This is a genomic window from Flavicella sediminum, assembly GCF_006381105.1.
Classification (GTDB): domain Bacteria; phylum Bacteroidota; class Bacteroidia; order Flavobacteriales; family Flavobacteriaceae; genus Flavicella; species Flavicella sediminum.
The window spans coordinates 1-115,343 of the sequence record NZ_VDET01000007.1; the positions used below are offsets into that span (position 1 = coordinate 1).

General features: G+C 33.0%; 106 protein-coding genes (1 of these 106 running past the window's edge). 44 read left to right on the forward strand and 62 right to left on the reverse strand.

Features of this window, described 5'->3' with window-relative positions:
• Positions 1-266: 266 nt before the first annotated feature.
• The 5 genes from FGM02_RS07825 to FGM02_RS07845 all read right to left on the reverse strand — a co-directional run bounded on the left by FGM02_RS07825 (position 267) and on the right by FGM02_RS07845 (position 7,120).
• Complete coding sequence (locus FGM02_RS07825; protein ID WP_139957813.1) at positions 267-1,415, reverse strand: tyrosine-type recombinase/integrase; 1,149 nt, start codon at positions 1,413-1,415, stop codon at positions 267-269.
• A 163-nt stretch (positions 1,416-1,578) separates the two neighbouring features.
• Positions 1,579-3,792: a RelA/SpoT family protein gene (locus FGM02_RS07830; protein WP_139957814.1), complete on the reverse strand. Its 2,214-nt coding sequence runs from the start codon at positions 3,790-3,792 to the stop codon at positions 1,579-1,581.
• Positions 3,793-3,827: 35 nt separating this feature from the next.
• A complete protein-coding gene (locus FGM02_RS07835; RefSeq protein WP_139957815.1) occupies positions 3,828-5,060 on the reverse strand; it encodes a M48 family metallopeptidase in 1,233 nt (410 codons plus the stop codon).
• Positions 5,061-5,134: 74 nt separating this feature from the next.
• Positions 5,135-5,941, reverse strand: a complete 807-nt coding sequence (locus FGM02_RS07840; RefSeq protein WP_139957816.1) for a TrmH family RNA methyltransferase — start codon at positions 5,939-5,941, stop codon at positions 5,135-5,137.
• Between the two features lie 105 nt (positions 5,942-6,046).
• Positions 6,047-7,120, reverse strand: a complete 1,074-nt coding sequence (locus tag FGM02_RS07845; protein WP_139957817.1) for a DUF3810 domain-containing protein — start codon at positions 7,118-7,120, stop codon at positions 6,047-6,049.
• A 240-nt stretch (positions 7,121-7,360) separates the two neighbouring features.
• Between FGM02_RS07845 and dnaB the strand changes: the two genes are divergently transcribed.
• Together dnaB and FGM02_RS07855 are read left to right on the forward strand one after the other, a co-directional pair.
• A complete protein-coding gene (gene dnaB / locus FGM02_RS07850; RefSeq protein ID WP_139957818.1) occupies positions 7,361-8,878 on the forward strand; it encodes a replicative DNA helicase in 1,518 nt (505 codons plus the stop codon).
• Between the two features lie 153 nt (positions 8,879-9,031).
• Positions 9,032-9,880, forward strand: a complete 849-nt coding sequence (locus FGM02_RS07855) for a transketolase (RefSeq protein WP_139957819.1) — start codon at positions 9,032-9,034, stop codon at positions 9,878-9,880.
• Positions 9,881-10,094: 214 nt separating this feature from the next.
• Here the strand turns inward: FGM02_RS07855 and FGM02_RS07860 are convergent, their stop codons facing one another.
• Positions 10,095-10,724 carry a 7-carboxy-7-deazaguanine synthase QueE gene (locus tag FGM02_RS07860; protein ID WP_139957820.1) on the reverse strand — a complete coding sequence of 210 codons (630 nt, stop codon included), beginning with the start codon at positions 10,722-10,724 and terminating at the stop codon, positions 10,095-10,097.
• A gap of 131 nt (positions 10,725-10,855) precedes the next feature.
• Here FGM02_RS07860 and FGM02_RS07865 point away from each other — a divergent pair, with 131 nt between their 5' ends.
• Positions 10,856-11,425: a hypothetical protein gene (locus FGM02_RS07865; protein ID WP_139957821.1), complete on the forward strand. Its 570-nt coding sequence runs from the start codon at positions 10,856-10,858 to the stop codon at positions 11,423-11,425.
• Here the strand turns inward: FGM02_RS07865 and FGM02_RS07870 are convergent.
• The 6 genes from FGM02_RS07870 to FGM02_RS07895 form a co-directional block, all read right to left on the reverse strand.
• Positions 11,422-11,892, reverse strand: coding sequence for a hypothetical protein (locus tag FGM02_RS07870; RefSeq protein WP_139957822.1), 471 nt, complete (start codon positions 11,890-11,892; stop codon positions 11,422-11,424). The two genes, FGM02_RS07865 and FGM02_RS07870, sit on opposite strands and share 4 nt — an antisense overlap.
• 18 nt (positions 11,893-11,910) lie before the next feature.
• Complete coding sequence (locus tag FGM02_RS07875; protein WP_139957823.1) at positions 11,911-12,609, reverse strand: peptidylprolyl isomerase; 699 nt, start codon at positions 12,607-12,609, stop codon at positions 11,911-11,913.
• 21 nt (positions 12,610-12,630) lie between these two features.
• Positions 12,631-13,524, reverse strand: coding sequence for a Ppx/GppA phosphatase family protein (locus FGM02_RS07880; RefSeq protein ID WP_139957824.1), 894 nt, complete (start codon positions 13,522-13,524; stop codon positions 12,631-12,633).
• Positions 13,525-13,543: 19 nt separating this feature from the next.
• Positions 13,544-14,032: a SixA phosphatase family protein gene (locus FGM02_RS07885; protein WP_139957825.1), complete on the reverse strand. Its 489-nt coding sequence runs from the start codon at positions 14,030-14,032 to the stop codon at positions 13,544-13,546.
• 108 nt (positions 14,033-14,140) lie between these two features.
• A complete protein-coding gene (gene pdxH, locus FGM02_RS07890) occupies positions 14,141-14,788 on the reverse strand; it encodes a pyridoxamine 5'-phosphate oxidase (protein ID WP_139957826.1) in 648 nt (215 codons plus the stop codon).
• A 16-nt stretch (positions 14,789-14,804) separates the two neighbouring features.
• Complete coding sequence (locus FGM02_RS07895; RefSeq protein WP_139957827.1) at positions 14,805-16,280, reverse strand: sodium:solute symporter; 1,476 nt, start codon at positions 16,278-16,280, stop codon at positions 14,805-14,807.
• An 85-nt stretch (positions 16,281-16,365) separates the two neighbouring features.
• On the opposite strand from FGM02_RS07895, the gene recR reads away from it, so the two are divergent.
• Both recR and FGM02_RS07905 read left to right on the forward strand, forming a co-directional pair.
• Entirely contained in the window at positions 16,366-16,983 is a 618-nt protein-coding gene (recR, locus tag FGM02_RS07900) for a recombination mediator RecR (protein WP_139957828.1), read from the forward strand.
• The gene (locus FGM02_RS07905; RefSeq protein ID WP_139957829.1) at positions 16,983-18,122 is read left to right on the forward strand and encodes a glycosyltransferase family 2 protein; all 1,140 of its coding nucleotides are present in this window, start codon (positions 16,983-16,985) and stop codon (positions 18,120-18,122) included. The genes recR and FGM02_RS07905 overlap by 1 nt, the downstream gene beginning before the upstream one ends.
• Here FGM02_RS07905 and FGM02_RS07910 read toward each other — a convergent pair.
• Positions 18,119-18,688, reverse strand: coding sequence for a CopD family protein (locus FGM02_RS07910; protein ID WP_139957830.1), 570 nt, complete (start codon positions 18,686-18,688; stop codon positions 18,119-18,121). The genes FGM02_RS07905 and FGM02_RS07910 overlap by 4 nt on opposite strands.
• Before the next feature lie 164 nt (positions 18,689-18,852).
• Here FGM02_RS07910 and tgt point away from each other — a divergent pair, with 164 nt between their 5' ends.
• The 4 genes from tgt to FGM02_RS07930 all read left to right on the forward strand — a co-directional run bounded on the left by tgt (position 18,853) and on the right by FGM02_RS07930 (position 23,921).
• Positions 18,853-19,983: a tRNA guanosine(34) transglycosylase Tgt gene (tgt, locus tag FGM02_RS07915; RefSeq protein WP_139957831.1), complete on the forward strand. Its 1,131-nt coding sequence runs from the start codon at positions 18,853-18,855 to the stop codon at positions 19,981-19,983.
• 71 nt (positions 19,984-20,054) lie between these two features.
• On the forward strand, positions 20,055-21,791 hold the full coding sequence (locus FGM02_RS07920) for a glycosyltransferase family 39 protein (protein WP_139957832.1): 1,737 nt from the start codon (positions 20,055-20,057) through the stop codon (positions 21,789-21,791).
• Between the two features lie 25 nt (positions 21,792-21,816).
• On the forward strand, positions 21,817-22,905 hold the full coding sequence (locus FGM02_RS07925; protein WP_139957833.1) for an LptF/LptG family permease: 1,089 nt from the start codon (positions 21,817-21,819) through the stop codon (positions 22,903-22,905).
• Between the two features lie 62 nt (positions 22,906-22,967).
• The gene (locus tag FGM02_RS07930; RefSeq protein ID WP_139957834.1) at positions 22,968-23,921 is read left to right on the forward strand and encodes an acetyl-CoA carboxylase carboxyltransferase subunit alpha; all 954 of its coding nucleotides are present in this window, start codon (positions 22,968-22,970) and stop codon (positions 23,919-23,921) included.
• Between the two features lie 81 nt (positions 23,922-24,002).
• Here the strand turns inward: FGM02_RS07930 and FGM02_RS07935 are convergent, their stop codons facing one another.
• A complete protein-coding gene (locus FGM02_RS07935) occupies positions 24,003-24,776 on the reverse strand; it encodes a zinc ribbon domain-containing protein (RefSeq protein ID WP_139957835.1) in 774 nt (257 codons plus the stop codon).
• Between the two features lie 2 nt (positions 24,777-24,778).
• Positions 24,779-25,876 (reverse strand): Nif3-like dinuclear metal center hexameric protein, encoded by a 1,098-nt coding sequence (locus FGM02_RS07940; protein ID WP_139957836.1) that lies wholly within the window; start codon positions 25,874-25,876, stop codon positions 24,779-24,781.
• A 116-nt stretch (positions 25,877-25,992) separates the two neighbouring features.
• Between FGM02_RS07940 and lpxK the strand changes: the two genes are divergently transcribed.
• Positions 25,993-27,036 carry a tetraacyldisaccharide 4'-kinase gene (gene lpxK, locus FGM02_RS07945; protein ID WP_139957837.1) on the forward strand — a complete coding sequence of 348 codons (1,044 nt, stop codon included), beginning with the start codon at positions 25,993-25,995 and terminating at the stop codon, positions 27,034-27,036.
• Between the two features lie 4 nt (positions 27,037-27,040).
• On the opposite strand, the gene murB is transcribed toward lpxK, so the two are convergent.
• Both murB and FGM02_RS07955 read right to left on the reverse strand, forming a co-directional pair.
• Positions 27,041-28,048: a UDP-N-acetylmuramate dehydrogenase gene (gene murB, locus FGM02_RS07950; protein ID WP_139957838.1), complete on the reverse strand. Its 1,008-nt coding sequence runs from the start codon at positions 28,046-28,048 to the stop codon at positions 27,041-27,043.
• A gap of 109 nt (positions 28,049-28,157) precedes the next feature.
• Positions 28,158-29,351 carry a pyridoxal phosphate-dependent aminotransferase gene (locus FGM02_RS07955; protein ID WP_139957839.1) on the reverse strand — a complete coding sequence of 398 codons (1,194 nt, stop codon included), beginning with the start codon at positions 29,349-29,351 and terminating at the stop codon, positions 28,158-28,160.
• Between the two features lie 214 nt (positions 29,352-29,565).
• Between FGM02_RS07955 and FGM02_RS07960 the strand changes: the two genes are divergently transcribed.
• Positions 29,566-30,810, forward strand: a complete 1,245-nt coding sequence (locus FGM02_RS07960; protein ID WP_166461151.1) for a pepsin/retropepsin-like aspartic protease family protein — start codon at positions 29,566-29,568, stop codon at positions 30,808-30,810.
• Positions 30,811-30,890: 80 nt separating this feature from the next.
• On the opposite strand, the gene FGM02_RS07965 is transcribed toward FGM02_RS07960, so the two are convergent.
• Genes FGM02_RS07965 through FGM02_RS07980 form a run of 4 tightly spaced genes read right to left on the reverse strand, consistent with a single transcriptional unit; the run spans position 30,891 to position 37,101 of the window.
• Positions 30,891-32,309, reverse strand: coding sequence for an efflux transporter outer membrane subunit (locus tag FGM02_RS07965; RefSeq protein ID WP_139957841.1), 1,419 nt, complete (start codon positions 32,307-32,309; stop codon positions 30,891-30,893).
• Between the two features lie 3 nt (positions 32,310-32,312).
• Positions 32,313-35,453 carry an efflux RND transporter permease subunit gene (locus FGM02_RS07970; protein ID WP_139957842.1) on the reverse strand — a complete coding sequence of 1,047 codons (3,141 nt, stop codon included), beginning with the start codon at positions 35,451-35,453 and terminating at the stop codon, positions 32,313-32,315.
• Between the two features lie 23 nt (positions 35,454-35,476).
• Complete coding sequence (locus FGM02_RS07975; protein WP_139957843.1) at positions 35,477-36,607, reverse strand: efflux RND transporter periplasmic adaptor subunit; 1,131 nt, start codon at positions 36,605-36,607, stop codon at positions 35,477-35,479.
• A 2-nt stretch (positions 36,608-36,609) separates the two neighbouring features.
• Positions 36,610-37,101, reverse strand: a complete 492-nt coding sequence (locus FGM02_RS07980; RefSeq protein WP_139957844.1) for a GbsR/MarR family transcriptional regulator — start codon at positions 37,099-37,101, stop codon at positions 36,610-36,612.
• Positions 37,102-37,390: 289 nt separating this feature from the next.
• Here FGM02_RS07980 and FGM02_RS07985 point away from each other — a divergent pair, with 289 nt between their 5' ends.
• Positions 37,391-38,707, forward strand: coding sequence for a PDZ domain-containing protein (locus FGM02_RS07985; protein ID WP_139957845.1), 1,317 nt, complete (start codon positions 37,391-37,393; stop codon positions 38,705-38,707).
• Positions 38,708-38,724: 17 nt separating this feature from the next.
• Here FGM02_RS07985 and FGM02_RS07990 read toward each other — a convergent pair whose 3' ends face one another.
• Positions 38,725-39,345: a LysE family translocator gene (locus FGM02_RS07990; RefSeq protein WP_139957846.1), complete on the reverse strand. Its 621-nt coding sequence runs from the start codon at positions 39,343-39,345 to the stop codon at positions 38,725-38,727.
• Positions 39,346-39,480: 135 nt separating this feature from the next.
• On the opposite strand from FGM02_RS07990, the gene FGM02_RS07995 reads away from it, so the two are divergent.
• Entirely contained in the window at positions 39,481-40,446 is a 966-nt protein-coding gene (locus FGM02_RS07995) for a D-2-hydroxyacid dehydrogenase (RefSeq protein WP_139957847.1), read from the forward strand.
• A 77-nt stretch (positions 40,447-40,523) separates the two neighbouring features.
• Here FGM02_RS07995 and FGM02_RS08000 read toward each other — a convergent pair whose 3' ends face one another.
• Positions 40,524-41,570 (reverse strand): tetratricopeptide repeat protein, encoded by a 1,047-nt coding sequence (locus FGM02_RS08000; protein ID WP_139957848.1) that lies wholly within the window; start codon positions 41,568-41,570, stop codon positions 40,524-40,526.
• Positions 41,571-42,013: 443 nt separating this feature from the next.
• Here FGM02_RS08000 and FGM02_RS08005 point away from each other — a divergent pair, with 443 nt between their 5' ends.
• Positions 42,014-42,343, forward strand: a complete 330-nt coding sequence (locus tag FGM02_RS08005) for an EF-hand domain-containing protein (RefSeq protein ID WP_139957849.1) — start codon at positions 42,014-42,016, stop codon at positions 42,341-42,343.
• Between the two features lie 57 nt (positions 42,344-42,400).
• Here the strand turns inward: FGM02_RS08005 and hxpB are convergent, their stop codons facing one another.
• Both hxpB and FGM02_RS08015 read right to left on the reverse strand, forming a co-directional pair.
• On the reverse strand, positions 42,401-43,048 hold the full coding sequence (gene hxpB, locus FGM02_RS08010) for a hexitol phosphatase HxpB (protein WP_139957850.1): 648 nt from the start codon (positions 43,046-43,048) through the stop codon (positions 42,401-42,403).
• Positions 43,049-43,051: 3 nt separating this feature from the next.
• Positions 43,052-43,786, reverse strand: coding sequence for an NUDIX hydrolase (locus FGM02_RS08015; protein WP_139957851.1), 735 nt, complete (start codon positions 43,784-43,786; stop codon positions 43,052-43,054).
• 276 nt (positions 43,787-44,062) lie between these two features.
• On the opposite strand from FGM02_RS08015, the gene FGM02_RS08020 reads away from it, so the two are divergent.
• The 6 genes from FGM02_RS08020 to FGM02_RS08045 are packed head-to-tail and all read left to right on the forward strand — an operon-like array spanning position 44,063 to position 50,970.
• Positions 44,063-44,932, forward strand: coding sequence for a hypothetical protein (locus tag FGM02_RS08020; protein WP_208021490.1), 870 nt, complete (start codon positions 44,063-44,065; stop codon positions 44,930-44,932).
• A gap of 50 nt (positions 44,933-44,982) precedes the next feature.
• Complete coding sequence (locus FGM02_RS08025; RefSeq protein WP_139957852.1) at positions 44,983-46,047, forward strand: substrate-binding domain-containing protein; 1,065 nt, start codon at positions 44,983-44,985, stop codon at positions 46,045-46,047.
• 18 nt (positions 46,048-46,065) lie between these two features.
• The gene (locus FGM02_RS08030; RefSeq protein WP_139957853.1) at positions 46,066-47,580 is read left to right on the forward strand and encodes a sugar ABC transporter ATP-binding protein; all 1,515 of its coding nucleotides are present in this window, start codon (positions 46,066-46,068) and stop codon (positions 47,578-47,580) included.
• Positions 47,581-47,610: 30 nt separating this feature from the next.
• Positions 47,611-48,579, forward strand: a complete 969-nt coding sequence (locus FGM02_RS08035; RefSeq protein ID WP_139957854.1) for an ABC transporter permease — start codon at positions 47,611-47,613, stop codon at positions 48,577-48,579.
• 14 nt (positions 48,580-48,593) lie between these two features.
• The gene (locus tag FGM02_RS08040) at positions 48,594-50,078 is read left to right on the forward strand and encodes a mannitol dehydrogenase family protein (RefSeq protein WP_139957855.1); all 1,485 of its coding nucleotides are present in this window, start codon (positions 48,594-48,596) and stop codon (positions 50,076-50,078) included.
• A 10-nt stretch (positions 50,079-50,088) separates the two neighbouring features.
• On the forward strand, positions 50,089-50,970 hold the full coding sequence (locus FGM02_RS08045; protein ID WP_139957856.1) for a carbohydrate kinase family protein: 882 nt from the start codon (positions 50,089-50,091) through the stop codon (positions 50,968-50,970).
• 84 nt (positions 50,971-51,054) lie between these two features.
• Here FGM02_RS08045 and FGM02_RS08050 read toward each other — a convergent pair whose 3' ends face one another.
• The 6 genes from FGM02_RS08050 to FGM02_RS08075 all read right to left on the reverse strand — a co-directional run bounded on the left by FGM02_RS08050 (position 51,055) and on the right by FGM02_RS08075 (position 57,036).
• Entirely contained in the window at positions 51,055-51,960 is a 906-nt protein-coding gene (locus FGM02_RS08050) for a DMT family transporter (protein WP_139957857.1), read from the reverse strand.
• A 41-nt stretch (positions 51,961-52,001) separates the two neighbouring features.
• A complete protein-coding gene (locus FGM02_RS08055) occupies positions 52,002-53,531 on the reverse strand; it encodes a phospholipase D family protein (RefSeq protein ID WP_139957858.1) in 1,530 nt (509 codons plus the stop codon).
• Positions 53,532-53,706: 175 nt separating this feature from the next.
• The gene (gene proB, locus FGM02_RS08060; protein ID WP_139957859.1) at positions 53,707-54,477 is read right to left on the reverse strand and encodes a glutamate 5-kinase; all 771 of its coding nucleotides are present in this window, start codon (positions 54,475-54,477) and stop codon (positions 53,707-53,709) included.
• A gap of 1 nt (position 54,478) precedes the next feature.
• A complete protein-coding gene (gene proC / locus FGM02_RS08065) occupies positions 54,479-55,306 on the reverse strand; it encodes a pyrroline-5-carboxylate reductase (protein WP_262711111.1) in 828 nt (275 codons plus the stop codon).
• Between the two features lie 537 nt (positions 55,307-55,843).
• On the reverse strand, positions 55,844-56,302 hold the full coding sequence (locus FGM02_RS08070) for a hypothetical protein (protein ID WP_139957861.1): 459 nt from the start codon (positions 56,300-56,302) through the stop codon (positions 55,844-55,846).
• A 125-nt stretch (positions 56,303-56,427) separates the two neighbouring features.
• Positions 56,428-57,036, reverse strand: a complete 609-nt coding sequence (locus FGM02_RS08075) for an HPP family protein (protein WP_139957862.1) — start codon at positions 57,034-57,036, stop codon at positions 56,428-56,430.
• Between the two features lie 159 nt (positions 57,037-57,195).
• Here FGM02_RS08075 and FGM02_RS08080 point away from each other — a divergent pair, with 159 nt between their 5' ends.
• A complete protein-coding gene (locus FGM02_RS08080; protein ID WP_139957863.1) occupies positions 57,196-58,080 on the forward strand; it encodes a LysR family transcriptional regulator in 885 nt (294 codons plus the stop codon).
• A gap of 12 nt (positions 58,081-58,092) precedes the next feature.
• Here FGM02_RS08080 and FGM02_RS08085 read toward each other — a convergent pair whose 3' ends face one another.
• Genes FGM02_RS08085 through FGM02_RS08100 form a run of 4 tightly spaced genes read right to left on the reverse strand, consistent with a single transcriptional unit; the run spans position 58,093 to position 61,528 of the window.
• A complete protein-coding gene (locus FGM02_RS08085) occupies positions 58,093-59,097 on the reverse strand; it encodes a M28 family metallopeptidase (protein ID WP_139957864.1) in 1,005 nt (334 codons plus the stop codon).
• A 26-nt stretch (positions 59,098-59,123) separates the two neighbouring features.
• Entirely contained in the window at positions 59,124-59,918 is a 795-nt protein-coding gene (locus FGM02_RS08090) for an ABC transporter ATP-binding protein (RefSeq protein WP_139957865.1), read from the reverse strand.
• A 2-nt stretch (positions 59,919-59,920) separates the two neighbouring features.
• A complete protein-coding gene (locus tag FGM02_RS08095) occupies positions 59,921-60,952 on the reverse strand; it encodes a FecCD family ABC transporter permease (protein ID WP_139957866.1) in 1,032 nt (343 codons plus the stop codon).
• A complete protein-coding gene (locus FGM02_RS08100) occupies positions 60,953-61,528 on the reverse strand; it encodes a non-canonical purine NTP diphosphatase (protein WP_139957867.1) in 576 nt (191 codons plus the stop codon).
• A gap of 180 nt (positions 61,529-61,708) precedes the next feature.
• Between FGM02_RS08100 and FGM02_RS08105 the strand changes: the two genes are divergently transcribed.
• From FGM02_RS08105 to FGM02_RS08120, 4 genes are all read left to right on the forward strand, one after another.
• Entirely contained in the window at positions 61,709-62,578 is an 870-nt protein-coding gene (locus FGM02_RS08105) for a hypothetical protein (protein WP_139957868.1), read from the forward strand.
• 99 nt (positions 62,579-62,677) lie between these two features.
• Complete coding sequence (locus FGM02_RS08110; RefSeq protein WP_139957869.1) at positions 62,678-63,511, forward strand: YHYH protein; 834 nt, start codon at positions 62,678-62,680, stop codon at positions 63,509-63,511.
• A gap of 18 nt (positions 63,512-63,529) precedes the next feature.
• Positions 63,530-64,075, forward strand: coding sequence for a toxin-antitoxin system YwqK family antitoxin (locus FGM02_RS08115; protein ID WP_139957870.1), 546 nt, complete (start codon positions 63,530-63,532; stop codon positions 64,073-64,075).
• A 6-nt stretch (positions 64,076-64,081) separates the two neighbouring features.
• Entirely contained in the window at positions 64,082-64,759 is a 678-nt protein-coding gene (locus tag FGM02_RS08120; RefSeq protein ID WP_139957871.1) for an SCO family protein, read from the forward strand.
• Here FGM02_RS08120 and FGM02_RS08125 read toward each other — a convergent pair.
• The 4 genes from FGM02_RS08125 to clpB all read right to left on the reverse strand — a co-directional run bounded on the left by FGM02_RS08125 (position 64,756) and on the right by clpB (position 70,148).
• Positions 64,756-65,574, reverse strand: coding sequence for an ion transporter (locus FGM02_RS08125; RefSeq protein WP_139957872.1), 819 nt, complete (start codon positions 65,572-65,574; stop codon positions 64,756-64,758). The two genes, FGM02_RS08120 and FGM02_RS08125, sit on opposite strands and share 4 nt — an antisense overlap.
• Positions 65,575-65,585: 11 nt before the next feature.
• The gene (locus FGM02_RS08130; RefSeq protein ID WP_139957873.1) at positions 65,586-66,671 is read right to left on the reverse strand and encodes an exonuclease domain-containing protein; all 1,086 of its coding nucleotides are present in this window, start codon (positions 66,669-66,671) and stop codon (positions 65,586-65,588) included.
• A 17-nt stretch (positions 66,672-66,688) separates the two neighbouring features.
• Positions 66,689-67,330: a YggS family pyridoxal phosphate-dependent enzyme gene (locus FGM02_RS08135; RefSeq protein WP_139957874.1), complete on the reverse strand. Its 642-nt coding sequence runs from the start codon at positions 67,328-67,330 to the stop codon at positions 66,689-66,691.
• 226 nt (positions 67,331-67,556) lie between these two features.
• Positions 67,557-70,148, reverse strand: coding sequence for an ATP-dependent chaperone ClpB (gene clpB / locus FGM02_RS08140; RefSeq protein ID WP_139957875.1), 2,592 nt, complete (start codon positions 70,146-70,148; stop codon positions 67,557-67,559).
• A 374-nt stretch (positions 70,149-70,522) separates the two neighbouring features.
• Here clpB and FGM02_RS08145 point away from each other — a divergent pair, with 374 nt between their 5' ends.
• The 7 genes from FGM02_RS08145 (at position 70,523) to FGM02_RS08175 (ending at position 75,854) form a co-directional block, all read left to right on the forward strand.
• Positions 70,523-71,056, forward strand: a complete 534-nt coding sequence (locus FGM02_RS08145; RefSeq protein ID WP_139957876.1) for an aspartyl/asparaginyl beta-hydroxylase domain-containing protein — start codon at positions 70,523-70,525, stop codon at positions 71,054-71,056.
• Between the two features lie 138 nt (positions 71,057-71,194).
• Entirely contained in the window at positions 71,195-71,581 is a 387-nt protein-coding gene (ytxJ, locus tag FGM02_RS08150; protein ID WP_139957877.1) for a bacillithiol system redox-active protein YtxJ, read from the forward strand.
• Between the two features lie 208 nt (positions 71,582-71,789).
• On the forward strand, positions 71,790-73,064 hold the full coding sequence (gene glyA / locus FGM02_RS08155; protein ID WP_139957878.1) for a serine hydroxymethyltransferase: 1,275 nt from the start codon (positions 71,790-71,792) through the stop codon (positions 73,062-73,064).
• An 87-nt stretch (positions 73,065-73,151) separates the two neighbouring features.
• Positions 73,152-73,526: a porin family protein gene (locus FGM02_RS08160; RefSeq protein WP_139957879.1), complete on the forward strand. Its 375-nt coding sequence runs from the start codon at positions 73,152-73,154 to the stop codon at positions 73,524-73,526.
• Between the two features lie 273 nt (positions 73,527-73,799).
• On the forward strand, positions 73,800-74,579 hold the full coding sequence (locus FGM02_RS08165) for a YHYH protein (protein WP_139957880.1): 780 nt from the start codon (positions 73,800-73,802) through the stop codon (positions 74,577-74,579).
• 11 nt (positions 74,580-74,590) lie between these two features.
• Positions 74,591-75,172: a toxin-antitoxin system YwqK family antitoxin gene (locus tag FGM02_RS08170; protein WP_139957881.1), complete on the forward strand. Its 582-nt coding sequence runs from the start codon at positions 74,591-74,593 to the stop codon at positions 75,170-75,172.
• A 31-nt stretch (positions 75,173-75,203) separates the two neighbouring features.
• Entirely contained in the window at positions 75,204-75,854 is a 651-nt protein-coding gene (locus FGM02_RS08175) for an SCO family protein (RefSeq protein ID WP_317133621.1), read from the forward strand.
• 16 nt (positions 75,855-75,870) lie between these two features.
• On the opposite strand, the gene FGM02_RS08180 is transcribed toward FGM02_RS08175, so the two are convergent.
• Entirely contained in the window at positions 75,871-79,803 is a 3,933-nt protein-coding gene (locus tag FGM02_RS08180) for a T9SS type B sorting domain-containing protein (protein WP_139957883.1), read from the reverse strand.
• A gap of 220 nt (positions 79,804-80,023) precedes the next feature.
• Here FGM02_RS08180 and FGM02_RS08185 point away from each other — a divergent pair, with 220 nt between their 5' ends.
• The 7 genes from FGM02_RS08185 (at position 80,024) to FGM02_RS08215 (ending at position 84,730) form a co-directional block, all read left to right on the forward strand.
• Positions 80,024-81,070 carry a flavin monoamine oxidase family protein gene (locus tag FGM02_RS08185; RefSeq protein ID WP_139957884.1) on the forward strand — a complete coding sequence of 349 codons (1,047 nt, stop codon included), beginning with the start codon at positions 80,024-80,026 and terminating at the stop codon, positions 81,068-81,070.
• Between the two features lie 108 nt (positions 81,071-81,178).
• Positions 81,179-81,742, forward strand: coding sequence for an RNA polymerase sigma factor (locus FGM02_RS08190; protein WP_139957885.1), 564 nt, complete (start codon positions 81,179-81,181; stop codon positions 81,740-81,742).
• A 12-nt stretch (positions 81,743-81,754) separates the two neighbouring features.
• The gene (locus FGM02_RS08195) at positions 81,755-82,129 is read left to right on the forward strand and encodes a hypothetical protein (RefSeq protein ID WP_139957886.1); all 375 of its coding nucleotides are present in this window, start codon (positions 81,755-81,757) and stop codon (positions 82,127-82,129) included.
• Between the two features lie 86 nt (positions 82,130-82,215).
• Positions 82,216-82,773, forward strand: a complete 558-nt coding sequence (locus FGM02_RS08200; protein ID WP_139957887.1) for a hypothetical protein — start codon at positions 82,216-82,218, stop codon at positions 82,771-82,773.
• Positions 82,774-82,847: 74 nt separating this feature from the next.
• Positions 82,848-83,696, forward strand: coding sequence for a hypothetical protein (locus FGM02_RS08205; RefSeq protein WP_139957888.1), 849 nt, complete (start codon positions 82,848-82,850; stop codon positions 83,694-83,696).
• A gap of 62 nt (positions 83,697-83,758) precedes the next feature.
• Positions 83,759-84,337 (forward strand): uracil-DNA glycosylase family protein, encoded by a 579-nt coding sequence (locus FGM02_RS08210; protein ID WP_139957889.1) that lies wholly within the window; start codon positions 83,759-83,761, stop codon positions 84,335-84,337.
• Between the two features lie 60 nt (positions 84,338-84,397).
• Positions 84,398-84,730 (forward strand): thioredoxin family protein, encoded by a 333-nt coding sequence (locus tag FGM02_RS08215; protein WP_139957890.1) that lies wholly within the window; start codon positions 84,398-84,400, stop codon positions 84,728-84,730.
• 129 nt (positions 84,731-84,859) lie between these two features.
• Here FGM02_RS08215 and FGM02_RS08220 read toward each other — a convergent pair whose 3' ends face one another.
• The 7 genes from FGM02_RS08220 to FGM02_RS08255 form a co-directional block, all read right to left on the reverse strand.
• Positions 84,860-85,141 carry a DUF1272 domain-containing protein gene (locus tag FGM02_RS08220; protein WP_139957891.1) on the reverse strand — a complete coding sequence of 94 codons (282 nt, stop codon included), beginning with the start codon at positions 85,139-85,141 and terminating at the stop codon, positions 84,860-84,862.
• Positions 85,142-85,150: 9 nt separating this feature from the next.
• Entirely contained in the window at positions 85,151-86,164 is a 1,014-nt protein-coding gene (locus FGM02_RS08225; protein ID WP_139957892.1) for a DUF3500 domain-containing protein, read from the reverse strand.
• 9 nt (positions 86,165-86,173) lie between these two features.
• On the reverse strand, positions 86,174-86,956 hold the full coding sequence (locus FGM02_RS08230) for a 3-keto-disaccharide hydrolase (protein WP_139957893.1): 783 nt from the start codon (positions 86,954-86,956) through the stop codon (positions 86,174-86,176).
• Positions 86,957-87,151: 195 nt separating this feature from the next.
• A complete protein-coding gene (locus FGM02_RS08235; protein ID WP_139957894.1) occupies positions 87,152-88,057 on the reverse strand; it encodes a M90 family metallopeptidase in 906 nt (301 codons plus the stop codon).
• 58 nt (positions 88,058-88,115) lie between these two features.
• Positions 88,116-91,085 carry a DEAD/DEAH box helicase gene (locus FGM02_RS08240; RefSeq protein WP_139957895.1) on the reverse strand — a complete coding sequence of 990 codons (2,970 nt, stop codon included), beginning with the start codon at positions 91,083-91,085 and terminating at the stop codon, positions 88,116-88,118.
• A gap of 283 nt (positions 91,086-91,368) precedes the next feature.
• Complete coding sequence (locus tag FGM02_RS08245) at positions 91,369-94,281, reverse strand: FAD-binding and (Fe-S)-binding domain-containing protein (RefSeq protein WP_139957896.1); 2,913 nt, start codon at positions 94,279-94,281, stop codon at positions 91,369-91,371.
• A gap of 404 nt (positions 94,282-94,685) precedes the next feature.
• The gene (locus FGM02_RS08255; RefSeq protein ID WP_139957897.1) at positions 94,686-95,153 is read right to left on the reverse strand and encodes an Mpo1 family 2-hydroxy fatty acid dioxygenase; all 468 of its coding nucleotides are present in this window, start codon (positions 95,151-95,153) and stop codon (positions 94,686-94,688) included.
• A gap of 178 nt (positions 95,154-95,331) precedes the next feature.
• Here FGM02_RS08255 and FGM02_RS08260 point away from each other — a divergent pair, with 178 nt between their 5' ends.
• Positions 95,332-96,708, forward strand: a complete 1,377-nt coding sequence (locus tag FGM02_RS08260; RefSeq protein ID WP_139957898.1) for a sulfatase-like hydrolase/transferase — start codon at positions 95,332-95,334, stop codon at positions 96,706-96,708.
• A 70-nt stretch (positions 96,709-96,778) separates the two neighbouring features.
• On the opposite strand, the gene FGM02_RS08265 is transcribed toward FGM02_RS08260, so the two are convergent.
• Genes FGM02_RS08265 through FGM02_RS08280 form a run of 4 tightly spaced genes read right to left on the reverse strand, consistent with a single transcriptional unit; the run spans position 96,779 to position 99,832 of the window.
• Positions 96,779-97,234, reverse strand: coding sequence for a hypothetical protein (locus tag FGM02_RS08265; protein ID WP_139957899.1), 456 nt, complete (start codon positions 97,232-97,234; stop codon positions 96,779-96,781).
• A 3-nt stretch (positions 97,235-97,237) separates the two neighbouring features.
• Complete coding sequence (locus tag FGM02_RS08270; protein WP_139957900.1) at positions 97,238-97,756, reverse strand: hypothetical protein; 519 nt, start codon at positions 97,754-97,756, stop codon at positions 97,238-97,240.
• A gap of 30 nt (positions 97,757-97,786) precedes the next feature.
• Complete coding sequence (locus tag FGM02_RS08275) at positions 97,787-98,329, reverse strand: RNA polymerase sigma factor (protein WP_139957901.1); 543 nt, start codon at positions 98,327-98,329, stop codon at positions 97,787-97,789.
• A 60-nt stretch (positions 98,330-98,389) separates the two neighbouring features.
• Complete coding sequence (locus FGM02_RS08280; RefSeq protein ID WP_139957902.1) at positions 98,390-99,832, reverse strand: TonB-dependent receptor; 1,443 nt, start codon at positions 99,830-99,832, stop codon at positions 98,390-98,392.
• Positions 99,833-99,956: 124 nt separating this feature from the next.
• On the opposite strand from FGM02_RS08280, the gene FGM02_RS08285 reads away from it, so the two are divergent.
• Complete coding sequence (locus FGM02_RS08285; RefSeq protein ID WP_139957903.1) at positions 99,957-100,718, forward strand: MBL fold metallo-hydrolase; 762 nt, start codon at positions 99,957-99,959, stop codon at positions 100,716-100,718.
• A gap of 4 nt (positions 100,719-100,722) precedes the next feature.
• Here FGM02_RS08285 and FGM02_RS08290 read toward each other — a convergent pair whose 3' ends face one another.
• The 5 genes from FGM02_RS08290 to FGM02_RS08310 form a co-directional block, all read right to left on the reverse strand.
• Complete coding sequence (locus FGM02_RS08290) at positions 100,723-101,364, reverse strand: alpha/beta hydrolase (protein ID WP_139957904.1); 642 nt, start codon at positions 101,362-101,364, stop codon at positions 100,723-100,725.
• 18 nt (positions 101,365-101,382) lie between these two features.
• Positions 101,383-102,645, reverse strand: a complete 1,263-nt coding sequence (locus tag FGM02_RS08295) for a dihydroorotase (RefSeq protein WP_139957905.1) — start codon at positions 102,643-102,645, stop codon at positions 101,383-101,385.
• Between the two features lie 260 nt (positions 102,646-102,905).
• Positions 102,906-103,556 carry an HAD family hydrolase gene (locus FGM02_RS08300; protein ID WP_139957906.1) on the reverse strand — a complete coding sequence of 217 codons (651 nt, stop codon included), beginning with the start codon at positions 103,554-103,556 and terminating at the stop codon, positions 102,906-102,908.
• An 8-nt stretch (positions 103,557-103,564) separates the two neighbouring features.
• Positions 103,565-104,302, reverse strand: a complete 738-nt coding sequence (locus FGM02_RS08305; protein WP_139957907.1) for a 5'-methylthioadenosine/adenosylhomocysteine nucleosidase — start codon at positions 104,300-104,302, stop codon at positions 103,565-103,567.
• A 21-nt stretch (positions 104,303-104,323) separates the two neighbouring features.
• Positions 104,324-104,995, reverse strand: coding sequence for an ABC transporter ATP-binding protein (locus FGM02_RS08310; RefSeq protein ID WP_139957908.1), 672 nt, complete (start codon positions 104,993-104,995; stop codon positions 104,324-104,326).
• Between the two features lie 274 nt (positions 104,996-105,269).
• On the opposite strand from FGM02_RS08310, the gene sucC reads away from it, so the two are divergent.
• Both sucC and FGM02_RS08320 read left to right on the forward strand, forming a co-directional pair.
• Positions 105,270-106,466: an ADP-forming succinate--CoA ligase subunit beta gene (gene sucC / locus FGM02_RS08315; protein ID WP_139957909.1), complete on the forward strand. Its 1,197-nt coding sequence runs from the start codon at positions 105,270-105,272 to the stop codon at positions 106,464-106,466.
• Positions 106,467-106,603: 137 nt separating this feature from the next.
• Positions 106,604-106,816, forward strand: a complete 213-nt coding sequence (locus FGM02_RS08320) for a hypothetical protein (RefSeq protein WP_317133622.1) — start codon at positions 106,604-106,606, stop codon at positions 106,814-106,816.
• 11 nt (positions 106,817-106,827) lie between these two features.
• Here FGM02_RS08320 and FGM02_RS08325 read toward each other — a convergent pair whose 3' ends face one another.
• From FGM02_RS08325 to thrA, 6 genes are all read right to left on the reverse strand, one after another.
• Complete coding sequence (locus FGM02_RS08325; RefSeq protein ID WP_243739378.1) at positions 106,828-107,292, reverse strand: GyrI-like domain-containing protein; 465 nt, start codon at positions 107,290-107,292, stop codon at positions 106,828-106,830.
• A gap of 65 nt (positions 107,293-107,357) precedes the next feature.
• Positions 107,358-108,053: a helix-turn-helix transcriptional regulator gene (locus FGM02_RS08330; protein ID WP_139957911.1), complete on the reverse strand. Its 696-nt coding sequence runs from the start codon at positions 108,051-108,053 to the stop codon at positions 107,358-107,360.
• 10 nt (positions 108,054-108,063) lie between these two features.
• Entirely contained in the window at positions 108,064-109,146 is a 1,083-nt protein-coding gene (gene gcvT, locus FGM02_RS08335; RefSeq protein WP_139957912.1) for a glycine cleavage system aminomethyltransferase GcvT, read from the reverse strand.
• A 72-nt stretch (positions 109,147-109,218) separates the two neighbouring features.
• The gene (gene thrC, locus FGM02_RS08340; RefSeq protein WP_139957913.1) at positions 109,219-110,517 is read right to left on the reverse strand and encodes a threonine synthase; all 1,299 of its coding nucleotides are present in this window, start codon (positions 110,515-110,517) and stop codon (positions 109,219-109,221) included.
• Positions 110,518-110,574: 57 nt separating this feature from the next.
• Complete coding sequence (locus FGM02_RS08345; protein ID WP_139957914.1) at positions 110,575-111,498, reverse strand: homoserine kinase; 924 nt, start codon at positions 111,496-111,498, stop codon at positions 110,575-110,577.
• Positions 111,499-111,594: 96 nt separating this feature from the next.
• Complete coding sequence (thrA, locus tag FGM02_RS08350; protein WP_139957915.1) at positions 111,595-114,045, reverse strand: bifunctional aspartate kinase/homoserine dehydrogenase I; 2,451 nt, start codon at positions 114,043-114,045, stop codon at positions 111,595-111,597.
• Between the two features lie 525 nt (positions 114,046-114,570).
• Here thrA and FGM02_RS08355 point away from each other — a divergent pair.
• Positions 114,571-115,343, forward strand: partial view of a hypothetical protein gene (locus tag FGM02_RS08355; protein ID WP_139957916.1) — the 5' portion only. The gene runs 712 nt beyond the window's last position; only the first 773 of its 1,485 coding nucleotides appear in the window; its start codon is at positions 114,571-114,573; its stop codon lies beyond the right edge, outside the window.

Sequence of the window (115,343 nt, forward strand, 5' to 3'; positions counted from 1 at the left end):
CTAAACATCATGAATTAACACTTAGAAAGTTTCTGCGGAAAGATGTGTGAGCGGAACTAGAATTGTTGCGTGCAGATTTTCCTCCCAACCGCAAACTTGCTTTTTAATAATAACCAAAATGTTTCGTGGGAAAAATGTGTAAATGGTAGTAATAAATATTCGGATAACTTTATGTACGCCAACGTGTTATATCTACACTAAAAGTATCTGTTTTGCGTTTCAGTTACGGGATAACGATACTAATTAGGTTTCTTTTTTGGTTAAAACTAATTAATTTTTTTATGATTCTCTAGCTGTTTTATGATTAAATCTAAAGGATTCGTTATTTTTTGTAAATCCTGACTCCTTACTTGGGTGTAAATCATCGTGGTTTCTGGTCTTGAGTGACCTAGCAATGCTTGTATATATCGAATGTCTGTTCCGTTTTCTAACAAATGTGTGGCATAACTGTGTCGTAAAGTATGCGGAGATATACGTTTGGTTATATGGGCTTGTTGACAACTGTTTTTTAAAAATTTTCGAATAGACATAGGACTGTATTGTTTTCCTTCTTCCAATCCTTCTACCAAATAAGTTTTGGGCGTATACGTGTTTAAATAATTATGCAACAATGGTAAAATTACATTGGCAATGGGCACATATCTATCTTTTCGTCCTTTTCCACTTTGTACTTTTAACATTTTTCTGTCAATATCTAAATCTCTAATTTTTAAGTTAATCAATTCTCCAACTCTTAATCCCGATGAATAGATCAGAGCAATACAAACTCGATGTTTTAAATTTTTGGTCACTCTTATCAATTCCAAAACTTCATTATTAGATAATACATTGGGTAATTTTTTATCCTTTCTTGGTGCCAGGGCATTAAAATCAATTTCTAAGTCTGAATTTATAAAGGCTAAATAATGCTTCATAGCACTAATATACTGCCTATGAGTACTTACCGAACTTTTCTTTGGAACAAAAACCTCTTCAGCATGTTTTTCTATGGATCTTACATCAATAGGCCTATTTTCATCTTTATGTATAATGTATTCTGCAACTAAAGTGCAATATGTTTTTAGCGTACTTGCACTAAATCGTTTTCCTTTTAAATAAGTATAAAACTGGTTTAGATGCTTTTTTTGCTCCTCAGTTAATTGTTCTTTAAGTGAAAGAGAAACGGGTTTTAGTAATATTGGAGTTGTAACATTTTTTATGTCTAAAATAGCCTTGTTCTTATAAAGCTCTTTAAGTTCGTCTAATGTGATTTTTGAGGTAGGGTAGTACCACATGTTTTTCGATTGACTCCAAAAAGCCCCCGAATTTTTACAGTATTCTTTTAAGTTGTATTCAAATTCAAAATATAAAGCATACACCTCTAGCTCTCGGTGCTTTATGAGTGAAACAACAATTGTTCTTTTTCTAGCTTCCATAGTTCCTAAGATAAGAAATATGAAGAACTTTTTTGGTGAAAATGAGGAGAAAAATTAGAGATTGTTTGTTGTATAAAAAAACTTGACCCACTGATACTAAATAAATTACTTCAGTGGGTCTGGTATATTCTTTCTACTTATAAGAAATCATTTTACAAGTCTATCAATCGGCACGTGACACTTTATTAACACCGTCAATTTTTAAAATATTTTCAGTAAGCTTCTTTAATTGGGTTTTGTTTTTTACATCAATGGTAATTTTTCCATTAAATATACTTCCTCTGGTTACTGAGTTTATATTGTAAATATTCATGCCCACATTTCCAGAAATAATACGTGTTAAATGATTTAAAATTCCTTTTTTATCCTCTCCACTAATTTTTAAAGTCACTTTAAAATTACGTTGTGAAGAATCTACCCACGTGGCTTTTAAAACTCGATACGCGTAGTTTGATTGCATACTAATAGCATTCGGACAATCGGCTTTGTGTACTTTTATACCGTCGTTAATAGTAACAAATCCAAAAACTTTATCGCCTTTAATGGCATTACAACATTTGGAAACCTTGTATTCCAGTTTTTCTTCATCCTTACCAAAAACTAAGGTGTCAAAGTTACTCGATAATTCTTCGTCTTCTTCTTTAACTTTAATGGCCTTATTTCTTTGTATTTTATTTTTAAAGAAATTATAAATGGCATTGCTACGTTTGCTGGCGTAACTTTTTAATTCTGAATTTTCAATAGAAGATATTCCTACTCTATAAAACAAATCGAAACTTGTTTTTAAGTTGAAATGATTTACCAATTCATTGACCGTTTTTTCATCCAAAGTAATTTTTAATGACTTCAATTTGCGTGTCAATAATACTTTTCCTTCTTCGGCAATTCCTTTTTCTTCTTCTTTTAAAGCAGCTCTAATTCTTGCTTTGGCTCTGGCGGTAACCACAAATTCTAACCAACGCTGGTTTGGTTTTTTTATGTTTGAAGTATAAATTTCTACCTGATCACCACTTCCTAAAACAGTATCCAAAGGTGTTAGTTTTCCATTTACTTTAGCGCCACGGCATTTTAAGCCAACATCGGTATGTACCGCAAAGGCAAAATCTAAAGCAGAGGCTCCTTTGGGTAAGGATTTTAATTCTCCTTTAGGTGTAAAAACAAAAATTTCTTCAGCGTATAAATTCAGTTTAAAATCCTCAACAAAATCCACGGCATTTATATTACCGTTTTCTAAGGTGTCTTTTAAACGATTCAACCAGGTTTCTAAACCACTTTCATCAACATTTCCTTGCTTGTATTTAAAATGTGCGGCATAGCCTTTTTCTGCAATTTCATTCATTCTGTCTGAACGAATTTGTACTTCTACCCAATTTCCTCCTGGGCCCATCACCGTTATATGCAACGATTCATAACCTGTCGTTTTTGGGTTGGTAATCCAATCTCTTAATCGAAGCGGGTTTGGGTTGTAATGGTCGGTAACTATAGAATATATTTTCCAAGCATCAAACTTTTCGTTTTTCTCTGTCGATTTGTAAACGATCCGAATAGCAAATTTATCGTAGACTTCATCAAAGCTCACATTTTGAGCTCGCATTTTTTTTCTAATAGAGAAAATAGATTTTGAACGTCCTTTGATAGAATACTCAAATTTTTCTTTGTCTAAGGTTTCTCTAATTTTATCAGAAAACTGTTTTATATATAAGTCTTGCTCTTCTTTACTATCTTTTATTTTGCTTAAAATATCTGTATAAACTTCAGGTTCGGTGTATTTCAATCCTAAATCTTCCAACTCCGTTTTTATATTATACAATCCAAGTCTGTGAGCTAATGGCGCATAAATATATAAAGTTTCCGAAGCAATTTTCACCTGCTTATAATCAGGCATGGCGTCCATGGTTTGCATATTGTGCAAACGATCGGCAATTTTTATTAAAATTACACGGACGTCATCATTTAAAGTAAGCAACATTTTTCTAAAATTCTCTGCTTGTATAGAAGCATCTTGCTCTTTGTTTAAACGAGAAATCTTCGTTAAGCCACTAACAACTTTGGCTATTTGTTCACCAAACAGCTGTTCCATATCATCTACCGTGTAGGGAGTGTCCTCCACAACATCGTGCAACAAAGCGGCGGCAATAGATGAGGCACCTAAACCAATTTCATAGGCCACAATTTTAGCCACAGCAATAGGATGAAAAATATAAGGTTCCCCTGTTTTTCTTCGTTGTTCACTGTGTGCTTCCAAAGCCAAATCAAAAGCTTTACGAATCAGTTTTTTATCATCTTCAGATAATTTCTGATAGGTCCCCTTTAATAAGTCCTTATAGCGCTTGGCAATTTCTTTATTTTCTTCCTCTATGGTAACGTTGTAGCTCATAGATGAAAGATACAGTTTTTTGTTAAAAATTTAAATTATTTTCTTAAATTTTGAATGCGCTGAAGCAAGGTAGGATGGGAGTAATATAGAAATACCGACCACTTGTGTGGCGTTAAATTACTTAAACTATTCTTAGATAGTTTTTTAAGTGAAGAAATGAGATGTTCGCCATTGGTATGAATCTTCGCAAAATTATCTGCTTGGTATTCAAAAATTCTCGAAATTACATTCATTATTAAGCCGGTTAGCTCAGAAATAGGCGTGTATAAAATGCTAAAAGTGATCAGGCCTATATGAAAACTTGGTGTTGGAATTTTTAAAGCTTGCGATAAAAGTGGATTTCCTATTAGTAAGGACAAGATAAATAAAGTTAAACCCGTGAGTAAAATAGAAGCTACCAAATTAAAAAGCGTATGCTTTCTTTTGTTATGACCTACCTCATGAGCAAAAACAGCCACAATCTCATCGGGCGTTAAATCTTTGATCAAAGTATCGTACAATACAATTCTTTTTTTAGGTCCAAAACCAGAAAAATAGGCATTGGCTTTTGTCGATCTTTTTGAACCATCGATCACAAAAATTTTATCCAATTTAAAACCCACCTTTGTAGCCAAGGCTTCTAGTTTGGTTTTTAACTCGCCAGCCTCTAGGGGAGTTTGTTTGTTGAATAATGGAACAATTAATGAAGAATAAAATAGATTGATAAAAACCGAAAATAGACCAATTAATAGCCAAGTATATAGCCAAAATAAATTTCCTGTTTGTGTGTAAAACCAAGTAACGGCTGCTAGTAGAAGTCCGCCAAGTGCCAACATTAAAAACCAACCTTTTAATTTATCTAGAAAGAAAAGTTTTTTGGTCATTTTATTAAAGCCGAATTTTTCTTCAATCACAAAGGTTTTGTAATACGAAAATGGCGTGCTTAGTATATCACTTCCCAAAGCCATAATTCCTAAATAATATAAGGTAATTAAAATTTCATTCTCACTTAAACTTCTCACAAATTGATCCAAAAACATAAAGCCATCAAAAAAGAAAAAAGCCAAGGTCAGTACCAATGAAAAACCACTACTGTATTGAGAAAATTGGTGGTTTTCTAATTTGTAGTTTTGTGATTTTTTGTATTCTTCAGCATCGTACACATCTGTTAACTCTTTTGGTAAATCGTCATTAAAATGTTTGGCATTTAGGTTGGATAGAATTTCCTCTTTAAGAAAATTGATCAAGGTAATTCCAACAAGAATATAAAAAAGTATTTGTGGCGTCATATATTGGGTTTAGTTGGCTCAAATGTACAACGCAAATGCCTAAATTAAAAGTTTAAAGCTGCCTAAGATTCCGACTAAAAACCACGTTGCCTACAAGCCTCAAATACAACAATAGCCGCAGCTACCGATACATTCATAGAGTCTATTTTACCACGCATGGGAATAATAATTTTTTTTGTCGCTTCTTGCAACCAAGTATCCGACAAGCCGGTGGCTTCTGTACCTACCACAATAGCCGTAGGTTTTGTAAAATCCTGATCTTGATAAGGTTCTGAATCGTCTTTTAAAGCTGCCGCGTAAGAATGGATTTTGTTCTCTTTTAAATAATCCAAAATTTCATCAGTAGTTCCGGTAGCCACTTGCGTAGTAAACAAACAACCTACGCTACTTCTAATAATATTGGGGTTGTATAAATCTGTTTTCGGATTGGCAATAAATACAGCATCAATATTCGCGGCATCTGCAGTACGCAATAAAGCACCAATATTTCCAGGCTTTTCTGGAGCTTCTGCAATTAAAATTAAAGGCGACTTGCGAAGGAATTTTATTTCAGATAAATGGTGATTTTTGGCTTTTACAATTGCTAAAACACCTTCAGTTGTTTCTCGGTAAGCTATTTTTTGGTACACATCTTTTGAAACTTCAATAATTTCTACAGAAGTATCTAAGGCGGCAATTAATTCTTGTAAATGTGTAGTAGAGCAAATCGCTTCGCAATATAATATTTTCTCAATTTCATAGTTTCCTTCTGCTGCTAATTGTATTTCTCTAAGTCCTTCCAATACAAAACGTCCCGACTTCTTTCTGTTTCTCGATTTTTCTTTGAGTAAAACAATTTCCTTTATAAAAGGGTTTTGTAAACTGGTAAGTTGCTTGTACATGGAATATTTTTTTGGCAAAAATAAGGTTTATCCTCGATGCATTTATAGTTTCAGGAATTTTAATGACGAATTTTTATTTTCCAATCTCTTTTTTTAAGCCGAAAATTATAAGTCTTGAGTATCTTTATAATTCAACAATAAATTGACCATATAGCTATAGCTTTTTATGCCACCTTTTTGTCGGTTGGCTTTTAAATAAGTACTGTAACTTTTCTTAAATAAAGGTTCAAAAGGATTTTCATAGGAATTCCAGAATTCATTAGATTCTCTAAAATTGATCAAAATTCCTTTGTTGATGTTTTCGTAATGAAGCTTATACAGCTCCAAATCTCTTTTACGCAATTCTGATAATACATATTTTAAAGCGGTCATTTTACCAGCAATTTGAAAATAAACATCCTCATTATGTATGGCTGCCAAATACCCTATAAAATTAGCTTCATTTTCTGCCGCAAAACCTAATTGGTGGGCCATTTCATGACAAGTAGTAAAAGCATAAGTGGGTAAGGGCATTTTTGAATTCACTTGGGCTTCACCGGTTAACGGATTTAAATAGCCCGCAAAACCCATATAGGTCAAAGGAGTACTTAAAAGCGAATGTTTGACAGAAGGAAATTTGTAGTTTAAAAATGCATGCTGTTTGCTTATATGCGTATAGCCATTTACGGCCAATTTGTAAATTTCTTTTCTAGTATAAGGTACTGTAATTTTTTGTTCACTGTCTTGCGTGGTTTTTAGGTGAAGTGCGTTCAGTTCTTTAACCAATTTTCCGGTAAACTTGTTTAATTGTTCGTCAGAATAGGAGGTAGATTCAATATGCAATTGTGTGGCTAAAGGAACTCGATAATAATTCATCCCCCAGCTCAACTGAAATAAAAAGTACAAAATAGAAAAAGTAGCACCTATAGCTAAGAGGTATCTTCTTATTTCAGAAAATTTATCTCGAATGACAATGTAAAAGAAACGAAGAATTAAGAATCCAAAAAAAGCATAGAAAAAATCGCCAACACTAAAAGGAATCCAACCTAAAGAACTTCTGTAACTAGCTGCAATATAAGGGTATATTCCGTTGGAATAATATTTCTCAATAAATTCAGGTTTTCTAGAAGTGTACTGCACGACTAAAATTTGCAAGAATAAAAAATAGGTTAAATACCTAGAGAGTAATTGATCTTTCATAAAAAAAATGCCTATTGAATGGCCAATTTACAAAGTTTTTAGTTTGTATCAGAGTTTCTTAACATTTGGTTCAAAGGATACCGAAATAAAAAAAAATAAAAATAGTTTATTGAGGAATTACAGGCTAAAAGATTCACAATAATTTACTTATCAACAAAACACCCAATTTATGAACATGGTGTGTACAAATTAATATGAAATTAAGATTTGTAAATTGAATTAAAGAATTAATTTTGTCTCATGGAGCAAACGAAATCATTCAAAGGTCAAAAAGTTGATAAAAGTAGAATTATCAACCTTGAGAAAGGAAAAATACCACCACAAGCATTAGACTTGGAAGAAGCAGTATTAGGTGCTATGATGATTGATAAAAAAGGAATAGATGCGGTGATTGATATTTTACACCCAGATGCCTTTTATAAAGATGCACATAAAGAAATTTATGCGGCTATTTATACCTTGTTCCAAAATTCAGAACCTTCAGATTTATTGACTGTTTCTAACCAACTTCGAAAAGATGGAAAGTTAGAATTTGTGGGTGGCGATTTCTATTTAATAGGACTAACGCAAAAAGTAGCTTCTTCTGCACATATTGAATTCCATGCACGTATCATCATTCAAAAGTTTATTCAACGTAGTTTGATTAGTATTTCTAGTGAAATTATTGAAAGTGCTTATGATGAAACAGCAGATGTATTTGATTTATTAGATGCTGCAGAATCGAAATTATTTGAGGTTACCCAAGGAAACTTGAAAAAGAGTTCTGAAAGCGCCAAAGACTTGGTAAAACAAGCCGTTACTAAAATTCAAGAAATTAGTAACCAAGAAGGAATGAGTGGTTTGGAAACAGGTTTTACCAAATTAGATGCCCTAACTTCTGGTTGGCAAGCTTCCGATTTAATTATTATTGCTGCGCGTCCTGGTATGGGAAAAACAGCCTTTGTCATTTCGATGGCGAAAAATATGGCCATTGATTTTGGACATGCCGTTGCTTTGTTCTCTTTGGAGATGTCATCGGTTCAGCTAATAACCCGTATGATTTCTAGTGAAACGGGCTTGACTTCAGAAAAATTAAGAAAAGGGAATTTGGAACCACATGAATGGGAACAATTGAATGTAAAAGTGAAAAACTTGACAGATTCGCCTATTTTTATTGATGATACGCCTTCACTTTCTATTTTCGATTTACGTGCAAAAGCGCGTCGTTTGGCATCGCAACACGGAATTAAAATTATTGTAATTGATTATTTGCAATTAATGACTGCCGGAAATGCTGCCGGTGGAAATCGTGAACAAGAAATATCAATGATTTCGCGAAACCTAAAAGCCTTGGCAAAAGAATTAAATATTCCAGTAATTGCACTTTCTCAATTATCACGTGCTGTAGAAACTAGGGGAGGATCTAAAAGACCTTTACTTTCTGATTTACGTGAATCTGGAGCCATTGAACAAGATGCCGATATTGTATCGTTTATTTTCCGTCCAGAATATTATGGAATGACCGAGTGGGATGATGATGAACATACACCATGTGAAGGACAGGGAGAGTTTATTGTGGCGAAGCATAGAAATGGTGGAATGGACAATATTCGTTTGAAATTTACAGGGCATTTGGCAAAATTCTCCGATTTAGAAGATGGTTTTGGAAATGAATTCCAATCTAAAATGAACGATTTCAATCAAGAAATTTCTTCTGATAATTTCCCAAGTGCATCTGATGCCTTTGGAGCGCCGGATGATGGAGATGTTCCTTTCTAAATAGTAAGCATTGTGTCTATAATTTTAGTTGTGTTTTAAGAAAATAGTTCTTCTTAAAAGGCCGGATAAATGATTCAAAAAAAATGCTTTTAAATAAGTTTGTATCATCACTTTAAAAATGTATTTTTGCGCAACTAATTTATACAGATAATAATGTCTACAACACAAGAATTAAAGGATTTTTCTCAACAAGTAAGAAGAGATATATTAAGAATGGTACACGCTGTGAACTCTGGTCACCCAGGAGGTTCTTTAGGTTGTACTGAATTTTTAACGGTTTTATATCAAGATGTCATGAGTTACAACTCAGATAAATTTGATATGGACGCTAAAAATGAAGATGTATTCTTTTTGTCTAATGGACATATTTCTCCTGTTTTTTATAGTGTTTTAGCTAGAAGTGGTTATTTTTCTGTTGAAGAATTAGCAACATTCAGATTGTTAAATTCTCGTTTGCAAGGACATCCTACAACGCATGAAGGTTTGGAAGGAATCCGTATGGCTTCAGGTTCTTTAGGACAAGGATTATCAAATGCTTTGGGAGCAGCACAAGCAAAAAAATTAAACGGTGATGACAAATTAGTGTATACATTACATGGTGATGGTGAATTACAAGAAGGTCAAAACTGGGAAGCAATTATGTATGCTTCTGCTAAAAAAGTAGACAATTTAATTGCAACAGTTGATTTAAACGGAAAACAAATTGATGGTACTACAGATCAGGTATTGGCAATGGGTTCTATCAAAGCAAAATTTGAAGCTTTTGATTGGATTGTTTTAGAAGAGAAAAAAGGAAATGATATTGAAGCTATCCAAGCTGTTTTAGCAAAAGCAAAAGAATTATCTGGAAACGGAAAACCTGTTTGTATTTTATTAGAAACTGAAATGGGTAACGGTGTTGATTTTATGATGCATACACATGCTTGGCATGGTAAAGCACCAAACGATGCGCAATTAGAAGAAGCATTGGCTCAAAATCCTGCAACTTTAGGAGATTACTAGAAATAAAAAATTTCATATATAAAAAATCTCAAACCTAAGGTTTGGGATTTTTTTTGTTTAAACGCATCTTATTGTAAGCTCGAGATATAGATTAAATAAATCTGGAAACTGAGCCTGTCTAAGTCTCATTATTTTCAATAAAATAAAAATTCCGTACCCTTCGACAAACGAAGGGTACGGAATAAATATGTTTGTAGACTCACTCTGTTGAAGTCTATGGTATATTCAAATATTTATGTGTTTGTAAAGAAATTTGCCATTGTGGATTTTTCATGACATACTCTATAATCTCAGGAATCATTTTTTCTTTTTTACTCCATTCAGGTTGTAAATACAACTTGCAATTTTCTGATACTTTTGCAGCTTCTTCTTCGGCAAACAAAAAATCATTCCTATTGTGAATAATCATTTTTAATTCATCTGCATGAGGATATATTTCAGCCAACGGTAATTTTGTTTTTTTAGGCGATAAACAAATCCAGTTCCAGTGCCCCGATAATTGGTAAGCTCCAGAGGTCTCCATATGTGTTTTAATTCCCGCAGTATTTAATTCTCTTGTAATATAGTCTAATGACCACATCAAAGGCTCTCCTCCGGTAATGACAACTGTTTTGGCATATTGCTTGGCATTGGCAACAATTTTATCGGTAAAAGTAGGAGGATGTAATTTGGCATCCCAACTTTCTTTTACATCACACCAATGGCAACCTACATCACAACCACCAATCCTAATAAAATAAGCCGCTGTTCCTGTATGCCCACCTTCTCCTTGAATTGTATAAAATTCTTCCATTAGCGGGAGCATTTTTCCTTGTGCAATTAACTCTTTCGTTTCAGGTGTCATAGTTTCAAATGTTTGAGCGGCAAAGATACAAGTAATCTCTTAGTGTAAAAGGGGAATTATTAACTTTTATTTCGCTTAAAATTTTAAAAGATTTGATTAAGTTTGTCGCTTATTAAATAAATAATTTTACAATGAATAATTTTGGTTTGAAACTTTTGGCTTGTGTACTAATTTTAACTTCTGTAGCTTGTTCTAATAGCAAGAAATACAAAGTAGCTTTGAATAGAGTAGGGCTAGTTACATCAGAAACAAAAGTGGAAGAAATTGATGAAATTTTTAAAAATGATTCTGTTGTAAAACACTTAAGTGAAGGTTTGTTAGGTTTTCAAGGCGCTTACCAACAAGAAGATGATAAATATTTAATTTATTCGAAAAAAGGAAAACACTTATTGACTTTAACACCTAAAGAATCTTTAGACTCTCTGTCTACTATTCGTTTTATAGATATTTACGATCCTTTATATGTTACTGAAAAAGGAATTGGATTGAACAGTACTTTTGAAGAAATTAATTTACAAACAACCATCGATAAAGTAGAAGCTTCTTTTACAAAAGCAACTCTTTATCTAAGTGAATTTAATGCAACTATGACTTTAGACAAGTCGGACTTGGGTATAAAAACAATGAGTACTGCTGAAATTCAAATTGGTCAAATTCCTAATTTGGTAAAGCCAAAAAGTTTTGTTGTTTGGTTTGATTAGTTAAAAAAGTAGGCCGTTCTTTTTTGTGAATCTGGAACTCCGATGCTGTAGTTTAAATAATTATCTTGTCGGACAAGCGCACCTTTTTTAATATATCCTTCTGCCATGGGCATGCAGGCTGCCCAAGAGCCAGAATCTTTACAGTCAGTATTGTCTGTAATTTTCACCAATGTATGGTTCTCTGTAAAAATGATGCAATTTTTATAACTTTTAGCTGTTTTCAAAACTTCTTGAATATTGGCTTTTTGTAAATTCACTATTTTGTCTGCAGCGGCTATGGCTTGTTTTTGTAAACTAATCAATGGTGTTTTAGTGGTAGCGACTTCTAAAGATTTTGAGTTTTTAAGAAAATTAAAGAGTAAAGTTCTTTCCTGTTTAGGAGACTGAACCGTGTTTGTTTTATTTGTTTCGTCTTTGCAACTTATTATTGTAAGCAGCGTACATAGGATTAAGGTAATTTTTTTCATAGCGGTAATGGTTTAATGTTAATTCAATACTTTTATTTTCATAGGAATGTTGTTTCTAGGCCATTCATCGGTGTCAATATCTTCGGCAGCAATTTTATCAATGACCTCAATGCCGTCAATAATTTCACCAAAAACCGTATGTTCAAAATTTAAATGCGACTGGTCTCTCTGAGATTGTATAAAATAGAATTCAAAAGAAGAAGATCTTTTTTCCGGATTGTATTCCCAATCTCTTGCAGCAGCAATAACTCCGCGTTTATGAGGTCTGTTTTTTCTGAATTCTGCAGGTAATAAGTAATTGTTTAGCTGAGTTCTAAATTCTGTAGTAACATCGCTGTCAGAATTTCCTCCTTGCACAATAAAACCGGGTACAACTCTATAAAAACAGGTCGTATCGAAATAGTTGTGTTTGGTTAAATAAATAAAACTAGCTCGGTGCAAAGGTGTGTTTTCATACAATCGTATGGTCATGTCACCTAATCGTGTGCTTAATAGCACTTTGGTTTCTTTATTCTTTTTGCCATATTCTGTGAAAAATTCTTCGCAGTTTTCAGTAGTTATGGTATCTGTGGTATAGATAATTCTTTTGTGAACTTTCTTCTTTTTAACAAAAGTATTTTGCTTTTTAAGCTTTTTAGGAGGCGGGGAGTCGCAGCTCACAACAAAGCATAAAAAAACAACTACTTTTAAATAGTGTAAAAAATAGTTGCTTTTCATAAAGGTGTTTTGAGTTTTTGTTTATAGGATTCCGCTGTACATGCTTTTGATGATTCCATCGGCAAGTCCAATTTTAGGAACATATATTTTTTTGGCGCCACTCCATTTCATGGCAGATAAGTATATTTTTGTTGCAGGAACAATAACATCTGCACGATCTGGATTCAATCCTAATTCAGAAATACGATCACTGTAAGTCATTTTCTTTAAGAATTGGTAATTGGCCTTCATATAAATTAAAGACAAGGGCTTGTCTAAAGCCTGACCAGACATTTTGAAAATTTTATTGATATTTCCACCAGAACCAATTAATACAATTCTGTTTAGGCCTTTGGTGTTAATTTTTATCCAAGTTTCAATTTCTTCCCAAATTTTCTTTTTGCTAATTTCTTTATTTAACAAACGTACGGTACCTATTTTAAAAGATTTAGATGCTAATAATTTTCCTTTAGAAAAAACAGTGAATTCTGTACTACCACCCCCAACATCAACATATAAATAAGCTTTGTGTCCAGCGGTTAATTCATTTAAGTCTGTAGAAGCAATAATTTTGGCTTCTTTTTTTCCGTCAATAATTTCAATATCTATATCCGCTTCTTCACTAATAGTTTTAATAAGGTCTACACCATTTTTTGCTTCACGCATGGCGGAAGTAGCACAGGCTTTGTAACGTTCAACACCATGAACATTCATTAACAATTTAAAAGCTTTCATGGCGTCTACCATTCTTGCGCTGTTTTCTTTGCTAATGATACCTGAAATAAAGGCATCTGCCCCTAAACGAATGGGTACCCTAACTAATGCCGATTTTTTAAATTTCGGTTCTTCATCTTCTTGTAAAACGATATTACTTATGAGTAATCTAACTGCATTGGAGCCTATGTCAATTGCCCCGTATTTTTTTATTTCTAACAAACTCACGTAATTTTATTGGTTATTTATGATGTTTTGGAAATTCTTTTAAAATGGTCTTGCCTTTTTTAATGCTTTTCCAATGGTTATTTTCAAATTGTATACCTATGACACCACAGGTAGGAACATGTGCGATGCTTTCGCTACCATATTTATTTACAAAATCATTGATACCATGATCGTGACTAAAAATAATGGCTGAATCAAATTCATCATCCAAAGCTTTGATGGTTTTCACCAAATAGCCGTCACTAAAACTATACAAAGATTTATTAATTTGCAAATTTGACAAAGGATAGCTAAAGTTGTTGCAAAATATTACGGCAGTAGACAAAGCTCTACTAGCACTACTTGTAATAAAAACATCAGGTTTGTTTATGGCTTTCCTAAGTTTTGACGAGACAAGATAAGAGTCTTTAATTCCTCTTTTTTTTAGGGGTCTGTCAATGTCATCTATTCCTTGATATTCCCAAGATGACTTGGCGTGTCGAACAATATATACTGTTTTCATTTATATAATATAGTTAGTCAAATATAAGGAAAGCTTTCAATTAGAAGCCTTGTTTTATATAAATAATTCAACTTTTTTAACCTTTGCTAATAAGATGTATAAATGAAGTTAGGGAGCCAATCGCTCAATTTTCCATTCAAAATTTTCTTGAAGCGAGTATAAGATTCTGTCGTGCATTCTGTTAGCTCTTCCTTGCCAAAATTCCATGCTAATTGGTTTTACAATATAGCCACCCCAATGTTCGGGTCTAGGAATTTCTTTCTGCTCAAACTTTTTCTCCATTGCTTTTAACTGTGCGTCTAATTCTTCTCTAGAAGCTACCACTTCGCTCTGATTAGAAGCCCAAGCCCCCAGTTTGCTTCCATCGGGTCTCGATTCAAAATAACCATCAGAAAGGTTAGTTGCAATTTTCTCAGCTTTTCCTTTGATGATTATTTGTTGCTCAGCACCATGCCAAAAAAAGGAAATACAAATATTAGGATTGTTGGCAATGGCTTTTCCTTTTTCACTTAAATAATTGGTGTAAAAAATAAAACCCTCCCAGGTAAATTTCTTCAACAATACCACGCGATTTTTAGGGTATCCATCCAAACCAATAGTTGAAATGGTCATGGCATTTGGTTCTTCTTGTTGTCCGTTAGCCTCTACTTCATAAAACCACTTCTGAAAGAACTCCATTGGATTTTCAGGAACAGTTGTTTTTGAAAGTTCGCTTTTTTCATAGCTTTTTCTATAGTTTCCTAGGTCTTTTTCCATGCTTCAAAAATACGAATTAAATTGTGTGAATTGACTTCGGTTTTCTCAAAAACCATAAACCTATGTAGGTAATTGCCCCATTTAAAATAAGTAGCTCATAGCCAAAAACATATCCGTTTAAAATAGCTGTAGAATAGCTGTTTAAAAAGGAAGTCAGCAGTACTGAAATAAGTGCAACAGCGGGAACTAATAGATCATTTATTTGATGTTTTGTGAATATCCCAAAAGCAAACAAACCTAATAAAGGGCCATATGTATAGGAAGCAACACTCAATAAACTGCTAATGACATTGTCTTTTAATACATGTTTAAAAATAACAATGACCAAAATCAACAAAACAGATACACCTATATGTGTTAATTTTCGAATTCTTTTTTTCTCAGCTTCACTTTTATCTTGTATGCTTAAAAAATCAAAACAAAAAGAAGTGGTTAAAGAGGTAAGTGCACTGTCAGCACTAGAATAGGCAGCTGCAATTAAACCCAAAATAAAAGTCACGGATAAAGTGGTTCCTAATGTTCCTTGCAGTGCAATGGCAGGAAATAATAAATCTGTTTTTGTTTTTCCGTCAATACTAGGAATAGCGATACCATTTTTTTCGGCATAGATAAATAACAATGCGCCTAAAAACAAGAAGACAAAGTTTACGAGAATTAAGACAAAGCCAAGTGATAAAATATTCCATTGAGCTTCCTTGGTATTCTTACAAGTAAGATTTTTTTGCATCATATCTTGGTCCAATCCCGTCATGGCAATGGCAATAAACATACCTCCAAAAAAGGATTTCAACCAATACTTTTTTTCTAGTAAATTATCTGTAAACCAAACTTTAGAATACTTGCTTAATTCATCTGATTGTAAGCTGTCTATTAGTGACCAATTAAAGCTTTTGTTTATAATTATTATTGCGGTTGCAACGGCAATTAGCATACATAAAGTTTGCAAAGTATCTGTCCAAACAATGGTTTTTATACCTCCTTTAAACGTATAAATCCAAATAAGTAAAATGGACAAAGTTACCGTTAACCAAAACGGAACATTCCAAGCATCAAAAATAAAATACTGCAATACAGAGGCTACTAAAAACAATCGAAAGGAAGCTCCTAAAACCCTTGAGACAAAAAAGAAAAAAGCACCCGTTTTATGACTCACCTTTCCGAAGCGAGTTAATAAATATTCATAAATAGAAGTAATATTTGCTTTGTAATAGACCGGCAACAGTACATAAGCAATGGCAATGTAACCGAAAAAATAACCGATTACAATTTGCATATAACTAAACTGACTTCCTTGTACCCAACCTGGAACAGAAATAAAAGTAACACCAGAGAGCGAGGCACCAATCATTCCAAAAGCTACAACATACCAAGGTGCTTTTTTTTCAGCTTTAAAGAAAGCAGCGTTTGTATCCGTTTTACCTGTAAAATGTGCGATTAGGAGCAGCAAGCCAAAGTAAGCAGCAACAATAATTAGAATTTGATAAGCTTGCATAAGTTGTGTTTTAAATCAATTTTACACAAATAAACAAATAAAGATTTTAATCCATAAAGATTCTACAAATTATTACATTTGCAGCATGAATTTTTCTTCTAAACTTTTAGAAAATGCGGTAAATGAAGTCGCACAACTACCAGGAATTGGTAAACGTACAGCACTTCGATTGGTATTGCATTTATTAAAACAGCCAAAATCGCATACAGGGCATTTAACAACAGCTTTAAATAATTTGGTAGAAGAAGTGAAATTATGCAGTAGTTGCCATAATATTTCTGATGTAGAACTTTGTGAAATTTGTGCAAGTTCCAAAAGAAATGTTGAAATAGTTTGTGTTGTGGAAGACATTAGAGACGTGATGGCCATTGAAAATACGACACAGTTTCAAGGACTTTATCATGTATTAGGAGGTAAAATTTCACCTATGGAAGGAATTGGGCCACACAACCTAACGATTGAAGATTTGATAAAAAAAGTGGCTGCTGGCACAATTAAAGAGCTCATTTTAGCGTTAAGTTCAACGATGGAAGGAGATACAACCAATTTTTACATTTACAAACAATTGCAGAAATACGAAGTTACGGTTTCAACGATTGCTAGAGGAATCTCGGTAGGAGATGAATTACAATATACAGATGAAGTCACTTTAGGAAGAAGTATTGCCAATCGTGTTCCTTTTGAAAAATCTATGAAATATTAATGAAACTATCCGTTGTCATCGTTAATTATAATGTCCGATATTTTCTGGAGTTATGTTTGTTAAGTGTAAAAAAGGCTTGCAAAAACATTGATTCAGAAATTATTGTAGTAGATAATTTATCTACAGACGATAGCTGTAAAATGGTTGCCAAGAATTTTCCGGAGGTTGTACTGATTGAAAACAAAATCAATTATGGATTTTCAACAGCCAACAATCAAGGAGTAGCAGTTGCCAAAGGAGAATACGTTTTAATTTTAAATCCGGATACTGTAATAGGAGAAAATACATTTTTAGAAATGTTGTCTTTTGCCGATACCAAACCCGATTTGGGTGCGTTGGGAGTACAGTTAATTGATGGAACTGGTGTTTTTCTTCCTGAAAGTAAACGTGGAATTCCAACCTTAAAAGCGTCCTTGTTTAAAATATTAGGCTCTGATAGTAAAAAAGGCACCTATTATTCCAATCATTTAGAACGTGATGAAATTGGAACCATTTCTATATTGGTGGGGGCATTTATGCTAATGAAGCGAAATGTGTATGAAGAAGTAGGAGGTTTTGATGAAGATTACTTTATGTATGGTGAGGATATTGACCTGAGTTATAAGTTATTAAAAGTAGGTTATAAAAACTATTATTTAGGAACTTCTAAAATAATTCACTTTAAAGGAGAAAGTACGCGTAAGGATGTGAAATATTTAAAATATTTTCATGGAGCTATGGAAATATTTTATAAGAAGCACTTTAGCTCTAATTTCTGTTATGACTTTGCGATGAAATTAGGTGTGAAAATTTGGTTTTTAACTAAATATTTTCAGCTAAGCGATGCGCCTATTATTATTAAAGAACGTGAAAATGTATTGTATGTTGGAGAAAAGAAAATTTCTATAGATCCGCAGATGCAACGAAAAATTAATTTCGTAAAATTCAAATCCTTTAAACAATTAGAGCGCCACGCAATAAAGAAAAATGTTGAAGAAATTTGGTTGGATGAAAGTTATCTGTCCTATGAGAAAATCATTGAAATTATCGCTTTACTTCATTCTAAGAAGATCATTTTCAAAATTCATTCAGCAAAAACTTCCTATGTAATCGGCAGCAACTCTTCCGATGGACGAGGAGAAATTATTGGATTGAATTAATCGATTTCTTTTTCTTCAGGATCCCAGCTATTTTTACCTCTTGCTTTTTTGTAAAGTTTCACTAAAAACATCATTAAAACGCCAAAAATGGCAATTCCAATAACACCCCAAATCCAATTCATTGCACTTTGTAGTTCTACTAAAAAAACCACAGCAAATAAAATAATGGTAGCACCTTCATTCCATAAACGCAACTTTGCAGAGGAATATTTAATGACATTGTTTTGCAACTGACTGTAAATTTTATGGCAACCAAATTGATATAGATACAATAAAAAGACAAAAGAAAGTTTGACCCACATCCAAGGCTGTAAAAGAAAGTCGGGCAACAAATAAAGCAACCAAAAAGCAAAAAGACTGGCTAAAATTGCTGAAGGCCAAGTGATGATATACCACAACCGCTTGCTCATTATTTTGTATTGGTTTTGCAAAATACTTTTAGCAGGTTCTTCTTTGTCTTCAGCTTCTACGTGGTAAATAAACAAACGAACTATATAAAACAAACCAGCAAACCAGGTCACCACAAAAATAATATGTAAAGCCTTTATATAATAAATGTATTGCATAGGAACTGTCTTAAATAATTAGCGAAACAAATTTAGCAAATAATAGCTAGATAGCCTGTGCTATTTTTACGAAATGACCACGGTGATTTTATAAATGTTAATTTGCTTTTAATGTTTTAAAATTAGCTTTCAGACTTTGATAGATTCGTTTATCTTTGCGGCTTATGAAGTTTGAAATAAAATCGAAAGATCCGCAAAGTAAAGCCAGAGCAGCAGTAATGACAACTGATCATGGTGTTATAGAAACTCCAATATTTATGCCTGTAGGAACTATGGGAACCGTAAAAGGAGTACATCAAAAAGAATTAAAGGAAGAAATAAATCCCGATATCATTCTTGCAAATACCTACCACTTATATTTACGACCTAAATTAGATATTTTAGAGAAAGCAGGTGGAGTTCATAAGTTTATGAATTGGGACCGACCAATTTTAACGGATAGTGGGGGATATCAAGTGTATTCGCTTTCAGGAAGAAGAAAAATAAAAGAAGCGGGTGTTAATTTTAAGAGTCATATAGATGGTTCTATGCATTTCTTTTCACCTGAAAATGTGATGGAAACACAGCGTACTATTGGAGCTGATATTATCATGGCTTTTGATGAATGCACACCGTATCCTTGCGATTTTAATTATGCTCGTAAATCGATGCATATGACACATCGTTGGTTAAAAAGATGTATGGATCATTTGGAGAATTTACCTTATAAATACGGCTATAGCCAAACTTTTTTTCCAATAGTTCAAGGAAGTACTTATACAGATTTACGTAAGCAATCTGCTGAATATATTGCCAATGCAGGTGCAGAAGGAAATGCTATTGGTGGACTGTCTGTAGGAGAACCGGCAGAAGAGATGTACGCGATGACCGATGTGGTTTGTAGTATTTTACCAGAAGAGAAACCAAGATATTTAATGGGGGTTGGAACACCTATCAATATTTTAGAAAATATTGCCTTAGGGGTTGATATGTTTGACTGTGTTATGCCAACTAGAAATGCTAGAAATGGAATGTTGTTTACTTCAGAAGGAAGTATCAATATAAAAAATAAAAAATGGGAAGATGATTTTTCTCCAATTGATCCGATGGGAATTACTTGGGTAGATACAGATTATTCTAAAGCATATTTAAGACATTTATTTGCTGCAAATGAAATGTTAGGAAAGCAAATTGCAACCATTCATAATTTAGGCTTTTATTTGTGGCTGACAAGAGAAGCTAGAAAGCATATTATTGCTGGTGATTTTACAGAGTGGAAAAATAAAATGGTTCGACAAATGAATAATCGTTTGTAAAAAATTTGCAACGAAGCATAATAGATGGTGGCATCCTAAGCGTTAATTATTGACACTGCACAATATATTGTATGAAGAAATATATACTTTTTTCACTTTTAGTACTGGTGCCTCTATTTATTTATATGCATAGTTTTTATGACGCCTATATTACATGGGATGATGGCGTTCAAGTTTACGAAAATTCAGAAGTGAAGAATTTTGGTTTCGAGAGTTTCAAAATTATTCTTAGCTCCAATACAGCAGGAATGTATCAACCTTTGACGAGTATTTGTTTCGGAATACTTGCTTCTATTTACGGAGTTTCTTCTGCGTTTACCTTCCATGTATTTAGTTTTGTTGTTCATATACTCAACACTTTTTTAGTTTACTTTTTAGGTATTCGACTTTTTAAGAAAAATAAACTGAAAGCGTTTTTATTAGCACTTTTATTTACTTCTCAACCCATGTCGATAGATGCTGTATCATGGGTGTCGGCGACGAGCACTTTGTTGTTTAGCTTGTTTTTTTTAATTTCACTACATTGCTATATTCTTTTTCTAGAAAAGGAAAATCAAAAACAGTATTTGTTTAGTGTTTTAGCCTTCTTTTTAGGTTGCCTTTGCAAGGTTCAAATTATTCCTTTGGTGGGTGTTTTGTTTTTGATTGATTTTTTACTGGACAAGCCTTTGTTGAACAAAAAAATGTGGCTTCAAAAAATACCTTATCTGTTCATTGCTTTTATTTTTGGCTTGGTCGCGCTTTCTTTTAGAAGCGTCACACTTGTTGCAACAAGCGCATTGGAATATAACAAAGTTTATTTTGCCTTAAATCAATTTATAGGCTATGTCATTGAACTTGTTTCTTTGCCACATTATGCTTTACTCAGAAGTAATGAATGGATACTACACGGACAAGCATTCCTTTTTTTTATACTTGGTGTTGGTGTTTATTGTTTTAGGAAAAACAAACTATTTGTCTTTGGTGTATTATTTTTTCTAATGAATTTGGTTTTGCAAACGACGCTATTTTCAAAATTCAACAATCCTTATGGCAGGCGATATGTGTATGTTGCTGGTTTAGGCGTATGGATAGCAATTCTAAGTTTTAATTACAAGAAAAGACATATTTATATAGCAAGCCTATTTATCTTATTTCAAGTATTAGCGGCCAAAGCTACTTCTGTTGGAAGGTCGGCAAATAGTGAATTGTTTGTTAGCTTAAGTTCCGTTAAAACTAAGGAGCAGCTAGGTAGTACTGATTTTAGTGCTTATGCTTTTGAACACCATGCAAAAACGATTAATGGCTACGATTTTAGCCCAGAGTTGAGCGCAAGTTCTGGCTTAAATAATTTGGGCATCGTGATGGCGCGCTTTGGTTTTATCGATTTTGCTGAAATTTGTTTTATTAAAAATGACAGTTTTGAATCGGAAGATAATTTAGTGCAATTGTTTCTATTTAAAGATATAGAGAAAGCAGAGACTTATTTATTGAAGAGTTTTAAGAACAGACCCAACTCTTTTGACCTATGCATTAAATTGGGTTATGTATATTTAAAAACCAATGCTATTAAAGCGGAAGGATATTTTAAAAGAGCAATTGCTATAAACCCCAATTCAGCAATAGGCTATATGAATTTAGGAGTAATTAATTCTAAAAAAAATAAACCTAAAGCGGAAGAATATTTTTTAAAGGCTTTAACTTTGGATTCCAAAAACATAAAATTACTTAAAAATTTAGGTGTTTTTTATAAAGAAACAAATCCTGAAAAATCTGAGCAATATTATAAGCAGGCAAAATTAGTCGTTCAAAAGAATAATTGGAATTAGGAATACCCTAAGAAATACCATATAAATGAGAATATTAGATAAATACATTTTAAAAAAATACCTAGGGTCCTTTATTTTTACCTTATTTATTTTAATTCCAATTGCCATTGCAATTGATGTGTCTGAAAAAATTGACAAGTTTTTAAGACATACAAATCTTTCAGTAGGAGAAATTATAGAAGATTATTATGTGAATTTTATTATTTATTACGCCAATACGTTTATGCCTTTGGCATTGTTTATTGCGGTTATATTTTTCACCTCTAAACTTTCCAATAATACGGAAATTATAGCCATTAACAGTGCTAGTATTTCGTTTACTCGCTTTTTAAAACCTTATATAGTTGGAGCAACCATTGTAACAGTGTTCGCCTTAATTATGAATCATTTTGTGGTGCCTAGAGGAAATAAGACCTTGACACAATTTGAAAAAAAGTACATCAAAAAAAGTACCAGCCAACAATCTTCTTATGTAAAAGATTTTAATATGCGCTTGGGAGATGGCAGATTTATTTTTATCCAAAATTTTGGTTTACGTACCAATCGTGGTTACGATTTTTCTTACGAAGAATTTGATGGACTTAAGTTAAAATATCGTTTAACCGCAGAGGAAATTCGATGGAATAAAAAAGACAGTACTTTTTCATTGACCAAATACACAAAAAGAAAAATTTTCAACAATATAGATAGCATCGAAAGAGGAGCTAAGTTTGATACTATTTTTGATTTTTCACCGAAAGATTTTTTATATGTAGATTATTTATCAAAAGAAATGCCTTCTGATGAATTGTATGAATTTATTCAAGTCTCTAAAAAAAGAGGTGTGAAAAATTTAAATGCCTACCATGTTGAGCTTTACAAAAGAACGAGTTTGCCATTGTCTTCTTATATTCTAACTATTATAGCCGTTTGTTTGGCCTTTAGAAAAAAACGAGGAGGGATAGGAATCAATATGGCTGTGGGAATAGGATTGATGTTTATGTATGTGTTTTTTATGAAGATTTCTGAGGTTTTAGGAGCTGTCGCAGGTAGTAACACCATCATAATGGTTTGGATGCCTAATGTAATGTTTGGTATTTTAGCCTTATTCTTGTTTTTCAAATCAAAAAAATAAAACTTTTGACATGATACTTTCACGAAGTTAGTATCTTTGTCAACTTACCAATAAAATAAAATATGGAATATTTAGATTTTGAATTGCCGATTAAAGAACTAGAGGAGCAATTAAATAAATGTCAGTTAATAGGTGAAGAGAGTGCTGTTGATGTATCTGAAACTTGTCAAAAGCTGATCAAAAAACTAGAAGACACCAAAAAAGATATCTATAAAAATTTAACTCCTTGGCAACGTGTACAGTTGTCTAGACACCCAAACAGACCTTATACATTAGATTATGTAAAAGCCTTGGCAGGGGATACTTTTATGGAACTTCATGGTGATAGAAGTGTGAAAGATGACAAAGCCATTATTGGTGGATTGGGGAAAATTGGTGACCAATCATTTATGTTTATCGGACAACAAAAAGGATTTAATACAAAGACTCGTCAGTACAGAAATTTTGGAATGGCGAATCCAGAAGGCTATAGAAAAGCTTTACGTTTGATGCGTATGGCAGAAAAATTCAACATTCCTGTCTTGACTTTTGTTGATACTCCAGGGGCATACCCAGGATTGGAAGCAGAAGAGCGTGGACAAGGAGAAGCTATTGCACGTAATATTTTTGAAATGTGTGTGTTGAAAGTGCCAATTATTACTATTATTATTGGAGAAGGAGCTTCAGGTGGTGCTTTAGGAATAGGTGTAGGAGATAGAGTATTGATGATGGAGAATTCTTGGTACTCTGTAATTTCACCAGAAAACTGTTCTACAATTTTATGGAGAAGTTGGGATTATAAAATTGAAGCAGCCTCTGCCTTGAAATTGACATCCAAAGACATGGAGAACTTAAACTTAGTAGACGGTGTTATTAGAGAACCCCTAGGAGGTGCACATTCTGATAGAGAAGGTACTTTCCAAATTGTGAGAAAAACGATTGTAGAAGAATTGGCAGCAATTCAGAAATTATCTGTAGAAGATATGATTTCTGCACGTATCAATAAATATGAAAATATGGGCGTTTACAAAGAGTAATTTTTTTAACTAAAATAGAAAGCAAAAAAAAAAGTGTTATGAAAATAACACTTTTTTTTGTTCTTATAAGGAAGAAGTATTTTAAGCTAAAATACTTTCCAAAGCTTCTCTTTCTTCATCTGCTAAAGTAGCATCAACAAGAATTCTTCCACTGTGTTCGTCAATGGTGATTTTTTTACGTGAAGCAATTTCAATTTGTACCTGTGGTGGAATGGTAAAGAAAGATCCTCCAGCAGCACCTCTTTCAATAGAAACTACAGCCAAACCATTCTTTACTTTAGAACGAATTTTTTTGTAAGCTTTTAATAAGTGGGTATCAATTTTTTCTGACAATTCGATTGATAAATCGTTCATCAAATTTTCTTCTTTTTCTGTTTCTTTAGAAATAGCATCTAATTCAGATTTTTTATGATCTAAGTGGGAAGCTTGTCTGTCTAACTTTTCAGTAGTTGTAACAATGATTTGCTTTTTTTGCTCAATTTTCGCTTTGTACTCATTGATTCTCTTTTCAGCCAATTCAATTTCTAATTGTTGGTATTCAATCTCTTTGGTCAATGAGTCAAACTCACGATTGTTACGAACTTTTTGTTGTTGTTCGTCGTATTTCTTAGATAATGTCTTAGACTCTTCAATTGCATTCTTCTTGTTAGCAATCTCAGTTTCAAAATTAGTCACATCCTCTGTCAATTTAGACAATCTAGTGTTTAAACCAGCAATTTCGTCTTCTAAATCTTCAATTTCTAAAGGTAGTTCACCTCTTACGTTTTTAATATCATCTATTCTTGAATCAATTAATTGTAATCTGTAAAGAGATCTTAATTTGTCTTCAACTGTAAGTTCTTTAGTCTTAGCCATGTTTATATGTAGTATATTGGATTCGTATTTTTATCTGATAAAATGATTGCAAAATTAGTAAATTTTTTCGTAAGATAATCAACTAAGAGGTTTTTTGTGAACTGTTCACTTTCATAATGCCCAATATCCGTAATTAATAGCTGATTTTCAGCTTTGTAGAATTCGTGATATTTGAAATCTGCCGAGATATAAGCATCCGCACCTGCCATTTTTGCGTTTTCAATAGCAAAACTACCGGAGCCTCCTAAAACGGCGACTTTTTTTATGGCTTTGTTCAATAATTTTGAGTGACGAATACAATCGGTTTTCATAGCGCTTTTTACATGTTGTAAAAAATCTTTTTCATCCATGGCTTCGTCAAATTCTGCCACCATTCCAATTCCTATATGTTGGTGTTGGTTTTCTAAAGTTGTTATTTCATAAGCTACTTCTTCATAAGGATGATTGTCAAATAAGGTTTTTCTGATGTTAGCTTCCAGATGCTTTTCAAAAATAATCCCGATAATAATTTCTTTTTCCGATTTTAACTCGCCTTTTTTGCCTACCGTCGGATTGGAATCTTCGTTTCCTCTATAGGTTCCAAATCCTTCAACATTAAAACTACAACTATCGTAATTCCCTATATTTCCAGCTCCTTGCGCAAATAAGGCTTTTCGTAAACGATTGGCATTTTCAACAGGTACATAGGTCAATAGTTTTTTGATATTGTGTTTTTGTGGAATTAAAACTTTTCTGTTCTTTAAACCAAGTACTTCACACATTTTTGCACTAACTCCATGAAAACAATTGTCAAGAGCTGTATGCATGGCATAAATAGCTATGTCATTTTTAATTGCTTTGATCACCACTCTTTCTACATAATTACTCCCATTAATTTTCTTTAAACCAGAAAAAATAATAGGATGAAAACTAACCACTAAATTGCATTTTTTTTCAATGGCTTCGTCTATGGTAGCTTCCAAAGAATCTAAAGTGACCAATACGCCACTTACTTCTGTTTCATAACTTCCAACAAGCAATCCTACATTGTCAAAACTTTCGGCATAGGCCAAAGGTGCTAATTTTTCAATACTCGTTGTTACGTCTTTTATCGTAGGCATAGTTGTGTTTTAAGGAAATCAAATGTAAAAAATATAGTTGAATTGTACCGTGGATACTTCAGGTATTTATTTAACTTTGTTTTGAATTGATTCGTAAAACATAGGCCCTATAAAGAATGATAAAAACATTGGTTGAAAAGATACTTCGCATACTTGTATTTCCGATTTCTATACTTTATGGAATTGTGGTTTATTTCCGAAATTTATTTTTTGATGTAGGTATTTATACTTCCAATACTTTTAAAACACCGATAATAGCTATTGGTAATTTAAGTATGGGCGGTACTGGGAAATCGCCGCAAATAGAATATTTGATCAAGTTATTGCAGCAAGATTTTAAAGTAGCTGTTTTAAGTAGAGGCTACAAAAGAGCTTCTAAAGGTTTTGTGTTGGCCAACAAACAATCAACGGTGGAAGAATTGGGAGATGAGCCTTTCCAGTTTTATTCAAAATTTAAAAATATTTCTGTAGCTGTAGATGCTGATAGAACGCATGGTATTGGAGAACTTTTGAAACAAGTACATAAGCCGGATGTAATTTTATTAGATGATGCCTATCAACATAGAAAAGTCAAAGCAGGGTTGTACATATTATTAACCACTTATGATAAATTGTATGCCGATGATTTTTTACTTCCTACTGGAACTTTGCGAGAATCGAGGCAAGGAGCAAAGCGTGCAAAAATTATTATTGTCACCAAATGTCCTAAAGACATAGATACTTCTGAAAAGGAACGTATTTTAAATAAAATAAAACCAACGGAGGGACAACGTGTGTTTTTTACAAATATCAAATATGCCGATTGTCTTATTTCTAAAGAAGAAACTATTGCAACGGCTGCCATTTCTAAAAATGAGGTATTGTTATTGACAGGAATTGCGAATCCGAAACCCTTATTAAAACATTTAGATAGTTTGAAGGTGGATTACAAACATTTAAATTTTCCAGATCATTATAATTTTACGGAAAAAGATATTATTGAAATTCAAGAAAAATTTAAAGCCCTAACTTCTAAAGAAAAAATAATCCTAACGACAGAAAAGGATTATATGCGATTGCAAGGAAAAATTCCGAATTTGTATTATATAGGTATCGAAACCAATTTTTTAGAGCATGGTGATGTGTTTGATGAAATGCTTAGAGAAGCCATTGCAAGTTGAAAGCTTACATAACATTGACCTCAATTTCTAAAGAAACATCAAATTTTTGAGCCACCGTATTTTGTATATGCTTCGCTAATTTGTACACTTCCTTCCCCGTTGCATTTCCGTAATTTACCAATACCAATGCTTGTTTGGTATGAGAACCTGTGTTTCCAAAACGCTTACCTTTAAAACCACATTGTTCTATAAGCCATCCTGCCGGTACTTTTATTTCGGTTTCAGAAACTTTGTAAAATGGCATGTTTGTATGAATTTCTTGAATCTTCTTAAATTGTGTTGTTGGAATAACAGGATTTTTAAAAAAACTACCACTATTACCAATTTCTTTAGGATTTGGAAGTTTGCTATTACGAATTGCAATCACTGCATTGCTAATATCTTTAATGCTAGGACTGTCGATTCCATTTTCTTTTAATTGCTCTTGAATAGCACCATAACTTGCATGTAGTTGATGTGAGTTTCTTGTCAATTTAAAACTAATTGAAGTAAGTATGTATTGTCCTTTCAGTTGGTTTTTAAATACAGAATTTCGATAGCCAAATTCACAAGCTTCGTTGCTGAAAATTTTCGTGGTACCCGTGGCTATTTCAATCGCTTCAACTTCACTAATGGTATCTTTAACTTCTACACCATATGCTCCTATATTTTGAATAGGGCAGGTACCCACATTTCCGGGAATTAAGGATAAATTTTCTAGTCCTCCAAAATTTTGAGCAACACACCATAAAACAAAGTCGTGCCAGTTTTCACCTGCAGCTACTTTTACCAAGACTTCATTCTCAGAAATAAGTATTGTTTGTATGCCTTTTGTATTTAAATGCACAACGAGTGATTCTATGTCTTTGGTTAGCAGTAAATTGCTACCACCACTAAGCACAAATAGTTCCTTTTCTTCGGAAACAACCTCAACTAATTCTTCTTTTGTCTGGACAGAAATATATTTTTTTGCCAAAACATCAATTCCAAAAGTATTGAAGGCTTTTAAAGAAATATTGGATTGAATATGCATAATTAGTGATGGTAGAAAATTACGGAACCTTTATTGATTTGTATTTCTACAACAAAAGGAAATAGTACAATGGTAAAATTTCCTTTTGTTTAGAAACAAGTATTAAAATTTATTTTGATTGGTAGGCTTTTAAGGCTTTTGCTAAAATTTCAACAGCTCGTACTAAATTTTTTTGATTTAGTACATAGGCTATACGAATTTGTTTTTTACCAATATGTTCAGAAGTGTAAAATCCGCTAGCAGGAGCCACCATTACCGTTTCCCCATTGTCACTATACTCTTCTAATAACCATTTGGCAAATATATCTGTATCCTCAACAGGTAAAGAAGCAATACAATAAAAGGCACCTTTGGGCTTAAAAACAGTTACACCTTCAATTGCATATAAGGCCTTGTACAAAACATCTCTACGTTCCGTATATTCTTTAACCACCGCTTCAAAATAACTTGGAGGTGTATCTAATGCAGCTTCAGCAGCTAGTTGCGCATAAGTAGGTGGACTCAATCGAGATTGTGCCATTTTCATTATGGTAAATAGCAATTCTTTATTTTTAGAAACCACACAACCAATTCTAGCACCACACATGCTAAATCTTTTGGAAATAGAGTCAATCATAATGGCATGTTGATCCATTCCATCTTCACTTAAAATAGAATAATGTACTTCGTCATCATACACAAATTCTCTATACACCTCATCGGCTATTAAGAACAAATCATATTTAAGGGCCAATTCTTTTAGTTGATTGATGTCTTTTTTAGAATAGACGACACCCGTAGGATTTCCAGGGTTGCAAATTAATATGGCTTTGGTTTTATTGGTAATTACTTTTTCAAATTCTGAAATATTTGGCAAAGCAAATTCCTCTTCTATAGTTGTTGTGATGGGAACTACATTGATACCTCCCGCAATTGCGAAACTATTGTAGTTGGCATAAAAAGGCTCAGGAATGATAATTTCATCATGAGGATCAGTAATACAAGCAATGGTGAACAACAAGGCCTCAGAGGCACCAGTTGTTACCAAAATATCATCTTTGGAAACATTAATTTTATTTCTACTATAGTAATCAGCTAATTTATCACGGTACGATTCTGATCCGTTAGAAGTTGAATAACTAAGAATTTCTATGTCGTTATTTTTAACGGCATCTAATGCTACTTGAGGTGTTTTTATGTCGGGTTGACCGATATTTAAATGGTAAATATGAATACCTCTTTTCTCTGCAGCTTCAGCATAAGGAACTAATTTTCTTATGGGTGATTCGGGTGTTAAAATTCCTTTGCGAGATATTGTTGGCATATGTTTTTTACTTTAAAAGTTAATGATTTCTTTATACAAAGAAAGCTAACAAATTTAAGATTAATATGCTAAAACACTAGTGTTTTACCTTAAAAAAAGTTGAAAATGAAATTCTTTTGTAACTTAGGGCTAAATAAAAGTTCTATTGAAAAAATATATCTCCATTTTTTTTGTTTTTATAAGTTTTACTTGTTTCTGTCAAGGTAATTTTTCATTGCTCCATAATCGAAAAAAACAAAGCTTTAAATTCAAATCCATCAATAACTTAATAATCATTCCATTAAAAGTAAATGGTGTTCAAGGATCTTATATTTTAGACACCGGTTTGAGTACGAATATTCTGTTTAAAGCGAAAACTAAAATAGATAGTAGTTATGCCAATTTGAGGAAAGTTACTTTAAACGGTTTTGGAAACGGGCCAAATATGGAAGCCATTGTTACGGTAGACAATACGTTTCAGTTGGAAAATTTGCAAGCCACAAAACAGCGCATGCTATTGGTGTTAGATGAGCATGTAAACCTTTCTGCTAAAATGGGCATGACCATTGATGGCATGATTGGTTATGAGTTTTTTAAAAATTTTATTGTCAAAATTAATTACAGAAGTAAACAAATTACCGTTTACAATCCACAGTATTTTAAAAAGAAAACCCGTAAATCGTATCATACTTTTCCCTTACAATTTCATAAATACAAACCTTATTTAAAAGGAAAAGTTTTGTTAGCAAATAATAAAGAAATAAAAACTCCCGTAAAGCTATTAATTGATACAGGTGGAAGTGATGCTTTGTGGCTTTTTGAGGATGCAGCACAAAACTTAATTCCTACTGAAACACATTTTAAAGATTTTTTAGGTGAGAGTATTTCAGGAAGTATTTTTGGTAATAAATGTAGAATTGAAGAATTTCAGATTGGGGATTTTATCTTTAAACAACCAATCGTTTCTTTTTTGGATAAAAAATCGACAGAATTAGCAAGAAGAATTAAAAATAGAAATGGTTCTGTTGGAGGTGGCTTGTTGAGAAGATTTGTAGTTTGGTTTGATTATGGAAACAAAGAAATTACTTTAAAAAAGAGTCGTGGGTTTAGGGATGCTTTTACTTATAATATGAGCGGTTTAGATATGAATTATAGTGGCGATATTTTGATTGCTGAAACTAAAATCAGTAGTTTTTATGTACAAGACAAAGAGCAAAAATTAAAATTGACCAAAGATTTTAAATTTTCATTAAAACCCTCGTATATTGTTGGTCATGTTCGTGAAAATTCACCTGGTGCATTAGCGGGTGCACAAGTCGGAGATTTGGTTTTAAAAGTAAATCGGAAGGCAAGTTATAAAATGTCATTTGATGAAATCAATACTTTATTCTATACCAAAAAAAATAAATGGGTGCGACTTTTGGTTGCGAGAGACGGAAAAGAAATAACGTTGAAATTTAAATTACAAAATGAACTCTAAAGATTTTTTGTTTTATTTAAAAAAGAAAAAGGTCATTTTATAGCAATTATAAAATGACCTTTTTTTAGATTGTTTATGACTTATTGCCAACCACCACCAAGTGATTTGTACAAATCGACAACCGTTAGTAATTGTTGTAATTTGCTATTTACTAAATTTAGTTTCGCACTCAAAGCACTTTGCCTTGCCGTTAATAAATCTAAATAATTGGCATAGCCATTTTTAAGTAATTCTTCTGAATTTGTTTCAGCATTACGTAAAGCTTCAGCTTCTTTATTTCTAAATTGAAACTTTGTCGTTTCTGCTTGGTAAGAAAACAAAGCATTAGAAACTTCACTACCTGCTACTAACAAGGTTTGTCTATAATTTAATAAAGCTTGTTCTTCTTGGTTTTTAGCGACTTCAACCTGTGTTTTTAATTTTCTTTGGTTAAAAATAGGCTGTGTTAATCCTCCAATAACATTGGCAAATATTGAATTGGCATTTAACCAATTATCTACTTCTAAACTTTGAAATCCTCCTGAAGCTGTTAAAGTCAAGGCAGGATATAAATTGGTTTTGGCCACATTTTTCAATTCAAAAGTTTCCATCAAACTATATTGTGCCGCTTTTACATCGGGTCTGTTGCTTAACAACAACGCAGGAATACCAATTTGTAATTCGGTATCAATAACTTGCTGGTTTAAATTCCCTCTTTTAAATTTTTGAGGATTTTCTGCTAAAAGAATACTCAATCCGTTTTCTAATTTAAAAATAGCCGTTTCTAAATCTACTTTTAAAGCTTCAGCATTATTGTACTGTGCGATATTTTGATCTACAGCTACTTGAGTTACTTGTCCGGCATCCATTAAAGCTTTAATAGTTTCAACTCCTTTTTTGCGCACGCTAATGGTTTTGTTCGTTATTTTTAGCTGAGCATCTAAGGCCAATAATTGATAATAATTTTTTACAATTCTAGAAACTAATTCAGACCGAACGGCTTGTTGAGCTGCTGAACTCTTTAAAAAACTAGCATAGCTAGCTTTTTTACTACTTCTAATTTTTCCCCAAATATCTGCTTCCCAAGCTAAATTCCCAGCCAATTCATAAGTTTGAATAGATCGATCGCTAGACAAACCACCAAATCGACTGTTCTTAGAAACAACTGTATTTGTAAGACTTCCGCCAACACTAAAAGTAGGATAGTAACCTGCTTTTCCTTGTTTCATGTAGGATTCTGCTGAGTTCATTTGTTTGATGGCTATTTGTAAATCAAAATTATTAGCCAAACCTCGTGCAATGTATTCTTGTAAATAACGATCGGTAAACATTTCCTTCCAAGACACTGAGGCCATAGAAATAGAATCTGTTTTATGCATCGCATCATTTTCAAGCCTAAAGACTTCTTTTGACGCTTCTTTTACAATAGGTTGTTTAAAATCTTTAACAGCCAAGCAAGAGGTTAGGAGTGTAGCAACTCCTAACATCAAGACTATTTTATAGGTATCTATTTTTTTCATGATTTAATCAATTTCTTTGTTTAATTCTTGTGCTGATGACGACACTTTTTCTTGCAACCATTGGAACAAGATAAAGAGTATTGGAATTACAAAAACTCCTAAAACAGTACCAATCAACAACCCTCCAACAGCTCCTGTACCAATAGATTTGTTTCCTTCTGATCCAACTCCTTGCGACAATACCAATGGCATCAATCCTAAAATAAAAGCAAATGAAGTCATTAAAATTGGCCGTAATCGAGATTTGGCTCCTAGAATGGCTGCATCTACAATACTTTCTCCATTTCGTCTACGTTGCAAAGCAATCTCTACAATCAAAATGGCATTTTTAGCTAACAAACCAATCAACATAATTAAAGCAATTTGAAAATAAATATTGTTTTCTAAGCCTAAAAACTTAGTACTAATATAAGCTCCAAATACTCCAAAAGGTAAAGACAATACTACGGCAAATGGCAATAAATAACTTTCGTATTGTGCACATAATAAAAAGTACACAAACAAAATACTTAGTATAAAAATAAACGTAGTTTGGTTTCCAGCACTTACTTCTTCACGGGTCAATCCAGAATACGCAACGGTATAATTACTAGGTAATTTGGCAATTTCTTCTTCAATAACTCTAATGGCATCTCCTGTACTATATCCTTCGTTAGTTGCACCTGATATTTTCGTTGAGTTCAATAAATTGAAACGGGTTACGGACTGCGGTCCATACACTCTTTTTAAGTTTACAAATTCTGTAATAGGTGCCATTTCACCAGCGTTGGTTCTTACAAACATGCTATTCAAGGCATTTACATCGGCTCTGTCTTCTGGTAAAGCCTGAATGTACACTCTAAATTGTTTCCCAAATCTAGAAAAATCTGAAGCATAAACTCCACCAATATAACCTTGTAAAGTAGAAAAGATGCTAGAAACAGCCACTCCTTTTTCTTTCGCCAAAGGCACATTTACTTCCATTTCGTACTGTGGATAATTGGTGTTAAAAGAAGACTGCGCATATTTAATTTCTGGATGACTCATTAAAGCAAATGCAAAATCTCGATTGGCTTTGTCTAAATCTGAAAATTCTCCTCCAAATTTGTCTAATAAGTTCACTTCAAAACCAGATGAATTTCCAAATCCACGTATACTTGGTGGTGAAAAGAAAATAATCTTAGCTTCAGGAACACCTGCAGCAATTCCAAATAATTTTCCAGTAATTGCTTGTGCAGAAAGTGAAGAATCTTCACGCTCACTCCAATCTTTTAATTTAATAATTCCCATTCCATAATTAGAACCCGAACCGTTAATTAAACTTCTACCTTTAATAAAGTTAACGGCTACAATTCCATCTATACCTTCAATTTTGTCATATAATTTTCTGGTAACAGCATCAGTTCTGTCTAAAGAAGCACCTGCTGGTAATTCTACATTGGCAAAAATAATCCCTCTATCTTCATTAGGTACAAAACCTGTTGGAGTAGTGGTAGCTGCCCAATAAATTCCAACTGCTGCAATCAGTAAAAGAATTACAGAAATGAATTTTTTCTTATATAAAAACTGAAGTGATTGTCCGTATTTATGAATGGTTGCATTAAACCCACGATTAAATAAGGTGTAAAAACGTTGTAAAGGTCCTTTGCTTTTTAACTCTTCGTCTTCGTGATGTGTTTTTAATAACAAAGCACATAAGGCAGGACTTAAAGTCAATGCATTTACTGCTGAAATTAAAATAGCAATAATCAAGGTAACTCCAAATTGTTCGTAAAACACTCCTGTAGGTCCTGTAATAAACGTAACCGGAATAAATACAGCTGCCATTACTAAGGTAATAGAGATAATAGCTCCAGAAATTTCATTCATCGCAACCAATGTTGCTTTTTTAGGATTCTTTTCACCCTCGTCCATTTTTGCATGCACTGCTTCTACAACTACAATGGCATCATCTACCACAATACCAATGGCCAATACCAAGGCAAAAAGTGTTAATAGGTTAATAGAATATCCAAAAACATTTAAGAAAAAGAACGTACCAATAATAGATACAGGAACAGCAATAGCTGGAATTAAAGTAGATCTTAAATCTTGTAAAAAGATAAATACAACTAAGAAAACCAATAAGAAGGCTTCTAATAAAGTATGAACTACTTTTTCTATAGAGGCATTTAAAAACAAACTGGTATCATAAGGAATAAAAATATCCAATCCATCAGGAAGTTCATTTTCTATAGTTCCTAAAGTTGTCTTAATATGTTCTATAATTTCCTGAGCATTAGATCCTTTGGTTTGAAAAATCCCCATAAATACAGCAGGATGCCCTTTACTCATGGCATTAGAAGCATAAGATTGTGCATCTAGCTCAATAGTAGCCACATCTTTTAAACGTAAAAACTGTCCGTTACCTAAAGCCTTAATAACAATATCACTGTATTGACTTTCTTTTTTAAAACGTCCGCTATAAGTTAAGGTGTAAGAAAAAGCTTCTCCACTGTTTTGACCTAAAGATCCAGCTGCAGCTTCTAAATTTTGCTCTTTTAAGGCAGCAGTAACATCCGAAGGGATTAAGTTATAAGCAGCTAATTTTTCTGGTTTTAACCAAATACGCATAGCATAATCTTGTTGAGAAAATACACTTACATCTCCCACACCACTAATACGTTGCATAGCAGGAATTACGTTAATTTTTAAGTAATTCTGAATAAAAGTAGCATCGTAATCTTCGCTTTCAGAATACATAGAAATAAACATCAAAGCACTTGTTTCTTGCTTTTGTGTAATAACCCCTGTTTGTGTTACTTCTTGTGGTAACAAAGGAGTAGCTCTTGCTACACGGTTTTGTACGTTTACGGCTGCAATATCTGCATCCATTTCTTGATCAAAATAAACGGTAATTTCTGCAGTTCCTGTATTGGATGCTGTAGAAGTAATATAGGTCATTCCTTCTACACCGTTAATTTGTTCCTCAATAGGAATAATAACGCTTTCTAATACAGTTTCGGCATTGGCACCTGTATAATTTGCAGTTACCTTAATGGTAGGCGGTGCAATATCTGGATATTCTTCTATAGGTAAACTAGTAATGCTAATAGCCCCTAGCAAAACTATAATAATAGAGATCACTGTTGAAAGAACGGGTCTTTCAATAAATGTTTTTAACATAATGATAAAGTTTCTAGGTTGAATTAATTTTTAAATAAGGTAGCAATAGGTGCTATGGCTTTTTCAAAAGGAATGTCTTGTGGAGAAATGGTCGTTCCATTTCTTAATTTACTAATTCCTGTGATCACAATTTTATCTCCTACCTTAAGACCAGACTTAACCACATATAAATTGTTTACAGTTCCTTCTACTTTAATTAAAGTAGCTTTTACTTTATTGTCTGCACCTAAGGTGTAAATCATGATATCTTTTTGTTGCTCAAAAGTAGCAGATTGAGGTACTACAATAGCATCTTTATATGCTATTGGAAATCTGATTTCCCCACTATTTCCATTGGTTAACAATTCATTTGGATTGTCAAAAGCAGCTCTAATTTGTATGGTACCTGTACTTTGATTGATTTGCCCACTACTGGTTTGAATACGTCCTTTTTCTGAGTACACTTTACCATTGGCTAAAATCAAACTTAGGTCGGGAGAGTTTTGAATGCGTTCCGCTTTTGTTTTTCCTTCGTAACGTTGTAAATGGTCTATGTATTGAGCTTCATTAAAACTAAAGAAAGCATATACTTGACTAATTTCACTTACTTTGGTTAATGGAGTAGCATCACTTGGACTTACCAAAGATCCTTCTCTAAAATTAATAGAACCTACATATCCATCAATAGGGCTTTTAATAGTAGCATAGCTAATCGTAGCAGACACACCGCTGTAGTTCGCTTTTGCTTGCTTTAAATTCGCTTTTGCAGTTTCTAATTGTACAGGACTGATGATCTTTTTTTCTACCAGAGGAATTAATTTATTTACTTCCACTTGTGCTACATTAACACGAGCCTTTGCGGCACTTGCATCCTGACTTAAAGACTGAGTTTCTAATTGAAATAATACCTGTCCTTTACGTACTTTTTGACCTTCATCTACAAAAACTTTTTCTATATAACCGGATGTTTTAGCTCTTACATCACTATTGATAATTCCTTCAATTGTTGTAGGATAATCTCTATATCCTGTTACGGTTTTTTGTTGAATGGCAGTAACGGGAATTGCTACCGCTGGAGGTGTATTATTTTTTGTAGCAGCTTGGTTTTTATCGATACAGCTTACTAAGGAAAAAGATGCGAGTATTATGGCAACTGATTGATATATTTTATTCATTGTTATTTATTTTTATTAATTATTTTTTCTTTTAAGAGGGATACTGAGGCTATCGTTTTTTCTAAAAACTCTATATAATCGTCGTGAAAATCTAAATCAAAACGTTCTGCCTCTAAAGTTTCTGGTAGTTCATTAATATTGTGTTTGAATTCTTTAATTTCTGAGTGTAGTTCTTTATGCGTGCTCCAAAGAGAAACCATTTCATCAATACTATGAACAATAGTTCCTGGATCGAGGATAAAATATTTTTTCCGGTCTCCAGTTTTTGTAAAGTATGAAACCTTATTAGCACCCTGTAAATTTGTTAGATGGGTAGAAATGGTACTTTTACTAGCACACAATTTTTCTACCAATTCTTCAAAGGTGGTTCCTTTTTTTCCGTTCAATATGATATAGCTTAAAATTCGTGCCGCTACTGGAGCAATTTTGTCTTTTTGCTCAAAGTGAACGCCTAATTTTTCAACAAGCTGACATCTTTTTTTGTCTTGTACCATAACAGTAATTTAATTTTAAGCTGCAAATGTATGTTTAGTTCGGTTTATTCCGAACTAACAGTATGTTAAAATTTTCCCTAAATAATTAACTCATAAAAACAGATTTAGAATTGAAGAAGAATCTTGTCGTATGTAGACCAAAACTTTAAGTTAAAAAAGTAGACTAGAAAAAGGGAAATACAAAGTTCTAATCTTTTAAAATTGAAGGCTTTGAATCCTTGTTGATTTTTTGTAACTTACTGAAAGTGCTTACTTTGTGGTTTTCTTTCCACAAAAAAAATAAATACTCATGAAACAAATGTTGCTATTTATTGTAGTCTTAATATCTGCATCTATGAATTCTCAAGGCATATTTGCATTAAAAGACGATGCCAAAAAACAAGTAATTCACTTTAAAAACATTCACAATTTAATTATTATTCCATTGCGTTTAAATGGAGTGGAAGGCTCTTATATACTAGATACCGGCGTACATAAAAATTTGATATTTAAAACCAAAGAAGATCCTATTTTTCAAGATACACTTCGGAAAAAAATATACTTAAATGGTTTCGGTGTTGGAGAAACCATTGAAGCTGTGGTAGTCAATAATAATATTTTTGAATACAAAAAAATTAGAGGTATACGGCAACAGAATTATGTGTTATCAGACGAACGTCTTGATTTTTCAGCCAAATTCGGAACAACGATTAATGGTATTATTGGGACTGAGTTTTTCAGAGATTTTGTGGTAAAAATTAATTATTCTTCCAAAACAATAACCGTTTACAATCCGAAATATTACAAGCAAAAAAAAGGCAAACGTTACCAAACCTTGCCATTACAATTCAAAAAAAATAAACCTTATGTAGATGCACGTGTTAGCATTGAAGGGCCTGCGGTAAAAGGAATTCCTATTAATTTATTGATAGATACAGGAGGTAGTGATGCTGTTTGGTTGTACGATGATAAAAATTATGGATTAGAGGCCCCAGATAAAAATTTCAGAGATTTTTTAGGGGAAAGTATTTCTGGCTATGTATATGGTAAAAAAGGCCGTGTAGAACAGTTTAGCTTGGGTAATTTTAAATTTGAAAAACCTGTGGTTTCATTTTTAGATTCAGCCTCTACCGTTATAGCAAGAAAAATAAAAGGGAGAAATGGAAGTTTAGGAGGTGAAGTATTGAGCCGGTTTGTTATTTGGTTTGATTATAGAAAAGCTCAAATTACTCTAAAGAAAAATCATAAATTTAAAAAACGATTTAGCTATAATATGAGTGGATTGGACATTAACTACAATGGTTCTATTTTAGTTTCTGAAGTGGTGCCTACCGATGTTGAATTTGGTGTTCAAAGAAACCATGTTTCCTTAGTAGAAGATACGTATCAATTTGTGACAAAGCCTTCTTTTATAATTGCCAATATTCGGGAAGGATCTATTGGTGAAACTGCGGGCTTGTTAAGAGGTGATGTTTTGGTCTCTATAAATAACAATCCTTGTTACGATATGACCCATGAACGAATTTATTCTATTTTTCACAACTATAAAGATCGAAATATAAAATTGGAGGTTTACCGTCAAGGTGAAAACCACACCTTTAAATTTAAATTGAAAGATGAGCTGTAATAGAGCAAAGGCCTGGTTTAGCTGACCAAAAAAACAGCTAAGACAAGCAGTATACTTGTTTTAAGAATTTTCGTGGTTTTCCAAAAGTGATCTTGCTTTAAAATTGCAGCAAATTTTCCTGCAAGCATGGCAATTAAACCAAAAATTAACAAAGCTTGTATCATAAATAGCACACCCAATACCAACATTTGAAGCATGGGACTGATTCCTGTTGGGCTAATGAAATTTGGTAGAAAAGCCATAAAGAATAAAGACACTTTTGGGTTTAAAATATTCATAAAAAAACCTTTTTTCAGAATTTTTATTCCTTTGTATTTTAAATCTGCCTTTTCAGTCTCCAATTCAAAAGTTCCATTTTCTTCTTTGTAAGCTAAAAATGCGAGGTATAGCAAATAACCTGCTCCTAGAAATTTTAAACTAGTAAACACACTTGCTGATTTTTGAATGATAAGAGAAAGTCCCGTAGCGGCAGCCATTGTATGAATCAACACCCCTAAACACAAGCCTATAGCGAGTGTAAATCCAGTTTTAAAACCCTTAGTTATACTTTCTGTTAAGACATAAATAATATCTGGTCCAGGTAGTACAGTTACAACTACGGAGGCGAAAATAAATGATAGAATTATTTGACTATCCATAGAAAATTAAAGGAATGTGAAAATTATAAGTAGCAAATGGCTAAGGTAAAAAACTATATATTTATAAAAAATTAACGAGGCTAATTTTATACATCAAAAATATAAAATATAGCAATTTACTTAATATATTTTTCAATGAAAATAGTTGTTTTAGATGGGTATACCTTAAACCCAGGAGATTTAGATTGGCAGGCTTTAGAAAAAATAGGAGAACTAGTGGTTTACGATAGAACTGCTTTTGATGATGCTGAAATAATTAAAGCGATAGGCGATGCTGAAATCGTTTTTACAAACAAAACGCCTTTGCAAAAATTAGTTTTAGAACAGGTACCAAACCTTAAGTACATTGGTGTTTTAGCTACAGGTTACAATGTTGTTGCTGTAGACGTGGCCAAAGATTTGGGGATTACGGTGACCAATATTCCGGCTTATGGTACCATAGCAGTTGCCCAGTTTACCATGGCCTTATTACTAGAAATGTGTCACCATGTAGGAGAGCATTCAAGAGCTGTTTTTAATGGAGATTGGTCTAAAAGCCCTGATTTTTGTTTTTGGAATTATCCCCTTATTGAATTGTCAGGAAAAACAATGGGAATTGTAGGCTTTGGAAGAATTGGACAGGCTACCGCTAAAATAGCAGAAGCTTTTGGGCTTAAAATAGTAGCCTATAGTAGAACACCGAAATTAGAATTAGAATCGGCAACCTGTCGCTATGTTTCTTTAGATGAATTATTTTCACAGTCAGATATTATTAGTTTGCATTGCCCTTTGTTTGAAGAAACAAAAGGAATGATTGATGAAACTAGTTTGAAGAAAATGAAAAAAACGGCGCTATTGATCAATACGTCAAGAGGGCCACTTATTGTAGAAGAAGATTTAAAAGAAGCTTTGAATACTGGAACTATTGCCGGAGCTGCTTTGGATGTGGCAACAATAGAGCCTTTAAACGAAGAGAGTACCTTGCTAGAAGCTAAAAATTGCATCATCACTCCACATATTGCATGGGCAACAAAAGAAGCAAGAACGAGATTGATGGAGACTGCAGTCAACAACCTGGTGGCTTATTTAGCTAAAAAGCCTATGAATGTTGTTAGTAATTAAATAGAAAACAATTTAAAATTAAAAAAGCTATTGCTAGAAACATGCTTGTTTTTAGTAATAGCTTTTTTTGTAGAGGTCTAAAAATTGCTTGTATACTCTAAAATTTCTTTAGCGTAAAATCTATTTTGTAGATAAGAAAATCGTTGATCGTTCTCATTTTTTTTAGGTGTTAACTTTTTCTTTTTGATGCCTCCACAATTATTTTTTTGATACAAATGTTTTCCTTTGGTCTGGCCTAACAGCATTAATTCTTGCCAATCAGCACAGGCTAGGGGCATGTCACCAATTTGAAAATACGTTGCGGCCCTATTGTACAAAGCATCAATTTTCATGGGGTTCAAACGGTAAGCTTCTGAAAAATTTACAATGGCATAAAAATAACCTTTTAAGTCAAAAGACCGCACACCTTCAGAAAAATAGTAGTCTGATAAGTTGATTAAAAAATGGGTATCTCCTGATAAGGTATTGAAAGTTTCATACGAATGGGTGAAATAATTGATGTCAAATGTTTTTAATTGAATTCTTTGTAGGTCTTTTAATACAAAAGGAATTTGTAATTTGTTGAGGTGTTTAAATTTTTTTAATTCCCATAATTTATAGCTTTCAGAAATTATTTGGCTTATTTTTTTTAATCGTAGACTGTCTGTTGAGGTGGATTCAATAATTTCAGTTTGCACCTTTTTTTCTTTGATATCCAAAGAAATAGTTCCTTTTAGTAGAAAATTAGTATGGTCATTTTTAAAAGCCAAATTTAGTTTTTCTTCTAAACTAATTTTTAGTTTGGGGGTATAGTACTTGTTTGCTATATGTGTTTTTGAAGGGTTCCTTTTGTTTGCATCGAAAATAGTTTGCGCCCTAACAAAATAATACCGTTTCAATTTGGTTGGATCTAAGTTGACGATGTATTCCGATAAAATTAAGGTGTCTTTACTAGCTCTGTCAATTCGGTAACCTGTTGCTTTGGAAGTAATCAGATAGTGGCCGTTGTACCTGTATTTTAAACAAGCTACCTCTTTTGGAGAAGTTGGGTCTACACGAAGACAAATTTTTCTTTTGGAAATATCAAAATTGAAGTAACTAGAATCACTGATAAAATGACTCAAAATGCGACTGCTATCTTTCATTTCAATCTTATAAGTAATCCAATTGCCTTTGAATGCTTTTTTTTGTGCAGATATAGGAAAAACAGCAAGCATCAAAAGCCACAAAAGAAAGCTGCTATACTTTGATTTAACAATGCTTGATGTGGATGGCTTTCGCAAAATTTAGTTTCTTTTTCAGTTCTCTTATAAACCTACAATATTTTTCAGAATAAAATATTTTTTAAATGCATCTTTTTAAAAAGTAAAGCTATTTGTGATTGTTTTTTTCTTTTTACAATAAAACAATAAGTTGTAAGAGTTTGATTTACAAGTTGTTAGTTAAGTTAAATAAAAATAATTTTAAAAAACAGCTTTTTTTTCATTCATCCATTAAACCAAAGGTATTATCTATTGTCTTAGCTTGGGTTCGATTTTAGATAACGACCAAAACAAATAAAAAAAAACAATATTAAAAAGTAAAAAAAATGAAAGCATTAAAATTAACTTTAGCTACAATTGCTATTATGACCTCTGTAAGTTCTTTCTCTCAACAAGAAAAACCAAAACCTTCACCTGAAAAAATATTCAAGAAATTTGATAAAAATGAAGATGGGGCAATTACTAAGGATGAGTTAGAAGGGAAGAAAATTTTGGCTAGATTCGAAAAAATAGACAAAGATTCTAATGGTAGTATTTCATTAGAAGAGTTTAAAAAATCGATGAACAAAGTGAAAGGTAAAGGAAAAGCCGAAGGAGCAAAACCTAAAAAGAAAAAAGTTGTAGAAGAAGAAGATAATGATGGAGATGATGCATAAGCGTTAATTTCATTCAAAAAAAATCCCCTTGACATTAAAGTCAAGGGGATTTAAGTTTTAAAGGCTTTCCAAGTGTTTTATCACATGTTGCAAGGAAGCACATTGCAGGTCAGCTATTGAAAATTTGGGATTTTGTACATCCTTCGTTAAAATGAGTGTTGTTGCCATAGAAGCTTTTGCAGCAATCATTCCTGTCACGGAATCTTCTAAAATAAAGCATTCTTCAGGTTTGGAGTTTAATTTCTCCATCACTTTTAAATAAACAGCTGGATTAGGTTTTCCATAGAGTTCATCGTCGGCACTGCAAATTTCATTAAAAAAATATCTAACCGCTAGCTTGTCTAAAACAGCATTAATTATTTTCCAACTAGAAGAGGTTGCAAGCCCGATTTTATACTTTTCTTTCTTTAGGTAGCTTAAAAGCTCCGTTAAGCCTTCAATCGCTTTTCCGTTTTCTATAATGTTTAACACAACTTGATCTAAAATACTTTCAGCCAATACATCTGGAGAAATAGTTAAATCGTATAAATCGCACCAAGTTTTTGCTACATGGTCTATTCTTTTTCCCATGGTGTACTTTTCACAATCTTCAATACTAACAGAAATACCTATAGTTTGAAGTGTTTTTATTTGAGCAATTTGCCAAAAGGGTTCGGAGTCGATCATGACACCGTCCATGTCAAAAATAAAAGTAGTTGCTTTCATTGCTTAAATATTAATTAAATAATTTTTTTGATGCATTTTTTCATAAATATCTTTACTAAACATATAGAGTTGTGCAGGCTTTTTGGAAACCCCAACTTGTTTTTCATCCAACGGAATGATGTATTTTTTATGAATTAATTTTCTTCTAAAATTACGGTTGTCTATTTCTACATTCAATATAGACTTGTACAAATCTTGTACTTCATTAATCGTAAATTTATCGGGGAGTAGTTCAAAAATAATAGGTTCAGTAAGGCATTTAAGTTTTAAGTCTTCATAGGCCTCAAGTATTATTTTTTTATGATCAAAGCCTAATTTTGGCAATTCTGATACGGGAAACCATTTTGCTTTTTGTTTGCTATTTAAATCAACATCTTCTGTTTTTACCAAAAAATAATAAGCAATAGTCACTGTTCGTTGGTTAAAAGCTTCATTGTCTATCCAAGGAGCATCTTTCTCATCCTTTAATCTATTGGGATCACCAAATGCTTTAAATTGTTTTTTATAGGTATTGCTTAACCCCGTAAGCTCCTCCAAAACACGTGTTGCCGATTGGTCTAAAGTTTCATGCTCATAGATATGATATCCTGTCAATACATAATCATTCACTAAAACCTCTTTTGTAGATTTAGATTCTAAGTAGCGATGGATTAACAATAAATTTAATGATTTGGATATAATGTCATATCCGAACACCACGCAATCGACAGATATATTTAAGTTTTTTATAAGTTCCATAGTACGGTTATAAGTAGTTGCATTAGTTAATAGTTTTTGAAAAATAATTAAACGTCATTTAAACACTAAGTATATTGATTTTCGTTTAATTGATACAAATATATAAAAATAATCAAGATAAACAACTCATTTAAAACCTCTTATTTTTATGGGTTTACGATGCTATTTTTAATTTATTGTAAAATAAATTTGTTTTTTACTATTTAATTTACATACATTTGTGGAGTAAACGTCATAATGACGTTTTATGGAAAAATAATTTAAACCAATAAACTTATGAAACCAATTATTACATCTTATTCTATGAGACCCCTACAAAATTTTGAAAGCGAACAAAACTATTTTTTTAGCACGATTTTGATTTTGACAGTTTTCTTATTTTCATTCAAATCTTTAAATGCTCAAAATAAAATAGAAGACACTTATGAAGCATTCAATGCAGGAGTACATGTAAAAAACATGCATTTATGGCATGGGTTTGTGGTGAACTCTAGCGCAATGATAGCAACCAATTTAGAATTTAATAGTAGAGACAAAAAATTTAATTTTGGCGTATGGGGTGGTGCTAGCTTTGCAGGAACCGATGTAACAAACAAAACTACCGGAGAAAGTGTAAGTGCCAATTATAAAGAATTCTCCATTTATACGTCGTATCGTTTTTCTGATAAATTCTTTATTGAAGCGGTATCACACAACAATTATACAGGGGTAGAAGAAAGAGGGGATGTTTTGCATTACTGGAGTTACGACACCACACAGGGCTATAATTTTGTAGACGTAAATTTTGGCTACAATATTACACCAAATACTTTATTATATTTAGCAACCATCGTTGGTGGTGGATCTGGAGATTATGAGCTTCAAACAGACAATACAAGGAAACATTCTTGGACGCATTATTTTGAAGTAAAAAGTAAAGTATGGGAAAAGAATGATTCAAATCTATCCTTATTTGCTGGTGGTGCTTGGTCTTTTGTAACAGATAAAACTTTTTATACCAAAGGAGCTGGAAATATGATCAATGTGGGAGCAACATTGAGTAAAAAAATAAACATCGGGAATTATAAATTACCTGTTGATGTAACCGCTATGTGGAATCCAGAACAAGAAAAAACGGTTCTCCAAGTAGATTTTACTATATTCTAGAAAAAACATTTTACCTAATAAAATAAACGTACAACTTAAACCCAATTATCATGAAAATAACAAATATAAAAAACGTTTTAAATCATCTTAAAAAATCAATTTTAGCAGTTACTTTACTACTTAGTTTAGCTAGTTGTGTTGAAAAATTAAGTTCTGGAAAAACGGAAACAACCAGAGAAGAGAATGCTGGTGAATTGATTGAAAGTAAGATCGACCTTACAGGAAAAAAAATAGGGTATTGCACACCTTCATTAAACGCACCTTATTACCAAGCTTTGTTACAAAGTATTAAAAGTACAACAGAAAAGAATGGGATGGTGTTTTTATCAGCTGATGGGCAAGATGACATTAACAAACAAATTGCAGCTGTTGAAGATTTAATTACCAAAGGAGTGGATGCTTTGTTGTTGAACCCTAAAGATCCTGATGCCTTAGTAGTTGTAACAAAAATGGCGAAAGCTGCGGGAATTCCTGTTTTTATTATTGATAGCTCTATCAATCCAAAAGCTGATTATGTTACCACAGTACAGTCAAATAACTTGGCTAACGGTGCTTTGGCAGGAGAGTGGTTGGCTAGAAAATTTGGAAGCAAAAAAATGAATATTGCTTTGTTAAGTGGAAATGCAGGAAATCCTGTGGGAAGAACTCGTAAACAAGGTTTACTACAAGGAATAACAGAAGAGCAATTAAGAACACAAGGAAAAATTAATTTAAATGTGCTTACACAAGCCTATACAGAATGGTCGTATGCAGGTGGGTTAAAAGCTATGGAAGATATTTTAGTAGCACATCCAAATGTAAATGTGGTTATTACCGAATCGGATGTATGTGTATTAGGAGCCATCAAAGCCATTGCACAAGCGGGTAAAACAGATGATATTTTAATTGTTGCTGGTGCCGATGGTCAAAAAGAAGCAATTAAGTATATAATGGAAACAGATTTTTATGGATGTACAGCCATGAACAGTCCGGTGCAAATTGGAAAAAATGCCGTGCAATATGCCATTGAGTATATGAACGGAAAAAGAGATTTTTCGAAAACATCTTTTACAGCTCCTTTATTGATTACCAAAGAAAATGCAGCACAGCACTACAATCCGAAAGCCTTATTTTAATCACTAAACTATTACGATATGCAAAATTCAGCAAATGACTACCGATTAGAAATGACTGGAATATCAAAAAGTTTTGGTGTTGTTTCGGTACTCAAAAATGTAAATCTTAAAGTAAAGTCTGGAGAAATCCATGCTTTACTTGGAGAAAATGGTGCAGGAAAATCGACTCTGATTAAAATTTTGAGTGGAGTGCATCAAAAAGATGGTGGACAGGTTTTATTAAATGGACAAGAAATCAATCCTAAAAACACACACGACGGCCAAGTATTAGGAATTAGTGTGGTATACCAAGAATTGTCTTTAGTTAACGATTTGTCAGTAGCAGAAAATATTTATCTACACAAATTAGGCGCAAGTAAGTTTTGGATGAATTGGAAAGAAATTACTAAAAACGCACAAGACTTAATTGATTCTTTAGGGTTTGAAATTGATGCCTCCGCTATTGTTAGAGACTTAAGTATTGTTCAAAAACAAGTGGTAGAAATTGCCAAAGCTTTGTCCGAAGACACAAAGGTTTTGGTTTTAGATGAACCCACAACCGTTTTTGATCCTAAAGACACACAAAAGTTATTAGACAATCTGTTTAAGTTAAAAGAGAAAGGAATTTCAATCATTTATATTTCACATCATTTAGAAGAAATTTTTAAAATAGCCGATACCATTACTGTATTAAGAGACGGAGTAGATACTGGTAGTATGCCTGCATCAGCAACCCATACAGATGATGTGATTCGTTTAATGATTGGTAGAGAACTAAAGGATTTGTATCCGGCTAGAACGGCTACAATTGGAGAGACGCCTATTTTTGAAGTTCAAAATTTGAGTGCCAAAGACAATTTGGTTCATGATATTTCTTTTTCAGTAAAACCAGGAGAGGTTTTAGGAATTGCCGGTTTAGGTGGAAGTGGAAGAACCGAGATGGCGAAACTTATTTTTGGATTGTATAAAAAGAAATCTGGAACTATTCTATTAAATGGAGAAGAAATAAAAACAAGTTCACCTGTTGAAGCAGTGGCGCATAAAATAGGTTTTGTTTCAGAAGATAGAAAGGAAGAAGGTGTCTTTTTACCATTGTCTATTAAGAAAAATATTAGTGTGACCAATTTTGATTTTATCTCTAACAAATTTGGATTCTTAAAATTAGAGAAAGAGCAGGACAATGTTTCAGAGTTGATAAGTAAACTAAATATTAAAACACCAAGTTCTGAAGTAACGGTAAAAAACCTAAGTGGTGGAAATCAACAAAAAGTAGCTTTGGCAAAATGGTTGAGTATAGATAGTAAAGTAATTATCATTGATGAACCTACACGCGGGGTAGATGTAGGGGCAAAAATTGAAATTTACAATCTAATTAACGAGGTTGCCAGCAAAGGTGTTGCTGTTATAGTTATATCATCAGACATGCCCGAAATTATGGGGATTGCTGACAGAATACAAGTAATGCACACAGGTAGCATCTATGGAGAATTAGCTAAAGAACAGTTTTCTGAAGAAAATATTTTACGATACGCTATCGGAAAACCATTAAAATAAACCTAAACAAAAAAAATAAACTTATACATTATGGCCTTAACTATTCAACAACAATTAAGTAGCCCAAGAGGGTGGCTTAACTTCTTAATCAAGCACAACACAATTTTCATTTTCATTTTATTGGTTGTCTTTTCAGCCCTTATTTCTGATGTGTTTTTCACATCTGTAAATTTATCAAACTTATTAAAACAAGTATCTGGTATAGGAATTATTAGTATCGGTATGTTAATCGTAATATTAACAGGGGGTATCGATTTATCCGTAGGTTCTATGGTGGCTTTATTAGCCGTAACCTTTGCCATTTTGGTCAATACCATTGTACTGCCACTGGCTATTATAGCAACCATTGCTATAGGATTCGGTTTAGGAAGTATTGCTGGATATTTGGTCGCTTTTCAAAAAATGGCGCCTTTTATTGCCACTTTAGCTTTAATGACTATCGCTAGAGGTTTAGGATTTATTTATTCGAAAGGATCTCCTATTACATTTGATACGGCAGGTGGATTGTTTATGTCAAATTTTGCAAACAATGCGACTTTGGGTATCCCGAATATTGCGATTGTCTTCTTTATCATTGTAATTGCTGCAATGGTCATGTTAAAATACAATGTATTTGGACGCTTAGTTATTGCTATGGGGAGTAACGAAGAGGCAGCTCGTTTGTCTGGAATTAAAGTAAACAAATACAAATTTTTAGTCTATGCTATTTCAGGAGCTTTGGCGGCTACTGCTGCTATTATTGTAGCTTCTAGAACCAATTTAGGATCTCCTAACATGGGTATGGCATGGGAATTAGATGCCATAGCCGCTGTTGTTATTGGAGGGGCTAGCTTAAACGGAGGTAAAGGAACTGCAATTAATACCTTAATGGGCGTCCTTATTTTAGGTTTGATTAGTAATATTCTAAACCTTTTAAATGTACCGTCTTATCCGCAACAAGTAGTAAAAGGAGCAATTATTGTTTTTGCAGTATTGTTACAACGTTTTGAATCTAAATAATAAAAAACTGTCTCATGAAAAGTTATAAATTAAACAATCAGAACTTGTCTAAATTTAAAGAGCAAGTTGCTGTTCCAACATATGATAGAAGTCAAGTAAAAACAGGAATTGTACACGTAGGTATTGGTGGTTTTCACAGAGCACATCAGGCTTTGTATACCGATCAGTTATTACACAATCCGTCCGTAAACGAATGGGGGATTTGTGGAGTTGCCTTGTTAGATTTTGATCAAAAAATATACAACACGCTAAAAGAACAAGATGGTTTGTACACCTTAGTAGTTAAAGAACTAGATGGGACCTTTACCAAAAGAATTATTGGTTCTATTGTGGAATGTTTGTTTGCTCCAGAAGACCCTTCTAAAGTAATTGAAAAAATGGCCAATCCAGATGTAAAAATCATCACCTTAACCATTACAGAAGGTGGGTACAATTACAACGAAGCTACGGGAGAATTTAACTTTGAGAATCCACAGATTCAGTCAGACATTGAAAATCCACAGGCACCTAAAACCATTTTTGGTTACTTAACACAAGCTTTAAAATTAAGAAAAGAAAGAGGGTTACCAGGGATTACCATACAATCTTGTGATAACATTCAAGGAAACGGACACATGACTCATAAAATGTTGTTGAGTTATGTAAAAGTTGCAGCTCCAGAATTGGTGTCTTGGATAGAAAGTAACGTTTCTTTTCCTAATAGCATGGTAGACAGAATTACGCCGGCAACAGCACCTTCTGATATTGTTGCTTTAAAAGAAACTTCAGGAATTGAAGATGCTTGGCCAGTGGTTTGCGAACCTTTTAAACAATGGGTAATTGAAGATGATTTTGCTACAGAAAGACCTGCTTGGGAAACCGTAGGAGCACAGTTTGCAAAAGATGTAGTTCCTTATGAAAAAATGAAGTTGAGCTTATTAAATGCTGGACATTCGGTTTTAGGAATACTCGGTTCTTTACTAGGATACAATGCCATTGATGAAGTAGTACACAACCCAAATATCAGTACTTTTTTAAAGGCATACATGGATGTGGAAGTGACACCTACGATAGGAGAATTAGAAGGGGTCGACTTAAATATCTACAAGAAATCTTTACTAGAGCGTTTTGGAAATATAAATATCAAAGATCAATTGGATAGAATTTGCTCTGAGAGTTCTGCTAAAATTCCAATTTTTATTTTACCAACAGTACAAGCACAATTAAAAGACAAGGCATTGGTAAAACGTGCAGCTTTTGTATTAGCAGCTTGGGCAGTATATAGTATAGGTACCGATGAAAAAGGTAAGGAATTGGTGATTAAAGATGCTTTAAAATCTACTTTACATACCAAAGCACAAGTAGCACAAAAGAATCCAACAGCGTTTTTAGACATAGAAACTGTTTTTGGAACATTAAAAGAGTCTTCTGTATTTGTACAAGCATACAAAGAGGCTTATGAAAACATAACCACACATGGAGTAGAAAAATGTGTGATTGAGATAAACAATACCCTTTAAGACCAACAAAATGAAAAATATAATTTGCTTCGGCGAAGTGTTGTGGGATGTATTTCCAGAACATAAAAAAATAGGGGGAGCTCCTTTAAATGTAGCCATCCGACTGCAATCATTAGGAAATAAAGTCGCCATAATTAGTCGTGTAGGTAATGATGAGGATGGAAATGAAATTATAGATTTCATTCAACAAAATAAAGTCAATAGCATGCTTGTTCAAGAAGATGCTGTTTTAGAAACAGGAAAAGTAAAAGTAACCTTAGACCCAACAGGTTCTGCTTCGTATGATATAAAATTCCCTACAGCCTGGGACAACATTCAGTTAACTGACAAAGCAAAAACGGCTTTACAAACTACGGATGCTTTTGTTTTTGGAAGTTTAGCATCTAGAGATATTACCTCTAGAAATACGTTGTATGAATTGTTAAAACTAGCTCCTTATAAAATATTTGATGTCAACCTAAGAAAACCTCATTACAGTGCAGACGTGTTGAATCACTTAATGTGTGAGGCTGATTTTATCAAATTTAACGATGAGGAACTTTTAGAAATTGCCCAAAATTACGAAGTCAATATAGAGACTTTAGAAGAATGTGTTCAATTTATAGCTCAAAAAACAAATACAAAATCTATTTGTGTAACCAAAGGAAGTAAAGGAGCTATGTTGTATTTCAACAATGAATTTTACAACAACCCGGGCTACAAAATAAAAGTAGTTGACACCGTAGGAGCTGGGGATTCTTTTTTAGCTTCATTAATTGATCAATTGTTAAAAGATACCCATCCACAAAGAGCTTTGGATTTTGCTTGTGCAGTCGGGGCACTTGTAGCCAGTAGAGAAGGTGCAAATCCGAAATTAAAAGAACAAACAATTGAAAATCTTATAAATTCTTAAAAAGAAATAAACATATAATACCCCGAGTTTAAGTTTGACCTCCTGTAACTTTGTTTTAAACAAATGCGACAGGAGGTTTTTTTATTAGGAAATGATATTTTGTTCTTTTCGTTTTCTATTTCTTTTTAAAATTTCATTGATCATAATAAGAACCAATATTAAAAAGGAACAGCCATAAAATGTAAGTGTCATTTTTTCTTGTTCTCCAAAAACCAAATAGCCCAAAATAATGGCATATACAATTTCTAAATTAATGGTTAGGTTAACAGAAAAAGGACTTAGTTGTTTCATGACTTCTACACTTGCTATAAAAGGAAAAGCTGTACATCCAATTCCTAATAAAAGCAAATAAACTAAATCTTGTTGTGTAGGATAAAAAATAGTTTCAGGAACTTCAAAGAAAATAAATAGTCCAATAGTAACAAGTGCCAAAGCAAAAATAAGTTCGACAAAAGAAATGGTAAAGGCATCTGCTTGCTGAATTAATTTTCCATTTATAGTAGAAAAAATAGCTACGGTTAAGGCGGCCATCGAACCTAAAAATATTCCTGCAATCGGATTTTCAGAATTTTCAAATTCACTAAACCCAATAAAACTTAGGATCACAATTATCAATAAACCGATAAGGACTTCATTGCGATTAATTTTTCGTTTGTACACCCAAGGTTCTATCAAGGAAGTGAAAAAAGTTCCTGATGAAACAGAAATCATGGCAATAGAAATATTGGCTATTTTAATTCCTCCAAAAAAACAAAGCCAATGAATGCCGACAATAGCACCAACCGCTGCAATTTTTAAAAAAAGCGTTTTGCTTAAACGTAATTTTTTTCTTCGAAGAAGCATGTAAATAAATAATGAAATGTTCACCAAGACCAATCGCCACCAAACTAAAGCAATAGAATCGTAAGAAATTAATTTTCCTAAAATAGCCGTAAATCCCCAACAGAGCACACAAAGGTGCAGTAGCAAAAGAGCTTGATTTCTTGTCATATTTATTCAAATAGAATTCAAAAATACAGTATAAAATAAGTTTACAGTATTTCTTTTGGAATAACTTTACGGGTCCAAGTTTTTAAACGTTTGTACGTAGCTACTTTTGCATCTGGATTCCAATCGGAAGTTGTTTGCCAAGAATTACCAGGCGTAAACTCTATTTCCATTCCTGTTAAAACACCTTTTGCAATTTTAGCTGATTTTACCACCACAATGCATTCTGTGTTTAAATTGGCACTTCTTGGGTCTAAATTAAATGTACCAATAATCGTGGTATGTTTGTCGATAACCATTGATTTTGCATGAAGTCCAAAAATGGGTTTATGTTTCAATTTTTCTTGCAATTCACCGGTCATAATTTTTATACGTTCTTCGGCATCTGGTCTAAATTCAAATATCTGAACTCCGGTAGCTAATAGTTTTTTTCGATCCGTTTGATAGCTGCTAAAAGCTTCAACATTGTCGGTAGAAGCAAGACTATTGGTTAAAATTCTAATTTTTACACCACGATCAACAGCTTCTTTAAATAATTTTCTACTAAGTTCTGTTGTAATTAAATAAGGTGTTTGAATGTCAATAGCGTTTTTTGCATTTTTCACCAACTTAATTAAATGTGTTGTTGTTATTCCACCACCCAGCAAACCACTTTTACCATCATTTTTTCCCGGTAAGTCGGAAATAAAATTGACAGAATCTAACCAAACTAAATTTCCTGATTTTTTAATTTCTTGAAAAGTAGCTGGTAAGTTGGCTATTCGTGTTCTAATTTGAGGCCAAAAGTTAAACGGATTGCAAGCGTACTCGTGTAATTTGTCAAATTGCTGGTCAGAATATGTCACCTTGGGCGTATCTTCTAAAACCTCCGAAATTTTTGTACTTAAATTATGGTTCCAAAATTGTTCAAATGAATGATTTACTTTCTGACTCGCTTTTCCTAACACTAAAATATCTCGATCTCTAAAATTGTATTTGTGGTCGTAATCAAAATATTCATCGGCAATATTTCTACCCCCTGTAATTACGACTTGTCCATCTACTATAAATGTTTTGTTATGCATTCTTTGATTGGCTCCTCTAAAATCAGTAGAAAATTTCTTTATTTTTCCAAAAAAATTCTTGCCCAAGTTGACACCCGGATTGTAGATTTTAACTTGAATGTTTTTATGAGCATCAAATAGTAAAATATCTTCTAATTCAGCATCTACCATAAAATCATCGACAAGGATTCTAATTTTCACACCTCTATCGGCAGCTCGTACTAAATAATCACACGCTATAAGTCCAATATTATCCATAGAAAAAATAAAATATTGAATATCAATTGTTTTTTCTGCGTGCTCTGTCAACCAAGCCCTAGCCACCATAGAACCACTTCCGTCTTCTAAAACATAAACTCCTGTTTTAGACTGCATCTGCTCCTTTAAATCTTCTAATTCTTTAGAAAGAGAAGCCGTTTTTGTAAGATGAATTTTTGAACAGAAATCTGTAGTTTTTGTATGGACTTCTTTTGAATTACAGGATACAATGAAAACTAGTAGAAGAAAGAAATAAATTTTTAAGTAGTTCATAGTTGCAAGGTGAATTCAGATTTGTATTTCCATTCCTTAGAATTTAATTCTAGTTTTGGACAGGCTTAAAATTACAGCTTTTTTTAAGATACTTGACACCTAGAAAAATACAGTTTAAACAAAAAAAACTATGATTGAATAATCATAGTTTTTTTGAAATAAGGAGAAAATAAGCTTAAAGCGAAATTCTTGTCCCAATATTTTTACCGTCAATAATATCAATAATGGTATTGTCTTTTTTACCATTGGCAATATATGTAGGGATATTTTGCGCTGCAGCTTCCTGAGCACAGTCTAACTTAGAACCCATTCCACCACGTCCTTGTTCTTCATTTTTATTACTATCCTGAATGTATTTATTTAAATCTTCATTCGGATTGATATTTTCAATAAGATCACTACTCTCAGAATCTGGATGGCCTGTATAAACCCCATCTATATCAGTTAAAATGATCAGTTTGTCGGCATTAATTAACTGTGCAATCAAACTAGCCAGCTCATCATTATCCGAAAACATGGAAGTAGTTACCGATACGGCATCATCTTCATTGGCAATTGGAATAACACCTTCAGACAATAAGCCTTCACAACAGCTAATCATATTTTCACGATGAATACCGGGTGTAAAATCTCTTTTGGTTGGTAGTACTTGCGCACATTTTAAACCATAATCGTTAAAAATATTGTAATACAAACGCATCATACGTGGCTGTCCTATAGAAGAATATACCTGACGTCTTTGCGTTTTGTTTTTAATTTTTGATTTTCCTAAAACTTCTCTACCAGCAATTACGGATCCAGAAGAAACAAGAATGGTAATAATATCTCTTTCGTAAAGTTCTGCAATTTGTTTCACCAGTCTCGCTAAAACAGGTCTAACTATTCTATTGTCTTTGTTAGTCATTACGTTAGTTCCGACTTTTATAACGATTCTTTGTTTATACATCTTAATGGGTTTTTCCTAGTTCCACCGCCCTATTAAAGGCCGCGAAAGCTGCGTTTTTTATATGATTATTTACTTTATCTGCATTTAATGAATCCAATGCAGCTTGGGTTGTACCTCCTTTAGAGGCCACCATATCCATCCATTGACTAGGAGAAATGGTGTCTTGGTTGAAAAGTTCAACGGCACCTTTAAAAGTTTGACTAACTAAAACGGTTGCATCATCTTTTGAAAAGCCCATTTGTTCTGCCGCTTCCATCATACTTTGCATAAAATAGAAAACATAAGCAGGTCCACTACCTGAAATTCCGGTTGAAGCATCAATAAAATTTTCATTGGCCACTTCAATAGATCTTCCTGTGGTAGCCAACAAACTTTCAACAATACTAGCTTCCTCTTTGGAAACGTCAGTAGAAGTAACAAAAGTTGTTAAGCCTTCACCAATTTTTGCTGGTAAATTAGGCATACAGCGAACTACTTTAGGCAATCCTGTACTTTTTTTAATTGAAGCTATAGTAACTCCTGCCATTACAGAAACAATAATTTGATTTTCATTAAAATGAGGTTTCAATTCCTCAAACACGCTATTGGCATGAAAAGGTTTTACTGCAATAAAAATAATATCTGCTTTTGGAGCACAATCGGCTAAATTATTAAATACTTGAAAGTAGCCTAATTCTTTCAATTCTTGTAGTTTTTCTTCTGATTTGTCAGAAATCATAATCAGTTCGTTGTTTAGCAAACTTGATTTTGACATTCCTTCAGCATAGGTAAGTCCCATGTTACCTGCGCCAATTACTAGTATTTTCATATATGTTATTTTATTTAATATTCTTTTTTTTTCGTGAAATGATAGTTCTGATAATTTTTTGTGCTCTCAGAAATGGCTGAACTACATAATAGTTTTTAGCTACTTCTTAGTACATCAAATCTTTTCAAATTACTGTTGCAAAATATAGTAATTGCATGTATTTACAAAATACAAAGCAACAGGTTTTCGGATATACAAAATTATGTTTCGTTCATGAAAACGAAATCTTTAGTATTTGGAAAAAGTTAAAATGAAATTTTAAAAATGTATTTAATTTGCTTTTCTACTTTTCCATAAAAAAAGTAAAAAGCAATTACTTTATAAGCGTACTTAATTTAGAGAAGTAGGAGGAATGAATTTGTTAGATTGAACTCTAAAAATTAGAAAATTAAAACTGAAGATTCTACTGTTTTTCTTTTCATGTATGGCTTCTATCATTCTGCAAATGTACAAAAATGAAGTGCTTCTCGCAAATATTTGGGCCTAAGATAAAATTGAAGTGGGTGTTTTGTCGTAATAAAAAAAGCGCTTTCTTACTTAAAAGAAGGCGCTTCACACTTAAAATAATCCTAAACTAACCCTAGGTGTTCTCACTGAAATTCTGGTGCTACTTCTGCTAGAAGGAGAAGATCTGTGGTAATAATGTCTTTCATAGCCATAGTAGTAATAAGTGGCATGATGGTAATAATCATCACTATGATGGCAATGATGATCGCAATACTTATAATGCGATTTGTAGGCTTGCTTTTTACTTTTTACATAAGCTTTGTGTGCTTTTTTGTCTTTCTTTTTTAAGTCAGCCTCATACTCTTTTTGTTCCTTCCAAAAAGCTTGTTCTTCTTCTGAAGAGTTTCCTTCAAATTGTTGTTCGTATTTGGCATCTTCAATAGCTCTCCCTTTATAATAAGATGTTTTATCTTGCTTTTCATTAGAAGAAGTAGCCGTTTTTTGTGCATTTATTGTTGGTGTTGAAACAACAAATAAACTTGCTAACATAATTGATTTTAATAGTTTCATGTCTTTTCTATTTTAATTAATACTAAATCAAATCCGATTTAAATCGTGATTCATTAAATAGACAACTATGAAATTTTTTACCCTACCGTTTTTTTATTTTTTTTGGGGAAATTAAAAATGCTTGGTTATTCACTAATAATTTTGGACTTGGGTTGCTTTAATTTTTTTCGAATGAATCGAGTGAATTTTTTGTTAGTAGGATAGCTTCGTTTTGGAGTGAGGTTATTAAAAATGAGGGCCACTATAAATAAAATAAGAACGCCGCTTAATACGGGTGAGAATACATATGCATAGCCCAAAGCTTTTATTTTTACGGTACCAATAGTTGCTATTAAAGCGGTGGCTCCTCCTGGAGGGTGCATGGTTTTTGTAAACTGCATGCATACAATTGAAAGTGAAACTGCCAAAGGTGCCGTTATCCAAATAATATCAGGAAATAATTTATAAACCGTTACTCCGACTAGAGCAGATATTACATGTCCTCCAATTAAATTGCGTGGTTGTGCCAAGGGACTTTGAATGGCACCATAAATTAGAACACACGAAGCTCCAAAGGAACCAATTAAAAATATATTTTCTTCCTTAGGCATTGTCTTAGATTGAAAAAAAGCAATAAGTCCAATTCCGACAAATGCTCCTAAAAAAGACCAAAATTTCTCTCTATAATCTACAAGTGTTTCTTTATACATAATGTATTTAGAAACCCTATAGGTTCGTTGAATTTTTTGTTTCATAAAAAAAACTTACTACTAGTTAGAACTAATTTTTTACGGTGTGCAATACTAGAAATACTTAGTTAGCAAATTAATTGTCCTTCGTGAAATTAATTAAAGGCTCTTTGAAAAAAATTAAAGAAATAGATTATTGCCACACTTTATTGTAGTTTTGTGGCCATGGAAATTAAGTATTTCAAATTAATAAAAACAATTGTTGAAGAAGGCAACTTGGCCAATTCGGCAGGACGATTATTTTTAACCCAATCGGCTTTAAGTCACCAATTAAAGGAACTAGAATTGCAATTGGGATTTAAAGTGTTTTTTAGAAAACGAAGTAATTGGGAACTCACAGAAGAAGGAGCAGAGCTGTACAAACTTGGAAATTCTATTTTAGAAAATATTGAAACAGGCTTGCAAAACATCAAAAAAATTCAAGCGGGATCTATTGGAATTATTAAAGTGAGTACTGAATGTTATTCCTTTTATCATGGTTTTCCAAAGTTCATTCAAAAAATGGGATTTTTATATCCAGAAATTGAAGTGGATTTAGCTTTAGAATCCACCCACCATCCAATCAATAAACTGGTCTCAAATGAAATTGATATCGCCATTGTTACCGCCAAACCCACTGACGAATCATTGGTAAGTATTCCCTTTTTTGAAGATGAAGTTTTTGCTATTCTTCATAAAGAAAATTTAATGAATAATGTAAAAACGATGCTTCCCGAGCATTTTACAAATTCACATTTAATTATTCATTCCTATCCATTAGAAACGGTTTCGGTTTATGAAATTTTTTTAAAGCCACAAAAAATTCAGCCCAATAAAATATCTGCCATTCCTTTAACACAGGTGGCATTAGAAATGATTGATGCCAATATTGGTGTAATGTGCATGCCAAAATGGGCTTTAAAATCTTTTAAATTACCCGATACAATTGTATTTAAAAAACTAGGAAAAACGGGTTTAAAAAGAAAGCATTATTTAGTTGTAAGAAAACCTGACAGGGAAAAAAAATACATCAACGATTTTATTTCAAATTTTGTAGAAGAATTTTCTTAGGAAATACGGGTTTTATTTATCTACAACCAAACGAGTTTTTCTATTGGCAATTTCCCATGCCGTATGAAAGACTAATTTTGTTCTCTGTGTCAATAATTCATAGTTAATTTTGTCAGCCGTATCACTTGCTTTATGGTAATCTTCATGTACACCATTAAAATAAAAGATGACAGGAATGTTATTTTTAGCAAAATTATAATGGTCAGATCGGTAATAAAAACGATTCGGTTCGTTTTTAGCATTGAAAGTATAATCTAAATTTAAGTTTAAAAATTCTTTGTTCACCATTTCAGACACTTGATGCAATTCTGTACTAAGTTTATCGGAACCGATTAAATAGATGTAATTAGGATTTTGTTTATGCGCATCATCAACTCTACCAATCATGTCAATATTTAAATTGGCTACATGGTTTTTTAACGGAAAAATTGGATTTTTAACATACCATTTGGAACCATACAGCCCTTTTTCTTCAGCAGTTAAATTTAAAAATAATAAAGATCGTTTTGGGCCTTGACCAGCATTTGCAGCCAACTGAAAAGCTTCTGCAATTTCTAGAATAGCGACAGTTCCAGAAGCATCATCATCGGCTCCATTAAAAATTCGATCACCTTTTGTTCCAATATGATCGTAATGTGCTGAAAGGACAATTATTTCATCAGGAAATTCAGATCCTTGTACAAAGGCAAGTACGTTTTCGGAAGCTTTAATTCCGGCGGGTAAAAAAGATTTAGGGATGGTTTGAAAATAGTCTGTTGGTGCTATTGGTGAAGCAAGTCCACTTTCTATATAGGCTGTTTTTAAAAACTGTGCTGCTTTTTTTTGACCAGGTTCACCAGTATCTCTTCCTTCGTATGCATCGGAAGCCAAGATATAGAGGTTTTCTTTTAATTCTTCTAAAGTGATGGTATTAGCATATTTTAAAGCCGTGTTTGAAGGCGTTTCTATTTTGTTTTTGTAAGCTGTGCAGGAAACAAGAAAGAAGCAAATACAACAAAGTAAAAGTGTGTTTTTCATAAATTAGCATTTTGCTTAAATGTACATTAATTTTGTAAAATAAATTGTTCTGAAACAGGGTCAAATTTAATTTGCTTACTCGGAAATAATTCTTCTAAGTTTTTTTGAGCGATATGTTCTTGTAAACTTCCCGATAAAAAATTACGTGGGGTCATTAACCATAAAATATCGGCTATCTTCAAAGCTAAATTGACTTCATGTGTGGAAAGTATAATGGTTTTTCCTGTGTTTTTAACCAAGTTTTGTAGTAATTTAAAGACTTCAATTTTGTGATGCATGTCTAAATGTGCAGTGGGCTCATCTAAAATAATAATTGCAGTATCTTGTGCTAATGCTCTTGCAATCATTACTTTTTGTAGCTGTCCATCACTCAATTCATAGTATTTTTTAGCAGCTATAGCTTCTATACCGACTTGTGCAATAGCTTTTTTTGCTTTTTGATGATCTTCAGAACTTAACTTTCCTAGCCAATTGGTATAGGGTTGCCTGCCCAATGCTACCAATTCAAAAACACTAAGCTGGCTGTCAGGAATCCTATCCGTTAAAACCAAACTCATTTCCTTGGCCATTTCTGAAGAAGCTATGGAAGCAAGGTCTTGATTGTTCAAATATACGGTGCCACCTAAAGCATGTTGTGTTTTGGATAGGGTTCGCAAAAGTGTCGATTTTCCAATCCCGTTTTTCCCGAGCAAACATACCAATTTGCCTTTTTCTAGATGAATATTAATTTCTTTGGCAACCGAATTAACCCCAGATTTGGAACAATAACCAATGCTAAGATCTTTTGTTTTTAAGACGATATGTTTGTTTGAAGTATTCAAAGTTATAGACTGTTTTTTTGTTTTCTAACCAATAACCAAATTACGATAGGCGCCCCAAAAAGAGAGGTCACAGCATTGATAGGCAAAACATGTTCACTTGTTGGTAATTGAGCAATCGCATCGCAAACAAGCATTAAAATAGCCCCATTTATGGCTACAGCGGGTAATAATATTCTATGATCAGAAGTGTTAAAAATTAATTTTGTTAAGTGCGGTATGGCCAAACCGACAAAGGCTATTGGCCCAGAAAAAGCCGTAATAACTCCTGTCATTAAACTGGTGGTAATTAATACAATATAACGTGTTTTTTTTATGTTTACCCCCAAACTTATGGCATAGCTTTCGCCTAAAAGCAAACTGTTTAGAGGTTTGATAATAAATAACAATAAAATGGTACTCAATAAAATAATCATAAAAAAAACAGTCAACTCGTTCCAACTTAAATTACCAAGACTACCAAAGCTCCAGAAAATAAATTGCTGTAACTGCTCAGCACTACTAAAATAACTCAATACATTTATAATTGCTGCACTGATACTTCCAAACATCAACCCTACAATAAGTATAGACATTGTATTTCTTATTTTTTTTATAGCAATTAATACGGAAGATAAAACTAAAAAGGCACCGATACTACTGGCAATGGTTATGCTCCAAGTAGACAACATAAAATCACCTAAAACACCTCCGAAAAAAGCGGAACCAAGTATCAAACAAGCCACACCTAAACTAGCACCCGAACTTATACCAAGAACAAAAGGCCCTGCCAATGGGTTCCGAAACAAGGTTTGCATTAACAAACCACTAACACCCAAACCTGAACCAACGAGCATAGCTGTAATAGCTTTAGGAATTCTAAAATTATAAATGATATACTGCCAACTTTCTTTCGATTCCACATTCCTGAAAAGTATGTAAACTAATTCTTTAAAAGGTATGTGTATTGATCCCAAACTGATATTGAGTAAGGCTACAAAAAGTAATGAAACCCCTAATGCTATAAAGGTAAGTTTGTATGTTTTATTAAAATCCAATTAAGCAAGTTTGTTTAAAAAAGAAATTAATTTTTTAACGGCAAGTCCTCTATGACTAATAGCCCCTTTTTCTTCCATATTCATTTCAGAAAAAGATTTAGAAAAACCTTCTGGCTGAAAAATAGGATCATATCCGAAACCTTCTTGCCCAGTCTTTTCTTTTAAAATGGTTCCTTTACAAATACCTTCAAATACATGTTGCTGGCCATTTAAATTCAACGTAATAACGGTTTTAAATTGAGCGGTTCTATTAGACGTTTCTTTTAATTCATTCAAAACTTTTTGCATGTTTTTTTCGGCATCATTTCCGGGACCAGCATAACGTGCTGAATATACCCCTGGTGCACCATTTAGTGCATTTATTTCTAAGCCTGTATCATCAGCAAAGCAAGCCATGTCATACTTTTTTGTGACATAATCTGCTTTAAGTTTGGAGTTGCCTTCAATGCTGTCTGAGGTTTCTGGAATATCCTCTAAACACTGGATATCTTGCAAGCTTAATAGCTCAAAATTACTTACCAAAGCTTGAACTTCTTTTAACTTGTTTTTATTGTTAGTAGCGAAAACTATTTTCATTTTATCAAATCAATTTAAAAACAAAGATAACCTTGATTTATTTATTTTTAGGCCATTTTCACGACTTAAAATCTATTGACAGGAAAAAACTTGAACGTTTTGTAATTTTTGTTAATCTTAAACGTTTTGAATACAATTAATATACATTATATTTGTGCAAAGTTTAAAGAAAAGTAACTTATGAATTTGAAGAATCGTAGTGTCAAAACAATAAAAATTTGTTTATTTTTTAGTCTATTGGTATCATTTTTTTCATCTTGTACCATAGAGACCGGAGGTACAGGTGGGGATGATTCAGTTTATTTTTCTAAATTAAAAACTCCTGAAGTAACCTTCACAAACAATGCATTGGTATGGGAAGATGTTAAAAACGCCCTTTTATATGAAGTATTAAAGGATGGTGTTAAAGTAAATCATGCGACATCACCACACGTAATTAGATCTGAGTCACAAAATGGAGAATATACGGTTAGAAGTATTCCAAATCATAAGTTAAATAGATATTTAGCCTCTGAAGCTACAGAACCAATTACAGTTGCCTATGTTACACCTGTAAAAATTGCAGCTCCAAGCTTAACATTTAACGACAATGTACTTTCTTGGGATGAGAGTATTGAAGCTAGTGAATATATTGTTTATAAAAATGATACAGAAGTGGCCAAAGTAGCTACGAATAGTTATGTGCTAAAAGCTGACACCTATAATGGAGAATACAAAGTTTCAATTGTAGTAAAAAGTAGTTCTAGAGTTTGGTTAGATTCAGATTTATCAGCTGGACTAACTGTTAGTTTTACACCACTTATCGCTTTAGCTACTCCTAATGTAACGTATGCAACTAATACTTTATCTTGGAACGGTGTAACAGATGCGGAAAGCTATACAGTTTTTAAAGATGGCCTTGAGCTTACTGTTGTATCAGGAGCTTTGACTTACGATATTGCAGACGCTACTTTTAATGGTGAATATACTGTGATTGCCAATCCATCGGATACATCTACTACTCTAAAACAGTCAGCTGAATCTAATAAAGTTACCGTAGTTTTTAATTAATTCTAAAAAAACAAAAATTAGGGTAGGGTTTCTATTGTTTCACCTGTTTTATGAGTGTAGGTTCATATTGGGCCTGTATAATTCATTAAATAGAAAATTATGAAACTCCCTGTTCAAAGATTTAAAAAATTAAAAAGTTCCATTTTTATTGCGTGTTTATTTTGTGTAATTAGTTGCTCTACAAATGCACAAAGTGATGATAATATAGAGGATCCTATTGAAGAAGAAGAAATTATAGAAGAAGAAACTGAAGAGACAACGGATGCAAAATACGACATTAGTTCAATTTTAGCTATCTATGACAATCTTAGTTCCGTGTCTTATTCAATTAGTGGTACAACTGTAACTTTTACCACAAGCAATTTGCCAAATCATAAATCTCCTTATTACAAGGATACAGAATGGCATGATGATTTGTATGAAGATTACACAGGAAGCAACTCTAGTTTTCGATTGAACCCGAATCGAATTGATGAACAAGATATTACACTTTCTATTCCATTACATCCTAAAAAAGCTACCTCTCTAACACAAACTCCTATGGGACCCATTGGTATTTCTAGAAATGGTGTGGTGTTTTTTAATCAATATGCTGCAGGTAGAGCAGACTTGGATGGAGAAATAAATTCATTTGATCAGTTTTTAGGACATCCTACAGGTACAAGCATGTATCACTACCATATTGAACCTACTTTTTTAACAGATACTTTTGGTGAAGATGCCTTGTTAGGTTTGTTATCGGATGGTTTTCCTGTATATGGTCCTAAAGAAGGAAATGAAACGATCACATCTAGTGACTTAGATGAATACCATGGTCATTTTGGTGCAACCAAAGAATTTCCTAAAGGAATTTACCACTACCATGTAACTGCAGATGCTCCTTATATCAACGGAGATGGGTTTTATGGTACTCCAGGAACTGTAGCTAGATAAATGAAAAATCGTTTCCTTTTGCTAATTCTAGTTTTATTTACAAGTGTAGCTTGTACCCATGAACATACGGTTGTCGATATTACTCCTAATGAATTTAGTAATGTCAAAATTAAAAATCGGTTGGTATATTATAATAACAAGATTTTTTCAGGTGAAATTGTTTCTTTTTATGATTCGAAGAAAACCAAGCAAAAACTGAGTTGTTTTTATGTAGAAGGTGCAAAACATGGTCAAGAAAAAAAATGGTACAAAGATGGAGCAATTCAAACGCTTCGTTTTTACACAAATAACATTAAGACCGGAAAGCATCAAGGATGGTGGGAAAATGGACAGAAGAAATTTGAATTTATTTTTAATGATGAAGGTCAGTATGCAGGTGTTTTAAAAGAATGGTATCAGAATGGAATTCCTTATCGTGTTTTTAATTATAAAAATGGGAGGGAAGAAGGCAGTCAAAAAATGTGGAAATCGGATGGTGCCATTAAAGCAAATTATGTAGTTGCTAATGGAGAACGATTTGGATTGATTGGTTTAAAAAAATGTGACCCTGTCTCAACAAAATAAATTGAAATGAAGAATTCTAACATCTTAGCAATTTTACTTTTTTTAGCATTAAGTGTTTCTTGTAAAACAGAAAACAAAGAAAAAGCTCCTCTAAAGAAAGAAATTAGCACATTGCCTTTTTTCAATACAGGAGATTTTACTCCAGAATGGATTTCAATAGATGACAAGACATATAGCGACATTCATAGCATTCCCGATTTCTCGTTCATCAATCAAGATGGACTTGAAGTTACTCAAGATACTTATAAAGGTAAAATTTATGTTGCCGATTTTTTCTTTACGAGCTGTACAGGAATTTGTCGTAGCTTAAGTTTGAATATGAAAATATTACAGGAAGAATTTATGGATGATCCAGATGTTTATTTGTTATCCCATTCGGTAACGCCAAGCATGGATTCCGTTCCTGTATTAAAAAAATACGCAAAGGATTACGGAGTAAATTCAAAAAAATGGAATCTTGTTACTGGTGATAAAGAGGTTATTTATGAATTGGCTAGAACCGCTTATTTTTCAGATGAAGACTTTGTAAAAACAAAAGAAGCCAGTGAATTTATTCATACTGAAAATTTCTTATTGATTGATGCCAAAGGCCGAATTAGAGGGGTTTACAATGGTACTTTACAATTGGAAGCCAAACGATTGATTCGGCATATAAAATTACTAAAGGCTGAAATGGCCTCCTAAAGTTTATCGCCACAATTATTACAAAACTTGGCATCATCTTTATGTTTTCCTGTCCCACAGTTAGTACAAGCTTTCGTATTGTTCGCTATCGTGTTATTTTGTGCTGTAAATTCAGCGGATACAATTCCTGTTGGAACTGCGATAATTCCATACCCCATAATCATTACAATAGAAGCTATAAATTGCCCCAAAGCCGTAGCAGGTGTTATATCACCATAACCAACGGTAGTCAGCGTTACAATAGTCCAATAAATACTTCTTGGTATACTTGTAAAACCACTGTCTGCATTGCCTTCAACCAAATACATTACAGTCCCCAAAATTATTGCCAATATCATGACAGCAAAAACAAAAACCGTGATTTTGGGTCTGCTTGCTTTTAGAGCACTAATAAGTTTATTTGATTCTCCGATATATCTAGAAATTTTCAGAATTCGAAATACACGCAACAAACGCAATGCTCGCAAGACCAATAGGGCATGTGTACCTCCCATAATTAAAGACAAATACTTTGGAATAGTAGCTAAAAAATCAATCAATCCAAAATAGCTAAAAATATAGCTACTTGGTTTTTTTATGCAAATAATACGCAATATATATTCTATGGTGAATAACAAGGTAATTACCCATTCGGCAATATTAAAAAAGTTGTGGTAAACGGCATCTATAGTAGGGACACTTTCCAACATCACCAAAATAATACTGGCAACAATGGTAACCAACAAAAGAACATCAAATAATTTCCCCGCCTTTGTATCTGCTTCGTAAATTATTTCATGCAACTTGTCTTTCCAAGAAGCTTGTGCTGTATCCATAGTATAAAACTCTAGTAACGGATTATTCTTTCTATTTTTCCTTTTTCTAAATACTTTTTCACTGCATAGCGAGTCACTAAATCGTTTCCTGTTTTAGTAATCAAGGTTTTTAGCAAAGGTATGTTTTGCAATTGTTGTTCTAAGCTAGAATATCCAATTCCGAGAACATTATTATCTTCAACTAATAAAAAAGATTTTTCACCTGTTTTTCTTCCGCGATCTACCACCACCATATTATCCGTATTAAAAACTACGGTTTCCATGTTTTTTCTGCGGTGTGTATTAAAACGAGGTTTGTGTTTTTTAAAAGCCATGTCAAATATAAGTTGGGCAAATAATTCATTTCCCGTTTCTTCATGACTGATTGAAAAAGCTTGGTCTTGCAAACTTTTTATTTTTTTTGAAGTTCTTAAAAAAAGTTGATTGATTCCTTTTTTAATATTTCTACTTTTTCCCATGTATAAAATGGTACCATTGGCATCATGTATGTAAAACACCCCCGAAGTAGTGGGTGTATTTTCTATAAATCCTAATATTTTATTTGAAACTACTTTTTCACTATCAAGAATCATTTTTATAGAACTCTTGGTAATTTCTTTGCCAATATCTTTGCTTTGTAACAATTTAAAAAGTTGTACGGTTGCTAACGCATCACCACTTGCTCTGTGCCGATCACTCATCGGTATTCCTAATGATTTACATAGTTTCCCCAAACTGTATGACGGCATATCAGGAATCAAGTTTTTACTCAACTCTACCGTACACAAAGTCTCACGTACATAATCAAAGCCCAATCGCTTAAACTCTGTTCGAAGTACTCGATAATCAAAAGAAGTATTGTGAGCAATAAAAACACAGTCGGCTGTAATTTCCACTATTCTTTTCGCTACCTCATAAAATTTCGGTGCAGTTTTTACCATTTTTTCGGTAATCCCTGTTAAATTCACCACAAAAGGTTGAATTGGTCTTTCTGGATTTACGAGACTTATAAATTGATCAACAATTTCATGACCGTCAAATTTATATATGGCAACTTCAGTTATTCCTTCTTCATTAAATTTACCCCCGGTAGTTTCTAAATCTATTATTGCGTACATTTTTTTTATTTAGAGGTTTAGAGATTTCTTGTTCCAAAAATAGAACTACCCACTCGAACCATAGTACTACCGTTTTTTATTGCAATTTTATAATCTCCACTCATTCCCATTGACAAAATCTGTAATTGAAATTCATCAAAGAAAGATTTTAGTGTTTGAAATTCGTTTGCTATTTGTTTTGTATTGTCTGTAAAACTAGCCATGCCCATAAAGCCTTTTATAGCAATATTTTTGAGTTCTACTAAATCTTTAGAAGCCAATATATTTCTGACTTCAGGAATGCTAAATCCAAATTTAGTTTCTTCTTCGGCAATTTTTACTTGAAGCAAACACGAAATAATTCGATCGTGTTTTTTTGCTTGTTTGTTAATTTCTTTTAAGGTAGAAAAGCTATCAATTCCATGAATTAAATGGACAAAAGGAGCAATGTATTTTACCTTGTTTTTCTGTAAATGTCCTATCAAATGCCAGGAAATATCTTTGGGAAGTGCTTCGAATTTTTCCACCATCTCTTGGACTTTGTTTTCGCCAAATACTCGTTGGCCAGCGGCATAAGCTTCTTCAATGGCACTTATAGGTTTGGTTTTTGAAACAGCAACCAAGGTTACGTTTTCTGGAAGAGTATCAGAAATTCGTTTTAAATTTTCTTTAATGGACATAGATGAAATTCACAGTAATAAAAACAAAGATACTTATTTTTATAAGGAATTAATTGAATTGAAAGGATCAATGCCATCATTTTTAGCGAAAGTTCAGGATGCAGAATCTTAGCTATGAATTGAAAGGAAAATTGTTGAGTTTTGATAGTTTCTTAAAAAACTAATCCAACAAAAAAAGTCCTGGGAATAAATGAATATTTCCAGGACTTTTAAAAATGATTTTATTTTATGAATTATTTCTAAAAACAAATTTACCATCAAAGGCATCTAAAAGAATTTTTTGCTCCGAAGCAATATTTCCTGCTAAAATTTCTTTTGACAAGGCATTTAAAACTTCTTTTTGCACAACTCTTTTTACGGGTCTCGCTCCGAACTGAGGATCGAAACCTTTTGTAGATAAGGCTTCAATAGCCTCATCTGTTACAGCCAATTCAATTTGTTTTCCTTTTAGCATTTTAGATAATTTTGCCAATTGAATTTTCACAATGGCTGCAATTTCTTTTTTATCTAAAGGCGTAAACATGATGATTTCATCAATTCTATTTAAAAACTCAGGTCGTATACTTTGCTTTAAAATAGCCATTACATCAATTTTTGCTCTTTCTGCTGTTCGCAAACGATCTTCATCTTTCGCTTTTTCAAAATGTTCCTGAATACTTTCTGCCCCCATATTTGAGGTCATAATAATAATGGTATTCTTAAAATCTGCAATTCTTCCTTTGTTATCCGTCAAATGTCCTTCGTCTAGTACTTGTAACAAAATATTAAACGTATCAGGATGCGCTTTTTCAATTTCATCTAACAAAACAACAGAATACGGTTTTCTTCGTACAGCTTCCGTCAATTGTCCTCCTTCATCATAGCCTACATATCCCGGAGGCGCTCCTACAAGTCTACTTACTGCATGCCGTTCTTGATATTCGCTCATATCAATCCGTGTCATGGCATTTTCATCGTCAAAAAGATACGTAGCCAATGCCTTTGCCAATTCAGTTTTACCAACACCGGTAGTTCCTAAAAACAAGAAGGAACCTATGGGTTTCTTTTCATCTTGTAAACCAGCTCTTGAGCGTCTTACAGCATCCGATACCGCTTCTATGGCTTCTTCCTGTCCAATCACACTTTTGTGTAATTCTTGCTCTAAAACCAATAATTTTTCTCGTTCGCTTTGCAACATTTTCTGCACCGGAATTCCTGTCCATTTCGCAATTACTTCAGCAATATCATCGGCAGTGACTTCCTCTTTGATCAAAGAATGTTCTTGGTTTGAATTGACTTCTTTTTGAAGCGCATCCAATTCTTCTTGTGCGACTTTTATTTTACCATAACGCAATTCTGCTACCAATCCATAATTTCCATCACGTTCTGCTTTGTCCGCCTCCTGTTTATAATTTTCAATACTTTCTTTTATTTGTTGGACTTTATCTACCAATTCTTTTTCCGTTCTCCATTTACTATAAATGGCGTCACGATTCTCTTTAACATTCGCTAATTCTTTCTTTAGAATCGCTAATTTGGCTTTGTCTTTTTCTCTTTTAATGGCTTCAACTTCAATTTCTATCTGCATAATCTTTCGATCCAAAACATCTAACTCTTCTGGTTTTGAATTGATTTCCATACGCATTTTAGAAGCGGCTTCATCCATTAAATCAATGGCCTTATCTGGTAAAAAACGATTGGTAATATAGCGTTGAGACAATTCAACAGCAGCAATTACAGCATCATCCTTAATTCTTACTTTATGGTGGACTTCATATTTATCTTTAATTCCCCTTAAAATAGAAATGGCACTTTCCGTATCGGGCTCGTCCACAATAATTTTTTGAAATCGACGCTCCAAAGCTTTGTCCTTTTCAAAATATTTTTGATACTCATCCAAAGTCGTTGCTCCAATAGCTCTTAGTTCTCCTCTTGCCAAAGCAGGCTTTAAAATATTTGCCGCATCCATGGCACCTTCGCCACCGCCAGCACCTACTAAAGTGTGAATTTCATCAATAAATAAAACAATATTTCCATCAGAATTTGTGACTTCCTTTACAACAGATTTCAAACGTTCCTCAAACTCTCCTTTGTATTTGGCACCGGCAATTAAAGCCCCCATATCTAAAGAAAATATTTGTTTGTCTTTTAAATTTTCAGGAATATCTCCTTGAATAATTCGATGTGCCAATCCCTCAGCAATGGCTGTTTTCCCTACACCAGGTTCACCAACCAACATCGGATTGTTTTTTGTTCGTCTAGAAAGAATTTGTAAAATTCTTCTAATTTCTTCATCTCGTCCAATTACCGGATCTAATTTACCTTCCTCAGCCAGCTTGTTTAAATTCTTGGCATATTTATTCAATGAATTATAAGTGTCTTCTGCAGATTGAGAGGTTACTTTTTCACCTTGTCTAATTTCTGCAATGGCCGCTTTCAATCCTTTTTCATTAACCCCTTGATCTTTTAAAACTTGAGAAATTGTATCTGTTGTTTTAAATATGGCCAGTAACAAATGTTCTATTGAAACATATTCATCCTTCATTTTTTGCGCAATTGTACTTGCGTCTAGCAATGCTGTGTTAGCTGTTCTAGATAATGAAATAGAGCCACCCGTTACCTTTGGAAAACTTTTTAAATTATTTTCTATAACTTGACTAAGCACCGTAATATTTACACCTAGTTTTTTTAAAATAAAAGGAGTCACATTTTCATCTACCTCTAAAATGGCTTTAAAAATATGTGTATTTTCAATTTGTTGATGTTCTAATGCTTGTGCTATTTGCTGTGCTTTTTGAACAACTTCTTGTGATTTTATCGTAAAATTATTAAAATTCATAACGTTGCATTTTTAAGATTCATAAGGATAAGGTCAAATTGTATTCCAATTCTGTTTTATGTATTACTTTAGACAAAATGACTTGTAAGTGTACTGTTTTACAGACAATATGGCTTATTAAATTAAAAAAACAAGCCAATATTTCCGACTGCTCTAAAGAACTTCGTTTACTCAGTAACAAAACAAGTCGACTCATATATAAATAGCACTCACTCATTTTAAATATTTTTTTACGTAGAACCCTTTAGTTTCGTTAGCATTTGAAAAAACAGCAGAAACAGGGTAGGTAAAATTCGAGGTCAGTTGTCTAGTTTAAAGATAAAGTAAAACACTGAATTGAAATTAAATCTTGTATTCATTTTATAAAAAAATATATGGAAACCTTAATCAAACCAAAAGTAGCATTTCATTCCTTAGAGTTGTATCCGCAACTAGCCTTGTTGTTCAATAACTTTCAAATTTTTAAGCAAGAAGCCCTCAATTGTTACAGTGAACATTTAACCAAATTTGATGAAATTGACGAAGAAGCAGCACTGAAAGTTATTCCGTTAAGACCCGAAGAATCTGATTGGGAGCGTATTCCGAATGAGTTCATTGTAAAATCTAGAAACTTAGCACCTCAAACGGTTCATTTAGTAGAACCACTAGAAAATGTAAAAGCTTTTGCTTTTTCTTCTTTAAAAGCAGGTGCCCGAATAACATCTTATAAAGGCGAAAAACCTTATGTAATGGCCATGTTTTGTTTGCAAGCTGACAAAGGGGTGTATTTGAAAAATGAAAATAAAAAACAAGAAATTATAGAAGGCGAATTGTTGATCTTTGACGCAACAATGGAACATAAAGTCGTAAATAATAGCGACAAAGATCGCATTGTATTGTTGCTTTTATTAGACAATGCCTTGACTTAAATAGTATTTTGTAAGTTGTGATTTCTGAATTTTTTTTAAAACAGAAATAGTTGTAGAACAACCTTGTATAATTTTTTAAGACTCTTGAAAGTAAATACTACCTTTGCCGTCTATTTGAAAAAATAAGAAGAAAACGATATGGGTATATTAGATAAAGTATTTGGAAAAAAAGAGGCTAAGGAAAAACAAGCAAAAATTGATTGGATTCCTTTAACATCTATTGAGCAATTAAATTCAATTATAGAAAAATCTGAAAAAACAGCACTTTTATTTAAGCATAGTACACGTTGCGGAATTAGTGCTAGTGTATTAAGAAAGTTTGAAACCAAAAATGAAGGCTTGAGAGAACAATTAGATTTTTATTATCTAGATTTGTTAAATCATCGTGATATTTCTGCAGCGATGGCAGAGAAATTCAACGTAGTGCATCAATCTCCACAAGCAATAGTGGTAAAAAATGGAACTGCAGTCGCAAATGAATCGCACTATGATATTATTGGTATCGACTTAGAAAACTACAGTTAAAAAAACTACAATTTCCTTATGTAAACTAGAAATTTCTTCAAATGTAAATTTCTAGTTTTTTTATTTTACAAATAGAGATTCGTAGCTGTGTTTTACAAATTAGCCAATTTGTTCATATCCTGTTCATTTTTATTGAAAGAAAGCTATAGAAAACAAAAGAGAATTTGTAATTTTGCGCTTTATTTTAACAAACTGTAAATCTTAAAAGATGCAACGTGATCAAATCATCTTCGACTTAATACAAGACGAAAAAGAAAGACAATTAGAAGGATTAGAATTAATCGCTTCTGAAAACTTTGTAAGTGAGCAAGTTATGGAAGCGCAAGGTTCTGTACTAACAAATAAATATGCTGAAGGATATCCAGGTAAACGTTACTATGGTGGTTGTGAAGTTGTAGATGTTGTTGAACAAATTGCTATTGATAGAGCGAAAGAATTATTTGGTGCTGCGTATGTAAACGTACAGCCACACTCTGGTTCACAAGCCAATGCAGCTGTTTATTTAGCTGTTTTAGTACCAGGTGATAAAATTTTAGGATTTGACTTATCTCATGGTGGTCACTTAACACATGGTTCTCCTGTAAATTTTTCTGGAAAAACATATAAAACTTCTTTTTATGGAGTTGAGCAGGAAACAGGTCGTTTGAACTATGACAACATTCAAAAAATAGCTTTAGAAGAAAAGCCAAAATTAATCATTGCAGGTGCTTCTTCGTATTCGAGAGATATCGATTTTGCTCGTTTTAGAGAAATTGCGGATAGTGTTGGAGCTTACCTATTGGCTGATATTTCTCATCCAGCAGGTATGATTGCAAAAGGATTATTAAACGATCCATTGCCTCACTGTCATTTCGTAACCACTACTACTCATAAAACTTTAAGAGGTCCTAGAGGAGGAATGATTATGATGGGACAAGATTTTGACAATAAAATGGGAATTACTTTGAAAAATGGTAATTTACGTAAAATGTCAGGTTTGTTAAACGCTGCTGTATTCCCTGGAATGCAAGGTGGACCTTTAGAGCATGTAATTGCTGCTAAAGCCATTGCTTTTGGTGAAGCTTTGACAGATAAATTTTTACATTATCAAGTACAAGTTAAAGAAAATGCTGCTGCTTTGGCTGCTGCTTTTGTTGCCAAAGGATACAATATCATTTCTGGTGGTACAGACAATCACTGTATGTTAATTGATTTGCGTAACAAAAATTTATCAGGTAAAGATGCAGAGCAAGCCTTAGTAAAAGCGGATATTACTGTAAACAAAAACATGGTTCCTTTTGATGATAAATCTCCATTTGTAACTTCTGGTATTCGTATTGGAGCTGCTGCAATTACGACTAGAGGATTGAAAGCAAATGAAATGGCAACGGTTGTTGATTTGATTGATGAAGTAATTACAAACTTTGAAGATGCGGCTGTTTTAGAAGCTGTTGCTGAAAAAGTTAATGAATTAATGGGAGGCAGACCTTTGTTCAACGCATAACAATTATAATGCAAATAGTATATAAAGCTTCTCAATTAAAATTGAGAAGCTTTTTTTTATCTTGTACTAAATTAAAAAAAATATACTATGAAAAAGTTATTATTGGCTGTATTCATTACAGCATTCAGTTTGTTAAGTGCTACTGCGCAAGAAAGTATTGGTTTTACAGCGGGTTACTCCTCATTAAATACCAGTTATGGTCTATCTTTCGGAAGCGAATCAGATTCACCAACTAAATCTGGATTTTTTATTGGTTTTTTTAAAGAGTTTGAATTGTCTGAAAAATATGATCTAAAAACGGAGCTGTCGTTAGGAATGTACAATAAAGATGGAGAGAAGACAAATGTATTGCTGCTTCCTGTTTTACTCAAGTACAACGTAACAAATGGTTTAGCATTACTATTTGGACCTCAATTAGATTATGTTTTGGATACCCAAAATAATGATACATTAAATAAATAAGGAGTTGGTGTTGGTTTAGGCCTTGAAATCAATTTATCAAAGCAAAATATGCTTTGGGAGTTTCTGAAAGAATAGAAGACGATAATTTCGGAACGATAGAAGCAGATGGAAGATTAGATTATTTAACTATTGGATTGGGCTATAGATTTTAATACCCAGCATAAAAATTAAAAATCCCTTTTCCTTCATTGGAAAAGGGATTTTTTTGTTTTAAGGTAGGGTGTTTTTGGTTTTGACTGTTTTAGTAGTACAATCACTAAAACAATTTAAATTATGAAACAGTATATCACTATTAGCATGTCCTTATTGACATTTTTATTTTTCTCATGTACAAGTTCTGACTCCATCATGGAAGATGCTGAGGATGAAGATGAAACCACTGAATCTGTTACTGAATTACATGCGGCTTTTGCTGAATTTGATACCACTGAAACAGATATTTATTTATCTGCTAATGGTACAACTGTGACTATAGAAGCGTCAGGACTTCCAAATCATAAAACAGGCTATTGGGGTGAAGGACACACACTTTATTACGAAGAAGACTCTTCATTTGACCCAACACCAACAACGCTTAACGAAAATGGAAACTACGATCAGGTAATTACTGTAGACGCGGTTCCTTCAAAGGCATCAAACACTACTTCAACAAGTTTAGGTTCTATTGGTGTTGCTATATCTGGAGCAGCCATTTATAACGATCAAGAAGGTTCTGGTTCTTTAGATGGTGCTGCCGTTAGTTTGGATTGGACCGGAGCACATATTGGTCCTGATGTATACCATTACCACTTAGAGCCTCATGCCATGTCTAATGATGATAAAAATCTTATAGGAATTTTAAAAGATGGATTTTTTATCTATGGTAGAAAATGTGATTCTACAAATACTTACCCAACAAATTTAGATAGTTCTGGTGGTCATACGTCAACAACGCAACATTCTGATGGAGAAGAAGAATACCACTACCATGTAATTAATGAAATTTATAGCACAAGTTCATTAGGGGATGTTGGTTATATTTTGTTTGCGGGACCGTTTCAAGGAAGTCTTTAATTTTTTTTATCATGAAATATTCCTTCATTTGCCTACTAAGTCTCTTTTTATTTTTTGGCTGTCAATCAGAAAAAAGCAAGTCACAAAAACAAGTGGTTCTAACATTTTTCAACATTCCAAATGATAGTATTGTAAAAGCTAAATTGGTGCTTCACGCAAATGAAGGAAAATGGTATTTCAACAACAAACCTTTTAGTGGCTTTGCTATAAGACATTTTAATACTAAGAAATTGGCTGAATGCATAGGTTTTTACAAAGGAAGAAAAGAAGGGGAGGCCAAACAATGGTATGCGAATGCACAACTTAAAAAGCAGTGCTTTTACAAACAAAACACATTGGTAAATACCTATAAAACATATTGGCCAAATGGACTTTTAGCTTATGAAGTAAATTATACGATTAATGGAAAGAAAGAAGGTATAGAAAAATTCTATTGGCGAAGTGGCTCTATTTCTAAAGCAAGAACATTGCGCGCTGGTCAAGAACATGGTTTGCAACAAGCTTGGTTAAAAAACGGAAAGCTGTATGTAAATTATGAAGCCAAAAATGGAAGAATATTTGGCATGAGAAGAGCCAATTCTTGTTATGCTTAGGAAGATGAAATAGTTATTAGATATGATAAAGATGAAAAATAATAGTTGGATTTTGATCCTGTTAATTTTTGTTGCTTGTAAAAATGACAAGCAATATACGGGCAGTAGAGTGGCCAATTTACCTTATTATAGAGATGCGTCCTTTACGCCATTTTGGTTGGTTCCAGGTAGTGAAGAAGAGAAAAATTTTCATAAAATCCCCGCCTTTAATTTGATAAATCAGCTGGGAGATAGTATTAATCATAAAACGTTTGAAGGTAAAATTTATATCACCGATTTTTTCTTTACCAGTTGTCCAGGAATTTGTCCGGCTATGACAAAAAATATGGCGAAAATTCAAGAGAAGTTTAAAGAAGATGCTTCTGTTTTATTACTATCACATTCTGTTACACCTGCAAAAGATTCAGTTCCTGTTTTATTAGATTATGCCAATAACAAAGGGGTTATTCCTAATAAATGGCATTTGGTAACAAGCACAAGAAAACAAATTTATGAGCTAGGAAGAAAGCATTATTTTGTAGAAAACGATTTGGGTGAAAAAAAATCGGATGAGGATTTTTTACACACGGAGAATTTCTTACTTATTGATAAAAACAAACATATAAGAGGAATTTACAATGGTTTGAATAGAACGTCTATTGCACAATTAATAACCGATATTGAAACCTTAAAATTGGAATAATTTCACACAATTTATTTTATCGTAGCAAGCTAAAATTCCCATAACGATGACGTACTTGCCCTTGCTTGTCAATTAATTTTGCCACAAACCAATAATCTGTAGCTAAGCAAGGAAGTCCTTTAGAAGTACCATCCCAACCCATACCTAAAGGGTCTATTTCAGCTAAGAGTCTTCCCATTTTATCATAAATGGCCACCAGCGTATTCGGGTAAAATTGTGATGTAATTCCTTGAATTCTCCAATAATCATTGGATCCATCACCATTAGGTGTAAAGAACTTAGGAAAACCTATAATAGAAAAATCATAGTCGACCAACCCACAGTTATTTTTATCATTCACATACACTTTGTAAACTCCAGCATCTAAATAATCAAATAAAGCTTCGTTTTGAAAAGCACCTATTTCATTATTTTCTTTTTGCAAGGCATACTCATAATCTCCAATACCCAAGCCGGCTCTTATAATTTCTAAAGAATTATTTTCTGAATCATCAATAATTTTTAAATCCTTTTTTGTCAGACTAGCAATATTAGAAGCCTTAATATTCATTTCCATAGGAAAAGATTCACAGCCATTCAAAGATGTTGCGATGACAGTATACTTACCTTCTTTTACAATTTCTGCCGTTGGTTGGGTACTAACGACTTCCCCTAAATTATTTGTCCAAATATAGCTGTGCGTATTTTCACTAGGATTTTTTATGCTTACTCTTTTAGGAAGTAAGTTTAAACATACAATTTCATCGGTTTCTAATTCGAAAATGGGTTTCGGGAAAACAACAAAATCGATGCTAGTAGCTGCCACGCAATTGCCATTTAAGGTATTTGTAACCTGTGCTCGAATACGTGTTGTATTTGTAGAAAAAGGATTTGGTAGGGGACTAGGAAGCGGATTTCCGTTTGTATCGAAATAGCTTATTTCCATATCCGTTTGTCCGTTTAAAATTTGGGCATCTATAGTAGAGGTATCAAAAAGAAAAATACCATCATGATCGTCGTCACACATTTCCAAAGGAGCCACGTTATTAGCAACCGATTTTTTATCTACCAAAAACTGAAGGTAGGTTTCGTCAGTACAAGCGCCATCAGGATCTTTTGAATCCTTTAAAGAAATAACCACTTTTACAAATTGACTAGTTGTAACAAACGGATTGGGCAACGGACTAGGTAATTCTGTTCCATTTTGACCAAAATATTGAACCACCATTCCGGTCTGCCCTTTTAATAAATCATTTTCTAAAGTACTGGTATCAAAAGGAAACCTTCCATCAAAATCGTCATCACATTGTCGTTCAAAACCTACAGGATGTGCTATTGGCATCGGTTCTGTAAATAATGAAATATGTTTTCCAAAACCCAAACAATCATTGTCTCTTTTGCTATCAACACGTACATAAATATCTTGCTGATTAGGATAACCTATATTTCTATAGTTTGCAGCATTTTCTATCGCATTTACTTCTTTTAAAGCATCTTCATTATTACGGTAAAATTGAACAATCAATTCTTGTCCTAAAGGAAACAAAGCTTTTATTTCTTCTTTTACACTTTCAAAATTAAAAGCAGTAATTCCATCGGTATTTGGATTAGCGGCATCCAAATAATCATCACATTCATAAAAATTTCTTTTAAAATTTGCAGGAATTGCCGTCGTTGAAACTACCAAACTAATTTCAGAAATTCGATAACAAGAATTTTCCGTAGTGACTCTAGCCCAAACAGTATCCGTACTTACCGTTGCATTTCTATAACTCGTTGGATTGATTATTAGTTCTGCTGCATTGTTTGCTTCAGCTCCTGCCAAGGTTTCAAAATAGCTAATCGTCACATTTGTAGGTTCCGTACTTATTTTCGAGTCGACCTCTGTTAAATTAAAATCACTAAAACCATCTATATCATCGTCACATTGTTTTAAAACAACGTTTTCTTCAATTATCGGCAATGCAAAAACTTCCAAATCGAGTAAGACAACTGTAGAACATTTTGTGTTAAATTTATTTGTTATGCTCACATGAATTGTTTGCTGTAATTGGGTGTTTACAAATGTTTTTGGATTGGTTATTTTGTTGAGTAAACTAGAATCTGTATAATATTCAAATAGAAAAGTATCTTTAGATTGACCGTTTAAGAAATAATTTTCCGTAGAGCTCAAATCAAACATGATCCTACCATCCTCATCGGAGCCAAAGGAACTATTGTCACAACTACTTAGACTCCCATTTTCAGCAGGAGGGAGGGACGATTCAAAAAGTGAAATTGTAAAATCTACTGGAGCAGAAGCACAATTGTCATTTTCTAATTGATAAACTTCAGCATAGATAGACTCTTCGGTATAGCTCCGTTTATTTCTGTAATTTTCAGGAGTTAGAATAGATTTTTTAGCATTGTAATCTGCAATTCCAGCATAATATCGAACATTGTATTCTGTAGGATTTAAACCGTTTAAAATAGCGTTGTTTTGTGTACTTAAATCGAATAAATAAAATCCATCGTTGTCCGTTTCACAAAGAACCAAATCCTCTGGTTTTGTAGCCATTGCTAAATCATAAATTTCTACAGTGTTTCTTATGGTTTTTGTATCTCCGCTTTCCGTAAAAGTTGCGGATACTTCATAAGAACCAGGGTTGGTAAAAATATGAACCGGTTTTTCTAATACAGATGTATTTTCTACTCCCGAATCAGGATCGTCAAAATCCCAAAGGATACTGTCTACCTCGTTTGCTAAATAAAAATTAGTGGGTTGTCCTAAACAAACATGTTCAAAATTAATGGTGGTGGTAAAATAAGTTTGGATAAATGGAGGCAATCCGTACAAGGCTCTTTTTCCGCCTAAAAACACAGCATCTTCCGTATATTGTGCAGCTGCAGCTAATTCATCTGGTTTTTCAATGGCATCTAAAAAAGATTTTCCAAAAACAGATACATAAATTTTCTTATCTGTCGCCAATTGTAAGGCTCCTACAGAACTATTGGGATAACTAAATAGTGTTGTTTTACTCGCTTCAATAGCAGCATTATTTCCTGCATTTAAATTGTATTGATGAATTTTTGATGCACTATTTGAAACCACATCTCCAACAATGGTAAATTGAATAACACTGGTATACAACACCTGACTATTAGGTGAAAACTCTAGACCATAAAAAAAGAAATCTTCGTCAGGAATTGTAGAATCATAAAAAGTTAACGGGTTACTGACTTTTCCTGTGGCAGTATCAAAATCAAATACTTGTAGTTCTGCTACTTTGCCTACACCGCTACCACGTGCAATAGCTAATCGTTGTCCGTTTGGTGAAAATTTCATTGCCCCAATTGCACTAGAAGTCGCCGCACTACTGTTTAAAAAACTTCCAACATGACTACTTACATAATTTAGGTCAATACCTGCATTGGTGACTTTAAAAGCTAGAAATTCATCACCATTAAATGCATGAGAGACCACCCAATAATCTTGTGTGTGAATATTTTTAATTGCCGTTAAATTCTCGGTTACCAAGGTACTTGTAATTCGTATATTTTTTTCTGTGCTTACAATTCCTCCCAAATTTCCATCCAAGGTCATGTCCACTTTGCTATACCAAAATCCTTTTTCAGCATTGTATTGGTTGACATTGAATATGTAATACACATTGGCATTGTGAGGTTGCGGTACAATCATGGCGGAATGAGTGCTGGAAGGATGCCCATTTAAGCTATTTCCATTTAACATTACAGTATGATTTTTATTCCAAACGGTAATTCCATCGGTATAAAACAGAAGCTGTCCATTTTTGTCGGAAATTGTTGCACAACCTTCATTGGTATCAACTTTACCATCTATTAGCGCCGTTGGAATACCTGAATTAAAATCTAAGCCTGCTTCTTCACCAAAATACCAAATATTGGCTTCTTTTTGAGCGTGAATGCTAAGTCCGAAAAAAAGTAAAAAATATAATAAAATTCTTTTCATAGAAAACCAAAAAAGAATTAGAATCCTCCTCTTTTGTAAAAGTAAAAAGAAAAATATACTATTTCACGGTATCTAAACGTTTTTTTAAAAGGAAATAAGTACAGATTAAGTTCTCTCATAAAATTAGAAATCAATATGCAATAGTTCTGCACTTTATAGTATTATTGTAAGGTCTTAGTTCCTAGGAATTCTACTAGGGACAAATCATAAATTAATAAAAATGTCAAAAACTAAATATATTATTATAGGAGCAGGTTTGTCTGGTTTAACAACGGCTTATCAATTCTTAAAACAAGGTATAGATGATTTTATTCTACTAGAAGCTAGAGACAGAGTAGGAGGCAGAATACTCACTGATAAAGGTATTGATTTTGGCGCTACTTGGTTGCAATACTACCATGAAAATTTAAAGAATTTACTGACAGAGCTAGAAGTAGCTACCTTTCCACAACATACTCAAGGACAAAGTGTTTTGGTATATAGTTCTATGGCAGCCCCTCATTTATTTGAAATTGACAAAGCACAACCTGGCTCAATTAGAATACAAGGAGGAAGTACTACTTTGATCGAAAAATTAGCAGAAAAACTGCAGCAAAAAATAAGATTAAATACGGTTGTTAACACTATTTCAGAAACAGAAGAAGGGATAAGCGTTTATACTGAAAAAGAAATGTATGAAGGCAATAAAGTTATCGTCACCCTACCACCTTTGCTTGCTTCTCATCTAAGTTACAGTCCTAAATTGCCAAATAAATTAGTGCAAGCCATGCAAAAAACACATACTTGGATGAGCAATGCCATCAAAGTTGGAATCACATTTAAAACTCCTTTTTGGAGAGCTAAAGGTTTTTCAGGGACTATTATTGGGCAAGTAAGTCCGGTTATAGAAATGTACGATCATACCGATTATGAAAACAAGCAATTTATTTTAAAAGGATTTGTCAATGAAAGTTTGCGAGAACTAAGTTCAGAAGAAAGGAAATTAAAAATATTAGATTATTTAGAAAAGCATCTTGGTGTAGATATTCGAAGCTACATGCATTACCAAGAAAAAGATTGGTCTCAGGATATGTACACGTCTTCAGAAAAATTAAACTCCTATTATTTAAGTCCCAAATATGGAAATTTACTTTTTCAGGAAAGTTATTTGCAGGGAAAATTATTTTTTTCAGGAACAGAAACGGCTTTGCAATATGGTGGTTATTTAGAAGGTGCGGTACTTAGTGGATTAAACGCAGCAAAATTTGCGCTAGAAAATAAATCTTAACATTTCTGTTTTCAAATAAAATAACAAGTATCTAAATTAATTTCAAACTTTTGGAAAGTTGCCAGGTCTAATAATTGGAAGTCTCAATTAAGATAGCTAATTTTCAACGTGAAATTAAAAGACGAAGCAGATTTTATCAAACGCTTAACAACGCCTAAAACCAAAGACAAAGCTTTTTCAGAGCTTTTGGATTTGTATCAGGAGCGCTTGTATTGGCATATAAGAAAATTTGTGATCACGCATGAAAACACAGATGATGTTTTGCAAAACACCTTTGTAAGAGTTTTTAAAAGTCTTTCAAAATTTCAACAAAAAAGCTCTTTGCACACTTGGATGTATCGCATTGCTTATAATGAATCGATTCGTTTTTTAGAAAAGGAAAAAAGAAATCAAGGAATTTCATTAGACAGTGTCAATACCAAATATTTAGATGCGCTAGTGGAAGATGTTTTTTTTGATGGAAAAGAAATTCAATTGAGATTGCACAAAACTTTGACAGAATTAACTGTGCGACAACGAACCGTTTTTCAAATGAAATATTTTGACGATTTGAAATTTAGAGAAATGGTAGATATATTGGAATTGAAAGAAGGCACGATAAAAACAATCTATTATAGTGCCGTTAAATTTATTGAAGAAAAAATGCTCGGAAATATTTATGTTCAAGCCTAAAATTTCAGAATTATGAAAAAAGATTTAAAAAACAAAGAAAGACATCAAAACGAGTTGGGTTATATTATACCAGACGGCTATTTTGCCAAGTCTAAAGAAAGTATTTTAGAAAAAGTACAACAAGAAACTAAGGTGAAGAGATTGGCTTTTTCGACTAAAAAAATAATCCTTTGGAGTGCGACAGCTGCTGCAGTTGTTTTACTTAGTTTGCCCATTTTAAATTTAGATAAAAATAGAAGTATTTCAGATAGTATTCTAAATGGGTCACAAGTAAATGTTTCGTCAACAGTGTCTCAACACCAAGCAGAAAATTTATTATTGGCAAGTCTTTTTACAGAAGACCAAGATTTGGAAGCGATTGTAGACGCCTATATGATTGAAGAATAAAATTTCAAATAAATTAAAACTTTTTTAAAAACTTTGGTTCTAATACATAGAACGTTCCTTAAAAAAATAATTAAAACTTAAACATCATGAAAAATTTAAAAACACTTTTCCTATTGGTTCTTTTGGTAACAATGGGTACAACGTATGCACAAGAAGAAACGGCTACAAACGAAAGACCTGAACGTCCAGAACGATCTGAAGTAGCAATTTTAACTGCAGAGCAAAAAGAAATGTTAGAAGCTCAAAAAGAATTGATCAAAGCCAACAAAGAGGCTTTTAAAGAAAGTTTATCTGCTGAGCAATTGGCTATTTTGGAAGATACTGAGTTGACAGCGAAAGACAAAAGAGAAGCTTTAAGAACTAGTTTTACTGAAACACAGCAAGCAACATTAACTTCTAACAGAGATGCCATAAAAGCATTAAAAGACGAGTTCAAAGCAACTATTACGGATGAACAACGTCAGCAAATGAAGCGAAGAGCAAAAGTAGGTAAAAGGAAAGGTACCAATGCGGATGTAAAAAATATAAAAGACCGTAAAACTCGTATCCAAGAAATTAAAGCTGCGAAAGATAGAGCTAAGGACCGAGTTAAAAACAATCGTAAAAATGGAGCTGGTGCAGGAAATGGAGCAGCAACTGAATAAATAAAAAATAGCTTATATTTGAAACAAGTGGTTTATCTCTCCACTTGTTTTTTTTTGATTAATTTTTCCACTCCATGAAATACCTACTTTCTTGTATCTTTTGTTTTGTTCTATTTTCTAATGCAGTCGCACAAGAAACTACGGAACCCAAAAAAGAAAAAGATTTAGACAGTTTATTAGATGAGTTATTTGACTCAGAAACTGAATTAAACGAATTGATTGCGGAAATGACCAATTTTAAGTTTTTGTATGTTTCTATGAATTACAATTCTGAAACCTATTTTTCGGGTAGAGATATTGGGATTGATCAATACAACTTGAGACCCCAAGTCACTTATGTAGATTCTAAAGGTTTTTTTGCAAGTGTTTCTGGTGCTTATTATAGTGAATTTGACCCAAAATTAGATCTTCTTACTGCTAGTTTAGGATATGGAAAATATTTCGATAAAAAGAAATTATTTAAATGGAACACTTCCTATACAAGGTATTTTTATTTTAATGATTTAGAAAATTTATTTGACAATACGGTGGGATTAGGGCTAAGTTACCGAACAAAAAAGAGAAACTTTGGTGTCAACTTATCAGGAGCCTTTTTATTTGGACAAGAGCAATCTTTTCAAGTTTCTTCCAGTATTTTTACTCGTATCAAATTGTATAAAAGTAAAAAACACGATTTGGTTTTACGACCTGATATTTCATTTGTTCTAGCACAGCAAACCATTGAATTAGTGGATACTGAAATTAGCAATGAAGTTTTTGATTTGATCAATACACAGTTTTCCATTCCTTTGCAATACACCATAAATTCTTTTGATTTTGAATTGGGTTATACTTTTAATTTCCCAAATGCCTTAGAAAATGATGAGGATTTACATACAACAGGATTTTTTAATTTTTCTGTGGCTTATTTAATTTCCCTTTAATTATTTATACCTTGTAATTTATAACTGTTTATAGAGACTGACTTCACCGTTATTCGAAACAAATGAAAAACCTTTTAGAAGAAATTAAGCAGTGCACACTTTGTAAAGAACACCTACAATTAGGTCCTAGGCCTATAGTACATGCAACTTCCAAAAGTAAAATTATCATTATCGGTCAAGCTCCAGGTTTGGCAGTTCACAATTCCGGTATTCCTTGGAATGATAAAAGTGGCGAAAACCTAAGAAATTGGCTGGGTGTAGAAAAACAAGAGTTTTACGACACTTCAAAATTCGCATTGACTCCCATGGGGTTTTGTTACCCAGGAAAAGGAAAATCGGGCGACTTACCTCCAAGAAAAGAATGTGCTCCCTTATGGCATGAGGCTCTTTTACAAGAGATAAAATCTGTAGAACTTATCATTTTAATAGGTGCGTATGCTCAAAATTATTATTTAACAAACTTTCCTAAAACAACACTTACCAAAAGAGTTTTCGAGTTTGAAAACTATTTACCAACGTATTTTGTATTGCCACATCCTTCACCTAGAAATAATATATGGCAAACAAAAAACAAATGGTTTGCTACCATTGTATTACCTCAATTAAAAAAAGAAATTTCTAAAATTTTAAAGAAAAAATAAGCATCTTTTTTTCTCCTAAATGATTTTTGTCATACTATTTTAGCAGCTTCTATCCTAATTTTGAGAAACGTATCAAAATTAGAACATAGAATTATGAAAAAAAATATTCAAATTTTAAGTGATGGTTGTAAGAAATGCAACACCTTAACAGAACTGGTAAAAAATGTGGTATCAGAATTGGCAATCCCTGCCGATATCCAAGTCGTAAATGATGTTTCCATCATGATGAGCAAAGATGTTTTATCCACCCCCGCTTTATTAATTAACGATGTGGTTATTATGAAAGGTAGGGTGCCTAGCAAAGAAGAAGTGATTGGTTATATTAGAGATGAGAAAAAATGCAAAACAGCAGAGGAATATGGGCAAACTTGTTCTCATGATACTTGTTTCTAGTGTTTCCAACTATTAAATAAATCCTAGGAATTAGCAATAGATCCACATGTTACCAGAATTCCATTAATTGGTCTAGAATCATCAAGTTGTCCATGATAAATGGATTTGATACAATTGTTAACATGGGATTTATCTTAAATGTGGAGGAACAGTTTTATTTTTATCTAAAAATTTATTTCTAATTACTGGTTTCAAAATTTTATCAGCGCGTACAGGATTTTTTTCTAGTTCTTTACTGGGCCTAATAGGACGTTTTTCAAACCCACCACCGCAATTGGGACAAACATTTTCTAAAACATCTGTCACACAGTTGGCACAAAAAGTACATTCGTAACTACAAATCATGGCTTTCTGACTTGTGTTCGGTAAGTCTAGATTGCAATTTTCACAGTTTGTTCTAATTTCTAACATAGGCTAAATTTAGTGCACATGTTGGTGGTCTTTATGGTAGTGTTCTCTAATTAAATCGCGGCCAAAGTCTCCTTCAAAATCTCGCCAAATTGCATGAATATGATTGGCGTTTCTTTGAGTGTTATCAAATTCTATTAAAAAAGAACTTCCTTGAATTCTATAATAATGTCCTTTTCCAGAAAAAGTGGCACCCGCCCAAGCAAAATGAATTTCATTCAGTTCATTTTTTTGAATTGTTTCTAGTTTAATAGAAGCTTCTTTTTTAGGCAAGGATGAAAGATATTCCTCTAAAATAGCTAGCAATATTTTTTTTTGTGAAGCAGTTAATTCTTGATAAGAAATACCCACAGGTTCCAAAGCAGAAACTTTAGATTGACTAGACGTCATTAGTCTTCCGGAAGCCTTTTCTTGAAAAATGGCTATTTCTTGTTGTGTTGTTGATAAGGAGTTAATCAATTCAAATCCTAAATCTTCTTCTCTGTGTAAAGTTCTTTCGCCTTTGCGAGGTCCGGAAGGTATAATTGCTGGATTGGCACCCATAAATCGAGGAGCTATAGAAATAGCACCATTTAAAACCGTAAAGTTTAAGGAAAGATGATGTCCCTCAAACGACCAAGACCAAAGTTTGTCCTTTTCCGAATCGCCATAAAAAGCGACGCTATATTTTTCTGGGTCTCGAAAAACCTTATTGCCACTTTCCGCTGCTAAAAATGTTTCTAAAGACATAATTCTTTTTGCTTTTTCATGTCCTGATTCTGACAAATAAAATGACAATAATTTGTGCAAGGCTTTTTTTTGGCGAGTGTTAAGCTTACTTATTTGCAGTCCTTCTCTAGGAACCATTGTGGCGGGTAAAAAATGCCAAAATGTTTTTGAGGGATGTTCAAATGGAAAAACAGCTTCTTGTCGTTGTTCTAAACTAAGTTCATTTAGAAAACTAATGACAGGATTTTTTTGCGCTTGAGAAACTTGTCCAATAAATAAAATAACTAATAGAAAAAGGAGGGAGGATTTGTAAGTCATAAGCTCTATTTACAGTCTTCTAATCCAAATATTTCTAAATTGTGTTTTATTTCCATGATCTTGCAAAGAAATAGAATCCTCACCATGACCTTTTGGATAATGATGCAAACCAATGTATTTTGTCAAACCATTTATGGTCACATTGTTTTGAATTAAAACACCATTGTGTAAAACCGTAATTCTTGCCGGATAATCTAAGTTGCCATTTGCTTTAAAACGTGGAGCTGTATAAATTATATCATAGCTATTCCATTCCGACGGACTTCTCATAGCATTGACCAAAGGAGCATGATCTTTATAAATTGCACCTGCTTGACCGTTTCTATAGGTACGGTTATTGTACGAGTCTAAAACCTGTAATTCATACCTTCCTTGTAAAAAAACACCACTATTTCCTCTACCTTGACTTTCACCAAAAACGACATCTGGAGCACTAAATTCTATATGTAATTGACAGTCGCCAAATTTTAGTTTTGTTTTGATAGCTCCAGAACCAGGCAGGACTTCCATATGATCGCCATCCACAATTTTCCAAGCGGCTGGACTGTTATTTTTACCTACCCATTGGTCTAAATTAGAACCATCAAACAAAATAATAGCATCAGAAGGAGCATCACCAAGTTTTTTGGCTGGAGTAATTACAGGAACCTCAGGATTCCAAATTTCTGTCATTTGAGGTTTCATGGGCATGGGCGAAACCTCTGGAGGAGTGCTAGAATGTTTATTTTGTGCGTTGCTGTTTACAATAAATGCTGAGGCCAGTAAAAGGGGCCATTTAAATTTAGAATTCATGCGTAATTTTTAGTGATTCGTTAATTTCTTATCTTTCAAGAAGCTAATGCTATTGAAAGTCTAAACATACCATTTTTTTTAGACTTTTTTAGAAGAGTCCTAAATACAGTTAATTTGCACCGCAAGAAACCAAATCAGACAAATAGCTATTTCTTTAGAAAAGGAAGTTCTAATTGAATTTAAGAAAAAAAAGGTCTAAGATTTCAGATTGTAATGTACAAAACCACAACATTTTTTAAATTTTTCACCACTATTGCAAGGACATTTAGAATTTCGTCCGATAGAAACTGTGTTTTTCTCTAAAGCCTTTTCATCCATTTCTTGGTTGAAAATTTTTTCTAATAAGGCATACAATTCAGGATGTTTTTTGGCTAATAATTTTGGACGCTCAAAAAAATATTCACTAGTTACTGAAAAAAACTCGGCTTTGTTGGTACCTCCGTAAGGATTTATATCGGAAGCGCCTTCGTAAATTTCATCAATTTTTTTATTGATCAAATCGAGCCAAGGAATTGCATATTGCTTTTCTAATAACACGGACGGAATTCCATCAATGGCACCATCTAGCTTATCCAATAAATGAACAAATTCATGAATTGCTGTGTTTTTTTTATCAGATTCATTTTTAAATCCATGCCACAAAGCTTCTTTAGAAAGAATCATTTTTCCTTCCAAATAACCATTGCCAACCATGCCTAATATCCGTCGATCTTCTCCCTCAGTTTCAAAATCTCTATTAAAACTATTGGGATAAATTAAGACTTCATTGATGTTTGTATAGCGCCAATTTTTAAAACCAAATATGGGAATTACGGCACTTGCTGCTACCAATACTTTATCAGCATCATCTATAGAAGTTCTAATTCCTGTAATTCTGCAATACAGCAAAAATTCTTGAACCTTGTATTCAAATTCTTTTTTTTCAGAAGAAATTAAGGCTGTGTAAAAAATGACATTTTGTTCTAACACCAATCGCCATGTTACAGGAAAATCTTTCTTGGGTACTTTTTTTGTACTTCCATTTAGGGTACCCTTGTTCTTGCTTCTATTAAAAACAACAACACAAATAAGAATAACCAAAAAGACTAAAATTGCAAGCATGACTCTAATTTCTAAAATGAATAAAACGCTAAAACAACGAATATATACTAATGAAAGATTAAACCAAGTCGTACATATTTAAATGTTTCTTTAAAACTCCAGAAGGGGTGTCTTTTGTTTCATCAAACACTCTGGTATCACCAAACAAAATAAAACTATCTCTGGCTCTAGAAACAGCAACGTTAAGCATATTCGGTTTGTTGTCTCTATCAAAAAACAAAACGCCTTCATCTTCATGGCTGTAAACAGAACTAAACAAAACAATATTTCTTTCAGCACCTTGTAGGGCATGTACTGTTCCTAGTTTGATATCATTTACTTTAAATCCGGCATCGGTCAGCGCTTTTGATAATTCTGATTTTTGACTGGTAAAAGGAGTGATAATTCCTAAAACACTTTCCACAGATTCAACATTATAGGCTTCTTGAATTCCTTCTTTGTTTCTATTCAACCAAGAAATAATAGATTTCACTTCGTTTAAATTGCAACGGCTGTTAAATTTTCGTTCACTTAAACCTTCAATATGGTAAGCCATCATAGAAGGAAATATCTGGCCTTCTTTAGCCACACCTTTCATAGGTTTTAAAATACCTCCGTAAGCCAATTCATTGCAAAAACCAATAATTTCATCATTGCAACGTCTGTGCTCTAACAATAACAAACCGTTTTCTTTTCCTTTAATTACTGAAGTTTCATATTCACAGGCATTTTGTGCCATTTTCATAATACTACCGCTCGATGCTAAAAAGCCCAAATTTTCCAAATAATCATTTTGAGCAGTTGTTTCAATAATATTTTGGTTGATCAAATTTCCTTTATCTATTTGTGGAGGAATAGACCAAATAGGTTCAATTTGTTTCAAATCACCCACAACAATGGCTTTTTTTGCCAAGGCGAAAATAGGAATACTTACTTCTGGCGTAACCTGACCAGCCTCATCAATAATTAATAAATCTAAAAAGTTATAAAGTGGTAAATATTCAAAAATCGGATTTCCTTCTTCGTTTTCTCCTTGAAACTGACTGTATAAAAAATGGGTAGGAGCCATATAAAAAGTGGCTACAAAACAAGGTGTCAGCATGGCTCTACGTTTCCATTTGGCCGTAATCACTTTTTCTCCGGTTCCTTTTTCTGTATCGTTTTCAAATACATCTTGAGTAGCCATCAACCATCTTGCTTCCCAATAATGGGTAGCCAATAAAAAGGCTTCATGACGTAAGGAAATGTCCATCTCATCATAAAAAAAACGATGAGATTTATCTTCCTCCTTCATTTTTTGATATTCAAACTCCCACATTTCTTCTTCAGAAACAAAAGGATTTCCCTTGATGTTATTTTGAATTTTCCATTCTTTTAAACGGGCAAAAGAATTTAAAACCATATTTATATCACCGATACATTCTTTTAAAAATTGCAAGGCTGTTTCCGTGGTTTCAATTTCTGAATCCGTTATTTTAAATAGCTGATTTTCGGTTTCAGGAATACTGTTCGTAGTAAAAACAACTTTCATTTCTTCTATAAAAGAAGCTTCTTTAGAACTACTTTTTATTTTGGTTAAAAGTTTGCGCCATTTTTGAAGATTTAAAACATTGATGGCGTGCTTTTTTATATAATGGTCCTTATTTAATAACAGGCCATTTACCTTGGTAATGGAATCAATATAATCTTTTGAAATATTGACTCCGTTGATCAATTTGTCTTCTACTACCGAAATTTCTTCTTGTAAATGCGAACAAATGTCATCTAGTGAATGTGCATCGAAGCCAAAATATTCATAGTATTTGTTAAAGAAAAAAGCTTCGGCATCTGCCACATAGCGTTCGTTTTCTAAATCGCATAAAGTCCCTTCATGACCAAATAAATTTCCTTTTAAAAAATTGATGTTTTTTAAAGATTTCGGACTTTTAGAACTTGAGGGTAAATAGGTCGCATATCCTGTAAAACCAGGTATCCAACGCTCAGCCAATAAACCTTTATCACTAACAGAATTGATAAAACTATCAATAATATTTGTCACCGCTTGGTTGTTGGTAGAACAAGCCAAAATAACAGGAGCGTCTTCTCCTTTAATAGCAGCTCTAACCACTTCTGTGGCCACCAAACTTTGCAACAAGGTTGTTTTACCTGTTCCTGGAGGTCCGTTTACCGCGGTAATGGAATTAGGTTCCGACGTTAAATAGGACAGCAAGGTTTTTCGTTGACTAATTGACAAAGGAAATTCATTAGACATTTGGCCTAAATGCAAATGGTTGTATTTTAAGTAGCCATAATCTGTAATTGGTTCTTTTCGGTCACGATTTACAGGCGTGACTAATTTATCAACCAGAGGTAATTCTTCGGCTTCATTCAATAAATTTTCATACAGAAATAAAATACTTTTTGCCGTGGCAATTTTTGAACTGGTGGCAAAATAAGTCACATTAAAATTGGTTCGGTAATTTTCTGTGCGATAGCTACCAATATTTCCGACAGCAATTTCAGAAAACACTGCATTTAAATAATCCCAATAGACTTGCCAATCTAAAGTTCCATCTTCATTATCTGGGTAAGGTTGTTCTAATTCTCTGGCTTGCTCCATCAAATCCATGGTAGAGAATATAAATTCATTGACAGAATCGGCAATAGGATCAACGTAATTTCTTACTATAAGTGGAAATATTTCTTTGGAAGGCGTTAATTGACCAGAACGATTTAGCTTGGCACCAATCCAAAATGGAAAAATATTTTTTTGTTTAAAGGATGGATTTTGGTTTAAGGGTTCTAATTGGAAAGGAGCAATTAAAATCTCCGTTTCCGTAATTTCACGCCAATTGGCATTGTCTTTTTTGGTAATACCTCGTAATCGATTGATTCTTCTTTCTTCAGCTTCTAAGATGCTTTTAGCATTTTTTTCTTCCAACATTCCAGTACTTAAATCACAATAATTTTGGTGAAATAAGTTTTTGATTCTTGAAGTATCTACCGCTAAATTTTCGCTATCAAACAAGCTGTTTCTATAGTAATGTAACCAGTTTTTAAGGTTGTTCATAAAGTAAAAGGATTCGCTAAAGTGTGTGGTTATTTAAAAACAGGAACGAAGATACCTTTTTATTGAATGCCTATTTTGGTCCATTAAAAAATTGGAGCTACAGTTTTCAACAAAAAAAGAATCCCCAAATTTAAGGGGATGCTAGAAATAGAAAAAATGCCCTATTTTGCTTTTTGAAACTCACGGAATTAGCCCAGAATTACCATAATTTTAAACAAGAACTGTGGTGTTTTTAGGCTTTGTAAGAATGTTAATAAGAAATTTTAGGAGGTGTAAATTTATGTTAAATCAATGCTGCGCGTAAAATACTTATCGGATGAAGTGCTGTTTTTGAAACTCCATCAAAAATTTGATGACGACAACTGGTCCCTGAAGCCGCAATTCTCACATCATCTTCTAAGTTTCTTAGCTTAGGAAACAAACTGTCTTCACCTACTTGCATACTCAAATCATAATGCTCTTTTTCATATCCGAAAGAACCTGCCATTCCACAGCAACCTGTAGCTAAAATACTCACGGTATAATTTGTTGGAATATTTAGAATTTCGAAAGTAGGAGCAATGCTACTCAATGATTTTTGATGACAATGACCATGAATTTTTAAGGTCTTCTTTTCTGAATGAAACAGGGATTTATTGATTTTCCCATTTTTATAGGCGGTATGCAAAAACTCTTCTATGGTGTACGTGTGTTCCGAAATTTTAACTGCTACCTTTTTATCACTAGCCAAACGAGGATACTCATCTCTAAAACCTAAAATAGCTGAAGGTTCCATTCCAACAAGTGGTGTTTCTTCACTGACAAGATTTTTAAAAACCTCCAAATTTGCATCAATGCATTTTTTTGCTTGGACTAACATTCCTTTTGAAATGGCACTTCTTCCACTTTCATCATGTTGAACTACTGTAGGTGTATAGCCTAATTTTGACAAAACGATAAGGGTATCAATTCCTACTTGTACATCGTAATAATTGGTGAATTCGTCACAAAACACATAGACAATTCCTAAATTATTTTGGTCTTTTTCTAAGGTTGATTTATTTTTTTTATACCATTTACGTAGGGTGATTTTTTCCAATTTGGGAATGCTACGTTTTTCGGCAATACCGATACTCTTTTTTACCCATTTGGTATTTAAAACGGAATTGGTAACTGCAGGTAACAGACTTCCAATTTTATTTAGTGAATAATTATTCGCAAATAACTTAGATCGTAAAGGGATTTTATGTTCTTTGTAATATTGGTATAAAAACTCTGCTTTTAAACTAGCTACATCCACATTACTAGGACATTCACTAGCACAAGCTTTGCAACTCAAACACAAGTCAAACACCTCTTTTAATTCCTTATGATCAAATTTATTTAATTTGGGACTATTGGTTAAATATTCACGCAAAGCATTGGCCCTGGCTCTGGTGGTGTCTTTTTCGTTTTTTGTAGCTCTATAACTCGGACACATGGTTCCGCCAGCCTCTACCGATTTTCTACAATCTCCAGAACCATTACATTTTTCAGTAACTCTAACAATTCCTTGACTGTCACTAAAATCAAATAAGGTGGTAATTTCAGGTTCTGTTCTATCAGCTTTAAAACGCAAATCTTGATCCATGCCATAAGCATTGACTATTTTTCCAGGATTAAAAATTGCTAATGGGTCAAAGGCGTGTTTTATTTTTCCTAAGAGTTGGTAATTCCTTTCACCAATCATTAGTGGAATAAATTCGGAACGTACAATGCCATCTCCATGTTCACCACTAAACGAACCTTGGTATTTTTTGACCAATTTAGCTGTGGCGGTTGTAATTTCACGAAACAAAACAACATCAGCCTTTTTCTTCAAATTTAAAATAGGTCGCAAATGCAATTCTCCAGCACCTGCATGTGCATAATACACGGCTTCTTGCTGATAGCGATCCATTAATTGGGTAAACTCTGAAATATAAGCTGGTAAATCTTTCAATTCAACCGCCGTATCCTCTATACAAGCTACCGCTTTGTCATCGCCAATAATATTTCCTAACAAGCCCAGGCCTGCTTTTCTTAGTTCATGAATTTTAGGAATATCTTTTCCAAATATTTTAGGATGATGGTAACCGAAATTATTCGAAATTAAATCCTTGATCAATTTATCTGCCTGTCGTTCTGCACCTTCTTCTGTACTATCTGCTACCTCTAACATTAAAATAGCTTTTGGATCTCCTTGTAAGAAAAAACGATTTTTTTGCTGTTCTCTATTATTCTTGGTACAATCTAAAATAATTTTGTCCATCAATTCGCAATTGTACAATTGATGTTTCATGGCGACAACAACCGCTTCCAAACTTTCTTGTATGCTATGAAAATGAACACCGAGCATTACGGAATGTGTAGGAGCAATGTCATCTAATTTAATGGTTATTTCCGTTGTAAAGGCTAAAGTCCCTTCACTACCACAAAGAAGTTCGCACAAATTAATATGTGCAGTATCGCCACCAAATAAATCTGATTTTAACAAACTATCAACCGCATACCCAGTATTTCTTCTGTGAATTGTTTTTCGGGGGAATTCTCGGTGAATTTCCTCTTGATTTTCTTTAACTTTTAACTGCCTATAAATTTCTTTGTAAATAGAACCTTCCAAAGAATTCATTTTTGTTTTTTCAAGAAACGTATCAGAACTAATTGTTTCAAAAGTAGCCTCTTCACCATTACTTAAAATAGTTTTTAAAGAAAGAACTTTATCTCTTGTCACCCCATACCGAATGGACGTGGTACCTGAAGAATTATTTCCAACCATTCCACCAATCATGCATCTGTTGGAAGTAGAAGTATTGGGTCCAAAAAATAAACCATAAGGTTTTAAGTATCTGTTTAAATCGTCACGGATAATCCCCGGTTGTAATTTAATTGTTTTCGCCTTTTCGTCGAAAGAAATTATTTTCGTAAAATATTTAGATACATCCACTACAATACCTTCTCCAACACATTGACCCGCCAAAGAAGTTCCAGCAGTTCTAGGAATTAAGGAGGTTTTATGTTTGCTAGCAAAAGCAACTAATTTTTTTAGATCACTTTCGTTTTTTGGATAACAAACTGCCTTCGGAATTTTTCGATAAACAGAAGCATCTGTGGCATACAAGTTTTTGTGCAAATCATCTTGATGCAGCTCTCCTTCTAAAACAGTTCCTAGGTCAAATAAGGCCTTTTTTATATCCATAATTTTTTACAAATCTCAATTTCTAAGAAATGTAAAAGTAAGATAAATTTAAAGGATTTATTTGGCGAATTGACGGATAATTGTTGAATTGTCTTTGGAAAGAATCACAATCAGTGCATAGATAATTACGATGTTTTTTATAATATATTGACCGACCAATGTTAAAGAATAAAACGACAGGTTGTAGCTTAGATTCTCTAAATAAAAAGCAACGTTTGTTGCGTTACAACCTTGAATGCAGTAAAGCCATATAAATACCAAATTTTCTGCAGGACTTAAATTCGGAAAAAATTTTAGGAAACCGAACCATAATTAAATAAGACTACTACTAAACGACATAGTACTTATTGCATTGAACGGTTTTTTTTGGAACATTCTATAAAATTTTATTCTAAGACTGTTCTTTATTTAGATGGTTTAAATAATTTTTCAAACACCCAAGGAGGTCCGATTAATAAAAATTGTAAATCTTGAAAAAAGGAAGGTTTCTTTCCTTCAATTTTATGACCGTAAAACTGTCCAATCCATGCAATAACAAACAATGTTAGTGACACATAAAAATTATTTGTAAAATCATTCACCAAACTGTTTAAGACAATACAAATAAGCGTAAATAAAAACATTCGTAAAAAAATAACAAGATTCAAACGTAGGTAAAATAGCAAAACAAATAGACTAACAACTGTGGCCCAATTTTCTAAAATTGGAAGTCCCAAATTTAAATGATCACGTAATATACCTCTAGGAATACAGAGTAATAAACCCAAAATACTGTAATAAATTACAGGCACACATACCATATGAATTTTTAAATTTGTTGCATTTTGGTGACTTTCAGCATAGGCGTCAAACCATTGTTGTGGTGATTTCATAATTTAAATCTTAAAGAACCCTAACAAGTTACATTATTTTTTAATTGTTTGCCAACTCAAATAATATTCGAAGGAAACAGTAAGTAAATGATACTAAATTAAGGTAGGGTAATTTGAAGCGAAACTGTTTAATTTATATACGATTTAAACTAATTCAAGCCAATAAGGTCTTATTATTATGAAACGAAACTCCCAAACACCAAGATTTTTTTTTCTATTATTTTTAGCACTACTTTTTAGTTATTGTAGTTCCGAAACCATGGATGCACAAGAAGTCATTGAAGATCCTGAAGAAGAAGTAGAGGAAGAAACGCCAACAATACACACCCAACCCAATATTCTGTTACTTATTGCAGATGATGTTAGTTTAGATGCCACACCGAATTATGCACCTGAATTAAATGCCACAAAAGCCAATATGCCGACTTTAGAAAAATTGATGCAAGAGGGATTGGTCTTTGACAATTTATGGTCTTATTCAGTGTGTTCTCCCACAAGAGCTTCAATTCTTACAGGAAAACACAGTATCTCTACAGGTGTTTATGCTCCTGGAAATCATATCAGCGCTTCAGAAAAATCTTTACAGAAATATATTGATGAACAAACGAACAATGCATATGCGCATGCTGTATTTGGAAAATGGCATTTGTCAGGGAACAGAGATTATGCGCAACCTACCGATATGGGCATCGGAACCTTTTCAGGAACCTTAGGAGGTGGTTTGGGTGATTATTGGAATTATTCCTTAGTCGTAAATTCAGAAATTACAGATGTTACAGATTCGTATTCTACTACAAAATATACAGATTTGGCCATTGAATGGAAAAACAAGCAAAGCAAACCTTGGTTTTTATGGGTGGCCTACAATGCAGCACATACCCCTTTTCATAGACCCGACGATGGCTTGATTAGCAATACAAGTTTGGCTCCTTACCAAGAAGGTCGATCTGATGATTTACCGTATTACTTGGCTATGTTAGAAGCTATGGATCACGAAATGGGACGTTTGATAGATAGTATGACAGCAGAAGAAAAAGCAAATACGATTGTCATTTATATTGGCGACAATGGGACTCCTAAAAAAGTATCGCAATATGGTGACACAAACAAACATCGAAAAGAATCAATTTACCAAGGAGGTATCAATGTTCCTTTAGTTGTTTCAGGAAATGGGGTAAGAGTAGGAAGAGAAACTGATGCTTTGGTTAACACCACCGATTTATTTGCTACTATTGGAGAACTAGCAGGTTCTACAACGACTAACATTCATGAAAGTTTTAGTTTTAAAGATTTATTATACAACGATAATGCTGCCACAAAAGAATTTGTATATGCATCAGTAACTCCAAACAACGGACAAGATAAATATGCTGTTAGAAATGACAGCTACAAATTAATCAGTGTAGTAGGGGGGAGTTCTGAAGACGAAGAAATGTACAATTTGAAATTAGATGCCTACGAAGAAACAAATATTTTGTTACGCAGTTTGACCAATGAAGAAACACAAGCTCGAGTTTCACTACAAAATGAAGGAAAAAGAATAAGAGGGGAGTAAATAGAAAAGCTAGTTTAAGAAAACAAAAATGCCGTTACAACTAATTTGTAACGGCATTTTTGTTGCCTTGTTAAGATTTCTTTTTTCGCAATCTTTTTAATAACGATTGATTGAAATTTATTTCTGCCAAATGTAATTTTAGTATTTTCTTTGGCGGTAAAAAAGATTCTAATTTTTTAAAGAAAGCCTTTTTATTGCGAACTCTTTTTGAATCGATTCCAATAAATTTGTTTGCTAATTGCTTTGCTTTTTCATCCGATAAATTGGCTACATCTCCAGCGGAATCTACTTCTTGTTTGATTGAGGTCAATTCAACCGATTTTAGCAGCTTGTTTTGTTTTTCGTACTCGTTGTACAGTACCCAAAATTTTTCAGCTTCCTCCGGAGTTAAATCCAATTCTGTTGAAATAAAATTCACTTTTAAAGCACGTACTTTGGAAAAAGATAGATGGCCATTTTTTTGTGCCGAAAGGAACGTACTACAAAAAAGTAGACTTGCTATAAATAATTTTATGGTGTGTTTCATATTTTATAAATTATCTAAATACAATAATTCTGGATCTACTTCTTCTAAATAATTTAAGATCTCAGATTCACTAAATTTAGTTTTATTGACTAAAGAAAGGGTCGCATCTTCAGGTAAATTTTTAGCGATATCATAACTATCTACATAAAAATTACCGTTTTCAATATACGCATCAATTTCGGCAATTGTCAACGATTCAAAAGTAACTTCAGGCTTTGTGTTGCTTACATAATTCCAAGTAAAAAATAGCAATAAGGAAGCGGCAATACTACTTGCAATATATAGTTTTCTAAGTTTTCCTTTTTTCTGAAGTCCTTGTTTTTTAAACAATTCTTGCTCAAAATTTTCGAAATAATTTTCAGGTACCTGATAAGCCAATTTCTTTGGGATTTTTTGCTCAAAAAGTGGCAACATCAACGCGTCATCTGCATCTTCAAAATAATTTTCAGGAACAGAAAAACCGGGGTTCTCTAAACCTCTATTTTTTAAGTTTTCTAAATATTTATTTTCATTCTTGTCCATATTCTTAAGACCCGTGCTACTGCCAAAGGTTTAATATTTTTTTATATAATGTTCAATTTTTTTAACGGCATGGAAATAAGAAGCTTTTAAGGCACCCACTGAGGTACCCAAAATTTCTGAAATTTCATCGTATTTTAAATTGTCAAAATACTTCATGTTAAAAACCAACTGTTGTTTTTGTGGTAGAGTCTGAATGGCTTTTTGAAGTATGATTTGAATTTCATCTCCATCAAACAATACATCTCTTTGCAAAGAAGTTACTTGCTTGGCTTGATAATCTTCAATAGAAACATTTGAGTTTTTAGCCCGCTTGTTTAAAAAAGTAATCGATTCATTGGTTGCAATTCTATACATCCAAGTAAATAATTTACTGTCTTCTTTAAAATTATGAATGCTTTTGTAAACTTTTATAAAGGTGTTTTGCAAAACATCATTGCTATCTTCGTGTGAAATAAGAATTTTACGAATATGCCAATACAAGCGTTCTTTGTACAAAGATACCAATTCACGATAAGCCTTTTCAGAGGTTTTAGCGTTTTTCAGTTGTTCTATTAGTACTTTTTCTTCGTTCACAAAATTCGGTTAAGGCTATAAATGTACTAAAATAGCTTGTATGAATTGCGAATATAATTTTTATTTTCCTCGTCGAGAATAACCAAACAATCGTCTACGTTTTATCAATTCAGAAATACCTTCTGGTAGCATTTCTTCCCAACCGTCTTCTGATTTGGCTATCATTTCTAAAATGAGTTTAGAATATACATTCAAAATTGTAGGATCGTATTCTTTGATGTCTACCAATTTCCCATTGTTTTTAAAGAATTTATAGAGTTCCTTAATTCTAGGATGAACGGTTAAATTATCACTGGTTAGCAATTCACCTGTTTCTTCATTTTTAGAAGGGTATAAGTAAATTTTCAAATCTTTAAAGAATAATTTTCCTACAGCTTCTAAAATTCCACCGTTCAAATCGCGGTAATATTTCTCATCAAAAACTTTCACCATATTGTCAACACCCATGGCCAATCCCATACGGTTTTTGGTAAATTCATTGAAATATTCAACCAATTTGTAATATTCTTTGAAATTTGAAATCATCACATTTTGACCTAAAGAACATAATAATTCTGCGCGATCTAAGAAATCACGTTCATTAATTCTACCTCCAGATCGAAGATTAGATAAGGTAATTTCAAATATAATTTGTGTGTTTTCTTTTTCGACCTTGTTTTCTTTAAAGAATAGTTTTTTGGCATTTTCGTAAATATCCATATTTACTTTAGTTACGGGTCTAAAGCTACCTCGCAAAGCCAAAATATTTTTTTTATACAAAACCTGTGCTGGCAATAAATTCACACCGCTTGAATCAAACATTACGGCATTGGTCATGCCATTTTTCACCAATTGCAAACTCATCAAACGATTATCTACATACATAAATCTAGATCCAGAAAAATTGATCATGTCAATTTCCAATTGATCTTTGTGTAAATTGTCATACAAGGATGCCAATAATTCTTTCGGATTGTCATTTAAATAAAAGGCCCCGTAAATTAAGTTTACCCCTAATTTCCCTAAGGTTTCTTGCTGTAGTGTCGCGTCAGATTCTTTGAAACGAAAGTGCAATACAATTTCATTATAGTCTTCTAAAGGGTCTAGTTGAAAACGAATTCCGACCCAACCATGTCCTTTAAATTTTTTAGCAAAATCTATAGTTTGAACCGTGTTGGCATAACTAAAAAATAATTTGTCAGGATGCTTTTCTCTACTCAATCGATCTTCCATCAATCGAATTTCGTGCTTCACCATCTTTTTAAGACGCTTTTCGGTTACATACCTTCTGTCGTCTTCAATACCATAAATTGCATCAGAAAAATCCTTGTCGTAAGCACTCATGGCTTTGGCAATGGTACCTGAAGCACCACCAGATCTAAAAAAATTACGAACCGTTTCTTGTCCTGCTCCAATTTCTGAAAAAGTACCGTAAATATTTTTATTCAAATTGATACGTAATGACTTCCCTTTAATGGTTGGAGTGTTGTTTATTTCTTGGTCTCCTCTTAATGTAATTGGCATATAATGTATATTAAAGAATCTGAAAACAAATGTAATCAAATAGCTCAAGTTTTGGTAAATATATTGGTATTTTTGTTTCTGTATTTTTACATATAATTCACTGTTTATACTATTTACAATTGCAATGAAAATAACATTTTTAGGTACAGGTACATCTCAAGGAGTTCCCATGATTTTATCCAATCATCCCGTAAACTCATCTAAAGACTTAAAAGATAACCGACTGCGCTCTTCTGTATTGGTTTCATGGAATGAATTTTCTTATTTAATTGATTGTGGCCCTGATTTTAGACAACAAGTTTTACGGGCAGAAGTCAAAAATATCAATGGAATTTTATTTACCCACGAACACTCAGATCATATTGCAGGTTTGGATGATATTAGACCCTATTGTTATAAAATAGGAGCCATGCCTATTTATGCTCAGAAAAGAGTAATGACTTGTTTAGAAAAGAGATACGATTATATTTTTCAAAAAGAAAATCGTTACCCAGGTGCCGCTCAAGTGGAAGAAAATATAATTGAGGATCAGGTTTTTGAATTGAATGGTATTACTATAACACCCATTAATTTATTGCACGGGACTTTGGAAATTTTTGGTTACCGATTTGATAATTTCGCCTATTTGACGGATATCAAATACATCAAAGAAGAAGAAAAAGAAAAATTAAAAAACTTGGAGGTTTTGGTGGTAAGTGCTATTAGATACGAGCCACATCCCACACATTTTAATGTAGAAGAGGCATTAGCATTTATAGAAGAAATAAAACCTAAAAAAGCCTATATCACACATATCAGTCATATGCTCGGATTTCATAAAGAGGTTTCCAAAGCACTCCCTGAAAATGTGTATTTAAGTTATGATGGTTTAGAGTTGGAAATTTAATCGCTTAGATTCTTTCTAGTAACCATGCTTTCAAATCGTAAAAATTTTGAGGATGAACACCATGGCCCACAGGATATTCTTTGTAAGAATTTTTAATTCCTAATTCCGATAGATAAACAGGAGCCTTTCGTGCCCATTCTACTGGAATTACTTGATCTACATAGCCATGAGAAATAAAATAATCTACATTGGATTGACTTCCTTTGTTCTCTAACAAGTCTTCATTTAAATACCCACTTAGTGCAACAACATTTTGAACTTTATTGGTATTCAATGAAAGTCCATAACTTAAAATAGCTCCTTGACTAAAACCAAGTAAAAATACTTTCTTAGCATCTAGATTTTTCTCACTGACAATTTCATCAATAAATAAAGAAATCTTATCAAGAGACACTCTAGCTTCCTCCAAATCAGAAAATTTATTCTGATCTGCATCAAAATTTATACTGTACCAAGCAAAACTATTGTGACCTAAATTATGAGGTGCTCTAACACTGATAATATGAAATTCGTCTGGTAATTCTTCTGAAAAAGAAAACAAATCTTGTTCATTACTACCATAACCATGCAATAAAATTAATAAGGGTGCTGCCGATTCACTAGCAGTTTTTGGCAATCTTTCTATATATTCCAATGTTGTACTCATCAAATGTTCTTTTTCAATTTAGTTATTCAATACCAATTTTTGGTTGGCATAGATACCATATACTTTTCCTTTTGATTCTTTATCGATAAAAATGGAATTTTTGGAAGTAGACAAAATATCTTTTTCGGTGAAAACCGTTGTTGCTGCTGCTGGATTGAACAAGCTAATTTTAGCTTCGCTTCCTTCTTTTATGCTACCGTTTTCTATACCAAACAAATCTTTTGGCTTAGTCGTTAAAAGTGCCACTAAAGTCTCCAAATCTACAATTTGGTTTAGCTGCCCAAACAAACTTTCTAAACCGATAGTCCCGTATTTAGCATTGCTAAACTCCACTTTTTTATTTTCTATATCAATAGGGTTATGATCTGAAGTCACACAATCAATTGTTCCATCAAGTAAACCTGCTAACAAAGCTTTCACGTCAACAGCTGTACGTAAAGGTGGTTTCACTTTTACTCTAGAATCAAAACCATACAATTCTTCATCTGTTAGGACGACATTGTGAATGGCAACACTACAAGTAACTTTTAAACCTTTAGCTTTGGCTTCCTTTACTAAGGCCACCGATTTGGCAGTACTTATTGTTGGAATGTGTAATTTTCCTCCTGTATATTCTAGTAAAAATAAATCTCTTGTAATCTGTAATTCTTCCGCTAAATTCGGAATTCCTTTTAATCCCAAACGTGTGCTATTCATCCCTTCATTTACAATTCCTTCACCAGAAATGGCATTGTTATTAGGAAAACTCAATACCAATCCGTTAAAATTTTGAGCGTATTGTAAGGCAACTTTCATCAAATTGTCATTAGACACTGCTTTGTTATAATCTCCAAAAGCAATAGCGCCAGAATTTTTCATATCATACAATTCCGCCATTTCAACGCCCTTGCTGTTTTGTGTTAAACTAGCAATAGGATGTAAGTTTGTGGCTTGGCTAAAACTTTCGTTTTTTAAATAAGCCACTGCCGATTTACAATCGATAAAAGGTTTTGTATTGGAATTAACCGCCACATCGGTAAAACCACTTTTGGCTGCAACCTGCAAACCATGTGCAATGGTTTCTCTTTCTTCATACCCAGGTTCTCCAAAAGAGACACTCGAATCGAACCAACCATTAGAAATATATAAATTCTCTAAGTTTACTTCTTGGCAATCCTTTGGACAGTCAATAGAATCCGCAATTTTAGAAAAGTTATTATTTAGAATGAGTACGTCTTTCTTTTGATTATGGTAAGGACTTTCCGTATCAATTATCGTTGCCGATTTTAATAAGATATTCATGAATACAACAGTTTTAAAGCAAATATTTCCGCGTGCAAAGATACAGTAGAAGCTTCAATAATGAATTTTCTAACGGATTTTTTTAAAAGAAATAAATGATGGAAATAAAAAGCAGTTGCTAAAGAATTTAGCTGGGAAAAAAGTAAGATTTTTGGATACTTTAACTGCATTGTTTACTAAGATTTTTCAAAGATAAGCAAAGAATAGCGAACAACAATAATTTTTAGTCCATAGAAATTCGTCCAAACTAAAAATTCTTTTTAAGACAATAAATCCAACAATTCTTCTGGTGAGTCAATTATATAATCTGGCTTTTCCGCTACTAATGATGCTTTAGATCGAAACCCCCAAGTAACGGCTACAGAAATTAATCCTGCATTTTTTGCTGTTTGAATATCTACAGAAGTGTCTCCAACATACAAAGTGTTGTTTACATTCAAACCTAATTCTTTGCATATATTTAAAACAACTTCTGGATTCGGTTTTTTCAATGCTTCCGTAGTCAATCCAATTACGGGATTAAATATTGCAGGTAATGTATGAGTAACCACTTTTTTTGTCAAAGCATCAGCTTTGTTCGATAAAACAGCCATTTTTAGGGTTGTTTTTTGCAATTGTTCTAACAAAGGCATTACTCCTTGGTATACAGCCGTTTTGTTAATGCAATTGTCTTTATAATGACGAAACATTTCATCAAAAACTCGATCAATTTCCTTTTCATTCTTAGCATCAGCGGGCAATGCTTTTCCAACCAAATTACGGATTCCACTACCGATAAAAGTCTCATAAGCTTCATAACTATGCGTAGGGTAGCTAGAGGCTTCTAAAACCACATTCATAGAATATGCTATGTCTGCAATCGAATTCACCAAAGTACCGTCTAAGTCAAAAATAATTCCTTCAATATTCATTTTTAAATTTATTTAATATAATTTTTAAGAATTCCTTTGGCGTATTTACAGGCCACGGATTTTGTGAATTTTGGAAAATCAATAGGCGCCTCATCATTCGCACTGTCTGAAATAATTCGAACAATAGAAAAAGGAATCTCGTATTCAAAGCAAACTTGAGCAACCGCTGCACCCTCCATTTCTACACATTGTGCGCTAGGAATTGCTTTTAAAAGTTCTGCAACTTTTTCTTTTGAAGCAATAAACTGATCTCCACTTAAAACAGAACCTTGCACAACTTTTGGTTTTGAAATTTTAAATTCCTGTAAAACAACTTTAGAAATTGAATTTTCAATAGTATTTGTAAAACTTGTGACAGCACTTTCTAGTTGAACGTTTTGTTGAGTTTTAAAATAGGTCTTTCCCAATAAAGGAATCTCAAACCGATCAAAAAGCGGGCGCGTATCCATATCGTGTTGAAATAATTTTTCACCAATCACAATATCACCAACATTTAAATCACTAGATAAAGCGCCAGCAACGCCCGTAAAAATAATTTCATCCACTTTATAATCATTGATCAATTGTGTGGTGGTAACAGCGGCTGCAACTTTTCCCCACCTTGAAAAAACGACTACAATTTCTTTATTGTAGAAAGTGCCTTCATAATAGGAGCGCATTCCTTTTTTCGTAATTTTTACATTTTTCAGTACATCAAGTATTGATTGTACTTCTTCAGGCATGGCACTGATAACACCAATTCTCATAATATATTATGTTATAGTAATTTAAGCAAGGATGACATCCGATTCTATTTTCCCATCTTTCATGGTCAAAGTTCTGTCGGCCATTTTAGCCAATTCTTTATTATGTGTAACTATGACAAAAGTTTGTCCTAATTCTTCTCTTAACTGCAAAAATAATTCGTGTAAATTTTTAGCAGACACCGAATCTAAATTTCCACTAGGTTCATCGGCAAAAATTACTGCCGGATCATTGATCAAGGCTCTGGCAACGGCCACCCGTTGTTGTTCTCCACCTGATAGTTCATTGGGTTTGTGGTGAATTCTCTCAGCCAAACCTAGTTTGGTCAATAATTCCAAGGCCTTTTTTTCTACCGTTGCTTTATTTTTTTTGGCTATAAAGGCAGGAATACAAACGTTTTCTATAGCCGTAAATTCTGGTAGTAATTGATGAAATTGAAAAATAAATCCAATATTTTCATTTCTAAATTGAGACAATTTCTTGTCAGAAATATTTTCTAAAACCGTATTGTTGATATTTAAAGTATACGAACCCGTGGGCTGATCTAAAGTACCTAAAATTTGAAGCAAGGTGGTTTTTCCTGATCCAGAGGGACCAACAATGGCAATGACTTCCCCTTTTTCAATATGTAAATTAACACCTTTTAATACCTCTAATTTATCGTAAAACTTATGAATATTGTTTGCTTTGATCATCTATTTCTCAATTGGAAAACCAAAAATATTAAAAATGCGACAAAATCACATTCCTTTTTTAGCTTTCTTCTTAAAACTTCGTACACAAAATTTCGGAATAGATAATAAAAACCCAAAAAATGGGAAATATGTGACTTTAAGTTTTCTATTCCTTACATTTGTGCAAATTTTATACAAAATTATCATTTTAAATATTCTGTATTTTACGATGTATTTAATTGGTATAATTTAGTATTTTTGGCTACGTAATTTTTCACATAAACAGAAAATAAAAATGAACTTACACGAATATCAAGGTAAACAAATATTGAATAGTTTTGGAGTAAGAATCCAACGTGGAATCGTTGCTCAGACTCCTGAGGAAGCAGTAACCGCAGCAAAAGAGTTAACTGAACAAACAGGAACTAGTTGGTTTGTTGTTAAAGCACAGGTACACGCAGGTGGACGTGGAAAAGGTGGGGGAGTAAAACTAGCCAAAAACCTTGATGAAGTAAAAAGTATTTCAAATGACATTTTAGGGATGATGTTGGTAACACCACAAACATCTGCTGAAGGAAAATTGGTAAATCAAGTATTGATTGCTGAAGATGTATATTATCCTGGGGAAAGTGAAACAGAAGAATTTTATATGTCTGTTTTATTGAATAGAGCTACAGGAAGAAATATGGTTATGTATTCTACAGAAGGTGGAATGGATATTGAAACTGTTGCTGAAGAAACTCCTCATTTAATTTTTACAGAAGAAATTGATCCTTCAACAGGGATTTTACCTTTTCAAGCGCGTAAAATTGCTTTTAACTTAGGTTTGTCTGGAAATGCTTTTAAAGACATGACCAAATTTATCTTTGCATTGGTAACGGCTTATGAGAAGTCTGATTCTGCCATGTTTGAAATCAACCCAGTATTAAAGACTTCAGATAATAAAATTTTAGCAGTTGATGCTAAAGTAACTTTAGATGAAAATGCATTGTTCCGTCACAAAGATTATCTTGAAATGAGAGATATTCGTGAAGAGAACCCGATTGAGGTTGAAGCGAAAGCTGTTGGCTTAAATTACGTAGATTTAGATGGAAATGTTGGATGTATGGTAAACGGAGCTGGATTGGCAATGGGAACTATGGATTTAATTAAACAAGCAGGAGGAGAGCCAGCTAACTTTTTAGATGTTGGTGGTACCGCTGATGCTGCACGTGTTGAGGCTGCTTTTGGAATTATCTTAAAAGATCCAAACGTAAAAGCAATCTTAGTAAATATTTTTGGTGGTATTGTTCGTTGTGATCGTGTTGCACAAGGAGTTGTAGATGCATACAAAAATATGGGAGACAAAATTAATGTGCCAATTATTTGTCGTTTACAAGGAACCAATGCTGTAGAAGCAAAAGCATTGATTGATAACAGTGGGATGGAAATTATTTCTGCTACTGAATTTCAAGAAGCTGCTGATAAAGTACAAGAAGTATTGGCTAAATAATTAGTCACACACAAATAAGCAAAAACCGTTTTCAAATTGAAAACGGTTTTTTTTGTTTCCTATAGTTTGTATACTTTTATAAAATGCATCAAAAATATAAAAAACTAGGATTTTCAATTTTCTTTGATCTTATAGGTATGTTATCTTATACAGTTCCTGCATTAGGTGAATTCTCTGATCTTATTTGGGCACCAATATCGGCCTTGTTAATGACGCAATTTTATAAAGGAACAAAGGGGAAAATTGGTGCTATTATTTCTTTTACTGAAGAAATTCTTCCCTTTGATTTTATACCCTCATTTACACTTCTATGGATATACACCTATTTTATAGGAAAAGAAAAACAATAATTTTTTGTCTTTTAAGAGTTCAATGCTATAAACAAAGAAGCTTCTCCATTACTCGGATTCATAGCTTTGTCATCATAAACTTCTATATCTGTTGTATATGCTCTGTCTAACTTAGATTCCCAAATAGTTTTCCATGTATTTAATACGGCATCTTTGGTTAAATCTCCTTTGGCGGTAAATTTCACATATTTAGCTTCGGGTATTATTTTAACAGAAAGCTCTTCTGGAATATTATCCAAACTAGAAACTTGATACCCTAATAGCATGGTATAAGGTTCTGTATGGTCACTTACATAATCTGTATACAAAGCATAGATGGTGTTGTCAATTTTATTTGGTATTTTAGACAATACCTTATTCGACATAAACTGGCCCCATAATTTTGGAATATCAGTCATGGCTTCACCATTTTTATTGCTAGTTCTTATACTAAGCCCAACAATTGTCAATCCTTCTAAATTTTGTGTTTTCATCATTCTTTTTGTTTTAATGTTTGAAACAAAAATATCTGAGAGTGGTGACAAAGATATGTCAGGGGTACTTATTCTTTTTTATATTTTTTTGCATAAAATTCTTCCAAGCTCATATTATGAGATTCGAATTTTTCAGAAGTACGGGTAATTTTTTTTATGCAATCCACTCGAAACATTCTAAATTCATTTCGCAAGCGACAAAAAGCAATTAACAACCAGTTTTCTTGTGTGCTATATAAGGCGAAAGGTTCTATAAATCGAGTAGAGTTTTGATTTTGTAAGGATTGATATTCTAATTGTAAGACTTCAAAATTTGTAATAGCCGTTTGCAAAAACATAAGGTGGCTACTCGTGTTTTCTTTCTCATAATTAGCATTAAAATACACCCGATCCGATAATAATTCTATCTTTTCTTTTTGAGTAGTTTGAAGCGTGGCTTTTATTTTTAATATGGCTTCTCTATAATTATGCACAAAAGAAGCATCCTTATTTTTTAAAATCAATTGTTCAGCGGTGATCAAAGCATTTGCTTCTTCTTCCGTAAACATTACAGGTGGCAATTTATAACCCTCCATTAAGGAATATCCTTTGCCTTCTTCCATAAAAACAGGAATACCCGATTTTTCTAAAGTTCGAATGTCTCTATAAATGGTACGAATACTTACCTTATGCTTTTCTGCCAAGCTCCGTGCAGTAGTAATTTTTTGAGATTGCAGTTGGGTTAGTATAGAAGTAAGTCGTGATATTCTAGGCTTTTCTTCCATAGCAAAAAAATTAGGCTTTGTAAAAAGGCAATTTTACTACCTGAGCTTTTAACAAACGCTTTCTAACTTTTATATAAATTTCAGAGCCAACTTTCGAAAATTCAGTAGGAACATAACCCAAACCAATCCCTTTGCTTACAGAAGGTCCCATGGTACCAGAAGTCACAATACCAATAACATTTCCTTCGGCATCAGCAATTTCATAATCATGTCTTGGCACTCCTTTGTCTAGCAATTCAAAACCAACCAATTTCTTTTCAACTCCGTTTTGTTTCTGAGCTAAAAGTGCTGGAGAATTTGTAAATTCTTTGTCAAATTTTGTAATCCAACTTAAACCAGCTTCAATAGGGGAAGTAGTATCATTGATATCATTGCCATACAAGCAATAGCCCATTTCCAAACGAAGAGTATCTCTTGCAGCCAAACCAATTGGTTTGATATCAAAAGCAGCACCCGCTTCAAAAACTTTATTCCAAATTTGTTCTACTTCAGAATTTTTACAATAAATTTCAAATCCACCAGAACCGGTGTATCCCGTAGCTGAAAGAATGACATTTTCAATTCCAGCAAAATCTCCAACTTTAAACGTATAAAATTTAATCTCCGATAAATTTACAGAAGTCAGACTTTGAATGGCTTCAATGGTTTTTGGCCCTTGAATAGCTAACAAAGAATACTCATCAGAAATATTTCTCATCACCACATTATCGCTATTCTGAGCACTAATCCAATTCCAATCTTTTTCAATATTGGAAGCATTTACAACTAATAAGTAGGTCTCTACATTGATTCTATAAACCAAAAGATCATCAACAATTCCTCCGTCATTATTTGGTAAACAACTGTATTGCGCATCGCCAATATTTAATTTGGAAGCATCGTTTGTTGTTACTTTTTGTATCAAATCTAAAGCGCCATCTCCGTGAATTAAAAATTCACCCATATGAGAAACATCAAACACACCCACACTATTTCTAACCGTTGCGTGTTCTGCTTTTACTCCTTCATATTGAATAGGCATATTGTAGCCTGCAAAAGGTAATATTTTAGCGCCTAAAGTTTCGTGTATGTGATGTAATGCAACGTTTTTCATTGGAAATGTTTTTTATAGAACTAAAAAAAACACGTACCCTCAATTTTAGACACGTGTTTTAATGATTATAATTTATGCTTTTAAATAGGCTTTTAATTCATCGTATTCAGAAATTTGTGTGGCCACTTTTTCTAAATTGATGACCGCCTCAATTTGTGAAGGGATTTTTATGGTTTCTGCCACTCCAGGATACAAAACATCTAAAAACTTGACAGGATGTGCTGTTTCAAGAAAAATTCCTTGGACATCCGAATGAGTTTTTAAATAATTTTTCAAGGCTAAATAACCAATAGCTCCATGAGGTTCCGCTACGTATTCACAACTTTTTAATAAATGCCCTAAAGCTGCAGTAGTTTCCTCATCGGTATAACTGTAACCTGATAAGTTGGCGCGTAAAGCCTCTAAACTGTTGTTATGAATTTCTTCAATACGAATAAAATTACTTGGTGCACCAACATCCATAGCATTTGAAATAGTTTGTATAGAAGGCTTTGGTTCGTATTTACCAGTCTCTAAATAGGTAGGAACTACTTTATTTGCATTGGTACCAGTAACAAAATGATGAATAGGCAATCCTAAACGTTGTGCCATCATACCTGCACATATATTTCCATAATTTCCACTAGGAACAGAAAACACTAATTTTTTACTTTTATCTTTTAGTTGCTTGTAAGCAAAGAAGAAATAAAACATTTGTGGCAACCAGCGTGCAATATTAATTGAATTTGCTGATGTCAACTTCATATGATCTGTCAACTCATTGTCTAAAAAAGCTTTTTTAACCATGGCCTGACAATCATCAAAAGTTCCAGTAACTTCTAAAGCTCTAATATTTTGCCCCAAAGTTGTCAATTGCTTTTCTTGGATATCAGAAACTTTTCCACTTGGATATAAAATAACGACATCAACACCTTGTACGCCTAAAAACCCACTAGCAACAGCTCCACCAGTATCTCCAGAAGTAGCTACCAATACCGTAACATCTTCATGAACTTTTGCTTGACTATTGAAATAGCCTAAACAACGGGCCATAAAACGTGCACCTACATCTTTAAACGCCATAGTAGGTCCATGGTACAATTCTAAAGAAGCAATATTTTCATCTACAGGAACTACAGGAAAATCGAAACATAATGTTTCTTCAATAATTCTTTTTAATTCCCCTTCAGGAATTTCATCTCCTACAAATTGTTTGATTACCTCAAAAGCTATTTCGTTATTGCTGTAATTTTCTATGTTTTCAATAAATTCTTTTGAAAGAGGTGTAATAGATTCCGGAAAATAAAGTCCTTTATCAGGAGCCAATCCTTTTACTACGGCATCTTCAAAACTTGTATTGGGTGCTTTTTTATTTAAACTAAAATAGTTCATGTTTTTTATATTGAATCAGGTATAAAACATCAGGTATCTGGTAGTTTATAACTGTAATTATTTAATAATTTTTATTCCTTCGGTATTTATTTTTGAAACGTGAATATCATATTCAATGCCAACTTTATCATAAACAGCACTCATGGCTTCACCTACTTTTTTAGCTATTTCTAAACCTTTGCTTAAAGCAAATATTGAAGGTCCAGATCCTGAAATACCCGCGCCTAAAGCTCCCGCTTTTAAACTTTCTGCTTTTACGTTGTCAAAGGCAGGAATTAGGATAGAACGTATAGGTTCCACAATATGATCTTCTAAAGAGCGACCAATTAAATCATAGTCTTCTGTATACAAACCACTAATTAAACCACCCACATTTCCCCATTGTTTGATAGCCGTTTTTAAAGCAACAGAACTTCGCAAAATTTCTCTTGCATCTGAGGTTTTTACTTCAATTTGAGGATGTATTACCGTTGCGTATAATTCTTTTGGAGTATGAATTTTGATAACGTCTAATGGCTCCGTAGAACGTACCAAAGTAAAACCACCCAATAGCGCAGGAGCTACATTATCAGCATGCGCAACACCACTCGCCAAACGTTCACCTTGCATAGCAAACTCAACCAAATCGTGATTAGAAAAAGGTTTTCCTAGTAGTTCATTTATACCAAAAACAGCACCAGCACTACTAGCAGCGCTTGAACCAATACCACTACCAGGTTTTATATTTTTATAAATCTCAATTTCAAAACCACAGTCGGCATCAACTTTAGCCAACAAAGCCAAAGCTGCAACACCAGCCACATTTTCATGTGTTTCTAGAGGTAAATCTTGTCCTACTATTTTAGTAATAGTCACCCCTTTTTTGGCCACCTTTCGAACAATCATTTCATCACCAACATTGTCTAATGCCAGTCCGAGTACATCAAAACCACAAGATACATTTGCGATAGTTGCCGTACAAAACAATTTTATTTCGTTCATCTTATTTAAATTTTTAGTTTTGAGGTTTTAGTTTGCACACTATACATGTCGTAAAGAAATTCAAAACTAAACACTCAAAATTTGCAACTCTTTTTTTTAGCCTCTTCCTACACGAATGATATCTGCAAAAATACCAGAAGCAGTAACATCTGCACCAGCACCAGCACCTTTTACGATTAAAGGATATTCAGGATATCTTTCCGTAAAGAATAAAACAATATTGTCACTTCCTTGTAAGTTAGAAAAAGGATGTTTGCTATCTACTTCTTGTAAAGAAACATTGGCCTTTCCATCCACAAATTCTGCTACATATTTTAATTCTGCATTGTTTGCAGCTGCTTTTACTTTGATCGCTTCAAAATGAGCTGCCTCAGTAATTAACGTCTTTTTAAAATCTGCAATAGAGTCAGCTTCTAAACTAGATTTCGGTAAGAAAGAAATATTCTCAATATCTTCTAAATTCATTTTAGTCCCACTTTCACGAGCTAAAATTAATATTTTACGAGCCACATCAACACCACTTAAATCAATTCTAGGATCAGGTTCCGTAAAACCAAGTTCTCCTGCTTCATCAACAATTTTGGCAAAGTTGGCATCTCCTACAAAAGAATTAAAGATAAAATTCAATGAACCAGAAGCTACCGCTTGAATTTTTATAATTTGATCTCCAGATTGCACTAAGTTATTCAATGTATTTATAATTGGCAGTCCGGCACCCACATTTGTTTCAAACAAATAAGGAGCTTTGTACTCTTGTGATAAAGCTTTTAATTCTGCATAGATTTCATAGTCAGAAGAAGCCGCAATTTTATTACAAGTCACAACTGCGATGCTTTCTTTTAAATAACTAGCATACAATTGCGCAATATCATAATTTGCTGTATTGTCAACAAAAATACTTGTCTCTAAATTTAATTCAACAACATTGGCATGAAATTGATCCAAATCTAAAGCAACACCATTATTTATTAAATCATTTTTCCAATCTGCTAAGTCAATTCCATCTTCTCTAAATAACATTTTTTTAGAGTTCGATAGCGCGACCACATTTATTTTTAATTGTAATTTTTCTAATAAATAATTTTCTTGAGCAGCAATTTGCTCAATTAATTTTCCACCCACATTTCCAACTCCAACTATAAATAGGTTTAGTTGTTTTATTTGGTTTTCAAAGAATTCGTTGTGCAAAGAATTCAATGCCTTTTTGATGTTTTTAGTGGCAATTACGGTAGAAATATTTTTTTCAGAAGCTCCTTGTGCAATGGCTCTAATGTTGACATTATTTTTTCCTAAGGTACTAAACATTCCTCCACTAATTCCTTGGTGGTTTTTCATGTTATCTCCAACCAAAGCAATAATTGCCAATCCACTTTCTACAAGTAAAGGATCTACTTTATCTAAAGAAATTTCATAGGCAAATGCTTCGTCAATAATTTCTTTTGCCAACTCGGCATCAGAATCATTGATACCAATACATATAGAATGTTCAGAAGAAGCTTGTGTAATTAAAGCTACATTGATTTTTTCTTGAGACAAGGCCTCAAACAAACGTTTAGAAAACCCAGGAATTCCAATCATTCCATTTCCTTCTAAAGTAATTAATGAAATATTTTCAATATGACTAATTCCTTTTACCAAAGTTTCTGAATTGCTATGTGCATTTGAAATTGTAGTTCCTACGGCTTCAGGAGCAAATGTGTTTTTAATTACAATTGGAATTCCTTTCTTTAAAACAGGCTGTACTGTTGGAGGATACAATACCTTAGCACCAAAATGTGACAATTCCATGGCTTCTTGGTAAGAAATATTTTCTATAGGAAAAGCTCCTTTTACCAATCTAGGATTTGCGGTATACATACCACTAACATCTGTCCATATTTCTAAAACAGAAGCTTCTAAGGCCGCTGCAACAATGGCAGCAGTATAATCAGACCCACCACGACCTAAGGTTGTTGTATCTCCTCCAACATTGGAAGCCACAAAACCTGGCATTACCGTAATTTGATCTGAATTGTTTTTAAAGTAAGCAATGATATTTTGGTTGGTTGTGTTTTTATCTACAACAGCTTGCGTGAAATTAGAATCTGTAATAATTAATTCTCTACTATCTTTTAAAGAAGATTTTTCTACTGCAACTTGCAAAGCATGAATAACAATAAAAGAAGACAATCTTTCACCAAAACTCACAATTTTATCGTGTGTTCTAGCAGAAAGTTCTTTTAATAAGAAAATTCCTTCCAAAGTAATTTCCAATTCGTTCAGTATTCTTTTTAAACCACCTAAAACAGCACTTTGTTTGTCTATAGGAAGCAAAGCTCTTACCGTTTCAATATGTCTGTTTTCTATCGTTGAAAAACAAGCTTGATATGAACTATCACCTTTTTCAGCCAAGTCACCAGCTTCTAATAAAGTATCTGTGGTTCCGCCTAGAGCAGAAACTACTACGACAAGTTTCTCGTTTTCAGAATTTGATTTTAGGATGTCTATTACCTTCGATATGTTTTCTGCATTTGCTACAGATGTCCCACCAAACTTTAATACTTTCATTTGTTTATTTTTATGTTGTCAAATTTAGAATTGTCTGTTCATTTTCACAAGTCTAAATTGTAATATAAATTTTAAGTTTTTTACCCATGCTTAACCGCTCGTCTAAAGCAACGAACAAGGGAATTTCTTTTGAAGAATAATTGCTTAACCCCAAAGGGTATAGGTATTTCGAATAATGCCTATGGCAATACGCTCTAATAAATTAGAGTTTTTCGAAGTGAAGATATTTTCTTTAGAAAATTTCATGCCGCAAATATAACCATTTAATTAAGAAATAGAAATTTAAATATCAAAAAAAGCCTTGTTCTAAGCCCCATTTTAAGCGCTTATTTTTGAACAACACGGTATTCAATAAAATGAAGCCAAAAGTTTTATTTTCTGAGGGACAATTCATTAAAATTACAAAAAAACAGTTTGTTAACTCTGTAAATTGTGTCATTCACTCATTTTACTTTCTATAGGCATCCTTATTTAATAATATTGTTACACAACTAACAAGTACCACACACTTAATACAAGCATGCTATGAAAACAACAAACACAATTTTAAAAATCACGGTATTCACTTTGTTCGCCGCTTTTCTTATGAGTTCTTGTAACAATAAAGAAAAAAAAGAAGCTAAAAAAATTTACAATGAAATTGGAAGTACCTTAGATTGCTTAGCTAAACCTAGTTGGTTTCCTCATACCAACACAACCGCTCCATTAGAAGGAGATACTAGCGTATTTGCAAACAATCAAAAAGTATCAAATTTAGATTTCCATCGATGGTCGTGGCAAAAATTTTTATGGTTGACCAAGCCAAAATCAAAAACAGACCATACACCACTCTTTTTAAATAGCGGAGATTTTATACAGGTGGATGCTTATCTGACAGAAGTGATGGTTCCTAACCAAGCAAATTTAATGTTGACCTACAACGAGCAAGCTTGTTCCAACGGAATACTACAAACAAATCCCAATTTTTCTGACAATAAAATTCCTTATACAATTTTATATTCTCTACACACAAACACCACCATGTTAAGGGCCGCTAATGGATTTATTAGAGGCATGAAAGAAGGGCGTATTGACAAAGAATTAAATTACGAAACCTTTCCAATTGGTTCTTTAGAAATGAAAGTTTCTTGGGTGTTAGTCGACGCCCTACCAAAAGCAACAATAAAAGATTACTACACAACGTATGCAAGTGTTAGTGAAAACAATGAACCAGCAGCAATAAAAGAAGTTGCCTTATTAGGAATGCATGTTGTAGGAATCGTAAAAAATCATCCTGAATTTATTTGGGCCACTTTTGA

Excerpts from the sequence above, each read along its gene's own strand:
- FGM02_RS08195 (WP_139957886.1), top strand. The coding sequence starts at position 81,755 with ATGAAAAAAGATTTAAAAAACAAAGAAAGACATCAAAACGAGTTGGGT.
- FGM02_RS08135 (WP_139957874.1), bottom strand. The coding sequence starts at position 67,330 with ATGTCCATTAAAGAAAATTTAAAACGAATTTCTGATACTCTTCCAGAA.
- FGM02_RS07935 (WP_139957835.1), bottom strand. The coding sequence starts at position 24,776 with ATGGCTAAGACTAAAGAACTTACAGTTGAAGACAAATTAAGATCTCTT.
- FGM02_RS08085 (WP_139957864.1), bottom strand. The coding sequence starts at position 59,097 with ATGAAAAACACACTTTTACTTTGTTGTATTTGCTTCTTTCTTGTTTCC.
- FGM02_RS08200 (WP_139957887.1), top strand. The coding sequence starts at position 82,216 with ATGAAAAATTTAAAAACACTTTTCCTATTGGTTCTTTTGGTAACAATG.
- FGM02_RS07965 (WP_139957841.1), bottom strand. The coding sequence starts at position 32,309 with ATGAAAAAAATAGATACCTATAAAATAGTCTTGATGTTAGGAGTTGCT.
- FGM02_RS08110 (WP_139957869.1), top strand. The coding sequence starts at position 62,678 with ATGAAACTCCCTGTTCAAAGATTTAAAAAATTAAAAAGTTCCATTTTT.
- sucC (WP_139957909.1), top strand. The coding sequence starts at position 105,270 with ATGAACTTACACGAATATCAAGGTAAACAAATATTGAATAGTTTTGGA.
- FGM02_RS08290 (WP_139957904.1), bottom strand. The coding sequence starts at position 101,364 with ATGAGTACAACATTGGAATATATAGAAAGATTGCCAAAAACTGCTAGT.
- FGM02_RS08055 (WP_139957858.1), bottom strand. The coding sequence starts at position 53,531 with ATGAACTACTTAAAAATTTATTTCTTTCTTCTACTAGTTTTCATTGTA.
- FGM02_RS08175 (WP_317133621.1), top strand. The coding sequence starts at position 75,204 with ATGAAAAATAATAGTTGGATTTTGATCCTGTTAATTTTTGTTGCTTGT.
- FGM02_RS08320 (WP_317133622.1), top strand. The coding sequence starts at position 106,604 with ATGTTATCTTATACAGTTCCTGCATTAGGTGAATTCTCTGATCTTATT.
- FGM02_RS07845 (WP_139957817.1), bottom strand. The coding sequence starts at position 7,120 with ATGAAAGATCAATTACTCTCTAGGTATTTAACCTATTTTTTATTCTTG.
- FGM02_RS08245 (WP_139957896.1), bottom strand. The coding sequence starts at position 94,281 with ATGGATATAAAAAAGGCCTTATTTGACCTAGGAACTGTTTTAGAAGGA.
- FGM02_RS08225 (WP_139957892.1), bottom strand. The coding sequence starts at position 86,164 with ATGACTTACAAATCCTCCCTCCTTTTTCTATTAGTTATTTTATTTATT.
- FGM02_RS08345 (WP_139957914.1), bottom strand. The coding sequence starts at position 111,498 with ATGAACGAAATAAAATTGTTTTGTACGGCAACTATCGCAAATGTATCT.
- FGM02_RS08255 (WP_139957897.1), bottom strand. The coding sequence starts at position 95,153 with ATGAAATCACCACAACAATGGTTTGACGCCTATGCTGAAAGTCACCAA.
- FGM02_RS07860 (WP_139957820.1), bottom strand. The coding sequence starts at position 10,724 with ATGACACCTGAAACGAAAGAGTTAATTGCACAAGGAAAAATGCTCCCG.
- FGM02_RS08230 (WP_139957893.1), bottom strand. The coding sequence starts at position 86,956 with ATGAATTCTAAATTTAAATGGCCCCTTTTACTGGCCTCAGCATTTATT.
- FGM02_RS08280 (WP_139957902.1), bottom strand. The coding sequence starts at position 99,832 with ATGCCAATTACATTAAGAGGAGACCAAGAAATAAACAACACTCCAACC.
- FGM02_RS08045 (WP_139957856.1), top strand. The coding sequence starts at position 50,089 with ATGAAAAATATAATTTGCTTCGGCGAAGTGTTGTGGGATGTATTTCCA.
- FGM02_RS08260 (WP_139957898.1), top strand. The coding sequence starts at position 95,332 with ATGAAACGAAACTCCCAAACACCAAGATTTTTTTTTCTATTATTTTTA.
- FGM02_RS08220 (WP_139957891.1), bottom strand. The coding sequence starts at position 85,141 with ATGTTAGAAATTAGAACAAACTGTGAAAATTGCAATCTAGACTTACCG.
- FGM02_RS08295 (WP_139957905.1), bottom strand. The coding sequence starts at position 102,645 with ATGAATATCTTATTAAAATCGGCAACGATAATTGATACGGAAAGTCCT.
- FGM02_RS07895 (WP_139957827.1), bottom strand. The coding sequence starts at position 16,280 with ATGCAAGCTTATCAAATTCTAATTATTGTTGCTGCTTACTTTGGCTTG.
- pdxH (WP_139957826.1), bottom strand. The coding sequence starts at position 14,788 with ATGGAAAAAGACCTAGGAAACTATAGAAAAAGCTATGAAAAAAGCGAA.
- FGM02_RS08265 (WP_139957899.1), bottom strand. The coding sequence starts at position 97,234 with ATGAAACACACCATAAAATTATTTATAGCAAGTCTACTTTTTTGTAGT.
- FGM02_RS07940 (WP_139957836.1), bottom strand. The coding sequence starts at position 25,876 with ATGCCTACGATAAAAGACGTAACAACGAGTATTGAAAAATTAGCACCT.
- FGM02_RS07840 (WP_139957816.1), bottom strand. The coding sequence starts at position 5,941 with ATGTACAAGCAACTTACCAGTTTACAAAACCCTTTTATAAAGGAAATT.
- FGM02_RS07925 (WP_139957833.1), top strand. The coding sequence starts at position 21,817 with ATGAGAATATTAGATAAATACATTTTAAAAAAATACCTAGGGTCCTTT.
- FGM02_RS08050 (WP_139957857.1), bottom strand. The coding sequence starts at position 51,960 with ATGACAAGAAATCAAGCTCTTTTGCTACTGCACCTTTGTGTGCTCTGT.
- FGM02_RS08325 (WP_243739378.1), bottom strand. The coding sequence starts at position 107,292 with ATGATGAAAACACAAAATTTAGAAGGATTGACAATTGTTGGGCTTAGT.
- FGM02_RS07865 (WP_139957821.1), top strand. The coding sequence starts at position 10,856 with ATGAATAATTTTGGTTTGAAACTTTTGGCTTGTGTACTAATTTTAACT.
- thrC (WP_139957913.1), bottom strand. The coding sequence starts at position 110,517 with ATGAACTATTTTAGTTTAAATAAAAAAGCACCCAATACAAGTTTTGAA.
- FGM02_RS08310 (WP_139957908.1), bottom strand. The coding sequence starts at position 104,995 with ATGATCAAAGCAAACAATATTCATAAGTTTTACGATAAATTAGAGGTA.
- FGM02_RS08145 (WP_139957876.1), top strand. The coding sequence starts at position 70,523 with ATGGAAACCTTAATCAAACCAAAAGTAGCATTTCATTCCTTAGAGTTG.
- recR (WP_139957828.1), top strand. The coding sequence starts at position 16,366 with ATGAATTTTTCTTCTAAACTTTTAGAAAATGCGGTAAATGAAGTCGCA.
- murB (WP_139957838.1), bottom strand. The coding sequence starts at position 28,048 with ATGCATATTCAATCCAATATTTCTTTAAAAGCCTTCAATACTTTTGGA.
- FGM02_RS08015 (WP_139957851.1), bottom strand. The coding sequence starts at position 43,786 with ATGGAACTTATAAAAAACTTAAATATATCTGTCGATTGCGTGGTGTTC.
- FGM02_RS08125 (WP_139957872.1), bottom strand. The coding sequence starts at position 65,574 with ATGGATACAGCACAAGCTTCTTGGAAAGACAAGTTGCATGAAATAATT.
- FGM02_RS08020 (WP_208021490.1), top strand. The coding sequence starts at position 44,063 with ATGAAACCAATTATTACATCTTATTCTATGAGACCCCTACAAAATTTT.
- FGM02_RS07875 (WP_139957823.1), bottom strand. The coding sequence starts at position 12,609 with ATGAAAAGCAACTATTTTTTACACTATTTAAAAGTAGTTGTTTTTTTA.
- FGM02_RS08210 (WP_139957889.1), top strand. The coding sequence starts at position 83,759 with ATGAAAAACCTTTTAGAAGAAATTAAGCAGTGCACACTTTGTAAAGAA.
- FGM02_RS07985 (WP_139957845.1), top strand. The coding sequence starts at position 37,391 with ATGAAACAAATGTTGCTATTTATTGTAGTCTTAATATCTGCATCTATG.
- FGM02_RS07825 (WP_139957813.1), bottom strand. The coding sequence starts at position 1,415 with ATGGAAGCTAGAAAAAGAACAATTGTTGTTTCACTCATAAAGCACCGA.
- FGM02_RS08005 (WP_139957849.1), top strand. The coding sequence starts at position 42,014 with ATGAAAGCATTAAAATTAACTTTAGCTACAATTGCTATTATGACCTCT.
- glyA (WP_139957878.1), top strand. The coding sequence starts at position 71,790 with ATGCAACGTGATCAAATCATCTTCGACTTAATACAAGACGAAAAAGAA.
- FGM02_RS08270 (WP_139957900.1), bottom strand. The coding sequence starts at position 97,756 with ATGGACAAGAATGAAAATAAATATTTAGAAAACTTAAAAAATAGAGGT.
- FGM02_RS08080 (WP_139957863.1), top strand. The coding sequence starts at position 57,196 with ATGGAAATTAAGTATTTCAAATTAATAAAAACAATTGTTGAAGAAGGC.
- FGM02_RS08285 (WP_139957903.1), top strand. The coding sequence starts at position 99,957 with ATGAAAATAACATTTTTAGGTACAGGTACATCTCAAGGAGTTCCCATG.
- FGM02_RS08040 (WP_139957855.1), top strand. The coding sequence starts at position 48,594 with ATGAAAAGTTATAAATTAAACAATCAGAACTTGTCTAAATTTAAAGAG.
- FGM02_RS07920 (WP_139957832.1), top strand. The coding sequence starts at position 20,055 with ATGAAGAAATATATACTTTTTTCACTTTTAGTACTGGTGCCTCTATTT.
- FGM02_RS07905 (WP_139957829.1), top strand. The coding sequence starts at position 16,983 with ATGAAACTATCCGTTGTCATCGTTAATTATAATGTCCGATATTTTCTG.
- proB (WP_139957859.1), bottom strand. The coding sequence starts at position 54,477 with ATGTATAAACAAAGAATCGTTATAAAAGTCGGAACTAACGTAATGACT.
- FGM02_RS07975 (WP_139957843.1), bottom strand. The coding sequence starts at position 36,607 with ATGAATAAAATATATCAATCAGTTGCCATAATACTCGCATCTTTTTCC.
- FGM02_RS08120 (WP_139957871.1), top strand. The coding sequence starts at position 64,082 with ATGAAGAATTCTAACATCTTAGCAATTTTACTTTTTTTAGCATTAAGT.
- FGM02_RS08100 (WP_139957867.1), bottom strand. The coding sequence starts at position 61,528 with ATGAAAATAGTTTTCGCTACTAACAATAAAAACAAGTTAAAAGAAGTT.
- FGM02_RS08235 (WP_139957894.1), bottom strand. The coding sequence starts at position 88,057 with ATGCTTGCAATTTTAGTCTTTTTGGTTATTCTTATTTGTGTTGTTGTT.
- FGM02_RS07830 (WP_139957814.1), bottom strand. The coding sequence starts at position 3,792 with ATGAGCTACAACGTTACCATAGAGGAAGAAAATAAAGAAATTGCCAAG.
- FGM02_RS08070 (WP_139957861.1), bottom strand. The coding sequence starts at position 56,302 with ATGAAACTATTAAAATCAATTATGTTAGCAAGTTTATTTGTTGTTTCA.
- clpB (WP_139957875.1), bottom strand. The coding sequence starts at position 70,148 with ATGAATTTTAATAATTTTACGATAAAATCACAAGAAGTTGTTCAAAAA.
- FGM02_RS07995 (WP_139957847.1), top strand. The coding sequence starts at position 39,481 with ATGAAAATAGTTGTTTTAGATGGGTATACCTTAAACCCAGGAGATTTA.
- FGM02_RS08170 (WP_139957881.1), top strand. The coding sequence starts at position 74,591 with ATGAAATATTCCTTCATTTGCCTACTAAGTCTCTTTTTATTTTTTGGC.
- ytxJ (WP_139957877.1), top strand. The coding sequence starts at position 71,195 with ATGGGTATATTAGATAAAGTATTTGGAAAAAAAGAGGCTAAGGAAAAA.
- FGM02_RS08030 (WP_139957853.1), top strand. The coding sequence starts at position 46,066 with ATGCAAAATTCAGCAAATGACTACCGATTAGAAATGACTGGAATATCA.
- FGM02_RS08160 (WP_139957879.1), top strand. The coding sequence starts at position 73,152 with ATGAAAAAGTTATTATTGGCTGTATTCATTACAGCATTCAGTTTGTTA.
- FGM02_RS08185 (WP_139957884.1), top strand. The coding sequence starts at position 80,024 with ATGTCAAAAACTAAATATATTATTATAGGAGCAGGTTTGTCTGGTTTA.
- FGM02_RS07990 (WP_139957846.1), bottom strand. The coding sequence starts at position 39,345 with ATGGATAGTCAAATAATTCTATCATTTATTTTCGCCTCCGTAGTTGTA.
- FGM02_RS08000 (WP_139957848.1), bottom strand. The coding sequence starts at position 41,570 with ATGAAAGATAGCAGTCGCATTTTGAGTCATTTTATCAGTGATTCTAGT.
- FGM02_RS08105 (WP_139957868.1), top strand. The coding sequence starts at position 61,709 with ATGAATTTGAAGAATCGTAGTGTCAAAACAATAAAAATTTGTTTATTT.
- tgt (WP_139957831.1), top strand. The coding sequence starts at position 18,853 with ATGAAGTTTGAAATAAAATCGAAAGATCCGCAAAGTAAAGCCAGAGCA.
- FGM02_RS07885 (WP_139957825.1), bottom strand. The coding sequence starts at position 14,032 with ATGAAAACAGTATATATTGTTCGACACGCCAAGTCATCTTGGGAATAT.
- FGM02_RS07910 (WP_139957830.1), bottom strand. The coding sequence starts at position 18,688 with ATGCAATACATTTATTATATAAAGGCTTTACATATTATTTTTGTGGTG.
- FGM02_RS07980 (WP_139957844.1), bottom strand. The coding sequence starts at position 37,101 with ATGGTACAAGACAAAAAAAGATGTCAGCTTGTTGAAAAATTAGGCGTT.
- FGM02_RS08025 (WP_139957852.1), top strand. The coding sequence starts at position 44,983 with ATGAAAATAACAAATATAAAAAACGTTTTAAATCATCTTAAAAAATCA.
- FGM02_RS07930 (WP_139957834.1), top strand. The coding sequence starts at position 22,968 with ATGGAATATTTAGATTTTGAATTGCCGATTAAAGAACTAGAGGAGCAA.
- FGM02_RS07970 (WP_139957842.1), bottom strand. The coding sequence starts at position 35,453 with ATGTTAAAAACATTTATTGAAAGACCCGTTCTTTCAACAGTGATCTCT.
- FGM02_RS08305 (WP_139957907.1), bottom strand. The coding sequence starts at position 104,302 with ATGAGAATTGGTGTTATCAGTGCCATGCCTGAAGAAGTACAATCAATA.
- FGM02_RS08130 (WP_139957873.1), bottom strand. The coding sequence starts at position 66,671 with ATGTACGCAATAATAGATTTAGAAACTACCGGGGGTAAATTTAATGAA.
- lpxK (WP_139957837.1), top strand. The coding sequence starts at position 25,993 with ATGATAAAAACATTGGTTGAAAAGATACTTCGCATACTTGTATTTCCG.
- FGM02_RS08300 (WP_139957906.1), bottom strand. The coding sequence starts at position 103,556 with ATGAATATTGAAGGAATTATTTTTGACTTAGACGGTACTTTGGTGAAT.
- thrA (WP_139957915.1), bottom strand. The coding sequence starts at position 114,045 with ATGAAAGTATTAAAGTTTGGTGGGACATCTGTAGCAAATGCAGAAAAC.
- dnaB (WP_139957818.1), top strand. The coding sequence starts at position 7,361 with ATGGAGCAAACGAAATCATTCAAAGGTCAAAAAGTTGATAAAAGTAGA.
- FGM02_RS07835 (WP_139957815.1), bottom strand. The coding sequence starts at position 5,060 with ATGACGCCACAAATACTTTTTTATATTCTTGTTGGAATTACCTTGATC.
- FGM02_RS07855 (WP_139957819.1), top strand. The coding sequence starts at position 9,032 with ATGTCTACAACACAAGAATTAAAGGATTTTTCTCAACAAGTAAGAAGA.
- hxpB (WP_139957850.1), bottom strand. The coding sequence starts at position 43,048 with ATGAAAGCAACTACTTTTATTTTTGACATGGACGGTGTCATGATCGAC.
- FGM02_RS08165 (WP_139957880.1), top strand. The coding sequence starts at position 73,800 with ATGAAACAGTATATCACTATTAGCATGTCCTTATTGACATTTTTATTT.
- gcvT (WP_139957912.1), bottom strand. The coding sequence starts at position 109,146 with ATGAAAAACGTTGCATTACATCACATACACGAAACTTTAGGCGCTAAA.
- FGM02_RS08205 (WP_139957888.1), top strand. The coding sequence starts at position 82,848 with ATGAAATACCTACTTTCTTGTATCTTTTGTTTTGTTCTATTTTCTAAT.
- FGM02_RS08240 (WP_139957895.1), bottom strand. The coding sequence starts at position 91,085 with ATGAACAACCTTAAAAACTGGTTACATTACTATAGAAACAGCTTGTTT.
- FGM02_RS07955 (WP_139957839.1), bottom strand. The coding sequence starts at position 29,351 with ATGCCAACAATATCTCGCAAAGGAATTTTAACACCCGAATCACCCATA.
- FGM02_RS08035 (WP_139957854.1), top strand. The coding sequence starts at position 47,611 with ATGGCCTTAACTATTCAACAACAATTAAGTAGCCCAAGAGGGTGGCTT.
- FGM02_RS08075 (WP_139957862.1), bottom strand. The coding sequence starts at position 57,036 with ATGAAACAAAAAATTCAACGAACCTATAGGGTTTCTAAATACATTATG.
- FGM02_RS07870 (WP_139957822.1), bottom strand. The coding sequence starts at position 11,892 with ATGAAAAAAATTACCTTAATCCTATGTACGCTGCTTACAATAATAAGT.
- FGM02_RS08180 (WP_139957883.1), bottom strand. The coding sequence starts at position 79,803 with ATGAAAAGAATTTTATTATATTTTTTACTTTTTTTCGGACTTAGCATT.
- FGM02_RS08330 (WP_139957911.1), bottom strand. The coding sequence starts at position 108,053 with ATGGAAGAAAAGCCTAGAATATCACGACTTACTTCTATACTAACCCAA.